The following is a 115,005-nucleotide window of genomic DNA, read 5'->3' as shown; positions in this document are numbered from 1 at the left end:
ACGGCGCCGCCAACGCCGTGGCGGACTCGTACGGGCGGGTGCTGGTGACGGACGCGCGGGCGGGTGCGCTGATCGCGTTCTCGGCTTCGCCGCTCATCATGCGCCAGCGCTACCCGGTGCCCGGGGGCGTGTACGGGATCGCCTACGACGCTCGGCGGAGCCTGGCCTGGGTGACGCTGACCGGACGCAACGAAGTGGTCGGGTTCGACGTCCGCGGTGGCGAGCCCGTCGAGAAGTTCAGGTTTCCCACCGTGCGCCAGCCGGACTCGGTCGGGGTGGACGAAACCAGCGGCCGGGTGATCGTCGGCTCGGCGGCCGGAGAAGGGACCCAGGTGATCCAGCCATGACGACGGTCAGCGAGGCGGTGGTCGAAGGGGATTGGGAGTATCGCCGCCTGCACCTCCCCCCGGGCGTGTCCCGGCGTGCGGCGGCGATCCAGCTCTCCATCCACGCGGAGTTCGCGGGCTGGGAGCTGCGCAACGTGCGGCTCTACGCCGACGGCACGCGCCGGGTCTGGCTGCGCCGCAAGAAAACCGCGGAGAGCCTCCCTGGCGCGCTGGCGACCTAACCGAACACGCGGTTCAGCCAGTCGGTCCAGGACTTCTCTTCCGCTTCGGCGTCCGCTCCCGGGGTGAAGAGGTGGTGGGACGCGACCATCGGGCCGTGGAAGCCCTTCATGAACCGGAGCATCGCGTCCGCCGTGCGGATCCCCACCGTCTGGTCGTTGGCCGCGTAAACGACACCGCCGAGGGAGACCCGGTCCCCGACCGCAGGCCGGGAAGACAGCCCCAGTGCCGTGCCCAGCTGAGCCCAGGCGGTGAGCCAGTCCCCCACCGGCGGGCCGAACGCCGTGACCGGCACCGCGGTCCGGCCGGCGAAGTGCGTGACGTACTCGACGAGGGTGCGGAAGAACAGCGCGCCACCGGTCGTCATCGCCTCGAACTCGTCCTCCCAGTCGTCGCCGGGCAGGAAGCCGCTCGTGACGCAGCGGACCACTGAACTGCCGCCGGTGCGGCCCTCGATGAGGAACTCGTAGGCGATCTTCCGGCCGTCGGGCGCCGGGTCGCTGCCGTAGACGAGCTTCTCGAGCGGGTCCCACTCCCGGATCCGGTACTCGGGCTCGTAGCCGCCGAACGCGCCCCGGATGACACCGCCGGTGCCGCCCTCGACCTCGTTGCGGCCCATGAACCACGAGTCGATGCCCGGCCCGGTGGCGATGGCCTCCCACACCTGCTCCGGCGTCGCGTCGACCTCGGCGACGTCGGTCAGCTCGAACTCATGCCCCACGAGGGTCCTCCGGGATGCTCGGGTGGACGGCGACGACCACCCGGTGCGGACGGCCCTTCTCGGCCGTCTCGTCGTGGTACTTGCCGACCAGGGTCGTGACGGCGGTCGCGAGCTCTTCGGCGAACGCCGCGCGGTCGGCCGCGGAGGCGAACCGGACCTCGCCGTCGAGCGCGAAGGTGGCGACGCGCTGCTGGGCCTTCGCCCCGCCGGTGATCAGCTGGCCGACGTCCCGCACCAGCCGGCCGGCGACGGCGAGCAGCCAGCGCGCCGAAAGCCGGTCCGGCGACTGGGCCGGGTCGGGCTGGACGGCGGCCAGCGCGGCCGGCGAGATGACGTACGACGACGCCGTCGCGCGCATCATCCGCTCGGTGACGTTGCCCTTCCGCCGCTCTTCGACCAGCTCCACCAGGCCGTGCGCTTCGAGCGTGCGCAGGTGGTAGTTGACCTTCTGGCGCGGGAGGTCGACCCGCGCCGCCAGCATCGTCGCGGACGCCGGCTCGGCCAGTTCGGCGAGCAGCCGGGCCCGGACCGGGTCCAGTGACACCTCGGCCGCCGACGCGTCTTCGATCACCGCCACGGAGAACATGGGTCCAGCATCGCTGCTGAAAAGAGAAGTTGTCAAGAACTCTCGTCTTGTCGGTGACTGGCGTTGACCATGGCGATGACCCGCGGCAGCACCTGCGCGGCGGCTTCCAGCGGCACGACGTGCCCGACGCCGGGCAGCACCACCGCCGTCCCCTCGTCGAGGCCGCCGGCCCACTGCTCGACGTCGGACGCGCGGACGATCCGGTCCCGCTCCCCCACGATCGCCGTCACCGGCAGGCCGCCGACCTGCGCCAACGCCGAGTCGCGCGCGTAGGCGTCCAGCGCCGGGCGGAACAGCGACACCGTGTGCGGCCAGTTGCCGCGGATCATCTTCACGGTCAGCTCGACCAGCTCCGGGTCCGGGTCGTCGCCGAACAGCCACCACCGCAGGCCCGCGCTCACCGCCCGGCTGGTGCGCTCGCGGACCACGCCGAAGAGCTTCGAGCCGAGCACCGCTTCGAGATCACGGGCCAGCTTCCCCAGCGCGTTCGGCCACGTCGCCGAGACCTCGGTGGCGAGCGTCCCCGACGACGTCGCGAGCAGCACCAGCCCGCACACTCGCTCCGCGAACAACTCCGGGTGGCGCTGCGACAACGACATGATCGCCAGGCCGCCCATGTCGTGCCCCACGAGCACCACGCGTCCTTCGGGGACTTCGCGCTCGAGCAGCTCGGCGAGGTCGTCGCCGAGCTGGGCCATGGTCGCGGTGCCGCGCCGCGCCCGCCCCGACCCGCCGTGGCCGCGCTGGTCGTAGGTCAGCACGGCCACCGGCCCGTCGGCCGCGTCCGGCACCAGCGGCGCGATCCGGCCCCAGCTGCGCTGGTCGAGCGCGTAGCCGTGGACGAACACCACGGTCACCGGCGCGGCCGGGTCGCCCCTGCGCACCACCTGCAGGGACGTGCCGTCGGCGAGCGCGAACGCGGTCATCAGCTGGTGCGCAGGAACCGGTCCAGCACGCGGGTGCCGAACTTCAGCGCCTCGACCGGGACGCGCTCGTCGACGCCGTGGAACAGCGCCGAGAAGTCGAGGTCGGCCGGCAGCTTGAGCGGCGCGAACCCGAAGTTGCGGATCCCGAGGTCCTGGAACGACTTCGCGTCGGTGCCGCCGGACAGCATGTACGGCAACGTCCTCGCGCCCGGGTCCTCGGCCAGCACCGCGGCGGTCATCGCGTCGACGAGGGCGCCGTCGAACGTCGTCTCGACCGGCGGGAGCTCCATCCACTCCTTCTCGATGTCCGGCCCGAGCAGCTCGTCGAGCTCGCGGTTGAACGCCTCGAGGCGGCCGGGCAGGATCCGGCAGTCCACCGTCGCCTCGGCGACCGACGGGATGACGTTCGACTTGTACCCCGCGGTGAGCATGGTCGGGTTGGCGGTGTCGCGCAGCGTCGCGCCGATCATCCGGGAGATGTTCCCGAGCTTGGCGACCGAGCCTTCGAGGTCGTCCTCGGGGAAGTCCCAGCCGGTGATCTCGGTGACGCCGGCGAGGAACTCCTTCACCGAGTCGGTCAGCACGAGCGGGAAGCGGTGGTTGCCGAGCTTCGCGACGGCGTCGGCCAGCTTCGTCACGGCGTTGTCGCGGTGGATCATCGAGCCGTGCCCGGCGGTGCCGCGCACGCGCAGCTTCATCCAGCGGATGCCCTTCTCCGCCGTCTCGATCAGGTACGCGCGGACGTCGTCCTTGAGCGTGATCGAGAAGCCGCCGACCTCGCTGATCGCCTCGGTGACGCCTTCGAACAGCTCGGGGCGGTTCTCGACGAGCCACTGGGCACCGTACTTGCCGCCCGCTTCTTCGTCGGCGAGGAAGGCGAAGACGAGGTCACGCGGGGGCACGACGTTGTTCATCTTGTAGTGGCGGGCCAGCGCGAGCGCCATCCCGCACATGTCCTTCATGTCGACCGCGCCGCGGCCCCAGACGTAGTCGTCCTGGACCGCGCCGGAGAAGGGGTGGACCGACCACTCGGACGGGTCGGCGGGCACGGCGTCGAGGTGGCCGTGGATGAGCAGCCCGCCACGCGTCCGGTCGGCGCCTTCGAGCCGGACGATCACGTTGTGCCGGTTCTTCCCGCCCGACTCGACGTAGGTGATCTCGTAGCCGGCGTCGGTCAGCTTCTCCGCGACGTACTCGGCCGCGGCCCGCTCGCCGACCAGCGTGTCGGGATCGCCGGTGTTGGTCGTGTCGATGCGGATGAGCTCGCTGGTCAGCGTGACGGCCTCGGCCGCGGCGGCTTCGATCAGGTTCGGTTCGGTCACCGGCCATTCCTATCACCCGGATGGCCGGGCGTGCTGGCTGCGCGCCTGGTGGGACCTTCGCGGGCGCCTCAGCGGACGCTCCGCGGCGCACCTCGGCCCGGAACGGCCTCACGACGGGCGAACGCCGGTGCCCGTTCCGGCCGGAAGCCCATGCCGACGAGGTACACGGGGAGGACGTGCAAGGCGGGGAACCGCAGGAACGCGGTGATCAGTGGCCCCGGCGGGCCGGCCTGCGTGCCCGACCGGATGGGGCCCGCGAGGTCGGTGTGCATGATCCGCTGCAGAGTCTGGACCAGAAATGTCGGCAGCGCGCGACGTCTTCGCACCCGCGCGAGGTCCTTCGTGGTCACGGTGCCGCCGCGGAGGGGCCCGGCCAGCAGGGCGGCGGTGGCCACCGCGTCCTGGACCGCCAGATTGATCCCCATCCCGCCCACCGGCGACATCGCGTGCGCGGCGTCGCCGATGCACAACAGCCCGTCGACGTGCCACCGGCGCAGCCGGTTCAGCTTCACCTCGAGGTGCTTCACGTCGTCCATCGAGCTCAGCTCACCGACACGGTCCGCACACTCCGGGAGCAGTCCGGCCACCTCGCGCCTGAACGCCTCGATGCCGCGTGCCCTCAGCTGTCCGTCCGTGCCCTTCGCCGCGACGTAGCCGATTTGGAAGTAGTCCTCCCGCGGGATGACCACGGCGAAGCACCCCCGTCCGGCCCGCCGCGTCAGCACCCCGTCCTGTTCCTCCTTCCGGCGGGAGAGCCGGAACCACCAGGTGTCGAACGGGATGTCGAACTCGGTCACCGGTAGGCCGGACGCCGCGCGCAGCCGGGAGCGCCGTCCGTCGCAGGCGACCGTGAGGTCGGCCCGGATCTCGCCCACGGCGCCGGCCGCGGTGCGGTAGGCGACTCCGGCCACCCGGCCGCGCTCCCGGATCGCCGAGGTGGCCTCGGTGCCCATCCGCAGGTGGAACGTGGGCTCGGCACGCCCGGCCTCGGCGAGCAGGTCGAGCAGGTCCCACTGGGGGACGATCGCCACGTACGGGTGCCGGACACCGAGCCGGCCCAGCTGCCCGAAGTCGCCGATCCGCCGCAGCCCGCCGCGCGCGTCCGGCAGGAGCACCTCGGTGACCCTGGACTGCGGCAGTTCCGCGAAGCGCTCCCCCAAGCCCAGCTCGTCGAGCACGGCGAGGGTGGCGGGATGGACGGTGTCCCCTCGGAAGTCGTGCCGGAAGTCATCGTGCTTCTCCAGCACGGTGACGTCCACCCCGGCCCGCGCCAGCAGCAGGCCGAGCATCATCCCCGCCGGGCCCCCGCCCACGACGCAACACGTCGTCCGTTCCATTCGTGCCCCCTCCGGTGATCTCCTCCACCACGGAACCGATCAACGGAGAACATCATTCCGGCGACGTGACCCGGCTGGGGCTCAACCGCGGAGTTGCGGCGCCGGTCGCGAAATCCTGGGCGACATCGGGCAACCGCGTTGCCTCGTCGGGCACGGAGCAGCGGCCGCAGGTGCTGGTTCAGCACTCGCGACGCCTCTTCGGCATCATGCGCGTCGAGGGCGGTGGCCGACTGACTCGTCAGTCAAAGCGCGTCGCAACTCCGCTCAACCACAACGTTTCACGATCGTCCCGAGCGGAGTATTGCGATTATCGCAACGCGGGGTTACCGTCTTCTGGCATGGACGAAACCGCGGAGCTGCGGGACCGGGTCCGCGGTCTGGTCAAGGCCATGCCGGGAGCCCAGCGGGAGTTCGCCGCCGCGATCGGGCTCGACGAAACGAAACTGTCCAAGGCGCTGAACGGCACTCGCCGGTTTTCGCCGCACGAACTGGTCCGCGTCGCCGAACACTGCGGCGTCACGGTCAACTGGCTGCTCAACGGCAGCGACGACGCGGTCACCGTCACGGCGGTGCCCGCGCCGGCCACCCGCCTCGCGAGCGACGACCCCGACCACCTCGCCCAGTCCGAGCCGCGCCGACGCATCCTCGAGACGGCGTGGACGCTGATCGCCGAACGCGGCTACCACAAGGTGCGCATCGCCGACATCGCCGAGGCGTGCGGCACCAGCACCGCGGCCATCCACTACCACTTCCCGAGCAAGACCGAGGTCCTCAACGAAGCGCTGCGGCGCAACGTGAAGCTCGCGTTCGACCGCCAGGTCGCCGAGCTGCATTCGATCGCCGACGCGCACGAGCGGCTGTGCCGCCTGGTCGAGCTGCAGCTGCCGACCGACGGCGTCCTGCGCGCCGAGTGGTCGGTGTGGCTGCAGGTGTGGAACGAGGTCGCGCTCGACCCGTCGTTCCGCTCGCTCTACACCGACTCCATCGACCGCTGGTACCGCACGATCGCGATGACCATCCGCTCCGGCTGCGAGCAAGGCGTCTTCTCGGTGACCGACCCGGTCGCCGCGACCACCCGCCTGACGGCACTGATCGACGGCCTCGGCATCCAGGTGCTGACCGGCCGCCCGGGCAGCACGGCCGAGAGCATGCGAGAACACCTGCACGACTTCATCGAGAGGTCCATCGTGAAAGGGGACTGATGAACCACGAGGTCATCGTCACCTGCGCCCTCACCGGCGCCGGCGACACCGTCGGCCGGAGCCCGCACGTGCCCGTCACGCCCGCGCAGATCGCCGCGAGCGCCGTCGAGGCCGCGAACGCCGGGGCCGCCGTCGTGCACATCCACGTCCGGGATCCCGAGACCGGGTCGCCGTCGCGGGACGTCGCGCTCTACCGCGAAGTCGTGCGGCTGGTGAAAGAGTCCGATGTGGACGTCGTCGTCAACCTGACCGCGGGCATGGGCGGCGACCTGGTCATCGACCAGGGAGACCCGCTCAAGCCCGTCGACGGCACCGATCTCGTGAACGCCATGGACCGGCTCCCCCACGTCGAAGAGCTGCTCCCGGACATCTGCACCCTCGACTGCGGCTCCCTCAACTTCGGCGAGGGCAGCCAGCTCTACGTGTCCACTCCGGACATGCTGCGCGCCGGTGCGAAGCGGATCCAGGAGCTGGGCGTCAAGCCGGAGCTGGAGATCTTCGACACCGGGCACCTGTGGTTCGCGTCCAAGATGGTCGAAGAGGGCCTGATCGACGCTCCTCCGCTCTTCCAGCTCTGCATGGGCATCCCCTACGGCGCGCCGGTCGACCCCGGGCTGTTGCAGGCGATGGTCAAGCTGCTGCCGGACAACGCGCAGTGGGCGTCGTTCGCCATCGGCCGGGACCAGATGCCGTGGGTCGCGCAGTCCGTGCTGCTCGGCGGCCACGTCCGGGTGGGGCTGGAGGACAACCTCTACCTCGCGAAGGGCGTCAAGGCGACCAACGGGCAGCTCGTCGAGCGCGCCGTCGGGATCGTGCAGGACCTCGGCGCCACCGTGGTAAGCGCTTCCCGCGCCCGCGAGATCCTCGGTCTGAAAGAGCGCGTGCATGCCTGAGACCGTCGCGTGCGTCGGCGCCGGCGTCATCGGCGGCGGCTGGGTCGCGCACTTCCTCGCCCAGGGCTTCCGCGTCCACGCCTGGGACCCGGCGCCGGACGCCGAAGCGAAGCTGAAACGGCTCGTCGACGCCGCCTGGCCCGCGCTCACCTCACTGGGCCTGAAGAACGGCGCGACCCGCGACAACCTCGTCGTCGCGCCGACCCTCACCGAGGCCGTCGCCGACGCCGTCTTCGTCCAGGAAAGCGCCCCCGAGGACCTGCCGCTCAAGCAGAAGCTCCTCTCCGAGATCGACGCCGCGACCCCGCCCGGGATCGTCATCGCCTCCTCGACGTCGGGCTACGGCATGACCGAGATGCAGGCGGACGCCGCGACGCCCGAACGGCTCGTCGTCGGGCACCCGTTCAACCCGCCCTACCTCATCCCCCTGGTCGAGGTCGTCGGCGGCGCACGCACCGAGGCCTGGGCGGTCGAGCACGCCGCGGACTTCTACCGGCGCGTCGGCAAGACCGTGATCACCATGGACCGCGAGGTCCCCGGCTTCATCGCCAACCGGCTCCAGGAGGCGCTCTGGCGCGAGGCCCTGCACATGGTCGCGAACGGCGAGGCCACGGTCGAGCAGATCGACACCGCCATCACCGACGGCCCCGGCCTGCGCTGGCCGGTCCAGGGCCCGATGCTCACCTTCCACCTCGCGGGCGGTGAGGGCGGCATGGCGCACATGCTCGACCACTTCGGGCCGTCGCTGAAGTCGCCGTGGACCCGGCTCGAGGCCCCCGAGCTGACCACCGGACTCCGCGACGCCGTGGTCGAGGGCTGCGAAGACGAAGCCGGGGACCGCACGATCGCCGACCTCATCGCCGAACGCGACCGGGCGATCATCGCCATCCAGCGCGCGGTCGAGGAGGCGCGCGATGGCTGAGCTGTCCTACCGCGACCGCGTCCGGCCGGAGTGGATCGACTACAACGGCCACCTGTCCGAGCCGTACTACGTCCTGGTCTTCGGCGACGCGACGACGCACCTGATGCACACCGTCGGCCTCGGCCCGGAGCACAGCGGCTCCTCGCTGTACACAGTGGAGGCGCACATCCGCTACCTGCGGGAAGTCGGCCCGGACACCGAACTGGACGTCACGACGAGAGTGCTAGACGTCGGCGGGAAGAAGGTCCGGCTCTGCCACGAGATGCGCGTCGGCGGGGACCTCGTCGCCACCGAGGAGATCCTGGCGATCCACGTCACCGAGAGCAGAGCATCGCCGCTCCCCGCCGACGTCGCGGAGCGGCTGCGCGGCTACCTCAACCCGGTCCCGGACTACGCGGGGCGCGCCATCGCCTGACCCGAACGCCCGCTCCCACCGGAAGTCCCCACCATGGCAGAGCGATGCAGTCCCCTCACCCGGCGCAGGTTCCTGGCCGCCACCGGTGTCGCCGTGCTGGCGGCCGGCTGCGGCGCGACGTACGCCGCCCCGGTGCCGACCGGGCCGCCCCGCTCCGGCGGCCGGCTGCGCGTCGGCGTCACCGGCGGCGGCGCGTCCGACACGCTCGACCCGCACATCCCGGCGACCAACCCGGACATCGCGCGGGTCATCAACCTCTACGAGCCGCTGCTCCACCGCGACCACGACTACCGGCTGGAGTTCCTGGTCGCCCGATCCCTGACGGCGTCGCCGGACGCCCGGACGTGGACCGCCGTCCTGCGCGACGGCGTCAAGTTCCACGACGGCCGCCCGGTGACGCCGGCCGACGTCGTCGCCACCTTCAAGCGGATCATGGACCCGAAGGACCCCAAGAGCGGCGCGGCCGGGCTGACCATGCTGGCCGAGGTGGCCCCGAGCGGCGACCGGGCCGTCGAGTTCCGGCTGAGCACGCCGAACGCCGGTTTCGACGACCTGCTCGGCCAGTACTCGCTCGGCATCGTCCCGGCGGACTTCGACCTGAAGCGCCCGATCGGCACCGGCCCGTTCAAGGCCGGGTCGTTCGCCGTCGGGCAGCAGAGCACGTTCACCCGCAACGAGCACTACTGGCACCCCGGGCAGCCCTACCTCGACGAACTGGTGCTGATCAACTTCGCCGACGACGACGCCCGGATCAACGCCCTGCTGTCGTCCCAGGTGGACGCCATCGACCAGGTGCCGGTGGCCCTCGTCGACGTCCTGAACAGCGACCCGCGGATCCAGGTGCTCACCGCCGAGACCGGCACGTGGCTGCCGTTCACCATGCGGGTCGACCGGCCGCCGTTCGACGACGTCCGCGTGCGCCAGGCCATGCGGCTGGTCGTCGACCGGGAGCAGATGATCAACCAGGTCCTCAGTGGACAGGGCAGGCTCGGCAACGACCTCTACGCGCCGTTCGACTCGGCTTACGCGAAAGAACTTCCCCAGCGCAAGCAGGACATCACCAGGGCGAAGCAGCTCCTCGCCGAAGCCGGGCACTCCACTTTGGACGTCGAGCTGGTCACCGCGCCGATCCAGGCGGGCGCGGTCGAAGCGGCGCAGGTGTTCCAGCAGCAGGCCAAGGCGGCGGGCATCACCGTCAAGATCCGCAAGCTGGACACCACGACGTTCTACGGCGAGAACTACCTGTCCTGGGACTTCGCCCAGGACTTCTGGTACACCCGCAACTACCTGCCGCAGGTCGCGAACGGCTCGTTGCCGAAGTCGCCGTACAACGAGACGCACTGGCAGGACCCGGAGTTCGTCGACCTCGTCACCCGCGCCGGGTCCACAGTGGACCCAAAGGTCCGGGCGGACCTGCTGCGACGGGCTCAGAAGATCGAGTACGAACGCGGCGGGCTGATCATCTGGGGGTTCGTCAACCAGGTCGACGCCCACCAGAAGTACGTCGCCGGGCTCGTCCCGGACCGCACCGGGGTTTCGCTGAGCGGCTACCAGTTCCGCACCGCCTGGCTCGGCACGAGCGGGGAGGCGTGACATGACCCGACTGATCCTGCGCCGGCTGCTCGTCAGCGTCCTCGTGCTCTGGGTGGTGTCGCTGCTGGTCTTCGTCGCGACGCTGCTGCTGCCCGGCGATCCCGCCCGGGCCATCCTCGGCCAGCAGGCCACCCCCGAGCGCGTCGCGGCGCTGCAGCACCAGCTGCACCTGGACCTGCCGGTGTGGCAGCGCTACCTCGAGTGGCTCGGCGGGCTGTTCACCGGCGACCTCGGGACGTCGACGTCCACCCAGGGCCCGGTGACGGCCCTGATCGGCGACCGGATCTCGGCGTCGCTGGTGCTGCTGGTGGTCGCCGCGGTGCTCGCCACCCCGCTCGGGCTGGGCCTCGGCACGTGGAGCGCGATCCGCCGCGACCGGGCCACCGACCAGGCGATCTCCGGGGTGAGCCTGGTCATCGCCGCGCTGCCGGAGTTCGTCATCGGCGTCGCGCTGGTCGTGCTGCTGTCCACGACGGTGTTCAAGATCTTCCCGTCGGTGACGATCACCCCGCCCGGCGAGGCGGTGTGGCGCCAGCCGGCCCAGCTCGTGCTGCCGGTGCTCACGCTCGTGCTGGTCGTGACGCCGTACATCACGCGGATGATGCGGGCGACCATGAACGAGGTCCTCGACAGCGGGTACGTCGAGATGGCCCGGCTCAAGGGCATGCGCGAACGGACGGTCCTGGTCCGGCACGCGTTGCCGCACGCGATCGGCCCGGTCGCGCAGGTCGTCGCGCTGCAGCTGGCGTGGCTGGCCGGCGGGGTCGTGGTCGTCGAGTTCCTGTTCCGCTACCCCGGGATCGGGCAGGCGCTGATCGACGCGGTCCGCAAGCGGGACGTCGCCGTCGTCCAGGCGATCACGCTGCTCATCGCGGGCGTCTACATCGTCGTGAACCTCCTCGCGGATGTCGTCGGCATCCTCGCCGACCCGAAACTGCGCACGGAGGCAGGCCGATGACCGCCGTCGAACTCCCCCGCACCGCCACCCCCGACGCCCCGCCGGCGCGCCCGGGCGGGCTCTTCCGCACCGCCTGGACGTTCCCGCAGGCCAAGATCGGGGCGGCGCTGACCCTGGTCGTGGTGCTGATCGCCCTGCTCGGGCCGTGGCTCGGCCCGGTGCTGACCGGGCACACCACGACCGACTTCGCCGGGAAGCCGTTCAAGCACGACGGCGTCTTCGGCACCGACGGCCTCGGCCGCGACGTGCTGACGCGGTTCCTCGCGGGCGGGACGACGTTGCTGCTCTACGCGGTGCTCGCGACCGTGCTCGGGATCGTGCTGGGCGCGCTGCTCGGCATGGTCGCCGGGTACGGCGGCGGCCGGCTCGACAGCCTGCTGATGCGCGGCAACGACGTCCTGCTGTCGTTCCCGCAGCTGGTGATCGCCCTGCTGGCGATCGCGGTGATCGGGCCGGAGGGCTGGCTGCTCGTGCTGGTCATCGGGCTGACGCACGCGCCGCGGACCGCGCGGGTGGCCCGGCAGGCGACCGTCGCCGTGCGCGGCCAGGACTACATCCGGGCCGCCGAGATGTACGCCGTGCCGCGGTCGCGGATCCTGCTGCGGGAGATCCTGCCGAACATCACCGGCCCGCTCATGGTCGAGATCGGGCTGCGGCTGACCTACTCGATCGGGTACATCGCCTCGCTGTCGTTCCTCGGCCTGGGCATCCAGCCGCCGTCGGCCGACTGGGGCCTGATGATCAACGAGAACCGGATCGCGCTGGTCGTCCAGCCCTGGGGCGTGCTGTTGCCGGTGCTGGCGATCGCCGCGCTGACCGTGGGAACCAACCTGGTGGCCGACGCGCTGGCCTCGGCCGCCGCCGGCCGGAAGCGGGAGGCCCGCCGATGAACGCCGCTCTCGAGGTCACCGGGCTCACGGTGTCCACCGTCGCCGGGGCGTGCGTCTTGGACGACGTCTCCTTCGCCGTCGCACCGGGCGAAGTCCTGGCACTGGTCGGCGAGTCCGGCTCCGGCAAGACCACCGCCGGCCTGGCCGCGCTCGGCCACTTCCGGCGCGGGCTCGCGGTGTCCGGCGGGCGGATCACGGTGGGTGACGCCGACGTCCTCGCGCTGGACGCCGGGGGCCGGCGACGGCTGCGCGGGAGCACGGTCGCCTACATCCCGCAGGACCCGGCGCTGTCGCTCAACCCGGCGCTGCGGATCGGGCTGCAGATCGCGGAGGTCCTCCAGACGCACGGCCACCCGGGCTCGGTCGACGAGCGCGTCGGAGAGGTGCTCGCGGAGGTCGGGCTGCCGTCGGACCCGGCGTACCGCCGCCGCTACCCGCACCAGCTTTCCGGCGGGCAGCAGCAGCGCGTCGGCATCGCGATGGCGTTCGCGTGCCGGCCGGCCGTCGTGGTCCTGGACGAGCCGACGACCGGGCTGGACGTCGTCACGCAGTCCCTCGTCCTGAAAACGGTCCGGTCGCTGACCGCGGAACACGGCGTCGCCGCCCTGTACATCACCCACGACCTCGCGGTGGTCTCCGAGATCGCCGACCGGGTCGCCGTGATGTACCACGGCTCGATCGTCGAGTGCGGTCCGGCGGCGTCCGTGCTGCGGACGCCGTCGCACGCCTACACGCGGCGCTTGCTGGACGCCGTACCCGATCCGGACGCCACCTCCACCCCGCCGCCTCCCGACGATCCGCTCCTCGCGGCGCGCGGCGTGTCCGTCTCGTATGGACACAACGTGGTGCTGCGCGAGGTGGACGTCTCGGTCGCACGCGGCGAGTGCCTGATGCTCCTCGGCGAATCCGGTTCCGGGAAGACGACGCTGTCGCAGTGCATCGCGGGGCTGGCTTCCGCGTACGACGGGACGGTTTCACTGGCGGGCACCGGGCTGGCGGCCGCCACGCGGCACCGGACCGACGAGCAGCGGCGCCGGATCCAGTACGTGTTCCAGAGCCCGTTCTCCTCGCTCAACCCGCGCAAGACGGTCGCCCAGTCGATCGAGGTGCCGTTGACGCGGCTGACGTCGCTGTCGCGTGCCGAACGCCGCGCGCGGGTCGGTGAGGTGCTCGACCGGGTCCGGCTCGGCCGGGCGCTGGCCGACCGGCTGCCGGACCAGCTCAGCGGCGGCGAGCGGCAACGGGCCGCCATCGCCCGCGCGCTGGTGACCACCCCGGACGTGCTGGTGTGCGACGAGGTGACGTCCGCGCTGGACGTCTCGGTGCAGGCGACGATCATCGAGCTGCTGGGCGAGCTGCGCCGCGAGCTGGGAATGGCGATGGTGTTCGTGACGCACAACATCGCGCTGGCCGGCGAGGTCGCCGACCGGATCGCCGTGCTCCAGGGCGGCTCGATCGTCGAGGAGGGGCCGGTACGGACGGTGCTGAGCGCGCCGTCGCACGCGTACACGCGGGAGTTGCTCGCCGCGACGCCGCGCCTGTGAAGGGCACCGTGGCGCCGGGGTTCGAGCCGGTGCGCGACGCGTTCGCGTCGGTACTGGCCCGGACCGGCGGCGGGGCGGCGTTCAGCGTCGTGCGCCGGGGCGAGGTGCTGGCCGAGCTGTGGGGCGGGCCGGGCTGGACGCGGGACACCCTCGTGGTGCTGTTCTCCGGGACCAAGGGCGTGGTGGCCACGGTGATGGCGCTGCTCCGGATCGACCCCACGTCCCCGGTGTCGAGGTACTGGCCGGAGTTCCCGTCGGGGGACGTGGCGCACGTGCTGTCCCACACGATCGGGCTGCCGTACGTCGAAGCGGAAGTGTCCTTCCTGGACAATCGCGCGAACGCTCTCGCCCTGGCTTCGCAACGTCCCTTGTGGACGCCCGGGTCGCGGGTCGCCTATCACGCGGCGACCTACGGCTACCTGTGCACGGAGCTGATCCGCCGGGTCACCGGCACGTCCGCGGGAGCTGTCGTGCGCTCCCTCCTGGGCGGCTTCGACATCCACCTGGGCACGCCGCCGTCGGAGGACCACCGGGTCGCGTGGCTGAGGCGGTCGCCGGACTACCGGATCAGCACGTTCCTGCACGATCCCGCCCGGCGCCGGATCGTGGACAAGATGTACCACGGGCTGCTGGAACCGGACACGATCAACTCGGCGGCGTACCGCCGGGCGGAGCTGGCCGCGGGCGGCGCGACCGGCTCGGCGGCGGCGATGGCCCGGCTCTACGACCGGATCTGCGCGGGCCTGGTCCCGCCTTCGGTGCTCGCCGAGGCGACCTCGACGTGGTCCTCGGGGACGGACGCGATCAACGACCGCCCGGTCCGCTTCGGCTTGGGTTACGAGCTGGCCGACTCGCTGGGTACGTACGGGCCGGCGAAGACGGCGTTCGGCCACTCGGGCGCCGGCGGCGGGCGGCACGGGGCGTGGCCGGAGGAGGAGCTGGGGTTTTCGTTCACGACGAGCGAGCTGCAGCCGGAGGACACGGACCGGCGGGGCTCGCTGCTGCTGGAAGCCCTGGCCGGCTGCCTCTGACTCGGAACCCGCGGTCAGGCGATCGTCTCCCCCGCCACCGGTGGGCACGTCAGCAGCCGGTGCGGGGACGGCTCCCCCGTCCCCGGCTCGACCAGCGACGCCAGCAGCCGCACCGCCGCCCGGCCCAGCGCCCGCCGGGGCACCTCGAACCCGCTGATCACCGGGCCCGCCGTCCCGGCGGGCGGCCGGCCCAGGACCGCCAGCGAAACGTCGCCCGGCACCGAGACGCCGGCCTCACCGAGGGACCGCCAGGTCGCCTCGAACACCGCGCCCGTGTCGGTCTCCTCCACGACGAGCGCCGTCACGCCGTCGTCGAGCCACCGCGCGATCGCCGTCGCGTCGAGATCCGGGCCTGACGTGCGGGTCACCGCGACCGCCATCCCCGCGTCGGCCGCCGCCGCGCGCACCCCGCGTTCGCGATCGCCCGACGACGGCGCGTCGTCCGGCTCGCGCAGATACCGCACGCGCGTGTGGCCCGCCCGCGCCAGCCTCGTGATCACCTCGGCCGAGGCGGACACGTAGTCCGCGCCCACGTGCGGGATGCGGCCGCCCAGCTCGGTGCGACGTCCGATGTGGACGATCGGGAACCCCGCCGCCAGCAGGTCGGCGATCGCGTCGACCGGGACGTGCCGGCCGAGGAACAGGCAGCCGTCGGCCAGCCGGGTCCGGCGGATCCGGTCCGGTGCCGCACTCGACGCGGTGAACATGATCAGGTCCTTGCCGAGCGCCGCCGCCTCCGCCTCGACGCCCGCCAGGATCGGGTAGTACGCGTCGGCGATGTCGGGGAAAGCCGGCGTGAACGTGTACACGCCCAGCAGGTTGTTGCCCGCGGACGCCAGCCGCGAGGACACCGGATCGGGCAGGTACCCCAGCCGTTCGGCGGCCTCCAGCACCCGCAGCCGCGTCCGTTCCGAGAGCCGGACCCCGGTGCGGTTGCCGCCCAGCACCACCGACACCGTCGCCTGCGAAACCCCGGCCACGCGGGCGATGTCGGCCTGCCGGACCTTGCCCATCGCCACCTCGCCCGGAGTCAGCCGATCCGATTCAGGGTGCGGCCGGCCGAAGGGGCCGTCAACCGTTTTGCCCGAAACTCCAGTAAACCTGTCCCGACCGTACTAATACGTATTACTCCATTGACCCCGCCTTCGGACGCGTGCCACCGTCGCCGGACACGAGACCTCGAAGGAGCGGTCATGACCCTCACCCGACGCGGCCTGCTGGCCGGCGCCGCCGCGCTCGGCGCGGGCGCGATGATCCCGGCCGTGGCCACCGCCGCGCCCGCCGGCTTCCCGGACTACCGCTACCAGCGGCTCGCTCTCGTCAAGAGCAAGCTGCGCTACAACCCGACCGGCGAGCTGATCTTCCCCTGCGTCCGCGGCACCAAGGGCCGCATCCCGGACGCCCTCGGCGCGTACTACCTCTACTACGCGCCGCACGACGCGCCGGGCGGGATCTGCCTGGCCTACGCGAACTCCCTCGACGAGGAGTTCACCGAGTACGCGGGCAACCCGATCATCAAGAACTCCTGGCCCGGCGAGTACTCCGTCAGCCACGTCTCGTCGCCGCACGCCCTCTGGAACGACGACGCCGGCCGGATCTTCCTGTACTTCCACGGCGAGAACACCGTCACGCGCCTGGCCAGCTCCGCCGACGGCATCCACTTCACCTACGAGAAGGAAGTGCTGTCGACGCGGCTCCAGCCCGCCGGCACCACCGAGACGTCCTACGCGCGCGTCTTCCGCCAGGACCTGCCCTCGCAGAACGCCCGGTACGTCATGGTCTTCATGCTCAACAACACCACGAACCACCGCGACATCGGCTGGGGCTGGTCACCCGACGCGCTGAACTGGACGTTCTCCCAGACGCCGCTCGTGCGCCACACCGACGTCGGCGCCAACGACATCGGCGGCCCGCACCTGCTCTACCGCAACAACAGCACGTACGTCGTCTACAACACCGACATCGCGCACGGCGGGAAGCTGATGATCACCGAGGTCGGCAACGACTTCTCGAAGCGGAACCACCTCGGGACGTTCCACACCCCGCTCGCCGGCGCCCCGGACAACGGCCGGTCCGCGGCCCCGAGCTTCGGCACGTACCAGGGCCGCGAGTACATGATCTACGAGGCCGGTGAGCGGCTGGCCGGGAACATCGCCATCGCCCGCGCGGTCTGACTGTGCCGTCAGTTCCCGATCCGACGGCAGCCACAGCGGAAACAGTTGCCTCGTGCGGATCGGCGGCGGACCGTGTCCGCCTGCTTTCGGTCGGATCGGGAACCGGGGTGGCAGGATGCGGCCATGCGCTCCCTGCCCCTCGACGGCGTCACGGTCGTGTCCTGCGAACAGGCGGTCGCCGCGCCGCTGGCCACCCGGCACCTGGCCGATCTCGGGGCCCGGGTGCTCAAGATCGAACGGCCCGGCAGCGGCGACTTCGCCCGAGCGTACGACGAGACCGTCCACGGCCAGTCCAGCCACTTCGTCTGGCTGAACCGGTCCAAGGAGAGCGTCGCGCTCGACCTCAAGAGCGCGGCCGCGGGCCCGGTCATGACGGCGTTGCTCGACCGGGCCGACGTGTTCGTGCAGAACTTCGCGCCCGGCGTCGCGGAGCGGCTCGGTCTCGGCGCCGCCGCCCTGCGCGCCACGCGGCCGCGGCTGATCACGTGCTCGGTGTCGGGCTACGGCTCGAGCGGCCCCTACCGCGACGCGAAGGCGTACGACCTGCTGATCCAGTCCGAAGCCGGGCTGGTGTCGGTGACCGGCTCCGAGACCGAGCCGGCCAAGAGCGGTATCCCGGCCGCGGACATCGGGGCCGGGATGTACGCGTTCTCCGGCATCCTCTCCGCGCTCTACGACCGCGAACGCACCGGGCACGGCACCGAGCTGGAGGTCAGCCTGTTCGACTCGCTGGTCGAGTGGATGGGGTTCCCGCTGTACTACGCCGGCTACGGCGGAACACCCCCGCCGCGGACCGGCACGAGCCACCCGGCGATCGCGCCCTACGGCACGTTCTCCGCGGGTGACGGGACCGAGCTGGTGCTGGCGGTGCAGAACGAGCGCGAGTGGGCGGCGTTCTGCGAGCACGCCGTCGAACGCCCGGAGTGGGTCACCGACGAGCGGTTCGCGACCGGCAGCGCCCGCGTCGCTCATCGCGCGGCCCTGGAGGGGGAGATCGACGCGATCTTCGCGCGGTTGACCGGCACCGAGCTGGAGGCCCGGCTGCGTCAGGGCCGGATCGCGCACGCACGCCGCCGCGAGCTGCCCGACGTCCTGACGCACCCCCAGCTGACGGCGCGCGACCGCTTCGCGGACGTCCGGACGCCGGGCGGGCCGATCCGGGCCACGCTGCCGCCGATCACGGTCCCCGGCCGCGCGCCGCGGATGGACCCGGTGCCGGCGCTCGGCGAGCACACCGACGCGGTGCTGGCGGAGTTCGGCTTCGACCCGGCGGCGGTGCGAGGCGCCGGTTAGTGGCACGCGTCGAGTGCTGGAAGCAGCTCTCGACGTCGCGGACTCGAGCCGGCGGTTTCAGTCCCCCAGGATCCGCCGGGCGCGGGCGAGCACCGGCCGGTCCACCATCCGGCCGTCCACAGTGGACGCCGACGCCCCCGCCGTGAGGACCCGGCGGGCCCACTCCCGCTCGGCCTCCGTCGGCGCGAAGCCGGTCCGGACCGGCGCGATCTGGCGCGGGTGGACGCACAGCTTGCCGCCGAAGCCCATGCGGCGCGCGTAGCGGACGTCGGCCTCGAGGGCTTCGTCGTCGCGTAGGTCGGTGGTGACGCCGTCCACCGGCGGCGCCAGCCCGGCGGCCGCGGACGCGATCACCAGCCGCGAACGCGCGTAGGCGAATGGCTCCGGGTCTTCGGGCGCGACGCCGAGCTCCGCGGCCAGGTCGACGCTGCCGAACGCCAGCCGCCTCACCGACGGGACCGAGGCCAGATCCCCGGCGCGTTCGACGCCTCGCGCCGTTTCGACGAGGGCGACGACCTCGCGGAACCCGGCGAGCACCCCGGGCGTCTCGGCCTTCGGGACCACCACCGGGATCCCGCGGGCGGTGACGAGGGCGGCGTCGGCGTCGAACCAGGGCGTGCCCGGCGCGTTGATCCGGACCATCGCTTCGTGGTCCCGGAGCCAGGTCCCGACGTGGGCGCGCGCGGTGTCCTTGTCCGCCGGGGCGACGGCGTCCTCCAGATCGAGGATCACGACGTCCGCGCCACTCGCCGCGGCCTTGCCGAAGCGGTCGGGACGGTCGCCGGGCACGAACAGGAACGTCGTCGCGGGCACGGCCCCCAGCGTAATGCTCTGCGGGTATCACAGCGAGCGGAAAGGGTCTTGGACGCGGCGTCGCCGAGCGCCGAGAGTCGGAGGGGAACCACCACGACCACGAAAGGTCCCACGATGAAGGTCTTCCTGACGGGCGGCTCCGGGTACGTCGGCCGCCCGACGGTCCGGGCGCTCCGGCGGCACGGTCACGAGGTGAGCGCCCTGGCGCGCAGCGACGCTTCGGCACGGGTGCTCACCGAGCTGGGCGCGACCCCGGTGCCCGGCGACCTGACCGCCACCGACGTCCTGCGCGCCGCCGCCGCGGCCGCCGACGGCGTGATCCACCTCGGCCAGCACTACGGCGACGACACGGCGGAGGTCGACCTCGCGGCGGCGGAGGCACTGCAGTCCGGTCTCGGCGACCGCGGGCCGTACGTGCACACGGGCGGGGTCTGGGTGTACGGCGACACGGCGGGCGTCGTGGACGAGGACGCCCCGCAGAACCCACCGGCGATCACGGCGTGGCGCCGGGCCAACGAAGAGCGCGTCCTGTCCCACGGCGGGCACCCGGTGCTGGTGATGCCCGGCCTGGTCTACGGTCCGGGCGGCGGGCTCATCGAGACGTTCTTCGCGGCGCCGGTCCCCCTGATCGGCGACGGCGCCAACCACTGGGCGCTGGTCCACGTCGAGGACATCGCCGAGCTGTACGCGCTGGCCTTGCGGGCGCCGGCGAAGTCGGTGTACGCGGGGGTGAGCGGGCAGAACGTGCCGCTCGCGGACATCGTCGCGGTGCTCGCGGCCGGAGGTCCGATCGCTCGCCTGACGCTCGCCGAGGCGGTGGAGCGGATGGGCCCGATCGCGGAGGCGTTCGCGCTGGACCAGCAGGTGACGCCGGCCCGCGCCCGACGCGAGCTGGGCTGGGAGCCCCGGCACCTGGACGCGCTGACGGAGCTGCGCGGGTAAGGGACCGGGAGGCGCCGAAGCACGCGATCACCCGATGCGGCGGCGGTCCCCTCAGGACGAACGTGGGGTTCCTCAGCGGACGAGGTGAGGAACGACCATGCGAGGCGACTGGATCCACGACTGGGTGCGGGTGGAGATGGAGTACCGGGCGGGGCCGCCCCCGGCGGCCCGCCGGCCGCGCGAGCACCGCCCGGCAGCACGCCATTGGGCGGCGCTGTGGGCGAGCTTGTTCACCGGCCACCGCGCCGAAGCGAGGCACGGCGGCTCCGCGGCAGGCTGCTGACGCCAAGGGCTCCGGTCGGCCGCGCCGCGGGGTGGGGCATGGCGGCGAGCGCAAGCCGCCCAGGGGACTGCACCGCGGCCTCGGCGACCGACTGCCGCGGGCTGGGCGGGGCGGGGCTGGGAGCAGTCGACGGCTGGGCACGGTCGACGTTGCCGCGCCCAGCGGCGCCGCCGGGTGGCGCATCGCGGCGGGTGCCACCCGGCCCGGCCCGGCAAGATCAGGTCGGCTGCAACCCCAGACATCGGCCGGTCGCCCACCCGCACCCCGCGCCTGCCGGCTCGGCCCGCCCCACCCGCCAAGCCACCCGGCCTCAGAGGTCCAGCAACCCCCGGCGCGCCCGCTCCAGGTGGTCGCGCATCTCCGCTTCCGCACTCGCCGGGTTCCCCGACGCGACCGCCTCCAGCAACCGCCGGTGCTCCACCGCCAGCTCGGCCGGATCCGGGTACGATCCCCGCAGCCGGGCCAGGCACAGCTGCATCTCCTCCTGCAGCGGCGGGTAGATCCGGCTCAGCCGCACGCTCCCCGCCGCATCCACCAGCGCCAGGTGGAACGCCGTGTGCGCCTCCACCCGCGCACTCCAGCCCGCCCCCGGCGGCAGCGCCTCCAGTGCCGACAACGCCGTCGACACCCCGTCCAGCGGACGCCCCTGCCCGACGATCAGCCGCACCGCCGTCAGCTCCAGGGGCAGCCGGACCGTGAACAGGTCCCGGACATCGGACGATGTCAGCACCGGCACCCGCAGCGACCGGCCCTCCGACCGCTCCACCAGGTGCCGCGCGACCAGCTCCTGCAACGCCGACCGCACCGTCGGCCGAGCCACGCCGAACGTCGTCGCCAGGCCCTGCTCCGTCAGCGCCGTCCCCGGGGCGAGGACTCCGCTGAGGATCTGGTGGCGCACCTCCGCCACCAGGGCGTCGCGCGTGTTCGTCGTCTGCAGCACCATCAGGACGCGTGCACCCGCTCCACCGTCGCGACCAGGTCGTCGAGTCCGGGCAGCACGGCGTCGGCGATCGACGGGTCGTGCGCCTCCGCGTGCCGGTTGACCCAGACCCGGCGGATGTCCAGCTCCCGCGCCGGCACCATGTCGTGGAAGTGGCTCTGGGCGATGTGGACCCAGTTCTCCCGCGTGGCCTCGAACGACGCGGCGAAACGCGAGAAGTGCGCGTGCCCGGGCTTGTACGAACCGACGTCCTCGGCGGTCACGATCGCGTCGATCGGCACGACGAGCCGACGCTGGGTCTCGCCGATGAGGTCGCGGTCGCAGTTCGTCAGCAGCGCGAGCCGCCAGCCGGCTTCGCGCAGCGCCGTCAGCGCCGGCCGGACGTCGGGGAACACCGGCCAGTACGGCAGCCCGGTCCCGAGCACGGACGCGTCGTCGGGCACCAGCTCGACGCCCGCTTCGGCCGCGGTCCGCCGCAGCGACTCCGCCAGCACCTCCCGGTAGCGCCGCACCGGCTGCTCGGCCTGCACCCGCGGTTCGATCCGGTTGTAGACCTCCAGCAGCTCCGCGCCCCGGCCGGGGAACAGCAGCTCGATCCCGGTCGCGATGCCGTGCCGCCAGTCCACCAGCGTGCCGAAACAGTCGAACGTAGCCCAGCGAGTCATACGGTCAGTCTGATATACGGTTATACCGAACGCAACAGTTCCGCGAACTCGAAGACGAGCGGCGACCGCCGGGCCGCGACCCACGCGACGCACACCTCGTTCGGCGGCAGGTCCTCGACCGGCACGTGGGCGACGTCCGGACGCGTGTAGTACGCCGACGTCGACAGCGGGATCACCGCGATCCCCCGCCCGGCGGCCACGTGCTCCAGCTTCTCCTCGACGCTGCGGAACTCCTGCCACCGCGACGCGGTCCCGTCCCGCAGCTCGACCGCGACGTCACGCCACTCCGGCACGGCGTCGGGGTCGTTGAGCAGGTGCTCGTCGGCGAGGTCCCCGACGAGCACCGACTCCTTGCCGGCCAGCCGGTGGTCCGCCCGCAGGACCGCCACCCGCGGCTCGCCGAACAGCGGCCGCACGCTCAGCCCGCGCCGATCCACCGGCAGGCGGACGACGCTGACGTCGGCGCGGCCGTCGTGGAGGACCTCGGTCTGGTCGGCCCACGTCGTGCGGAGCAGCTCGACCGTGACGTCCGGGTGGCGCGAACAGAACGAGCCGACCGCGTCGGTGACCGTGATCCCCGGCATGAACGCCACGGTGAACGTCCCGCGGTCGGCCGTGGCGACCCGCCGACGCAGCGCCGACGCCGAGGCCAGCAGCGGACGCGCGTCCTCCAGCAGCTGACGGCCGGCCTCGGTCAGCGACGTGGACCGCTTGTCCCGCACGAACAGCTGCGCGCGCAGCTCACCCTCGAGGGCGCGGATCTGCCGCGAGAGCACCGGCTGCGCGATGTGCAGCCGCGCGGCGGCGCGCCCGAAGTGCAGCTCTTCGGCGACCGCGACGAAGTACCGCAGCTTGCGCAGATCGACGTCCACTCCGACCTCCCTGAGACCTCCAGGGTATTACGCGCGCGCCGAGGAACGCGGTCGGTGCCGGGTTCACCTCGTGCCGGTGCCACCGGGAAGCGTCATCGGTCCGCGGCGAGAACCTCAGCCGGCGAACCGGCCCACCGCCACGAACGCCGCCAGCACCAGCAGCACGACGTTCATCGGCAGCGCCTTGGTTTCCTTGCGCCGCGCGTGCACGACGATCGCACCGATCTGGACCACCGCCAGCCCGGTCGCGGCCAGCGGGGTGAGCACCGGCGCGATGTCCAGCGCCCAGGGCAGGATCAGCCCGATCGCGCCGAGGATCTCGACCGCGCCGATGCCCTTCACCGCCGCGTCGGAGAAGTCCGCCGTCCAGCCCATGTTCGGGTTTTCGAGCAGCTTCTCGCGCGGCGTCGCGAGCTTCATGCCGCCGGCAGCCAGGTACAGCGCGGCGAGCAGACCCGCCACGACCCACAGGACGACGTTCAAGGGTGACCTCCGGTCCGAAGAAAGTGATTGAACACTACATCAGTTTCCGGAGGTTACCCCTCAACTTGGCTGGACCGTGACCGACTGCCCCGGCCGCAGGGAAAGCACGCGGCGCCACCCGCCCGCGCGCACCTCCGTCCGGGTCCCGCCGACGCTCCGGACCACCGCCCGCGTCACCTTCCCGTCGCGCCAGGACAGGTCGACCTCGAACCCACCGCGGGCGCCGATCCCGGTCACCCGGCCCGACCGGGCCCACGCCGAGGGCAGCGCCGGCAGCAGCTCCAGCACGCCGGGCCGCGAGTACACGAGCATCTCCGCCATCGCCGCCGGCGCGCCGAGGTTCGCGTCGATCTGGAAGATCGTGTAGCTGCCCTGGCTGTACATGTCGAAGAAGTTCGGCGCGGTCCCGTTGCCGTTGGCGACCGACGGCCGCAGCACCGTGAGCAGCAGCTGGTACGCCTTCTCGGCGTCCTTGAGCCGCGCCCAGCACGCCGAGCGCCACGCGCACGCCCAGCCGTAGCTGTCCATCCCGCGCGCGACCAGCAGCGCGCGCACGCCGTCGAGCAGCTCCGGCGACGCGGTGTCGGCGGCGATCCGGTCGCCCGGGAAGAAGCCGATCAGCGGGGACAGGTGCCGGTGCGTCGTCTCGCCGAGGTTGTCCGGCGACATCCACTCCTCGAGCCAGCCGGTCGTGGGGCTCACCCTCGGCAGGTAGAGCTTCCGCTGCAGCCCGGCGATCCGGTCGCCGTACGCGCGGTCGCGCCCCAGGACCGCGACGGCTTCGCGGTAGTGCTCGAACAGGTCCCAGACGATCTCCTGCGAGTAGGTGTTGCCGAGGGTGTCCTGCGGGCCGTGCTCGGGCGACCAGTCGTGATCGTCGACGAGCACCTCGCGGCCGTCGACGGTCATGGTGACCAGCCGCGACTCCCAGAACTCGGCCGCCCCCTTGAGCAGCGGGTAGATCCGCGCGAGGTACGCCTTGTCCTGGGTGAACGCGTAGTGGTCCCACAGCGAGTTGCACAGCCACGCGTTGCCGGCGGGGTGCCACCACCAGCCGGAGCCGCCGTAGATGTTGGTCGAGAACGCGATCGCCCAGCCGCCGATCTTGCCGCTGGTGTTCCGGAACCTGTTGCGAGGGTCGTTGAACAGGCGTTTCGTGCTGTCCGTCCACACGGGAAGCTGCGCGAGGCAGTAGTCGGCCAGTGCAGTGAAGCTCCCGGGCAGCGCCGCGCGGTCGGCCAGCCAGTAGTTCATCTGGACGTTGATGTCGGTGTGGTAGTCGCTCATCCAGTCCGGTGTGTTGGTGTTCTGCCACAGCCCTTGCAGGCCCATCGGCAGCCCGTCGCGCGAGCCGGTGATCGTCAGGTACCGGCCGAACTGCAGGTAGCTCGCCTCCAGCTCCGGGTCGGGCTTGGCCGCGTCGTCGTGGCGGGCCAGCAACCGCGACCACGTGTCCAGCGCCCGCTTCGCCGGCGGCGACTGGCCCAGGTCGACGGTCATCCGGTCGTAGAGCCGCCGGTAGTCCGCGACGTGCGTACCCAGCAGCGCCCCTCTCCCGGCGCGCAAAGCCTTCGACGCCTTCTCCTTCGCCAGCGCCAGGGGGTCGAGCGACGCATCGAGGAACTTCCGGGCCGCGTCGGGCACGTAGTTCGTGCCCCCGCTGAGCACGATGACGACCTCGCGGCTCCCGGTGAAGGTCACCCCACCGGCCGCGGTGCACGCGTACTTCAGGCCGTTGGCGAAGGTGCCGGTGAACGCCGCCGGACCCGACATCGGCTCGCCGCGGGTCGGCTCCAGCGAGACCGACCCGGTCACGGGCCCGCCGCTGAGCCGGACCACCACGACGTCGTCGGGGTGGCTCACGAAGTACTCGCGGCGGTACCGCACGCCCTCGTGCCGGTAGGTGATCACGACGACGCCGTTGCTCAGGTCGAGCGTGCGGCGGTAGCCGGTCACGCCGGTGTGCGCCGGCACGGAGATCCGCACCTTGGCCAGCAACCCGAGCGTGCCGAACTTCTCGCGCTCGTAGGGGAACTGGCCGTCGTCTTCGAGGACGTCGTTGGCGCCACCGGTCCACAGTGACGCGTCGGCGAGGTAGAGGAAGTCGGCGGCCGGATCACCGCCGACGAGCGCACCGATCCGACCATTTCCGATCGGCAGGCCCTGCTCGATGATCTTGTCCTCGACCGCGGGCGCCGGGTACCAGAGGGTCGTCGCCTGACCGTCGGGCACGAGGTCGACGCCCGTCGGGCGCGTGACGTCGGCGTTTGCCGTGAAAGGAGGGATGCCACTCAGGGCGGCTCCGGCACCGACCGCGCCACCGAGCTTGAGGAAGGTGCGGCGAGAGGGAGGGTTCGACATGTCGGATCCGTTCGGCGTTGAGGCGGGGACCGGCGTGCAGCCCGCCAAACATATGACCTATCCGGATCCGGGGTCAAGATTCTTCGTAATTAATCCGAAAACATACGACCCGTCAGCGCGCCCGGTAGCGCAGCACACCCGCGTCCGCCTGCTCCGCCAGGTACTGCCGGAAGGTGATCGTGCCGTCGAGGTGCTCCGGCGCGAGGTGACCGCCGCCGGCGTAGGCGCGAAACGTCTCGCCCGGCACGCTCACCGGCACGATCCGCCGTCGCCGTCCGCTCGCCTCCGCGACCGCCTGCGCCAGCTCGGCCGCGGCGAGGATCTCCGGTCCGCCGAAGTCCGGGGCCCGCCCGGCCGGGTCGCCCAGGGCGAGGTCCGCGAGCCGCTCCGCGACGTCCCGGACGTCCACCGGCTGGAACGACAGCCGCGGCACGGGCAGCACCGGCAGCCGGGACGCGCCGGCGAACAGCGTGCGGACGAGCGCGTGGAACTGCGTCGCCCGCTGGATCGTGTGCGGCAGCCCGGAGGCCGCGATGAACTCCTCGGTCTCGAGCTTGCTGCGGTAGTAGCCGAGCGGGACGCGGTCGACGCCGACGATCGAGACGTAGACCAGGTGCGGACCCCCGGCCCAGCGCGCCGCCTCGGCGAGCGTGCGCGCGAAGTCCGTCTCGCGGCCGAAGAAGTCGGTGGCGCAGTGGACGACCACGTCGACGCCGGCCAGCGCGCTGTCGATGCCGCGCCCGGTCCGCAGGTCGCCGGGGACGACGCCGGGCGCGGGCCGCCGGCTCAGCACGCGGACCTCCTCCCCCGCCGCGCGCAGCCGTTCGACGACCGGCCTGCCGAGCTGTCCGGTACCGCCGGTGACCAGGATCCGCACGTCGACCACCTCCGGCGTCATCCTGGCACGGCGGCGCCCGCCGGGAAACGGTTTCCCGGCGGGCACCCGTGTGCCTGTCTAGTTGCGGATGATGGTGAACGTGCTGGTCGTGTTGCGGATGTCCTGGTCGTTGTCGCTCAGCGTCAGCCCGGTGAACGTCGCCGAGCCGACGGCCGGGCCCTGACCCGGTTCCGGCAGCTCGTTGGCCCAGATCCCGATCCCCGACTTGGCGTCGAACTGGTCACCGCTGCGGTGTGCACCGGTGATCGACACGTTCGTCAGCACCGTGTCCTGGACCGGGTTCTCCGGCGTGGTGCCGTCGTACTTGGTCTGGAACATGATGCCGCTGTAGGTCGGGCTCTGGATGTCCACATCGGACACCCGGATGCCGCGGAACTCCTTGGACGCGGAGAACAACCAGATCGCCGGGAACGTCTGCTGGCCCCAGAAGTGGCCGCCGTCCCGGACGAGCGAGGCGTTCTGGACCGTCGTCGGCTGCGGCCCGAACCCGAGGAACGGGTAGCCGAAGTCGAGCGAGCTGATCGTGATCGCCGAGTACGTCAGCGTGTCCGCGATGTAGAGGTTCCGGAAGGTGTTGTTGTACCCGCCGTACACCGCCAGCCCGGCCGCGCGCCACGGGGTGAGCGAAGTCAGGTTCTCGAACACGTTGTCGTACTGGTTGCCCTGGTTGATGTCCGTGGCGGCGAACAGCGCGAAACTGTCGTCGCCGGTGGATCGGGCCTCGATGTTGGTGACGTGGTTGCCGGTGCTCCCGTTCGTGAGGTTGACGCCGTCGGCGAAGGTGTCGCGGATCCGGGAGTTCTTGATCGTGGTGTTGTCCACGTTCGTGCCCCAGACCATCACCACCTGGTGCTCGACCCAGATGTTGTCGATCGTCAGGTTGGCGACGTTGGTCAGGTTGAACACCTTGCCGGGGCCGTCGATGCGCGAGGTGTAGTTCCCGAACACCGCGAACCCGCTGAACGTCGACCCGTTCGCGCTCGCCTGCACGTCGATGCCGATGTCGGTGTTCTCCTGACCCGACGGCGCGGAGAACTTCGTGAACCACGGCCCGGCGCCGGTGACCGTGACGGCCTTGCCGTAGACGTTGAGCTTGCTCGACAGGGCGTAGTTCCCGGCCGGCAGGTAGACGCCGGTGAGCGTCGTGTCCTGGCGGACCTTGTCGAGGGCGCTCTGCACGTCCTGCTGCGTGAAGCCGGCGGGCACGGCGAAGTGCGCCGGGTCCGGGTTGGCGGTCGCGGTGGCCTGCTCGAAGTTCACGAAGTCGATCGCGTAGTTCGTGCTGTTGGCCGCGTCCTTCTGCAGCTTGATCTTGTGCCCGGCGGGCACGGTCGTGCCAAGCATCGCGCTGGCCTCGTCGTAGATGTGGCGCGGCCCGGCGCCCGGCGAGTTGCCCGGACCGGTTTCGGCGCCGTAGAGCCACGCGTAGTGCGAGGTCAGGTCGATGGCCTTGAGGAACGTGCCGTCGACGTAGACGTTCAGCGTCGAGTTCTGCCCGCCGCCGCCCGCGGAGTCCGGGATGGAGAACCGGGTGACGAGGGTGTTGGTCGACGCGCGGGTCGTGAACTCCACCGACGAGCCGGTCGAGTTCAGCGTCACGGCCTTGCGACCCGACGCCTCGCCCGCGAGGTCGCCGATCGTGCGGTTCGGGCCGACGACGGACGCGCCGCCTGCGACGACGCCGTCCTCGGCCTCGTACATGTCGTAGGGCATGTTCGCGCCCCGGCCGACGAACAGGGCCTGCGTGCTGGTGTTGTTGGCCTGCTTCACCGGCAGCTCGTTGGCGTCATTCGCGACGACCGTCTTGACGCTGTACCGGCCGTTGGCGGCGGTCCAGGTGCCGACGGTCACCGGCGAAGCGGTGGCTCCGGCGGCGATGGCCCCGGTGTAGCTACCGGTCAGCGTCTTGACGACGGTGCCGTTCTGGTCGGCGATCGTCACCGTGACGCCGTGGGCGCCGCCCGCCGAAGCCACCGTGCCCTGGTTGCGCAGGGTGGTGGTGAACGTGACGGTGTTGCCCGCGGACGGGTTGGTTGGCGACCACGCCGTGGCCGCGACGAGGTCGGAGCTCTGCACCGGGCTGACGACCAGCGCCGTCGAGCCGGTGTAGGAGTTGTTGGCCTCGTTCTGTTCGATGACGGCGTTGGCCTCGTCGACCTTCGCGGTCAGCTGGTAGCTGCCCGCGTCCCGGGTGCCGATGTTCGCGGACACCGTCGCCGACGCGCCGGCGGCGAGCGCGCCGACGTCCGCGGTGCCGACCTTGGTCGTGCCCAGGTAGAGGTTCACGTTCGTCGCGCCCGAAGCGGCCGTCCCGGCGTTGCGGACGGTCGCCGACGCCGTGATCGCGTCGGTCTCGACGGGGTTCTGCGGTGACCAGGACACCCCCGAGATCGTCAGGTCCGGGTTCGGCGCGGGGACGCCGAAGACCTGGAACTCCGCGGCCTGCCCGCCGCCGGCGCCGGAGTTGGCGGTGACGCGCAGGCGGACGTCGGCGGCGCGGCCGCTCAGCGGGATCGTCACGGTGTTGCCGGTGGACGGGCTGAAGCTGTAGGTCTGCGCGGCGGACAGCGTGGTGAACGCGGTCCCGCTCTGCTCACGGCCCTCGACGGCGATCGTCTGGGTCCGCGGACCCCACGACGCGTCGGGGTTGAGCTTCACGACGACCTGGTTCAGGTCGGCGTTGGAGCCCAAGGCGACGGTCAGGAGGTTCGGGTAGGTCCCGCCGCCGCCCTCCCAGTACGTGCTGGTCGAGTTGTCGTTGGCGTTGGCCGCGACGAACGTGAACTCCGTCGAGGACGCCGTGATCGGCTTGCCCACCGCGAGGTTCGTCCCGGCTTGGGTGCCGTTGCGCGTCACGGTGGCGCTGTTCGCGGACTGGTTGCCCGCCGCATCCTTCGCACGGACGTAGTAGGCGACGGTCGCGCTGTCGGGCTGGTTGTCGGTGTAGGTGAGGACGGTTCCGGCGACGCTGCCGCGGAGCTGGCCGTTGGCGTAGACGTCGTAGCCCGCGACCCCGGTGTTGTCGGTCGAGGCCGCCCAGGTGAGCCGGATCTGGCCGCTCGCGGGCTGGGTGTAGGCGAGGTTGCCGGGCGCGGACGGCGGCTGCGTGTCACCGCCGGCCGGGCCGTGCACCTCGAACTCCGACAGCTGCGCGGCGGGCCAGCCGGTGTTGCCCGTGACGTTCACCCGGACATAACGGGTGCTGCCGGTGACGTCCACGGTGACGGTGTTCCCGGTCGCCGGGTCGAACCGGTAGCCGGCCGAGGCCTTGAGGTCGCTGAAGCTCGTGCCGTTCGTGCTGCCTTGAACGCTGAAGGTCTCGGTGCGGGCCTCCCAGTTCGAGGGCAGCTTGAGCACCAGCTGGGCGACGTTCGTGGCCGCGCCGAGGTCGGCCTGGACCCACTGCGGGAACTGGTTGTTCGCGCTCTCCCAGTAGGTGGCCTGGTTGCCGTCGCCGACGTTCGACACGGGGTAGCCGGCGAGCTGGCTGCTGGCGGTGTAGGTCGCGGCGGCGGCTTGGGCGGCGGCTTGAACCACCTGCGCGGAGGTGCCGGCCGGGGCGGCGCTCGCGGCGACGGCGGGGGTGGCCAGGAGGAGGGACAGGGCGGCGTAGGTCGCCGCGCGCGACAGAAGTCGCTTCGTACTCATGGGTTTCCTCGGATCCGGGGAGGAGGGGAGACGCGTCGGGACGGCACAACCGGGGAACGGGACGGGCGCGGGACCCGGTCCGGGGGCGCACGCGGGCAGCACGGGACAGCCGTCATGGGCACCTCTTCGTCGAGGGGCGGGGCGGAATCTTCCTGACGTCTGCCGCGATTTCTCGCGCTGTTGTCAGGTTCTTGCACTGATTCGTTCAAGAGTTACCGTGACGGGGGTCTCAAGTCAACGCCCGAACGCCAAAAAGGCCTCCTCGCGGGGGATGCGAGGAGGCCTGGGCGGAACGAGGGTCAGCGCACGGCGCCCAACCGGATCGCGTGGGTGCCGGGAGCGTTGACCGGCTCGCCGCAGTGGGCGCACACGGTGGCCGGCTCCAGCACCTCGCCGCAGGCGTGGCGCCACAGCGTGGGCGGTTCGCCCTGGTGGACGTACTTGTCGCCCCAGGCCATCAGGCCGAGCAGGAGCGGCTGCAGCGCGCGGCCCGCTTCGGTCGGGTAGTACTCGTGACGCGGCGGGTGGGCCTCGTACTGGACTTTCTCGAGCACGCCCGCGTCGACGAGCTTGCGCAGCCGCGCGGCCAGGATGTCGCGGCTCGCGCCGGTGTTCTCGGCGATCTGGTTGAAGCGCCGCTCCCCCAGCATGATCTCCCGCAGCGCGAGCAGGCTCCAGCGCTCGCCGACGACCTCGAGCGCCTCGGCGACCGAGCATTCGCGACCACGCCGGACCATGCCACCTCCATGGGGTTGAAAATCCAACCTAGCACGTCAACCTCCTGTGACGTGCCGAACAGGTCAGTTGTGGTATCCAACTCACCCGGCGTATACCGAACGTATCCCCGATCTGCGAGGAGGCAGACGCCATGACGGACGCGGTGATCGTCGACGCGGTACGGACCCCGATCGGCAAGGGCAAGCCGAACGGCACACTGGCCGGGGTGCACCCGGTCGACCTGCACGCCCACGCGCTCCGCTCGCTCGTCGAGCGCACCGGCGTCGACCCGGCCCGGATCGACGACGTGATCAGCGGCGCCGTCGGCCAGATCGGCGAGCAGAGCATGAACACCGCCCGCTGGGCCGCGCTGGCCGCGGGCCTGCCGGAGTCGGTGCCGGCGGTGACCGTGGACCGGCAGTGCGGCAGCAGCCAGCAGGCCGTCCACTTCGCCGCGCAGGGCGTCATCGCCGGCGCGTACGACCTGGTGATCGCCTCCGGCGTCGAGTCGATGAGCCGGGTGCCGATGGGCAGCCAGGTGGCCGGGCGCGACCCGTTCGGGACGCAGGTCGCCGCGCGCTACCCGGACGGCCTCGTCCCGCAGGGCATCAGCGCGGAGCTGATCGCCGCGAAGTGGGGCTTCAGCCGGGCTCAGCTCGACGAGTTCTCCGCGGAAAGCCACCAGCGGGCCGCGAAGGCGTGGGCGGACGGGAAGTTCGCCGGCGAGGTCGCGCCGCTCAAGGCGCCCGGTCCGGACGGCGTGCTCGCCGACGTCACGACCGACGAGACGGTCCGGCCGGGCACGACGCCGGAGATCCTCGCCGGGCTGAAGCCCGCCTTCCGCGCCGACGTCTGGGAGCAGCGGTTCCCGGACCTCGGCTGGCACGTGACCGCGGGCAACTCCTCGCCGATCAACGACGGCGCCGCCGCGCTGATGATCACCAGCTCCGAGACGGCCAAGGCGCTCGGACTGCGGCCGCGGGCCCGGATCCACAGCTTCGCCGTCGTCGGCGACGACCCGCTGTACATGCTGACCGGCGTCATCCCGGCGACCCGCAAGGTCCTCGCCCGGGCCGGGCTTTCGGTGGGCGACATCGACGCCTTCGAGGTCAACGAGGCGTTCGCGAGCGTCGTGCTCGCCTGGCAGGCCGAGATCGGCGCCGACCTGGCGAAGGTCAACGTCAACGGCGGCGCGATCGCGCTCGGGCACCCGCTCGGCGGCAGCGGCGCCCGCCTGGCGACGACGTTGCTCTCGGTGCTGGAGCAGACCGGCGGCCGCTACGGCCTGCAGACGATGTGCGAGGCGGGCGGCCTCGCCAACGCGACCATCGTCGAACGCCTGGACTGACGCCTGAGGTACTCCCGCAGCGCCGCCACGGCTCCCCCGGGATCCGTGGCGGCGACCGGGAAGACCTCGTCGTAGCCGAGGGCCAGCAGTTCCGCGCGGGTGCCCCCGATCCGGCCGCCGAGCACCACGGGCACCCCGGCCAAGTCGGGATCGGCACGCACGTCGCGGAGCACGTCCACGCCCGAGGCGCCGTGCGTGGTGGACAGCACCACGCAGTCCGGCCGCTCGCGACGGCACGCCCCGAGCACGTCGGCCGCCACGCGCACGGTGTGCCCCTCGCGTCGCAGGACCACCTGCAACGCGACCAGGCTCCACGCGGCCGCGTCCAATCCGGACAGCACGATCTTCACACCGGGCAGATCCGCGAACCCGCCCGGAAATACGTCAGTCGGGTTCGGGTGGTTCCTCGACGCCGTCGCGGTCGGCCCACTCCAGCAGCGGCTCCAGGGAGAACACGGCCTGGTCGATGTCCGCGTGGAGGTCGCCCAGCTCGGCGAAGCGGGCCGGGACGGTGGCGATGGTGAAGTCGCCGGGCTCGGCGTCGTCGATCTCGTCCCAGCGGATCGGCGTCGACACCGTGCCTTCGGGGTTGCCGCGGACCGAGTAGGCGCTGGCGATGGTGTGGTCGCGGGCGTTCTGGTTGTAGTCGACGAACAGCAGCCGCGGGTCGCGGTCCTTGCGCCACCAGGTCGTCGTGACGTCGTCCGGGGCGCGGCGTTCGACTTCGTGCGCGAAGGCCAAAGCCGCGCGGCGGACCTCCCGGAAACCCCACTCCGGCTTGATCCGGACGTAGATGTGCAGGCCGCGACCACCGGACGTCTTGGGCCAGCCGACCGCACCCAGCTCGTCGAGGACCTCGTGCGCGACGTGCGCGACGCGGCGGACGCGGTCGTAGCCGCAGTCGGGCATCGGGTCGAGGTCGATGCGCCACTCGTCCGGCTTCTCGGTGTCGGCGCGGCGCGAGTTCCAGGGGTGGAACTCCACTGTGGACATCTGCACCGCCCAGGCGACGTGGGCCAGCTCGGTCACGCACAGCTCGTCGGCGTGCCGGTTGTACCGCGGGAAGGTCACCCGGACGGTCTCCAGCCACGGCGGCGCCCCGTTCGGGACGCGCTTCTGGTGGACCTTCTCCCCCGCCACCCCGGACGGGAAGCGGTGCAGCATGCACGGCCGCTCGCGCAGCGCGTTGACGATGCCGTCGCCCACCGAAAGGTAGTAGTTGACCAGGTCGAGCTTCGTCTCGCCACGGGCCGGGAAGTACACCCGGTCCGGGTTCGAGATCCGCACGGTGTGCGGCCCGACCTCCAGCTCGACCGCCGCCGACTTCTGCGCCATGGCCCCGACCGTAGTCCAAAACCCGGGCTACCGTGGGGATCATGAGCCTGCCGCCGGACGGTCACGTCCACACCGAATGGTCGTGGGACACGGTCACCGGGTCGATGATCGGCTCGTGCGAACGGGCGCTGGAGCTGGGATTGCCGTCGGTGGCGTTCACCGAGCACGCGGACCTGACGCCGTGGCTGATCCCGGAGCCGGTCCGGCCGCTGCTGCCGGACCACTTCCGGGTGCGGCTGCGTCCGGACGGTGTCCTCGAGCCGCCGGACCTCGACGTCGCGGGGTACCTGGCGTGCGTCGAGGAGTGCCGGTCGCGGTTCCCTTCGCTGCGGATCCTTTCGGGCGTGGAGCTGAGCGAGCCGCACTGGCACCGCCCGCGAGCCGACGCGCTGCTCGCCGCCCACGACTTCGACCGCGTGCTCGGCTCGGTGCACTCGCTGCCGGAAGGCGGGCACCACCACGAGCTGACCTTGGTTTCGGGACGGCCGCCCGGCGAAATCCTGCGGGCCTACCTCGGAGAGGTGCTCGGGCTGGTCGAGTCGACGGCCGGCTTCGCCGTGCTCGCCCACATCGACTACGCGCTGAGGTCGTGGCCGGGTGAAGGACCGCCGTTCGTCGCGGCGGACTTCGAAGAGGAGTTCCGCACGGTGCTGCGCGCGCTGAAGGCGAGCGGCCGGGCGCTGGAGGTCAACACGAAGGTGCCGCTGCCGGGCGAGGTGGTGCGCTGGTGGTTCGAGGCGGGCGGCGAAGCGGTCGCGTTCGGCAGCGACGCCCACGAGCCCGGCCTGGTCGGCCACGGGTTCGCGGAGGCGGCGGCCATGGTCGAGAGCTGCGGCTTCCGGCCGGGCCGCACACCTCACGACTTCTGGTGCCGCTGACCCGCGGGTCAGGCCAGGGCGTGCCGCCCGTGGGTCCGGACTTCCGCGCTCTGGTCCAGCAGCCTCGCGGCGACCCGGCCGATCGCCGCGTCCAGTTCGGCCCGGTTGCCCGTGCCCCAGTCGCCGAGCCGGTCCGCGAGCCAGTCGTGCCACGCGCTGACCACCTTGCCGAACTCGGCACGGCCCGCGTCGGTCAGCTCCCAGCGGTCACGGACATAACGCAGGTGACCGGTCAGCTCCAGCCGGTTGAACGCCGGTTCCAGCACCGACGCCGGCACCCCGAAGTACTCGCCGATCGCCCGGAGCGTCGCCGGCTCGCCGCGGCGTTCGCGCAGGTGGACCTGCAGCAGGCACCAGATGCCGCCCTCGTCGAGGTCCGACCCGGCCCGGGAGACGATCGCCGGGGCCACCTTGCGGCGCTCGCGGAAGAACAGCGTCGCGACGGCGCGTTCCAGCTCGCGGTCGTCCGTACGGGCCTCCGGCATCGCGAAGCCGTCGCCGAGGTCCGGGGCCGCCGCCCGCGCCGTATCGCGAAGCGGGACCTCCTTCAGGAAGAACGCCAGGACGAACGCGACCAGCCCGACCGGCGCCGCGGCGAGGAACACCACGTGCAGGGAATCGCTGTACGCCTGGATCACCGGCGCCGACACCGGGTCCGGCAGCGCGTGCAGGGCGGTGGGCACCTGGATCGCCCGCGGGTCGACCCCGGGCGGCAGCGGGTGCGCGGCGACCGCCGCCGCGAGGTTCGGCGTCAGCTGGTTGGCGTACACCGTCCCGAAGATCGCCGCGCCGAACGAGCTGCCGATCGACCGCAGGAAAGTCACACCCGACGTGGCGACGCCGAGGTCGGCGTAGTCCACGGTGTTCTGCACGGCGATGGTCAGCACCTGCATGCCGAGCCCGATCCCGAGACCGAGCACCGCCATGTACGCCGACGCCTCCCAGAATCCGGTGTCGGAGTCCAGTCTCGACAGCAGGTAGAGCCCGATCGTCATGCCCGCGGCGCCGACCAGCGGGAAGATCTTGTAGCCCCCGGTCCTGCTCACCGCGTTGCCCGCGGCGATCGACGCGACGAGCAGCGCCAGGACCATCGGCAGCAGCCGCACCCCGGACGACGTCGCCGACGTGCCCTGCACGTACTGCATGTACGTGGGCAGGTACGACAACGCGCCCAGCATCGCGAACCCGACGACGAAGCTCATGATCCCGCCGACCGTGAACACCGGGTTCCGGAACAACCGCATCGGCAGCATCGGTTCCTTGGCCCGCAGCTCCACGAAGACGAACCCCGCGAGCAGCACCACCGAGCCGATCGCCATCCCGACGATCGTGGGCGAGCCCCACGCGTACTGCGTGCCACCCCAGCTCGTGACGAGCGTCAGGCCCGTCGCGGCAAGGCCGATGAGCAGGATCCCGGCGTAGTCGATCACCGGCTTGATCGCCGCGCGGGCGTTCGGCATCGCCGAAGACGCGACGATCAGCACCACGACGACCAGCGGGATGTTCACGTAGAACGCCCAGCGCCACGACAGGTGGTCGACGAAGAAGCCGCCGAGCATCGGGCCGGCCACGGTCACCACGCCGAACACCGAGCCGAGGACGCCCTGGTACTTGCCGCGCTCGCGCAGCGGGACGACGTCGGCGATGAGCGCGGTCGAGGTGACCATCAGCCCGCCGCCGCCCAGGCCCTGCACCGCGCGCCAGACGATCAGCCAGACCATGCTGTCGGCGAAGCCGGCGCAGAACGAGCCGATGCCGAACACGATCACCGACAGCTGGAACATCAGCTTGCGGCCGAACAGGTCGCCGAGCTTGCCGACGACGACGGTCATGATCGTCTCGGCCAGCAGGTAGGACGTGACCACCCAGGACAGGTGCCCGGCGCCGCCGAGGTCCCCGACGATGGTGGGCAGCGCGGTGCCGACGATGGTCTGGTCCAGCGCGGCCAGCAGCATCCCGAGCAGCACCGCGCCGAACACCGCATTGACCCGCGCCTTGCTCAGTGGCGCGGGCCCCGGCTCGTGGGCGATCTCCGCGGTGGCCGTCATCTCGCGCCCTCCTCGCTTGGCCTCCGAGGCTAGTGCGCGCCGTCCACTGTGGATAGCCACCCGTTCCGGTGGTCCGGGACGCTCAGAGGGCCCAGCGGTCCCGCGGTGGCGACTCGAGGACGAGCTCGCCGTCGACCGCCGCGGCGATCTCCTCGGGGGTCCAGACCTCCCGGTGCAGCACCGGCCGGATGATCGCGGGCTGGCGGACGGCGTGCAGGTGCCCGTCCGCCAGCCGCAGCACCTGCCCGGTGACGCCGGCCGAGAGGTCGCTGAGCAGGTACGTCACGAGCGGCGCCACCCGCTCCGGCGGGTACGCGTCGGGGTTTCCGTTCGGGTCCGCGGCCATCAGCCGGGTCCAGGCGATCGGGCTGACGGCGTTGACGCGCACGCCGCGGGAGGCCAGGTCGGCCGCCCACGAGTACGTCATCGACGCCACCGCGCCCTTCGACGCCGAGTAGGCGGCGGCACCGCGCTGCCCGATCATGGACCCGGAGGTCACGTTGACGATGACACCGTTGCCCTGGGCAACCATCACTTCCGCGGCCGCGGTGCCGCAGTGGAGCGGGCCGAGCACGTTGGTCTCGACCAGGGCCCGGGTGCGCCCGGCGTCGCCGTCCTCCCACGGCCGCGCGTGGTAGCCGACCGCGGCGTTGTTCACGAGGCCGTCGAGCCGGCCGAACCGGTTGCGGCACAGCGTGATCAGCTCACGGGCGTACTCCGCGTCGGCCACCGAGCCGACGCTCACGACGGCCGTGCCGCCGTCCGCTTCGATGGCGGCGACGGTCTCGCGCGCCGGTTCCGCGTCGACGTCGTTGACGACGACCGCGGCACCGCTGCCCGCCGCGTGCCGCGCGAAGGCCCGCCCCAGCCCGCGTCCGGCGCCGGTGATCACGACGGCCCGGCCGTCCAGGATTCCCATGCCCCCAGTGTGACCCCGGAATGGTCCGGACCGCACACTCAGGCCTCGCGGGCCAGCCGCACTTCGAACGGCCGGAACCCCTGCGCGCGGTAGAACGCCAGCGCGCCCTCATTGGCCGCGTAGGCGGTGACGGTGATTTCGTTGGCGCCCTTTTCCCGGGCCCAGTCGAAGAACGCGGCGACCAGCTCCGCGCCGACCCCGCTCCGGCGGTGCGCCGGGCCGACCCGCATGCTCTCCAGCACCGCGGTCACCGCGCCGGGCCGCAGGTCGATGGGGGGCCGCATCCTGCCGATCAAGTGCCCACCGCCGGCCAGCAGGCACAGGCAGTCCGGATCGTCGACCAGCTCCGCGTAGTAGGCGGCGCCCTCACGGTCCGGCCAGCCGAGGTCCATGCGCGGGTCGTGACGCCCGGCGTCTTCGGAGAACAGCCCACCGGCCGACTTGACGAGTTCGGGGACATCTTCGGGAACGCAGACGGAAACAGTCATGTCTTCGACCGTAACGGCGTGATTAATCGAAGTAAATCACGACTTTCAGGGCTTCAAATGGGCCAGGCTTTCCAAGGCGAGCTGTTCCAAATGGCCGGCCGCGGCGGCGCTTCCGCCCGCCGCGTGGAACGACGACGCCACGGTTTCCGCCGCCCGCCGGTACGACGGCTCGGCCAGCACCTCCTCGACGGCCGCCGCGATGCGGTCCGCGCCGGAGCGGCCGAACCGCAGCCGGATGCCCGCGCCGGCGGCCACCACCTGGGCCGCCACGATCGGCTGGTCGTCGCGGATCGGGGCCACCACCAGCGGGACACCGTGCCACAGCGCTTCGCACACGGTGTTGTGCCCCGCGTGGCAGAGCACGGCGTCCACCCGCGGCAGCAGGGGCAGCTGCGGGACCTGCGGGCGCACCAGGACGTTGGGCGGCACCGGTCCCAGCACCTCGCCGGGGTCGACGACGATCGCCCGCGCCTCCATCCCGGCGAACGCCTCCGCCGCGGTCGCGAGGAAGCTCGCCCCCGCTTCGGTGTTCGCCGTGCCCAAGGACACGAGCACCGTCGGCCGGAGCGGGTCGAGCCACTCCCACGGGAAGTCCGTTGTGGACGGACGCGATCCCAGCGACGGCCCGACGAGCCGCACCTTCGGCGGAAGCGCGGCCGCGCCCAGCAGTTCGCGGGTCGTGAACGCCAGCACGCCGTGCGGGGAGAACCGCGGGTCCGCCGAACCGCGGCCTTCGGCGATCCGCGCCCGCAGGTCGCCGACGAGCGAGGCGACCCACTCGGCGACCTTCGGCATGCCGGAAAGGGGGTCGATCAGCTCGGCGGACGTCGTCGCCGAAGTCACCCACGGCAGGCCACGTGCCTCGGCGAGCAGTCCGCCGGCCAAGGCCTGCTGGTCGGCGACCACGACGTGCGGCGCGAACGCGTCGATCGCGGCGGCGACGCCGGGGGCCATCGCGTCGGCCAGCGGGACGAGGAAGTCCTCCCAGAGGAACCGCAGCGCGGCCGGTCCCTTCAGCCCGGCCGGGCGCGCGGGGGCGCCGGCCGGCAGGCCGCAGGAGAAGACCAGCGCGGCCGGACCGGCCAGCTGCCACAGCAGCTCCTCGTGCCCGGCCCAGGCGACCTCGTGCCCGCGCGCGGCAAGCTCGGCCGCCACGCCGGCGGCCGGGTTGACGTGCCCGACCAGCGGCGGGACGACGAACAGGAACCGGGCCACTACCGCACCCGCGCCGGGACGCGCGAAACGTCGCGGACCCAGTCGAAGATCAGGTCGATCGTCTCCGCGGTCCGCTCGACCAGCACCGAGTGACCCTGGTCGGGCAGCACGACGCAGCGGCAGCGGTCCAGGTGCGTCTCGAAGTGCGGCACCTGGGCGGCGAGGCCCGAGTCGCCGCCGAAGATCGCGAACACCGGGCAGCGCACGGCCGAGAGGTCGGCGGCGATCGTCGCGCTGCGCGGGATGTCCTCGGCGATCGTGGTGGTCTGGAGGATCTTGTTGGCCGCCTTGGACAACCGCGCGGTGTGCGCGCCGTGGTTGTCGGCGATCCAGCCGATCACCTCGTCGATGGCCAGGCGGGTCTTCGCGTCGGCGAGCCCGTCGGCCATGTGCCCGGTCCACTCGTCGGTCGGCGGTTCGCCTTCGATCACGACGACGCTGGCGACCCGGTCCGGCCGGGCGGCGGCCAGCCCCAAGGCCACCGACGCGCCGAACGAGTTGCCGACCACGTGCACCGGCCGCGTGACACCGGTCGCGTCGAGGAGCGCGACGAGGTCGCCGACGAACTCCTCCAGGTGGTAACCCGACGCCGGGCGCGTCGTGCGGCCGTGCCCGCGCAGGTCGTACATCAGCACGTCGAGGCCGCGTTCGGCGAACGCCGGGCCGAGCGTGAAGTAGTAGCTGGCCAGGCTGTCGGTGAGCAGCCCGTGCACGCACACGACGAGCGGCGCGTCCCCGTCGAGCGGGACCTCCGGGGTGAGCCGCTGGACGTGCACGTCCAGTTCGCCGGCGCGGATCCGGCTCACGCCGTCGCCCGCAGGGAAGCGACGATGTAGCGGACGAGCTCGCCGACGGTCAGCGCGATGATCTCCTCCAGGTCGCGCTCGGCGATGAACGTCGCGAAGTTGACGCGCTCGCCGTAGTGCTCGCGCAGCTGCCCGGACAGCGCCACCAGGTCGACGCTCTCCAGCTCGAGATCGTCGTGGAACGTGGTGTCCATGGTGATCTCGGCGTCGTCCAAGCCGTACTCTTCGAGCAGCTCCTGCAGCATCTCGCTGAGCTGAGCCAACACGGACACCTCGTCCGTGGCCGTGGTCTCGATGCTCATTCCCCGGTCTCCTTCGTCTCTTCGGTCCAGGCGACGACGTAGTGGCGCGGCGGTGCGCCGGGCGGGCTGTCGACGTCGGTGCAGCGCACGGCGTGGTCGGCCCCGGCCGCGCGGACGGTGAGCGCGTCCGGCGCCGCCGCGATGACTTCGAAGTCCCGGGGCTCGCCGCGCAGGCCGGTGCCGAGCAGCTTCGCCACGGCTTCCTTGGCGGTCCAGAACCGGGCGAACCAGCGCTCCGGATCGCCGGGAAGGCCGGCGAACAGGGCCTGCTCACCCGCACCCAGCGCGGCGTCCACAGTGGACTCCGTCCGCGGCGCGACCTCTTCGACGTCGATGCCGCACCGGCCGTGCCGGGCGATCGCCACGCCGACTTCGCCCCGGTGGGCCAGGGAAACCGTCAACGGCGGCAGCTCACGGCCGTAGGCGCCGGTCGCGTGTGGACGGCCGGCGTCGTCGTTGCCGATGCGCAGCTCGGCCGGGAACATCTCGGGCTCGCCGCCGGCCCAGAGGAACTGGCGGACGGCGTCCTTGGCCGCGATCCGGCCGAGCAGCCACTGACGCCGGCCCCGCGGCGGCCGCTGGTCGTAGGCGTCGCGTTCGGCGCCCGCGAGGTAGTTGCGCATGATCAGCTCGCGGGTCGCCAGGTCCGGCCACTGCTCGTGGACCAGCGCCCAGCCGCCCGGCTGCTCGACCGACAGCGTCGAACGCTCGGGCGTGCGGTCGGCCTGGCGGATGTGCGGGGTGCTGTCGAAGCGGCGGTCGCGCCAGCCGGTGAACTCGGCCCAGACCTGCCCGTCGTGGACGAGCTGCATGTCGGCGTCGAGGAACTCGCCGCTCAGCGCGGTGATCCTGACCAGGCACTCCAGGCGCTCGCCGGGCGCCGGGTGCGGGCCGTGGAAGCGGATCTCACGCATGCCGACCGGGAAGACGGTGGTGCGCTCGGTCAGCCGGGACATGATCCAGTAGCCGAGCACCTGGCCGACGTTGTCGAGCAGGGCGCCGGGCGCGGCCGGCGTCGTCAGCACGGCCCGGACGTGCCGCTCGCCGACCGCGGTCAGCTCGGTGACGCCCTGGAAGCGCGGGCCGTGGAACATCCAGCGTTCGTCGTACAGCTGCGCCGCCGTGGTTTCCGGCACCTGCTCGGCCGACGCGGGGAAGCGCCACGGCGCGGGTGCGTCGGCCGGGTAGGCCGGGGCGAGTTCGACGGTGGCCTGGGAGTAGCCGTCGAGGGCGGCCAGCACGCGGTCGGGACCCTGCGGCCGGACCCGCACGCCGACGGTCACGGCCGGCACCGCCGTGATCCACTGGGTCAACCGGACGTCGTGCACGGCGACCGCGCGGCGACCGGGCGCGGCCTGCTCGGCGAAGCCCATCAGGTGGTCGATCACCGTGGTCGCCGGCACCACCGGCCAGCGGTCACCCGGCTCGGCCTGCGGCGGCTGCTTGAAGAAGCAGTGGTCGAGCAGGTACGGCATCGCCTCGACGGACACGGTCAGCGTCGTGTCCAGCTCGACCGGTGGCGGAGCTTTCACGGGAAAGCTCCGTCCTGGGTCGGCACTTTCTCGCGAACGTGGCGCATCGGGGCGGCCGGTGAGGAGCGTGGACGCGAGATCGGCCGTGTCGGCCAGCAGCGCGGCGAACTCCGCGGCGAGTGGCCCCTTCCCGGCCAGGCTGTCCACAGTGGACGTGCGGGTGGCCGGCAGGGCGATCCGCGCGCGGACCTCGTCGTCCAGGGAGATCAGGCGCCCGCCGAGATCCAGCTTGACGGCCCGGTGCGGTACCGGGCGGTCGCCGGGCAGCCGCGCGAAGTCGATGTCGGCGCCGTCGGCCCACAACGCGGTCGCGACGCGGCGCAGCTGCGCGAGCCCGGGCCGGTGCGCCGAGTGCGCGGCCACGACGAGGTGGTCTTCGCCGTGCAGGGTGTCGCCGACCAGCGAGCCGAGCTGCCCGGCGCCGACCTGCACGAAGGCCCGGAAGCCCGCCGCGTGCATCGCGCGTACGAGCGGCCGGAACCGGACGGGTTCCAGCAGGTGCCGCACGAACAGCTCGCGGACGTCCGCCTCGGCGGCCGGGTATTCGGACACCGTGGTCGCCGACCAGATCGGCAGCCGCGGCGGATGCAGGGTGAACCCGGCGGCCGCCTCGCGGATCGGGCCCAGGTAGGGCCGCAGCATCGGCGTGTGGAAGCCGGACCGGAACGGCAGCACCTGCGCGACGATTCCGGCGTCGCGAAAGCGCGTGACGAGGACGTCGACCGCGGCCGCCGGGCCGCAGACCATCGCCTGGTTCGGCGAGTTGTCGTGGGAGAGCACGACGTCGGTGCGTCCGGCCAGTTCCTCGGCCACCCGGGGCGCGGGCGCGCCGATCGCGGCGAACGCGAGGCCGGGGACGACGAGCGCGTCCGGGTCGAACCCGGCGAGGAACGCGTCGACCTCCGCTTCGGCGTGCACGCCGGCGACGGCCATCGCCGTCCACTCCCCCAGGCTGTGGCCGGCGACGGCGTCCGGGGTGACGCCCAGCCGGCCGAGCGCGGAGTTCAGCAGGCGGCCCAGTTCGAACACCGCGGTGCCCTGGCGGCCGACGTCGCCGACCGCGACGTCGTCGTGGTCCCACGGCAGCCCGAAGTGGCGGGCGACGTCGCCGCAGTTGAGCGCCAGCTCCGATTCCAGGCCGGGGAACAGGAACGCCAGCTTGCCACCGCCGGGCCCGAGCAGCGGGCGGTCGGCGAACCAGACGTCGTTGCGGCCGCGCCACGGCTTGCCGCGGGCCATCGCCTTGCGGGCCAGGGCCAGCCGCTTCTCCGTCGGGTCGACGATGCCGAGCCGGACCGGGCCCTCGCCGGTGGCCGGCGATCCGGGCCGGTCGAGCCGCTCGCGCAGCTCGTCGATGCTCCGGGCGGCCAGCCGCAGCACCCGCTCCGGCTCCCGGACGACCACCGCGGACACCGGGCGCCCCGGGGCTTGCTCCAGCACGACGTGGGCGTTGATCCCGCCGAACCCGAACGCGTTGACGCCGGCCCGGCGCACGTCGGCGTCCCACGGCCGGGCGGTGTCCACAGTGGAGAACCGGGTCTTCTCGAGCATCGGGTGCGGATCGTCGCAGTGCAGGGTGGGCAGCAGGACGCCGTGGTGCACGGCCAGCGCCGCCTTGACCAGCCCGGCGATCCCGGCGGCGGGCATCGTGTGCCCGATCATCGACTTGACCGAGCCGAGCACCGCCGCGCCCGCGCTGCCGAACACCTCGGCCAGGGTCTCGAGTTCGGCCGTGTCGCCGGCCGGGGTCGCGGTGCCGTGCGCTTCCAGGAGCCCGATCGAATCCGGGGCCGCCGGGTCCAGGCCCGCGGCCGCCCACGCCTGGCGCACCGCGCGGACCTGGCCGCCGGAGTCCGGGCTGGCCAGGCTCGCCGTGCGCCCGTCGGAGGCGACGCCGGTGCCGGTGATCACGGCGTAGACGCGGTCACCGTCGCGTTCGGCGTCGGCCAGGCGCTTCAGGACGACGACGCCGGTGCCCTCGCCGATCAGCACGCCGTCGGCGTCGCGGTGGAACGGCCGGATGCGCTCGGACGGCGACAGGGCGCCGAGCTGGGTGAACACGCTCCAGAACGTGATGTCGTGGCAGTGGTGGACTCCGCCGGCGAGCACGACGTCGCAGCGGCCGGTGGCCAGTTCGCGCACGGCGTGGTCGACGGCGATCAGCGAGGACGCGCAGGCGGCGTCCACGGTGTACGCCGGGCCGCGCAGGTCGAGCCGGTTGGCGAGCCTCGACGCGGCCAGGTTGGGCACGAGCCCGATCGCGGACTCCGGCGCTTCCGGGCCGAGCTGGTCGGTGAAGGCCTGCCGGACGGCGTCGAGGCGGTCCTCGTCGAGGTCCGGCAGCAATTCCCCGAGGGTGCGGACGAGCTGGCTCGCGGTGCGGACGCGCTGGTCGAGCCGCACCAGCCCGGGCGTCAGGTAACCGCCGCGCCCGAGGACGACCCCCACCTTGGCCCGATCCGCGGGCAGCCGCTCCGGGCCGCCGGCGTCCGCGACGGCCTGCGCCGCGACCCGCAGCGCGATCAGCTGGTCGGGTTCGGTGGCGGGCACGGAGTTCGGCATGATCCCGAACCCGGTGACGTCCACTTCGGCCAGTTCGTCGACGAACCCGCCGCGCCGGCAGTAGACGCGGTCGGCCCGCCGCTCGTCCGGCGCGTAGTGCAGGCTGTCCCACTTCTCCGGCGGCACCTCGGTGATCGCGTCGACGCCGCCCGCGAGGTTGCGCCAGTACGCCGCGAGGTCCGGGGCCCCGGGCAGCAGCACCGACATCCCGACGATCGCCACGCGCATGCTGGTCACCACCCCGAAGCGGTGTGGACGACGGCCGAGACGTCCGGGCGGCCCCAGGCCAGCTCGCGCAGCAGGCCGAGGGTGCCCTCCTCCGGGTCGATCAGCTCGATGCCGCGGCGGGCGTAGTCGCGCATCAGCGCGGGTGTCACCATGCCGTCGTGGTCGCCGGTCGGCGCCCACGGTCCCCAGTGGACGGTCACCGCGCGCCCGGCGGGCCACCGCCGTCCGAGGGCTTCGAGGGCGTCGTTGGCGGCGGCGTAGTCCGACTGGCCGCGGTTGCCGAGGGCGGCGGCGATGCTGCCGAACAGCACGACGAACTTGGGCTCGTCGGGCAGGTCGGCGGTCGCTTCCAGGAGCGTCCTGGCCCCGTCCACCTTGGTGCCGTAGACGCGGGCGAACGACTCCGGTGTCTTGTCGGCGACGAGCTTGTCTTCGATGACGCCGGCCGCGTAGACGATGCCATCGAGGCGGCCGTACTCGGCGTGGATCTCCTTGACCGCGCGGTGCACGGCTTCGGCGTCGAGCATGTCGACGGACTGGTAGCGCACCGGGCTGCCGAGCGCTTCGAGCTGCCGGAGGGTCTTGCGGACTTCGCGTTCGCTCTCGATCCGGCGGACGCTCTTCTCGATCTCGGCGGGGCTCTTCAGCCCGGCTTCGATGAGTGCCTTTCGGAGTTCTCCGGCGTCCTTCGCCTGCGGGTATTCGTCTTCGTCCGCCGGCGGCGCGGTCCGGCCGAGCAGTTCGACGCGGCAGCGCGTCGCGGCGGCGACGGTGCCGGCGAACCGGGCGGTGATGCCCTTGGCGCCCCCGACCAGCAGCACGACGGAGTCACGGTCCAGGCCGATCGCGGCCGCTTCGGCGGCACCGTCGCCGGCCGGGCCCGCGCCGCTGCTGCCGAGGAGGCCGAGCCCGTGCTCGGTGGGCTCGAGCCCGCGGCGTTTCGGTCCTTCCCGGATCACGACGGGCGCCCGGTCCACGGTGGACAGTTCGGCGACGAGGGCTTCGGCATCGGCGTGTTCGACGACTCGGGCGAGGGTGTCCGGGTATTCGCGGGAGATGCTGCGGTAGAAGCCGCGGAGCCCTTCGGCCGGTCCGGCGGTGAGCAGCCATCGCGGCCGCTGCGCGAGGGCGGCTTGGTACAGGGAGAACGCGGCGGGCAGGACGGAGTCGCCGTCGGGGAGGTGGAGGTAGCCGTCGAAGCCGGGGCGGATGTCGTCGCCGATCTCGGCTTCGGCGCCGCGGGCGGTCAGTTCGGCGTGGAGGGCGTCGGCTCCCGGGCCGGCGCCGAGGACGAGGAACCGCCGCCCGGCGATGTCGGGCGCGGTGGCCGGGCCGAGGTCGACCTCGGTCATGAGGTACCGCTTCGGGGCCACGATCACCGGCCGCGGCTCGGCCCCGTTCGCGGCGGGCTCACCGGCCACGGGCGCCGGGCCGGAAAGGTTCGCCGCGTCTCCCGTGTCGGCCGGCGCGCGGCCCTCGCTTCCGCCGTCCAGGATCTCGGCGATCCCCGCCGCCGTGCGGGCTTTGGCCAGTTCCTCCACCTCGCCGGTGCCCAGGCGGATCGTCAGCTCGCCCGCGATCTCCGCTCGCTTGATCGAGTCGATGCTCAGGTCGGCTTCGAGGTCGAGGTCCGGCTCGATCATCTCCGGCGGATAGCCCGTCCGCGTCCCGATCACCTCGACCACGGTCTCCAGCACCGAACTCCCCGAAGCGGGCGCCTCGGGCGCCACGTCGGGGTGCACCGCACCGATCAGCTCGGCGATCGCCGCCGCCGTCCGGGCCTTGGCGAACTCCTCGACGTCGCCGCCGGCCAGGCCGAGCCGGGAGGCCAGCTCGCCCGCGATCTCGGCCCGCTTGATCGAGTCCACGCTCAGGTCGGCTTCGAGATCGAGGTCCGGCTCGATCATCTCCACCGGGTACCCGGTCCGTTCCCCGATCACCTCGACGATCGTCTCCAGCACCGGTCGCACCGCCGGCGCCGGAACCGGACTCGGAGCCGAAACCGGAACCGCCGAAGCGGCCGGAAGCGGCGGAATCGCCTCGACCACCGGGAGCGACCGGGCGACCGGCGCGTCATTTCCGAGGAAGCTCAAAAGCACGTCCCGCTGAGCGGCGATCATCTCGCGGCTCGTCCGCAGGAAGTCGGTGACCATCGCCTCCGAAGTCGCCGCCTCCGGCGCGACCGACAGGCCCAGCGAGACGCGCGAAGCCGGCTGCAGAGCACCGGCCGGGATCGTGCCGTCCGCGGTGCGGAGCAGGTGGCCGTCCACCGTCCACCCGGGACGCTTCGGCCGAGGGACGGACGCCGCGTCGAGCGCGTCGCGGCCGCGGAACAGCCAGCCCGTCTCGACCGGTACCCCGGCCACGGCCAGCTGCGCCAGCGCGCCGAGGAAACCCGGCAGGCCACGGCGGCCCGGCTGCTCGAACCCGACCGTCCGATGGGGGCGGTCGCCGAGGATCGCGCCCACCTGCCTGGCCAGCACCGCACCCGGTCCGGCCTCGACGAACACCCGTGCCCCGGCCGCGTACATCGCCTCGATCTGCTCGACGAACCGGACCGGCGAACCCACCTGCGCCGCCAGCTCGTCGCGGATCTCGTCCGGTGCGGCCGGGTAGGGTCCCGCGGTCCGGTTCGCGTAGACCGGGACGCCGGGTCGCACGACGCCGATCGCGCCGAGTGCAAGCCCGAACGCCGCGCCCGCCGAAGCGACCAGCGGGCTGTGGAACGCGCACGCGACCGAAATCCGTTTCGCGCCGAGCCCGGCCGCGCGCAGCTGCGTGACCGCGGCTTCGACGTCGGCGGTCGGGCCGGAGATGACCGTCTGCTCGGGCGAGTTGTGGTTGGCCAGGACCACGGTGGACGCCGTCACGACCGCACGCACAGCCTCCGCCGCCGCCGCGACCGCCGCCATCGCACCCGGGTCGCCCGCGGGGATGGCGTCGAGGATCGCCGCCGCCCGGGCGTGGCTCGCGTGCAGCAGCGCCTCCGGGGTGAAGGTGCCCGCCGCGGCCAGCGCCGTCAGCTCGCCGTAGCTGTGCCCGCCGACCATCGCCGGCCGGACGCCCGCGCGGGTCAGCAGCCGGAACGCGGCCAGCCCGACCAGGCCGAGCGCGGGCTGGGCGACGCGGGTGTCGGTGACGCGGTCGGCCAGGTCCTGCCGGGCCCGCTCGCCGAACACCGCCGGGCCGAACACGACGTCGGCCGTCGGCGGGTCCAGGCGCAGGTACCGCTGCAGCTCGGGGAAAGCGACGAACAGCTCCGCGAACATGCCCGGCCGCTGGCTGCCCTGCCCGGGGAACAACACCGCGACGTCGCCGGTGAGCTCGTCGCCGGCGCGGTACAGCCCGGGAGCGTCCGCACCCGCGAGTGCCTGCCGCAGCAACGTGGTCAGCTCGTCCACAGTGGACGCGACTACCGCGAGCCGGACCGGCCGGCCCTGGGCGCGCAGCGACGCGGAGAGCGCCAGGTCCCGCAGCCGCCAAGGCTGCCGTCCGGCCGGGACTTCGGTAGCGGAAGCCAGCAGGTCGCGGACGGCCGCGTCCGTGGTGAAGACGAACAGCTCGGCCGGCCACTCGTCGGCGGAGAGTGCGGGCGGCACGCTGTCGTGCGCGCCGAGCACGACGTGGAAGTTGGTCCCGCCGAAGCCGAACGCGCTGACGCCGGCGATCCGCTCGGCGGGCGGCGCGGCCCATGGCTGCGCCGCGGACTGGAACACGAACGGGCTCGTCGACGCGTCCCACGCGGGGTTCGGCGCCGAGAGGTGCAGCGTCGGCGGCTTGACGCCGGTGTGCAGGGCCAGCGCGGTCTTGACCAGCCCGGCCAGGCCCGCCGCGCACTTGGTGTGCCCGATCTGGGACTTCACCGAACCGATCGTGCAGCCACCCGGCGCCGCGCCGGCCTCGGTGAACACCTTCGTCAGCGTGCTCAGCTCGGTCCGGTCGCCGACGACGGTCCCGGTGCCGTGCGCCTCGACCAGCCCCACGGCGGCCGGCGAGACACCGGCGTTGCGATAAGCGCGGGTCAGCGCGGTGTGCTGGCCCTCCGGCCGCGGCGCGGTCAGCCCGAGCGCCCGCCCGTCGGAAGCCGCCCCGACGCCCTTGATCACGGCGTACACGCGGTCGCCGTCGCGTTCGGCGTCGGCGAGCCGCTTCAACGCGACGCAGGCGACTCCTTCACCCAGCGCGATGCCGTCGGCCGCGCTGTCGAACGTCGCCGACCGCCCGGTCGGCGAGAGAGCGTGCGCCGAGGCGAACAGCAGGTAGTCGTTGATGCCGTTGTGCAGGTCCGCGCCACCGCAGAGGACGAGGTCGCTGGTCCCGGCGGTCAGTTCCTTGCAGGCCACGTCGACGGCGGTCAGCGACGACGCGCACGCGGCGTCCACCGTGTAGTTCGCGCCGCCCAGGTCGAGCCGGTTGGCGATCCGCCCGGCGATGACGTTCGCCAGCACGCCCGGGAAGGAGTCCTCGGTGATCCGCGGCAGCCGGTCGTCCAGTTCGGACGGCAGTTCGCCCACGTAGGACGGCAGCACGGTCCGCAGGGACATCGCGTTCGACAGGTCGCTGCCCGCCTCGGCACCGAACACCACCGACGTCCGGGCCCGGTCGAACGCGCGGTCGGCGTAGCCCGCGTCGGCCAGCGCGCGGTGCGCGGCCTCCAGCGCCAGCAGCTGCACCGGCTCGATGCTGGCCAGCGACGACGGCGGGATGCCGTACTTCAGCGGGTCGAACCCGATCTCGGGCAGGAACCCGCCCCAGCGCGACGGCGTCTTCTCGCCCTGGCCGTCCGGGTCGTAGTAGAGAGAGGTGTCCCAGCGCTGCGGCGGGACCTCGGTGACCGCGTCGGCGCCGGCCAGGACGTTCGCCCAGAACGTGGCCAGGTCGGGCGCCTGCGGGAACATGCAGGCCATACCGACGATCGCGATCTCGAGCGGCGCGGGCGCCGGGGGTTCCGGGGTCGCGATCCCGAACGCGGCGGCCCGCTCGCGCAAGACCGCGTTCGCGCCTTCCCCCACCGCGTGGTGCAGGTCGGCGATCGTGGTGACGGCCGAGCGCAGCACGGCGACCTCGCCCGCCATGAACATGCCTTCGGCGAGCTGCCGGTCCTCGCCGACGTCGCGCAGTTCGGCGCCGACGCGCTCGATTCCCTTGCTGGCCAACCGAAGGCGCCCGACGTTCAACGTCTCCAGGTGCTCCCACGCGTCCCGGCTCGGCACGCCCCGCTCGGCGAGCTCCGCCTTGATCGCCGCGTACTCCTCGGTGAACGGGCTGCGCACGCAGCGGGTCGCGTGGCCCGGCGCGGTTTCCAGCAGGTCGGTGTGCCGCGCCGCCAAAAGCTGCCGCTGGAACGCCGGGAGCACGGCGCCGGCGTCGACGGCCTCGCGCGTGAAGAGGTAGGCGGTGCCCATCAGGACCCCGATCGCGGCGCCGCGCGCGGCCACCGGCGCGGCGAGCGCGGCCACCATCGCGGCCGACCGCTCGTCGTGGATCCCGCCGGCGAACAGCAGCTGCAGGCCGGGAGCCGCGTCCGGCGTGGCCGTCAGGAAGTCCGCGAGGACGCCGAGCTGCGCTTCCCACAAGGGGAAACTGGTGCGCGGCCCGACGTGACCGCCGCATTCGGAACCTTCGAAGACGAACTTGCGGGCGCCGGCTTCGAGGAACTGCTTCAGCAGTCCCGGCGACGGCACGTGGAGGAAGGTGGCGATCCCGGCGTCCTCGAGCGCGGCGGCCTGCGCGGGCCGGCCGCCGGCGATGATCGCGTGCGTCGGCCGCAGCTCCCGGATGACTTCCAGCTGCGCGGCCTTGACGTCTTCGGCGGCGAACCCCAGCACGCCGACGCCCCAGGGCGCGTCGCCGACGGAGGCGCGGGTCCGCTCGAGGACGTCGCGGGTCTGCTCCGGGCCGGACAGGGCCAGCGCGATGAACGGCAGCGCGCCGCCCGCGGCGACCTCGGCGGCGAACGCGGGCTGGTCGCTGACCCGGGTCATCGGTCCCTGCGCGATCGGCAGCGCCGTGCCGAGCGCGCGGCTGCCCGCGCTGCCGGGTCCCAGCACCGGGGTCTCGACGCGCAGAGCCGCACCGGTGGCGTCGGCAAGGCCCCGGACGGCCGCCGTCACGGTGCCCCAGCGGTCACGGAAGCGGGTGGCGAGGAAGACGTCCTGGCCGGCTTCGACCGGCTCGAAGCCGTGGCGCGCCAGGCGGCGGACGCCGTCGACGACCGTCGTTTCGGAGCCGTCCAGCCCGGTGAGCGCGCGGGTGAGCGCCGACGGGAGCTCGGCTTCCGGCAGCAGGGCGAGCTGGGTGTCGATCACCACGCCGGCCGCCCCGCCCGCGATCGCGGCGGCCGCGGTGTGCGGGCCGATGCCGCCCGCGGCCCACACCGGAACCTCGAGGGACTCGTCGGCGAGGAGAGCCTGAAGCAGCACGAACGTGCTCAGTTCACCCGTCCGGCCGCCGCATTCGTGACCGCGGGCGATCAGGCCGGCGGCACCTGCGGCGACGGCGCGCGCGGCCGACGCCCGGCTGGTGACCTCCGCCAGCACCCGGCGGCCGGGGAAGTCTTCCGCGGTACACGGGGAGTCCTCGGTCAGCAGGACGGTGGTCGCGGCTTCGGGCAGATCGACGACCGGGGCGTCCAGCCGGACGCCGAAGTCCGGGACGCCCCATTCGCCCAGCAGCGCAAGCTCATCCGCGGCGGCTCCGCCGGTGAGGTCGAGCACGCCGAGCCCGCCCCCGCGCACGGCGGCCGCGACCCCGCGGGCCGACGGCCACCGCACCGGCGACACGGCGACGACCAGGTCCGGTTTCGGGACACGCATGGGCACTCCCGTTACGCACGAATGGGTGATGGGTAACGGGGTGTACTTAAGCGGGTTCCCACGGGTTCCGTCAACAACCCACCACGATTTCGTCGCGATGGTTCAGAAAATTCGGGATGGACCAGCCGGAGGACGCAAGAATTTAACGTCGCCGTCACGTTCCGCGCGCAGGGAAGGGGCGCCGGATTGCCGTTGTACGGCAGCCGACGGCCGCCCACAGCCGGCCGAACCTGCGCCTCGTGTCCCACACGCGCCCAGATGGGGCAAGCCTTCTCACCCGGCGGACGCAGTGGGACTGACCACACCGGACCACGACGTTCGGTGGTCCGAATAGTTGTCCGCCGCGCGCCACAAACTGTCGTGGCCGTAAAGCCGGCCACGACTCCCCGATCGCTCCCACCCCGGAAACGTCATAATTCACTATTGGCCGGTCACCATTTCCCGGCAGTTTTACCCACGGTCGAAAGTCGTACGCGGAACCCGCCCGATTGCCGCGCCGGGATCGCGCGAGTCCACTATGGACTCGCGCGCGGCCCGGGTTCCGCGTGCTCAAACGACCACGGCCGCGCCGAGCCCCGGACGCCCCGGCAGACCGCGGCACCCGCCACGACCAGGACGACTCCGGGTATTCGGCCGGACACCATCGGTACCTCCAGTCTCCCGCAGCGATCTTCGTCAGGGATTTTCCACACTTCGGTGACAGATTTTCCTTAGAGAAAGCTGAAAGCGTTTCGCGTACCAGTCGGTAACCATAGACGCATCGTCTATCCTTCGACGTACTGTCCAGCCGTGGAGGTGGTCGTGGAGTACTGGTACGCCGACGAACGTTCGGGGACGCGCTACCCGGGTGACCCGCTGCGCTGGCGCGGCGACGACGGCGCGCCCCTGTCCGTCGCCCCGCTGCCCGGGCTCGCTTCCGGCGACGTCGACACCGGCGTCCGGTCGCTCTGGCGGTACCGGGCCGCGCTGCCCGGCGACCTGCGGCCGGTCTCGCTCGGCGAAGGGTGCACGCCGCTGGTCCCCCGCCCCTGGGGCGACGGCGACGTGCGGTTCAAGCTCGAGTGGTTCAGCCCGACTGGCAGCTTCAAGGACCGCGGCTCCAGCGTCATGATCTCCGCGCTGGCCGGCGCCGGGGTGAAGGAACTGCTGGAAGACAGCTCCGGCAACGGCGGCTCGTCGGTCGCGGCCTACAGCGCCGCCGCCGGGATCGCGGCCACCGTGCTGGCCCCCGAAGGGACGTCCGCGGCGAAGGTCCTGCAGACCCGCGCGTACGGCGCCGAAGTCGAGCTCGTGCCCGGCACCCGCGACGACACCGCCGCCGAGGCCGTCCGCCGCTCGTCCCGCACGACCTACGCCAGCCACAACTGGCACCCCTTCTTCCTCCAGGGCACCAAGACGCTGGCCTACGAGCTCTGGGAGGACCTGGGCTTCCGCGCGCCGGACGCCGTGGTCACGGTGGCCGGCGCCGGGAGCGTCGTGCTGGGCTGCGACCTCGGCTTCGGCGAGCTGCTGGCCGCCGGGTCGATCACGCGGCGGCCGCGCCTGCTGGTCGCCCAGCCGCGCAACTGCTCCCCCATCGACGCCGCCGTCCACGACCGGCGGCCACCCGAGTTCGCCCCGACCGTCGCCGAGGGGACCGCCATCCGGCACCCGGTCCGGCTCCCCGAAGTGGTCGCGGCGATCCGCCGGTCGGGCGGCGACACGGTAGCCATCGAGGAGGACGCCATCGCCGCGGCCGCCCGCCGGCTGGCGTCGCTCGGCCTCTACGCGGAGCCGACCAGCGCGACCGCCGCCGCGGCGATCGACGTCTTCCGCTCGCGGGGTGCCATCCGGCCCGGCGAGACCACCGTCGTCGTCCTCACCGGCTCCGGCCTGAAGGCGCCGGACAAGCTGCGCGAGCTGATCGGATGACCGAGGACGAACTGCTGCTGCGCGAGGCCGAGAAGATCGCGCAGGCCGTCGGCCGGATGTTCCCCGGGCTGTGCGAGGTCGTGCTGCACGACCTGCGCGACCCGGCCCACGCCGTCCGCGCGATCGAAGGCGGCCTGTCCGGGCGCGCCGTCGGCGACCCGGCGACCGAGCTGGGCCTGGCCCGGATCGCCGACCCCGGTTTCCCGGACGTCCTGCAGAACTACCCGAACCGCTTCCCCGACGGCCGCCCGGCGAAGAGCACGTCGATCGGCCTCCGCAACTCGGCCGGCGACTACGTCGCGGCGCTGTGCCTCAACCTCGACGTCTCCCTGCTCGGCTCCGCCGCCCGCGCGCTGACCCGGCTCGCCCGCGCCGACGAGCCGGCCCCGCTGACCGAGTCGCTGCGCGCCCGCACGGCCGACGAGCTGCGCGCACTGGTCGAGGACTACGCGACCGAACGCGGTCACACCCCGCGCAGCCTGCCGGCCGCCGGCAAGAAGGACCTGGTGCGGACGCTGAAGGAGCGCGGGTTCCTGGACGTGAAGAACGCGGTGCCGGCGCTGACCGACCTGCTCGGGATCTCCCGGGCCAGCGTCTACAACTACCTGCGCTGACGCGGTGGCCTCGCCGGGAGGCCACCGCGTCCGGCCCTATTCCGCCGCGACTCGCTCGCGCCGCTTCGAGACCACTCGCCACCCCACCGCCAGCACCACGGCCAGCACCGGGATCGAATAGAACGCGACCTTCTCGGCGCCGTCCGAGAAGCCCATCAGCACGACGACCAAGGCCAGGAACGCCAACGTCGCCCAGCCCGAATACGGCGCCCACGGCATCCGGTACGACGGCCGTTCCAGTTCGCCGCGCAAAGCGGCCTGGCGCAGGCGCATCTGGCAGAAGACGAGCGTCGCCCACGTCGTGATCACGCCGAGCGAGGCGATCGCGATCGCGATGTCGAAGGCTTCGCTCGGCACGAGGTAGTTGAGCACCACGCCGAGCAGGTAGGCGACCGAGGTGAACAGGATGCCGCCGTAGGGCACGTGCCGGCCGCTCATCCGGCTGACGAACGACGGCGCCTCGCCCTTTTCGGCCAGCGAGCGCAGGATCCGGCCGGTGGAGTAGAGGCCGGAGTTGACGCTGGAAAGCGCCGCGGTCAGCACGACCGCGTTCATGACGTCACCGATGCCCGGGATGCCGAGGCGGCTGAACACCGTCACGAACGGGCTCTCGTCGCCGTTGTAGAACGGCCACGGCAGCAGCATCGCCAGCATCAGCACCGAGCCGACGTAGAACACGCCGATCCGCCACACCACGCCGTTGATCGCCTTCGGGAGGACCTTGCGGGCGTCCTTGGTCTCGCCGGCCGCGATGCCGACGACCTCGATGGCCGAATAGGCGAAGATGACCGCCTGCAGTGTCATCAGCGCGATGCCGATGCCCGCCGGGAAGAATCCACTGTGGCCGGTCAGGTTGTGCGGGCCGGCGGGCGTGCCGCCGATGTTCGCGCTGGTGAACACGAGGCCGAGCGCGGTGATCAGGAAGACCACGATGGCCGTCACCTTGACCACCGAGAACCAGAACTCCAGCTCGCCGAACAGCTTGACGCTCAAGAGGTTCACCGCGATCAGCACGCCGAGGGCGACCAGCGCGGTGATCCACTGCGGCACGTCCGGGAGCCACTTGTGGACGTAGATCGCGACCGCCGTGATCTCCGCGATCCCGGTCATCGCCCAGTTCACCCAGTACATCCACCCCGAGGCGAAGCCGGCCCACGGGCCGATGAACTTCCGCGCGTAGGTGACGAAGCTGCCGGAGCTCGGCTCGTGCAGGACGAGCTCGCCCAGCGCGCGCATCACGAAGTACGCGGCCACCCCGCAGATCGCGTACGAGAGGACCAGGGAGGGGCCGACCTGGTGGAGCTTGCCGCCGGCGCCGAGGAACAGCCCGACGCCGATCGCGCCGCCGATGGCGATCATCTGCACTTGGCGGTTGCCCAGCGCTTTCGAGTAGCTTTCACCTTTTTCGGTGAGGAGCGAGGAATCCATGGTTTCGTGACGCTAGAGCGTGTGCGGCAGGTCACCAAGCGGACTAAGGAAGACTTAAGGTGTGCCGGAGATCACCGCTGGCATGGTGCTGGTTTTCCCCGGTTTCGATTTGACAGGGCTGATTTGACCGGGCCGCCGCGCGGCCGGTCGGGCTCGGCTTCTACGCTACGGCCGTGGACTTCGCGGCGCTGCTGGACCGGATCGCGGTCGACGTCGCGTCCGACATCGGCCGCGGTGTCGTCGCGGACTACATCCCCGCACTGGCCCGGATCGAGCCGCACCGGTTCGGCATGGCGGTGGCCGAAGTGGACGGTTCGGTGCACGGCGTCGGCGACTGGCAGCGGCCGTTCTCGGTGCAGAGCATGTCCAAGGTGTTCACGCTGGCGCTGGTGCTCTCCCGCGGCGACGGCGTGTGGTCGCGCGTCGGGCGCGAACCGTCCGGGGACCCGTTCAACTCGCTGGTGCAGCTGGAACACGAGGACGGCATCCCGCGCAACCCGTTCATCAACTCGGGCGCGCTGGTGGTGACCGACGAGCTGGCCCGCCACGGCGACGCGGTCGACGCGCTGCTGGCGTTCCTGCGCGAGGAGAGCGGCCGGCCGGACATCGGCGTCGATCCCGAGGTGGCCGCGTCGGAGGCGGGCCACGCCGACCGCAACCGCGCCCTGGCGTACTTCATGGCGTCGTACGGGAACATGCGCCACCCGGTGCCGTCGGTGCTCGACCAGTACGTCCGCCAGTGCTCGATCGCGATGAGCTGCGCCGACGTCGCCCGTTCGGCGTTGTTCCTGGCCCGCCACGGCATCCGCAACGACGGCACCCGCCTGCTGGAGCTGAGCGCGGCGAAGCGGATCAACGCGGTGATGCTGACGTGCGGCACCTACGACGCGGCCGGCGAGTTCGCCTACCGGGTCGGGCTCCCGGGCAAGAGCGGCGTCGGCGGCGGAATCCTCGCGGTGGTGCCGGGCCGGTGCGCGGTGTGCGTGTGGAGCCCGGGCCTGGACGCGCGCGGGAACTCCGTGGCGGGGGTGTCGGCGCTGGACCGCTTCACGACGCTGACCGGCTGGTCCGTCTTCTGAGGCACCCGCTCGGGTAGCGCCGATGCCGGGGACGGGCATACTCGACCTCCGACAGGGAGGTGGGCGGTGTCCTCGAGCACGGAACCCCGGCGCGTGACGATCCACGACGTCGCCCGCACGGCCGGGGTCTCGCGGCAGACTGTCTCGCGCGCGCTGAACGACAAGGCCGAGATCGACGGCTCGACCAAGCAGCGCGTCCTCGACGCCGCGCGGGAGCTCGGGTACCGGCCGAGCCGGTTCGCGCGCGGTCTCGTCCGGCAGGACACCACCACCATCGGGCTCGTCGTCCCCGATCTGCTCAACCCCTTCTTCACCGAGGTCGCCTCGGGAGCGCTGCAGGCGGCGCGGGCCCGCGGCTGGCACGTCGTCGTCTACGACACCGCCGGCGACGCCGAGCAGGAGCTCGCCACCCTCCGCGTGATCGGCACCCAGGTCGACGCCGTGGTCGGCTACTTCAGCCGCTCCGACGAGGACCTCGACCGGTTCACCCCCGGCATCCCCGTGGTCCTGATCGGCCGCGAACCCCGCACCCCGCGCTTCAGCGGCATCTCGATCGACGGCGAGGACGGCGTCCGCGAAGCCGTCACCCACCTCGTCGACCGCGGCCACCGGCGGATCGGGATGCTCGACCACGACCGCCGGCCCCAGCCCAGCATCCGGCGGACCTGGTTCCTCCGGGCCGCCGCCGAGCACGGCATCGCCGTCGCACCCGGCTGGATCGCGCGGGCCGCCCAGACCGTCGACGGCGGTGGGGCCGCGCTGGCCACCCTGCTCGCGGCCCACCCCGACGTCACCGCCGTGTTCGCGTTCAACGACGTCATCGCCATCGGCGCCCTGCGCGAGGCCCGCCGGTTCGGCCTGCGCGTGCCCGCCGATCTCGCCGTGATCGGGTTCGACGGCCTGGCGCTCGGCACCCTGGTCGATCCGGAGCTCTCCAGCGTCGCCATCGACACCCGCGCGCTCGGCACGCTGGCCGTCGACCAGGCGGCCCGGCTCGTGACCGGTGCCACGCCCCTCGAACCGGCCGAGCTGATCGTCCGCGCCGCACTCCACCTGCGCGAATCCGCCTGATCCCTTGACACCCGGTCCTGCCGCGAAGCACACTCCGAGCAATCCGTGAACGTTCACGGGAGCGTTCACGGCACGCGCTGAGAGGACTGCATGTCGTACGTCGAAGACCCCGGCCCCGGGCATGGATCGGTGCCCCCGCGGGCGGCCTTCACCTCCGATGCCCCGTCGCTGTCGCTGAACGGCACCTGGCGGTTCCGGCTCTCGCCGAGCCTCGCGGCCGCCCCCGACCCGGTCGAAGCGGACGACGCCACCTGGGACGAACTGCCGGTGCCGTCGCTGTGGCAGCTGCACGGCCACGGCGCGCCCGCCTACACGAACGTCCACTACCCGTTCCCGGTCGACCCGCCGCACGTGCCGTCGGAGAACCCGACCGGCGACCACCGGCTGCGGTTCGACCTGCCCGCTTCCTGGCCGGCGGGATCCGCGCTGCTGCGCTTCGACGGGATCGACTCCTGCGGGCGGATCTGGCTCAACGGCACCGAACTCGGCGTCACGAAGGGCAGCCGGCTGCCGTCGGAGTTCGAGGTCGGGGCGCTGCTGCGGCCGCGGGACAACATCCTGGTGGTCCGCGTGCACCAGTGGTCGGCCGGCAGCTACCTCGAAGACCAGGACATGTGGTGGCTGTCCGGGATCTTCCGGGCGGTCACGCTGCTGGCGCGGCCGTCCGGCGGCATCGGCGACTACTGGCTCCGCGCGGACTACGACCATACGACCGGGCTGGGCACGGTCCGGGTCGAGACCGGCGCGGACGTCGTGCTGGACATCCCGTCTCTCGGCGTCGTGGGACATCTGGCCGGGGAACCGCTGGAGCTGCCCGTCGAGCCGTGGAGCGCCGAGACACCTCGCCTGTACGACGGGACGCTGTCCACCGCGGCCGAACGCGTGCCGGTGCGGATCGGGTTCCGGACGGTGACGATCGAGGACGGGCAGCTCAAGGTCAACGGGCGGCGGCTGCTGCTGCGCGGGGTGAACCGGCACGAGCACGACCCGCGCACCGGGCGCGTCGTCTCGCGCGAAACCGCGCTGGCCGACGTCCTGCTCATGAAGCGGCACCACATCAACGCCGTCCGGACCAGCCACTACCCGCCGGACCCGGCGTTCCTCGAGCTGTGCGACGAGTACGGCCTGTGGGTGGTCGACGAGTGCGACCTGGAGACCCACGGCTTCGGCCCGCTCGGCTGGGACCGCAACCCGAGCTCCGAGCCGATGTGGACGGACGCCTACCTCGACCGCGTGCGGCGCACGGTCGAGCGGGACAAGAACCGGCCCAGCGTGATCCTCTGGTCGCTGGGCAACGAAAGCCACACCGGGGACAACCTCGCGCGGATGGCGGGGTGGGTGCGCCACCGCGACCCGACGCGGCCGGTGCACTACGAGGGCGACCACGAGTGCTCCTATGTGGACGTCCACAGCCGCATGTACGCGACGCCGTCCGAAGTGGAGCGGATCGGCCTCCGGGAGGACGCGAACGAGCGGCGCCGGGACCTGCCGTTCGTGCTCTGCGAGTACGCGCACGCGATGGGCAACGGGCCGGGCGGGCTGCTGGAGTACCGCGAGCTGTTCGAGAAGTACCCGAACTGCCAGGGCGGGTTCGTGTGGGAGTGGATCGACCACGGCCTGGCCGTCCCGGGTCACTTCGCCTACGGCGGCGACTTCGGCGAGCCCATCCACGACGGCAACTTCGTCATCGACGGGCTGCTGTTCCCGGACCGGACGCCGTCGCCGGGGCTGACGGAGTTCGCGAAGATCATCGAGCCGGTCCGGATCTCCGCCGGCCCGGCCGGTCTCCGGATCTCGAACCACTACGACTTCGTGGACACCGGGCACCTTCGGTTCACCTGGGTGCTCGAAGACGAGGGAACCGCCGTTGCGAACGGTGTCCTCGACGTGCCGGCCGTCCACTCCGGACAGAGCGTTGCTCTCCCGCTCCCGTCGCTGCCGCCCACCAGTGGTGAATCGTGGCTGACCGTCACGGCGTCGCTGACCTCGGCGACCGCGTGGGCGTCCGCCGGTCACGTCGTCGGCTGGGGGCAGGTGCCCGTATCGGCGGCGCCCGCCCGGCCGTCGCCTCCGACGCGCGGGCCGGTGTTCCGGACGGCCGGGCAGCTCCTGCTCGGCACCGGCGAGTTCGACGCCGTGACGGGCACGCTGACCTCGCTCGGCGGGCACACCGTCATCGGGCCCCGGCTCGACGTCTGGCGCGCGACGACCGACAACGACCGCGGGTCGTCACCCGGGCCGTCCGAAGCTTCGCAGTGGCTCGCAGCGGGGCTGCACCGAATGCAGCACCGCGTGATCACGGTAGACGCCGACGGCGACGAACTCGTGGTGCGCACCCGCGTCGCCCCGCCGGCGCAGCCGTTCGGACTGTTCACGGACTACACGTGGACGGCCTTCGACGGCGGCCTGCGGCTGCGCGTGGACGTCACCCCCGACGGTCCGGGGCCGGACACGCTCCCCCGGCTCGGCCTCGCGATGGCGGTGCCGGGCACGTTCGGCTCGGCGGAGTGGTTCGGCGGCGGCCCCGGTGAGGCGTACCCGGACAGCCGCCAGGCAGTGCGGATCGGGCGGTTTTCGAGCAGCGTCGACGGCCTGCAGACGCCGTACGTCTTCCCTCAGGAGAACGGCAACCGGACGGCGGTGCGCTGGGCCTCGCTGACGGACCCGGACGGAACGGGCATCCGCGTCGAGGGCGACCCGACGTTCGACTTCACGGCCCGCCGCTGGACGGCGGCGGCCCTGGAGGCGGCGCGGCACACGGACGAACTGGAGTCCGGTCCCCTGGTGCACTTGACCCTGGACATCGCGCAACACGGCCTCGGGACGGCGGCCTGCGGGCCGGGGGTGCTGCCGCGGTACCGGCTGGTGCCGCAGAAGACGTCGTTCGCGCTGTCCTTCCGGCCCGTGGCGGGTGGTGTCGCAAATTGAGACCCCGGGACGCTCCCGGATGCGGTGTCGTTGGGGGTCCACACGGCCGCAGGACAGGAGCGTCCCGGATGACCTCTTCCACGACGACCCCTTCGAGCGCCCGGCAGCTGGTCACCCCCGGCGCGCTGGGCCTCGCCGACCTCGTCGCGATCTTCGACGACCTCCAGTTCACCCTCAAGTGCTGCGAACGGCTGGTGGCCGAGCTGGCCCACCCGCGCGTCGACGCCGTGCTCGTCGAGGCGCTGTGGGTGTCGGCGCTCAACTCGTACGCCCGGTGTTTCCGCACCGGCGACCGCGGCATGGGCCTGACCGTGGCGGACGTCGAGGCCACCGAGGTGCCGGGCGAGATCGCCGAGTGGCACGCGCTGCTCGGCCGGATCCGGGACTTTTCGATCGACGGGCCGGTCAACCCGCGCGAGACCTACTCGGTGGGCGTCTCACAATCCCCGGCGGGAGAGGCCTCGGGCGTGGTCATCACGTCGGCGGTGCGGCCGCTGGTGGACGACGTCACGGTCCGGCAGACCGGGCGGCTGGCCTTCGAGCTCAGCCGCCTGGTGGACGAGCGGATCAAGGAGCACCAGCAGAAGGTGTTCGACGCGGCGTCGAAGCTGACTTCGGCACAGTTGAGCGCGTTGCCCGCCATCGAGGTCGAGTCTCAGTAAGTCTCATAATTGCGTCTCATTATTCGGCGCCGGGGAGGTGCCGGTAGATCGTCGCGCGGGAGACGCCGAGCGCCGCCGCGATGTCGGCCGGCGAGCGGCCCGCGTCGTAGAGGCGCCGGGCCGCCTCGACCGTCTCCGGGCTCATCACCGGCGGCCGTCCGCGTCGGCCACGGGGACGGCCTTCCGGCTCGGCGACCGCGTACAGCCGGTCGACGCCGTCGAGGACGGCGGCGCGCAGCTCCTCCACCGGGGCGTCGGCGAACAGCACCACCGGGTCGCTGAGCATGGCGATCGCCTGCGCCGCCCGGACCCGGCCGGACAGGTCCGCGTCCGGTCCCGCGACCAGGTGGTTCGCCTTCAGCATGCCGTCGCGGAAGCGCTCGAACACCGTCTTCGAGGCGGTCAGCCCGAGGTCGCGCAGGTTCATCCGGAGCAGGTAGCGGTGGGCGAGCCACACCTCGAGGAGGCCTTCGATCGCCGCCGCGCGCGCGTCGACGGCGACCGTGGCCTTCGCCATCGCCGCTTCGAGGTCGCCCAGGAGCGGTTCGGCGAGCGCCGTCACGATGTCCGCCTTGCCCGGGAAGTGGTACAGCACCGCGGTCTTGGTGATGCCGACGCGCTCGGCCAGCTCCCGGACCGACGTCGCGTGGAAGCCGCGTTCCGAGAACTCCTCGAGCGCGGCGCGCAGGATCCGGGCGCGGGTGTCGTCGATCATCGCCCGAGCCTAGCCCGCTTGTCTGACCGGTGGACAGGAGCGTACGGTCGGCACTGACCGATGGTCAGGACCTGATGGGGGTAACACCATGACCGAGCAGACCGTACTGATCTCCGGCGCGGGCGTCGCCGGGCCGACGCTGGCGTACTGGCTGGCCCGCGCGGGCTTCCGGCCGACCGTGGTCGAGCGCGCCGCCGGGCTGCGCTCGAGCGGCAGCCCGGTCGACGTCCGCGGCCCGGCCGCGCGGGTCGCCGACCGGATGGGCATCACCGCGCGGCTGCGCGAAGCCGGCACCGCCGTCACGTCGTTGAAGTTCGTCGACGACGCGGGCCGCCGGACCGGGCGCGTCGCGATGGGCGGCGACGGCGGTATCGAGCTGCCGCGCACGGACCTCGCGGCGATCCTGTACGAGGCCGCCCGCGCGGACACCGAGTTCGTCTTCCACGACTCGATCACCGGGCTCCACCAGGACGACGGCGGCGTCGACGTGACGTTCGAGCGCGGCGCCCCGCGGCGCTTCGACCTGGTGATCGGCGCGGACGGCCTCCACTCGAACGTGCGGCGGCTGGCGTTCGGGGCGGAGGACGCGTTCGTCGAGCACATGGGCGTCTACATCGCGACGCTGCCGCTGGCCGAGCCGCCGGCGGACCGCACGGAGCTGGTGATGTACAACTCACCCGGCCGGGCGGTGGCGGTGCACCCGTCGCGCGGCCGTGGAATCGCGGCGTTCATGTTCCGCGGCGACGCCGTCCCGGGGTTCGACCACCGGGATTCGGCGCTGCACAAGCGCATGCTCGCTTCGGCGTACGCGGGAGCCGGCTGGCGGGTGCCGGAGCTGGTGGAGCGCGTCGCGGAGGCGGACGACCTGTACCTGGACTCGGTGAGCCGGGTGCGGATGGCCGGCTGGGCATCGGGCCGGATCGCGCTGGCCGGCGACGCGGCGTCCTGCGTGTCCCTGTTCGGCGACGGCTCGACGCTGGCCATGGCCGGCGCGTACACCCTGGCCGAGGAACTGGGCCGGACACCGGGTGACGCGGCATCGGCGTTCCACCGGTACGAGAGCGAGCACCGAAAGCTGGTGGAACCCAAGCAGCGCAACGTCTCCACGGCGGCGGCCCTGCTGATCCCGGCAACCCGGCGAGGGCTGGCCGCCCGCAATTTCGGCACGCGGCTGCTGCCACTGGTGACGGCCGCACGACGGCTGGTGCCCGCCCGAGCCGCGTGAGCCGAGCGCACGAGCGGCCTTGGTCGAGTTGAACACGCCGAAGGCTGCGCTGGCTGCGTTCACCGCACCGACCGCCACATCGAGGCGCTCGCTCGCCCCTGCCCAGCGGCGAGGCCGCAGGCCCATGCGCCGGCGAGCCGGCGCATGGGCAGCGCCGCGGCGGCCGCGCGGAACTGCCCCCACAGCACGACCGGCAACTCCCACCCGCACGGAACTGCCGGTGTCGGTTACTGCAGCATGACCGGCGCCCCCGCCCGGGCGGAATCCGCCGCCGTCAAGCTCGCAGCATCGGCGGGTACAGCACTTCCGCCTTCCCCCGCCGATAGAGCTGGGCCGGCCGGCCGCCATCCCGCGTCGTCGTGCGGCCGGTCGGCTCCAGCAACCCCTCCGCTCCCGTCACCTTCCGGTGGAAGTTGCGCGGGTCGAGCCGGGTGTCCCACACCAGCTCGTACACCCGCCGCAGCTCGGCGACCGTGAACTCCGGCGGGCAGAACGCCGTTGCCAGTGGTGAATACTCGAGTTTCGCCCGGGCTCGCTCCAGTCCGTCGACGAGGATCCGGTCGTGGTCGAACGCCAGGTGCTCCCCCGCCAGCGACCGCACCGGGGCCCACCGGGCCTCCGCCGCGTCCGTGCCCGCGCGTGGGGTCGGCAGGTCCGGGGCCAGCGCCAGGTACGCCACCGTCACCACGCGCATCCGCGGGTCGCGGTCCGGGGCGCCGTACCCCGCCAGCTGTTCGATGTGGACGGTCCCCGGCGCCAGTCCCGTCTCCTCCGCCAGCTCGCGGCGCGCCGCGTCCGACAGATCTTCGTCCGCGCGGACGAACCCGCCCGGCAGCGCCCACTCCCCCAGATGAGGCGAAACCCCCCGGCGCACCACCAGGGCGCACAGCTCGTCCCCGGTCAGGGTGAGCACGACGAGGTCGACGGTGACGGCGAACGGCGGGTGACCCATGACACCACCCTACCTCCTAATCGTCAGCTTGACGATTAAGGCGTCCTCCGCATATCGTCACCTCGACGATAAGACGTTCAGAGGAGGGCTCATGGCCGACATCGACCGCCGCTTCGGGTTCCGGCACCTGCGCGGCGCACCCACCGTGCACATCCGCCACTACCGCCGCGGCAAGCTCGCGCACGACGGCGTCGGGCTGTCGTTCTGGTACCGGCCGCTCACCGCGGTCGTCTCGGAGGTCCCGGTCGACGACCGCGAGCTGCCGCTGCTGTTCCACGCCCGCACGGCCGACTTCCAGGACGTCACCGTGCAGCTCGCGCTGACCTTCCGGATCGAGGACCCGGCGCTGGCCGCGCAGCGGATCGACTTTTCGATCGATCCGGGCACCGGGCGCTGGAGAAGTGATCCCCTCGCCCAGATCAGCGGGCTGCTGACCGAAAACGTCCAGCAGTACGCCGTCGAGGTGCTGACCCGCACTCCGCTGGAGACCGCGCTCGTCGACGGCGTCCGGGCGGTCCGCGACCGGATCCGCGCCGGGCTCGCCGAGGAGGACACCCGGCTCGCGCAGACCGGTTCGGCCGTCGTCGACGTCCGCGTCGTCGCCATCCGCGCCGAGCCGGAGGTCGAGAAGGCCCTGCAGACGACCGCGCGGGAGAAGGTCCAGCAGGAGGCCGACCGGGCGACCTTCGAACGGCGCGCGCTGGCCGTCGAACGCGAACGCGCGATCGGGGAAAACGAGCTGCAGAACCAGATCGAGCTGGCCCGCCGCGAAGAGCAGCTGGTCACCCAGCGCGGCGCGAACGCCCGCCGCCAGGCCGAAGAAGCCGCCGCGGCGAGCCGGATCGAGACCGAAGCGCAGGCGTCGCGCAGGGAGCGTCTGACACTCGTGGAAGCCGACGGCAAGCGAGCGCTCGGCGAGGCGGAGGCGGCCGGTGAAGCCGCGCGGCTGGCGGCGTACCGCGACCTGCCCGAGGGCGTGCTCACCGGGCTGGCGCTGAAGGAGCTGGCCGGGAACCTGCCCAAGATCGACAGCCTGGTCCTGACGCCGGATCTGCTCACGCCGCTGCTGACGAAGCTGGGCGTGCGGTCGTGAGCCTCGCCCCGCGCGTCGTGCTGGTGCACCGGCGCACCGAGCTGGCCGAGCTGCTCGCCCGGCACGGCACGCGTGGTCAGGCGGAGTTCTTCCTGCGCACGCGCGGCCGTGATCTGGCGGAGGTGACCGAGGCGGACGCGGCCGTGCGCGCGGCGCTCGCCGCCGCGTCGGCGGCGATCCCGCTCGACTGGCGACGCGGCGAGGTCGAACGGGCCGACCTCGACCGATTCCTCTTCACCCCGGAGGACGTCGTCGTCGTGGTCGGCCAGGACGGGCTGATCGCCAACGTCGCCAAGTACCTCGACGGCCAGCCGGTGATCGGCGTGACACCCGGCGCGCCCGGTGTGCTCGTCAAGCACCCGCCGGCCGCCGTCGCGGACCTGATCCGGTCCACTCAGGACGTCGAGCACCGCACGATGGCCGAGCTGACCGCCGACGACGGCCAGCGGCTGCTCGCGCTCAACGAGATCTACCTGGGCCACGCCGGGCACCAGACGGCCCGCTACCGGCTGGGGGTCGGTGGCGGGCCGGCGGAACGCCAGGCGTCCTCGGGGATCCTCGTCGGGACGGGCACCGGGGCGACCGGCTGGTGCGGGTCGGTGTGGCGGGAGCGCGGGAGCGGGCTGCGGCTGCCCGCTCCCGGCGAGGCCCGGCTGGTCTGGTTCGTCCGCGAGGCGTGGCCGTCGCCGACGACCGGAACCACGTGCACCGAAGGGGATCTGACGTCGACGCCCCTCACCGTCGAGGTCGAGTCCGACCGCCTGGTCGCGTTCGGCGACGGCCTCGAAGCCGACAAGGTCGCGCTCACCCGCGGCCAGACGGCGACGTTCGTCCCGGCTGCGAAGACTGTCCACTTGGTCCGGTGAGCGGCTGGGACACAATGCGGCAACGTTGTCACACTCGCGTCCGCCGCCGGTCAGAATGATCTCCTCGCCGAGGGTTCGGAGGTGGCCGGGATGACGTGGGTGGTGTGGGTGCTCGCCGCGGTGGTGATCGTCGTCGCCGGGTTCGCGGCGGTCGCCGTGCCCCGGTGGCGGGAGCGGGACGTGCGCCGCCGGACCGCCTGGTCGGCCGCGCGGGCGGCGATCGACACCGCCGCGGTGAGCCGGGACGCCGCGGCCGGTCCCCAGCCGGAAGCCGAGGAGCTGCTGACCCGGGCCGAGACGATCGCGGCCGCGCACGGTGGCGAGCGCGCGGCCCGGACCGCCGAGGACCACGCGCGCCGCGCCGACGCGCTCTGGCGGGCGGCCGCCCGTGGTTGACCGGATCCGCTGGGCGCTCCTCGCCGTCGCCGGCGCCGTCCTCGTGACATTCCTCCTCGTGCAGCAGCAGAGCACCGACGTCAGCTACGGCCAGGCGCCCGCCGCGAAGGACCCGATCCCGGAAGGTGCGGCGGGCGAGCTGAGCGGCGCGACCGTGCCCTCGGCCGAGCAGCTGACCGCGATGGTCAAGGACTCCCCCGTCGTCCGGCTGCCCGGCGCGATCGCGACCTGGGACGAGCAGGCCGTGCGGGCCGCGGCCGGCAGCGCCGGAGTCCGGGTGATCGTCGCCCCGCCCGGCCTCCCGAAAGACGCCCGTACGCGGATCAAAGACGTCGATGCCGCGACCGTCCAGGTCATCGGCACCGAGGTCACCGGCGGGGCGCTGCAGGTCTCGCCCGACCGTGCGGCCGAGTGGATCCACGAGTTCGCCACCGGCGACGTCACGGAGTCGCTGACCACCCTGGCCGCGCACCTCGGCCACCGGCCGGACGCCCCCGACCAGCCCGCGCTCGCCCGCCGCGACCCGACCGCCGCCGAACTGGCCGACGTCACCGCGCAGCTGCGCAGCTCCGGCCGGTTCATCGCGCCGGGCGCGACGCTGAAAGACCCGCCGGCGACGACCACGGCGTTCCCCGGCGCGCGGCCGCTGTACGTCGCGCTGCCGCAGCAGCCGGCCGGTCAGCCGCTCGTCCACTTCGGACCCGCGCTGGCGAAGGAGTTCCCCGGCCGGCCGATCGTGGCGCTGTACGGCCAGTGGGTGGAGTACGACGGACCGTCGGCCGCCGCCTTCTCCGACGTCGTGACCGCGAGCTTCTACGGCCAGTTCGCCGACCGGCTCAGCACGTACGCCTACCCGCAGCGCAACGTCCTGGGCGCCTGGCTCGACCGGGTCACGGCCATCCGCTACGCCGGGCTGTTCGACCGCCCGCTGCCCTACACCCCGTTCGACCCGCTCCGCGTCGCCCTTCCCGCGCTGCCGTGGCTGTTCGCCGCGTGCGCGGTCGGGTTCCTCGCGCTGTCGGCCCGCCGGATGGTGCGGCCGCCGCGGCCCACCGGGGTCGGCGTGCCGGCGCGGCTGGCCGGGCTGACCGCGCTCGCGGTCGAGATCTCGGGACTCACCGACGGCGCGTCCGCCGCGGCACTGACCCGCGGGATCACCCAGCTGACGGCGGCCAGGGAGGCGTTCACCGGGAAGCTGCCCGACCGGCACGTCCACGGCCTGCTCGACGCGGCCGAGTCCGAACTGGACAGCACCGCCGGGTTGCTCGGCCGCCCGGAGTACCGGCCGGCCGAGTTCCTGCAAGGGAGGCTCGTGTGAAGCGGTTCTTCGGCTCCGCGTTCGGGGTCGCGGTGCTCGGCTGCCTCGTGCTGGCGGGCTGGGCGGTGTGGTCGGCCGGGGTGTTCGACGGGCCGATCGCCAAGCAGCTGAGGTCGGCGTCGGTGTACGTCGCGCCCGGGGTCACGCTCGACCAGCCGGCCGCGGAACGCGTGATCGGCAACCGGCGCCTGGTCGTGGCGTTCCTCGAGCCGGGCGCCGACCTGGGCGACGCGTGCGACAGCCTGGGCGGCGCGGTCGACGGCACCCTCGCCGTGATGCTCAGCCGCGACGGGGACGACTTCGAGAAGTACGGCTGTTCGCGGCTCCCCGGCGGTGACGACGAGAACTTCGGCAAGGCCTTCGTCGCGGAGTCGATGATCGGCAACGGCATCGACGGCTTCGCCGGGAACCCGGTCGACGCGCTGAAGGTCATCGTCGTCAACTACGACCTGCTGGTGAAGTCCGGCGCGATCCCGGACGGCAGCCGCACGGTCAGCCCGTCGCTCCCGCGGTACCTGGTCGCCGCGGCCGCGGTCGCGGCCGTCGTGCTGGGCTCGCTGGCGCTCTACCTCGCGGCCCGCCGCGCCGGCCGGGCGGCGGTGTCGCGCGGCGAACGCCGTGCGGCCGAAGCCGACGAGCGGACCAAGCTGGCGGCGGCCGCGGCCGTGCTGGCCCAGCGGATCATCGACCTGGACCAGCGCTACGCCCGGCAGCGGGGCCGCAGCGAGTTCGCCCGGAGCTACCGGAGTCTGGTGGCGGACTACACGAAGCTGCTGCCGGACCTCGGCCACGAGACCCCGGAGCTGCGGGCCCGGGTCGAGAAGCTGCTGACCCGGGCCCGCAAACTGGCCCATCAGAAGGGATAGCGGGCCTGGACTATCGACGGCGTGTCGAGGTTGCGGCCAGCGTCCATGCTCTGCGCGAGCCGCAGGTACTGGCCCTCGGCCCACATCAGCGGGCCCGCGCTGCCGGTCGGGCGGCCCAGGCCGAAGCAGCCGACGTCGGCACGGTCCCAGACCTGCTCGGGCACGAAGTAGCCGTCGTTGGCCGAATCCGCCATCGACTTGAGGTACACCGCCGCCGAGCGGCCGTTGGCCAGCTCGTACTGGCCGCGCTCCCCCGACAGCACCGGCCACAGCCGCCCGAACCGCTGCGCCCCGCCCGCCGGCCAGCCGTTGCAGGTCGAGGTGCTCTCGCCGTAGTTGTCGTGCGGGTAGCGGTGGAAGTAGACGTCGCCGTTGGGCGTCGTCACCTGCATCGCCGAGTTGCCGTCGGACGCCGCCGCGGTCGGGGCGACCGAGTTCGCGATCGTCGCGTCGTTCGCGGGGCGGATGCCGAGCCGGACCAGGTCGAGGAAACCGAAGTCGGTCACGTCGTGTTCGTAGAAGCAGCCTTCGTCGAAGCAGATCGTCGAGCCGTCGTTGGGGTTGCCCGCGCGGTCGAGGCGTTCGTAGTACGTGTGGCCGCCCCAGTAGCCGGACGTCGTCACGGTCCAGCCGGCCAGGGAGGTGCGCCAGGAGTCCGCTGTGGACTCCCACGTCGTCGCGCTCGCGGTGTCGCCGTTCGCTCGGGCGAGGGCGCCCGCGGCGATCAGCCCGGCGATCTCGGCGGCCACCGACGACGGTGACTTGCCGTACTGCTCTTCCCAGCGTTCGGTGGTGTCCGGGCCGGTCGCGACGATGTGGTTCGCCGTCGTCTTGACCTTGGCGTACGTCGAGGCGTCCGTGAGGCCGGTCAGCCAGGCCAGCAGGATCGCGTCGGCGTCCTGGTCGAGCTGTTCGCAGCAGCCGAGTTGCTGAGCGCTGGCTCCCGCCACGCCGGAAACCGGGCTGTAGCGAGGGAAGGAGCCCGCCGGGTACGTCATGCCGTCGCCCGCGGTCGGGCTGCCGATCCACTGGGAGTTCCAGAGGAACTGGGCCATTCGCTTGGCCTGGGCGCTGTCGCCGGCGGCCAGGAGACCCGTTGCCTGCTGGTAGAGGTCGCGGCCCCAGACGCGGTGGTAGCCGTCGTTGAGCTGGTCGCCGTTCGTGAAGTTGCCCCAGGGTGTGGCCAGGCCCGCGACGCTCGCGCCCGGGTGCTGTTTGTCTTCCGCTGTCTTGAGGGCCATCGCTGCGACGTAGTAGGCGCGGCGGCGTTGCGTGTCGCTCGAAACGCTGGCGGGGGCGGGTTTCAGGGAGGCCACGTAGGAGTTCCAGCCCTGGCGGTAGGACGTCGCTGTGGTGGAGAAGCCGCTGCTCAGCGATCCGGTCGCGGCCGATGTCGCGGCCGCCGTCGTGGCACCGTAGCCCAACGCTGTCGTGAACGTCGTGTCCGTGCCGACCGGGATCTGTCCACACTGGACTACGTTGCCGGGGCCGGAGATGTTGTCGAACTGGTTGTTCAGGTTCTTGTCGGCTCGCAGGTCGGTCAGGCAGTCGCTCGCCGCGCCGCTGTAGCCGTTGTCGTGCGCTGTGAAGCCGGTTGAGACTCGTAGCGCTGAGACCACTGTCGTGGCTGTGCCGCCGAACAGTGTTTCCGTGCCGCTGGACAGGAGGCCGGTGCCGTCCCACCAGGCGTTGTCGTTCGCTCCTCCGCCGGCCATGGAGGGGTTGGCCAGGAGGTACAGCCGGTAGCTTCCGCCGTCCAGGGATTCGAAGCGGGTGTTTCTCATGAGGGTGGGGCGGGATGGGTCGGTCACGTAGTCGGTGGTGATGCGGTACTTGCCGCTCTTCGCCGTGTTCGTGACCGTGTACTGGAGGGCCTTCTCGTCGGGCATGGTCACCACGTGGTTCGTGGCGTCTCGCTCCAGGTCCACGAACGTGCTGCCGTCCGTGATGACGAACTGCATGTCCTGCATGTTGGGGACGTCGGCTCGGGGGTAGAAGACTTCGGATGTCACGCCGTCCGCGACGGTGAACCAGAGCGGGCTCGTTGTTGTCGTTGACGTGCCGAGGGCTGACTTGTTGCCCGTGGCCCAGGATGCTCCGCTGCCGCAGCAGTCTGTGGCTGTGCCTGTGGCCTGGGCTGTGGCGGGTAGGGCGCCGGATAGCAGGACTCCCGCTCCGGCGCAGGCCAACAGTGCTTTCCACCTGATCATCGGGACCCTCCGACGGCTTTGTCGTTAATATGTTGTGGGCGGCAACATATTGGGGCCTTGGGGGATGACAGGCAATGTCCGATCGGGCTGGATCGATGCAGATGTGTCGTCGTCTCCGCCACCCCGACGCCCGATTGTCACTACGGCCGGCAGCACCGCGTCAAGGCGGGAAAGATGCCTTGACCCGGCGTTGCCGGCCGTGTTCTGGCTTCGGATCGGGGTTGCGGGAGGGTCTGGGTGTCCTGGGTGCGGGTTACGCGTTCGCTATGCGGTTCAGCCACTCCTCCAGCAGTACGCGCTCTGCCTTGGTCAGCGACTCCGCTCCTTCGAGACCTGCGCGCAGTGCTATCGCGTGTTGGGGCAGGTCTGACCCCGCCGGCTCCTCTGCGTCGGTGAGGATTCGGGTCAGTACCGTTTCTCTTGCCATTGCCGACAGCTCTGGGTCGCGGTCCTGCTCCGGGGTGGCGATCAGGTTCAGCACCACTCCCATGCCCGTCGCGTGGACCAGCCGGGCCGCGCGCTCCACGCTCACCCTCAGGCGGCCCGCCTCCGCGACGCGCTCGACGATGCTTCGCAGCATCGCCTCCGCCTCGCGGGCGGCCGGTGACGTTCGGCCTGGGCGTGCGTCGCCGTACATCAGCACGTAGAACTCTGGGCGCGACAGCCCGAACTCGACGTGGAGGTTCCAGCCTCGGCGGAGGTCTTCGACCGCGTCGCCCGTCGAGCCCAGCTCGCGCTTGCTCGTCAGGTACTCGTCGAACCCGTACGCCGCCACCGCGTCGAGCAGGCCGTCCTTGTCTCCGAAGAGGCGATACAACGCCGGCGGCTGGACACCTGCCGCCGCGCTCACCGCACGGGTCGAGAGGCCGTCGCGCCCCTCTGCCACCAGGAGCGCCGCCGCTGCTTCGAGGATGCGCTCGCGGGTGTCCGTTGCCGTCTTCGTTGCCATGGTTCCGATGGTAACAAATTTTCAGTAGCAGTCGTTGGGTATCGGTGATACGTTCGATCGGGTAACGACGGAAACAGGGAGAACTCCATGCACACCCGCACCCTCGGCCGGACCGGTCCGGCCGTCAGCGCCCTCGGGCTTGGCCTGATGGGTATGTCCGATCTGTACGGCCCGGCTGAGGAGACCGAGTCGGTCGCCACCATCCATGCCGCCCTCGACAGCGGCGTCACCCTGCTCGACACCGGTGACTTCTACGGCATGGGCCACAACGAAATGCTGCTGCGGGACGCCCTGCGCGGCCGCAACCGGGACAAGGCCGTGATCAGCGTCAAGTTCGGGGCGCTGCGCGGCCCTGACGGGGCCTGGCTCGGCAACGACAGCCGTCCGGAGGCCGTCAAGACGTTCCTCGCCTACAGCCTGCGGCGGCTCGGCACCGACCACATCGATGTCTACCGGCCGGCCCGGCTCGACCCCGCCGTGCCGGTCGAAGACCAGGTCGGGGCGCTGGCCGAGCTGGTCCGGGCCGGCTACATCCGGCATATCGGCCTGTCCGAGGTCGGCGCCGACACTCTGCGCCGCGCCGCCGCCGTGCACCCGATCTCCGATCTGCAGATCGAGTACTCGCTGCTCTCACGCGGGATCGAGGCGGACATCCTGCCGGCCGCCCGCGAGCTGGGCATCGGCGTCACCGCGTACGGCGTCCTCTCGCGTGGCCTGCTCAGCGGGCACTGGACGCCGTCGCGGGAGCTGACCGCCGGTGACTTCCGCGGCCACAGCCCACGGTTCCAGGGCGAGAACCTCGAGCACAACCTGGCCCTGACCGACGCCCTCGGCAAGCTCGCCGCCGGCAAGGGCGTCACCACCGCGCAGCTCGCCATCGGGTGGGTCGCCGCGCAGGGTGCGGACATCGTCCCGCTCGTCGGCGCCCGCACTCGCGCCCGGCTCGCCGAGTCGCTGGGCGCGGACCTGGCACTCACGCCCGGTGACCTGGCGGAAATCGAGGCCGCCGTCCCGGCCGGGGCCGCGTCGGGCGATCGCTACGCCGCCGCCCTGCTCGATCATCTGGACAGCGAAAAGTAGTCGATCGCCACGCGGTGGGCGAGGCGGCGCAGCAGCGGCGCCGCCTCCGCCATGCACCGCGCCGGGTCCGGTTCGAGATCGGTCAGGGCGTACGCGGCCGAGATGCCCGCTTCGGCCAGTTCCCCGGAGGACAGCCGGCTGCGGCCGGCCACCGCGACGCACGGGATGCCCCTGGCCGCCGCGGCCCGGGCCACCCCCGCCGGGGCCTTGCCGGACAGCGTCTGCCGGTCCAGTGAACCTTCGCCGGTGACGACCAGCGCGACTCCGGACAAGGCCGCGTCGAACCCGAGCAGGTCGAGCAGCAGCTCGATGCCCGGACGCATCCGGACGCCCAGCACGGCCATCGCGGCGAAGCCCACTCCCCCGGCGGCGCCCGCGCCGGGCTTCGCGGCGAACTCCGGCCCCACCTGGGAAGCCCAGTGCCGTAACGCCGCGTCGAGGGTCTCGACGTCGTCAGGGGACGCGCCCTTCTGCGGCCCGTAGACGGACGCTGCCCCGTGCGGCCCGTACAGCGGGTTGTCGACGTCGCTCGCCAGCTCGATGTCCACTCCGGACAGGTCCACACGGGACAGATCCACCGAAGCGAGCCGGGACAACGCTTCGCCGCCGGGCGGGAGGTCCTGCCCGGCGGCGTCCAGGAGCCGCGCACCCAGCGCGGCCAGCATTCCCGCGCCGCCGTCGGTGCACGCGCTGCCGCCGACACCGAGCACGATCCGGCGGCAGCCCGCCCGCACCGCGGCGGCGAGCACGTCGCCGGTGCCGGCGCTGGTCGCGGTGAGCGGTGCGAGGGCTCCCGGCAGCCGGTGCAGCCCGGACGCCTCCGCCAACTCGACGACGGCGGTGTCGCCTCGCACCGCGTAGGACGCCGTCACCGGCTCGCCGGTCGGGCCCCGCGCCGGGACCCGGACGCGGCGGAACCCGGCGGCGACAGCGGCGTCGACCGTGCCGTCGCCGCCGTCGGCCACCGGCAGGGCCCGCACCGCGAGGCCGGGGTGGACGTCGGCGAGGCCGGAAGCCACCGCCGACGCCACCTCGGCCGCGGTCAGCGACCCCTTGAACTTGTCCGGCGCGACCAGGACCTTCACGCGCTCGCCTTGTACGCCCGCCAGTCGCCGACCTCGGTGATGTCCCGCAGGGCCACGTGCGAGGTGTAAGGCCGCCGCAGCAGCATCGCGAACGCCGAACTGCCGTCGGCCAGCTCCACCACGCCCAGCTCCAGCTCGTGCGGTTCGGACGGGAGCACCTTGTCCCGCAGGTCGTCCAGCGAGACGTCGTACACCTCGCCGACCACCGCCGCGCCGCCGTGCGACACCGGGTACAGCGCCGGGCACTGGTCGCCGACCGCGTAGAACCGGTACTTCGGCGCGGTCTTCGCCTCCGCGACGAAGGGCGCACCCTCCAGGAGGTGGTGCAGGGGTTCGCCGCGCATGGCGCCGCCGTTGAAGAACATCAGGGTCACCGGAACTCCTTAGCGGAAGAGGGCTTCGACGCCGTCGACGGCGAAGTACACCGCGAACACCAGCGCCAGCAACGACAACAGCCAACCGGCTTCGCGCCACTTGCCGCGGCCGATCTTGATCAGCACGAACGCGATCAGGCCGGCGCCGACGCCGTTGGTGATCGAATAGGTGAACGGGATCAGGGCCGCGGTGAGGAACACCGGGATCGTGTAGTCCGGGTCGTTCCAGGGGATGTTGCGGCACTGCGCGACCATCATGCCGCCGATGACCACCAGTGCGGGCGCCGCGGCCTGGGCCGGGACCACGCCGGCGAGCGGCGTGAACAGCAGCGTCCCGGCGAACAGCAGGCCGGTGACCACGCTCGCGAGGCCCGTCCGGGCGCCTTCGCCGACGCCGGCCGCGGACTCCAGGAACACCGTGTTCGGTGAGGACCCCGTGACGCCGCCCGCGATCGCGCCCGCGCCGTCGACCAGCAGGATCCGGCCCATCCGCGGCACCTTGCCGTTCTTCGACAGCCCGGCTTCGTCCGAAACGCTGGTGATCGTGCCCATGGCGTCGAAGAACCCGGACAGCACCAGCGTGAACAGGAACACCGTGGCCGCGAGCGCGCCCGCCGACGCGAACCCGCCGAACAGGTCGATGTGACCGAAGAGCCCGAAGTCCGGGGCGGCGACGACGTGGTCGGGCAGTGCGGGGGTGGTGAGACCCCAGCCGCCGACGCCGAACCCCTCGTGCAGCACCACCGCGAGCACCGTCGACACGCCGATGCTGATCAGCACCGCGCCCGGGACCTTCCGGGCCATCAGCACGATCATCAGCAGCAGGCCGAAGCAGAACACGACGATCGGCCAGCCGTGCAGGTGCCCGCTCGCCCCGAGGCGCACCGGGACCGTGGTCTGCGCCGCGTCCGGCATCCGGGTCACGAACCCGGCGCTGACCAGCCCGACCAGGGCGATGTAGAGCCCGATCCCGACGGTGATCGCCATCTTGAGGGGCCGCGGGATGGCGTTCATGATCCGCTCGCGGACGCCGCTGACCGCCATCAGCACGATGCACACGCCTTCGAGCACGACCAGCCCGAACGCCTGCGCCCACGTCATCGACGGCGCCATCTGGAACGCGACGATGCCGTTGATGCCGAGGCCGGCGGCCAGCGCGAGGGGCGCGTTGCCGACGACCCCCATGAGGATGGTCATCACCGCGGCGGCGAGCGCGGTCGCGGTGGTCACCTGTGCGGCCGACAGCCGGGCGCCGGTGATGTCGGCGGAAGCGCCGAGGATGAGCGGGTTGAGCAGCACGATGTAGGCCATCGCGACGAACGTCGTGACGCCGCCGCGGACCTCACGGCCGACCGTGCTCTGCCGGGCCCGCAGCTCGAAGAGCCTGTCCAGGAGGGATCGGCGTTGTTCGGGTACTTCTTCGACTACGGGGGTGGGGACTTCGGTCTGGGTCATGCGTCCTGCCCTTGCCGGTGGGTGTGCTCGGCCAGGCCGAGGCACAGCGCCGTGCCTGGGCGAGCGGGACGTTCGATTCGGTTGTGCTCCGGTCAGCTGGCCTTGTGGGTCAGTAAGCGGTGGGTCAGTAGTCGGTGCGGTCGCTCTTGTCGAGCCAGGCCGCGAACGGCGCGAATCCGTCCTTTGCGGACAGTCGCGTCACGGGAACGGTCCACGTGTCACGAGGACGGTCGAAGAGTTCGTAGAAGGCGCGGTCGTCGAAACCGGCCTTGGCCGCGTCGTCGCGGTCGGCGGCGAAGAGGACCTTGTCGACGCGCGCCCACAGCGCCGACGACAGGCACATCGGGCACGGCTCGCAGCTGGACACGAGCACGCAGCCGTCGAGCTTGAACGTGCCGAGCGCCTGGCAGGCCGCGCGGATCGCGACGACCTCGGCGTGCGCGGTCGGGTCGAGGTTCGCGGTGACGCGGTTGACGCCGGTCGAGACGATCTCGCCGTCCTTCACGATCAGCGCGCCGAAGGGGCCGCCGCCGTTCGCGACGTTGGTCTCCGCGATGCGGATGGCCTGGTCGAGCCACTCCTGCTCGACGGAAATCGACGTGGTCATCTCAGACTCCAGTGATGTGTTCGGGACGGATGGGGACGCGCGGCAGCTCGAGGCCGGTGGCCGCGCGGATGGCGTTGGCGATCGCCGGGGTCGCGGAGATCGTGGGCGGCTCGCCGACGCCGCGGACGCCGTAGGGCGCGTGCGGGTCGGGCCGCTCGAGGACGTCGACGCGCATCGGCGGCATGTCCAGGATGGTCGGGATGAGGTAGTCGGTGAACGACGGGTTCCGCACCTTGCCGTCCTTGACCAGGATCTCCTCCATCACGGCCAGGCCGAGGCCCTGCGCCGAGCCGCCCTGGATCTGGGCGACGACGGCGTCGGGGTTCATCGCCTTGCCGACGTCCTGGGCGCAGTCCAGCTGCACGACCTTGACCAGGCCCAGGTCCAGGTCGACGTCGACGACCGCGCGGTGGGCCGAGAAGCCGTACTGGACGTGGGCGTCGCCCTGCCCGGTCTCCGGGTCCAGGGGGTAGGTCGGCCGGTGGTGGAACTCGCGGGTCTCCTCGATCGCGGTGTCCCCCAGCAGTTCGGCCAGGTCGGCGACGACTTCGCCGTCGGCCGCGACGACCTTGCCGCCGGTCAGCGACATACCTTCGGGCGACACTCCGAGCCGCGCGTACACCGCCTCGGCGACCGCGAGGCAGGCGTTGCGGACCGCGCCGCCGGTGACGTAGGTCTGGCGCGACGCCGAGCTGGAGCCCGCGTCGCCGACGCTCGTGTCGGCCGGGTGCACGCTCACCCGGGTCAGGCCCAGCTCGGTGCGGGCGATCTGCTGCTGCAGGGTGACGAGCCCCTGGCCGACCTCCGCCGCCGCGGTGTGCACCATCGCCACCGCTTCGCCGCCGAGCACCTCCAGCCGCACGCGGGCGGTCGAGTAGTCGTCGAGGCCCTCGGCGTAGGAGATGTTCTTGATCGTCACGCCATAGCCGACGCCGCGGACGACGCCTTCGCCGTGGGTGGTGTTGGACGCACCGCCCGGCAGCTCGCGGATGTCGCGTTCGCCGGTCGGCTCGGGCGGCAGCGGCAGGTCGCGAACGCGCTGGACCAGCTCGGCGACCGGCGCCGGGAAGTCCACCACCTGGCCGGTGACCACAGTGGACCCTTCGCTCATCGCGTTCAGGATCCGCAGCTCCGCCGGATCCATGTCCAAAGCGGACGCGAGCTTGTCCATTTGGGACTCGTAGGCGTACGTCGGCTGGACCGCGCCCAGGCCGCGCATCGCGCCGCAGGTCGGGTTGTTCGTGTAGACGCCCCAGCCCTCGATGTGCGCGTTCGGCACGTCGTAGGGGCCGACGCTGAGCGTGGTGCCGTTGCCCACCACGACCGGGGTCTTGGACGCGTACGCGCCACCGTCGAAGTACATCTTCGCCCGCACGTAGACGAGCTTCCCGTCGCGGGTGGCGCCGTGCTCGTAGTACATCTTCGCCGGGTGGCGGTGCACGTGCCCGAAGAACGACTCGAGGCGGTTGTAGCTCATCTTCACCGGACGCCCGGTGCGCAGCGCGAGCATGCACGAGTGGATCTGCATGGACAGGTCCTCACGGCCGCCGAACGCGCCGCCGACACCGGACAGCGTCAGCCGCACCTTGTCCAGCGGGAGACCGAGGGCCTTCGCCGTCTGGCGCTGGTCGACGTGCAGCCACTGGGTGGCCAGGTAGAGGTCGACGCCGCCGTCCTCGGCCGGCACCGCGAGCCCGGATTCGGGCCCGAGGAACGCCTGGTCCTGCATGCCGATCTCGTAGACGCCGGACACGACGACGTCCGCGGTGGCCGCCGGGTCGCCCTTGACGATCCGCTGGTGGCGGACGAGGTTCCCGTCCGGGTGCAGCTTCGGCAGGGTGTCGTCGTGGGCGGCGCGCTCGGGGTCGGTGATCGGCTCGAGGACGTCGTACTCGACGACGATCTCCTTGAGCGCCTGCCGCGCGATCTCCGGGTGGTCGGCGGCCAGAATGGCGATCGGCTCGCCCTGGTAGCGCACCAGGTCCGCGGCCAGCGCCGGCGTGTCCTGGTACTTGAGGCCGTAGACGTTCTCGCCGGGTACGTCCTCGTGCGTCAGCACCGCGTGCACGCCCGGCTGGGCCAGCGCGCGGGAGACGTCGAGGCGGACGATCCGGGCGTGCGGGTGCGGGCTGCGCAGGGTGGCGCCCCACAGCATGTCCTCGTGCCACAGGTCGGAGGAGTAGGCGAATTCGCCGCGGACCTTGAGCGTGCCGTCCGGGCGCAGTGGGCTTTCGCCGATGCCGCCGGCGATCGTGTCGTGCAGCTCCTGCGGGGAGCGGGCCGGGGCGCTCATCGGACGGCCTTCTTCGCGGCCGCGTCGCGGACGGCGTCGAGGATCTTCTCGTAGCCGGTGCAGCGGCACAGGTTCCCGGCGAGGGCCTCGCGGATCTCGACGTCGCTCGGGTCCGGGACGCGCTCGATCAGGTCGTGCGCCGCGACCAGCAGGCCGGGCGTGCAGAAGCCACACTGGACGGCGCCCTGCTCGACGAACGACTCCTGCACCGGGTCCAGGTCGTCTCCGGAAGCGAGCCCCTCGACCGTGACGACGTCGCGGCCCTCGGCCTGGCCGGCCGCGACCAGGCACGCGCACGCCGGGACGCCGTCCACGTAGACCGTGCACGAGCCGCATTCGCCCTGTTCACAGGCGTTCTTCGAGCCCGGGAGGCCGAGCCGCTCGCGCAGGAGGTAGAGCAGGCTCTCGCCTTCCCAGACGTTGTCCGCCCGGCGGTGCTCGCCGTTGACGGTGACGTTCACGCGCACTTCGCGCTCCCTTCGCAGTATTCGCCCCAGGCCCAGGTCAAGGTCCTGCGCGCCATGACGCCCAAGGCGTGGCGCCGGTAGGCCGCGCTCCCCCGCACGTCGTCGATCGGGGACGCGGCCCCGGCGACCAGGTCGCCGAAGCGGCGCTTCACCGAGTCCGTCAACGCCCGCGGCGACTCCCAGTCCAGCTCCCCGGCCAGGAACTCTTCGGCTTCGAAAGCCCGGCGCGGGGTGGGAGCGGCCGAGCCGACGCCGGTGCCGACGCGTTGTTCGGCGGGGTGCAGCGCCAGCCCGAAGGCGGCGACGGCGATGACCATGGCGTTGCGGGTGCCGATCTTGCTGAACTGCTGCGGCCCGGTGGCCGGGGCCAGCAGCACGGACGTGATCAGCTCGTCGGGCTCCAGGATGTTCTTCTTCACCCCGACGTAGAAGTCCTTCGCCGCGACGATCCGGGTGCCGCGGACCGAGGCGATTTCGACCTCGGCGTCGGCGGCCAGGAGCGCCGGGTGCGAGTCGCCCGCGGGCGAAGCTGCGCCCAGATTGCCCCCCACGGAACCGCGGTTGCGGATCTGCGGGGACCCGACGGTCCGCGACGCCATCGCGAGACCGGGCAGCTTCGCGCCCAGTTCGGTGATGATCCGGGTGTAGGGCACGGCGGCGCCGAGGCGGATCCGGCCGTCGTCGGTGCCGTGCTCGTGCAGCTCGGCGACGCGGCCGAGGTCGAGCAGGGCGCCGGGGCGGCGGTGGTCGAAGTTGAGCTCGACCATCACGTCCGTGCCGCCGGCGATCGGGACCGCACCGGGGCTCGCGGCCTTCGCGGCGAGCGCGTCGGCCAGCGTGGCGGGTCGGAGGAATTCCACTGTGGACGTCCTTTCGGGGCTGCTTCGTGAAGAAGTACACACGCTGAGGTGTGGCCGGGACCACGGCAAAACCCCTGAAAGAAGGGTGAATTTACGGCCCTCGTTTGTACTTTCCGACAACCGCTTGATCGAGCACGCGGAAAGGCCGCCGCACGAGGTCAGGTCTCGTGCGGCGGCCGTGGTCACGCGGGTGTTACGCGGGCTCGAACTCCTTCACGGCGTCGAGAGCGGCACCCATCGCGGCGTTGCCCTCGCGCTCGATCATGATCTCGACCAGGACCGGGCGGCTGGTGCGCTCGGCCTCCTTGCGGGCCCATTCGAGCGACGTCCGGATCTCGGCCGGCTCGTGCACGCGGGTGCCGGAGCAGCCGTAGGCCTCCATGATCTTGACGTTGTCCGTGCCGTTCGCGTCGTAGTGGATGTCGACCTCGAAGTTCATGTCGTACCCGGTCTCGGCCTGGCGGATCAGGCCGAGGTACTCGTTGTTGAGCATGATCAGCACGAACCCGACGTCGTACTGGGCGGCGACCGCCAGCTCCTCGACGAGGAACTGGAACGAGTAGTCGCCGACCACACCGACGACTTCGGCCTCCGGGCGGGCCTTCTTGACGCCGATCGCGGCGGGGATCTCCCAGCCGAGCGGGCCGGCCTGGCCGCAGACCTGGTAGTGCCGCGGCTTGTGCGCCTTCTGGAACTGGCCCGACCAGATCTGGTAGAGCCCGATCGCGGTGACGAAGTACGTGTCCTCGCCGAAGGTTTCGTTGATCTCCTTGAAGACCCGCGGCGCCTTGATCGGCAGGGTGTCGAAGTCGTCGCGCCGGGGAAGCGCTTCCTTCAGCTCCGCGATGCGCCCGACCCACTCCCGACGCGGCGTCACCTCACGTGCGTCCAGCGCCGTCAGCAGCGCGTCGAGGAACTCGCCCGTGTCCGAGACGATCCCGAGGTCGGGGCCGAACACCTTGCCCAGCTGGGTGGGCTCGATGTCGACGTGGATGAACTTCCGCTCGCCCCGGTACACCGACAGCTCACCGGTGTGCCGGTCGCCGAACCGCGCGCCCAGCGCCAGCACCAGGTCCGACTCCAGGAAGGCCGCGTTCGCCCAGCGCTGCGACGTCTGGATCCCGGCCATCCCGGCGAACAGCTCGTGGTCCTCGGGGAAGCTCCCCTTGCCCATCAGCGTCACCTGGACCGGGACGTCCAGGCGCTTGGCCGCGGCCCGCAGCCGCTCGCCGGCCTCGCCGAGGATGACCCCGCCGCCGGCGAGGATCAGCGGTCGTTCGGCCGCCAGGAGCAGGTCGAGGGCCCGCTCGACCCGCGCGGACGCGGGCTTCACCGCCGTCACCGGCAGCGGCGAGTCGATCGAGGAGTCCCACTCGATGTCCTGCTTCTGGACGTCGATGGGGAGGTCGATGAGGACCGGGCCCGGGCGGCCGGACCGGGCCACCCGGAAGGCTTCGCGGAAGATCCACGGCAGCTGCGCGGCCTCCTTGACCTGCACCGCCCACTTCGTGACCGGCTTGGCGATCTCGACGATGTCGACGGCCTGGAAGGCCTCCTGGTGCAGCTTGTTCGTGGCGGCCTGGCCGGTGATGCAGATCATCGGGATCGAGTCCGCGTGCGCGGTGTAGAGCCCGGTGATCATGTTCGTCCCGGCCGGGCCGGACGTGCCGATCACGACGCCGACATTGCCGTTCGTCCGGGCCCAGCCGTCGGCCATGTGCGTCGCGCCCTCTTCGTGGCGGACGATCAGGTGCTCGATCGCCCGGCCTTGTAGGGCGTTATACAGCGGGAGGATGGCGGCGCCGGGGCAGCCGAAGACGGTGTCGACGCCTTCGCTCTCCAGGACGTCGACGACCGCTTGCATGGCGGGGATTCTGGGCATGTCACACCTCCGCCGGGACGCGGCCCGACAACTGTTCGACGACCTTCAGCAAGGCCGAGTGGTCCAGGGAGCCGTGGCCCATGGCGCGGCCGGCGGCGACGAGCTGGGCGACCAGCCCGGTGAGCGGGAGCGCGACGTCGGCCTGCCGGGCGGCGGCCAGCGCGATCCCCATGTCCTTGTGGTGCAGGTCGATCCGGAACCCGGGCGCGAACTGGCGCTCCACCATGGACTTGCGCTTGAGCTCGAGGATCCGGCTGCCCGCGAGGCCGCCGGCGAGGACGTCGAGCCCGGTCAGAGCGTCCACACCGGACGCCTCCAGCAGCACGATCGCCTCGGCGACGAGGCCGTAGATCCCGCCCACGACGAGCTGGTTGGCGGCCTTCACGACCTGGCCGGCGCCGTGCGGGCCGACGTGCACGACGGTCTTGCCGAGCGCGTCGAACACCGGCTTCGCGGCCTCGAAGTCCTCTTCGGAACCGCCGACCATGATGGACAGCGACGCCTGCTCGGCACCGGCCTGCCCACCGGACACGGGGGCGTCCAGGACGCGGATCTTCTTGTCCCGCGCGGCTTCCGCGACGGCGATCGACGTCTCGGGCCGGATCGTGCTCATGTCGATCAGGAGTGTGCCGGGCTCGGCCGTGTCGAGCACGCCGCCCGCGGCCAGCACGACCTCCTCGACCTGCGGGTGGTTCGGCAACATCGTGATCACGACGTCCGCCCCGGCCACCGCGTCGGCCACGCTCGTGGCGGCGCGCCCGCCGGCGGCCTGCAGCTTCTCCCCCGCGGCGGCGTGGACGTCGTAGCCGCTGACGTCGTGCCCGGCCGCGACCAGGTGCGCGGCCATCGGGGCGCCCATCACGCCCAGTCCGATGAATCCCAGTTTCATGCTCGTCCCCTTCGGGTGATCGGCAGCCAGTTCAGCGACGTGAGGGTGTCGGGCTCCGGGACGTACTCGATCCCGACGAACCCGTCGTAACCCGCGTTCTGCAGCCTCGCGAGGTGGCCGTCGAGGTCCAGCGAGCCGGTGCCGGGCTGGTGGCGCCCGGGTGCGTCGGCGATCTGCACGTGCCCGATCCGGGCGATGTACGTCGTCGCCAGTGCGTCCAGGTCGTCGCCGTTGACTGCCAGGTGGTACAGGTCGGCCAGCAGCCGCACGTTGTCGCGCCCGAGGTCGTCGAGCACGGCCACGGCGTCCGCGGCGGTCTTGAGCGGGTAGCGGTCCGCGCCGGAGAGCGGTTCGAGGACCAGCTGCGCGCCGATCTTCGCGGCGGCCTCGGCGGCCGTCGCGAGGTGTACGCGGGCGAGTTCGTCCTGCTTGGCGGGGTCTTCGCCGTCGAGCCGGTTGCCGTAGAGCGCGTTGAAGCTGCGGCAGCCGGTGCGTTCGGCGATGCCGAGCGCGACGACGAGGCTGTCGGCGAACTCGGCCTCGCGGCCGATCCACGACACCAGGCCCCGCTCCCCCGCCGCCATGTCGCCGGCGTAGAAGTTCAGCCCGCGCAGGCGGACGCCGTCCAGGCTTCGCACGAACGCGTCGACCTCGTCGCGCGCGGGGACCGCGGTGTCGAACGGCCACCAGTACTCGACGTCGGTGAACCCGGCCTCCCGCGCGGCGGCCGCGCGCTCGAGCAGCGGTACCTCCTTGAACAGGATCGACAGGTTGGCGACGTACGGCAGGGAGTGCCCCTCTTCTGGCATCGCGACCTCAAATTTCACTATCCGGAATTTTTCTTTCGCATATCGAGAATAGCTGCTCAGCGGGCCCGGGGTCAACGGGCGCGGGGCCACCGGCGCGCGGAGACGACGAAGGCGCCGCAGCTCGTCGAGCCACGGCGCCTCGGCGCGAGGGTGCCGCTACTTGTTCTGGACGTGCTGCCAGCCGAACCGGCCCTTGATGCAGAGGTTCCCGTGCGTCACCGAGCTTTCGTGCGGCGAGGTCACCTTGACGATCTCGTTGTCCTGGACGTGCAGTGTCAGGTTGCAGCCGACCCCGCAGAACGTGCAGACGGTCGTGGTCGCCGTCTGGCGGGACTCGTCCCAGGTGCCGTCCTCGCGCTTGTCGTACTCGCGCTTGAAGCTGAGCGCGCCCGTCGGGCACACCTCGACGCAGTTGCCGCAGTACACGCACGCGCTGTCCGGCAACGGGTTCGAGAACTCCGTCGAGATCCGCGCGTCGAACCCCCGGCCGGCCACGCTGATGGCGAACGAGTTCTGCCACTGGTCGCCGCACGCGTCGACGCATTTGTAGCAGAGGATGCACTTCTCGTAGTCCCGGACGTACAGCTCGTTGTCCACCAGCGCCGGTTGCGCCACGGTGGCCGCGTCGGGGCCGAAGCGGTCCGGATCGGCGCCGGTCTCCGCGATCCACTCCGCGACGCCCGGCGTGGTCGACAGATCCGTCGCCGAGGCCAGGAGTTCGAGGACCACTTTGCGGCTCGTGCGCGTCCGCTCGGAGTCGGTGCGCACCACCATGCCCGGTTCGGCCTTGCGTGAGCAGGACGGCACCAGCGTCCGCGAGCCTTCGACTTCGACCATGCAAACGCGGCAGGCGTTCGCCGGTTCGAGGGTGTCGCCGTAGCAGAGGGTCGGGATGTCCTTGCCCGCCGCCGTGCAGGCGTCGAGGATCGTCGAGCCCTCCGGCACTCGGACCTTTTCACCGTCCACAGTGAACTCGACCAGCCGCTTCGGGATTCCGATGTCCACAATGGTCATTGCAGCGCTCCCAACCGGTCGATGGCCGATTCGATGGCGTTCCACGCGGTCTGGCCGAGCCCGCAGATCGACGAGTCGCGCATGACTCCGCCCACTTCCCGGAGCAGTGGCCGCTCCTCCGTGCCGGCCGCGAGGACCCGCCGGATCGCCTCCTCCTGCCGGACCGTCCCGATCCGGCACGGGACGCACTGCCCGCACGATTCGTCGCGGAAGAACTCCGCGATCCGCAGCAGGAAGCCGCCGAGGTCGGCCAGGTCGTCGAGCACCAGGACGACGCCCGAGCCGAGCGTCGTCTTCGCCGCCCGTGCGTCCTCGAAGGTCAGTGGCAGGTCCAGCTCGTCCGGCCGGACGAACCCGCCCGCCGCGCCGCCCAGCAGGATCGCGCGCAGCGAGCGGCCCTCGGGTACTCCCCCGGCCAGTGCCACCAGTTCCCGCAGAGTCGTCCCGAACGGCACTTCGTACACACCCGGCCGTTCGACGTTCCCGGACACGCAGAACAGCTTCGGCCCGGCCGACGCCTCCGTGCCGATGGACCGGTACGCGGCCGCCCCCTCGGTGAGGATCAACGGCACGTTGACCAGCGTCTCGACGTTGTTGACGACCGTCGGCTTGCCGAACAACCCCTTCTCGACCGGGAACGGCGGTTTCGTGCGCGGTTCCCCGCGGAAGCCTTCGATCGAGTTGAAGATCGCGGTCTCCTCGCCGCAGATGTAGGCACCCGCGCCGCGGCGGATCTCGATGTCGAACGAGAACCCCTCCTGGCCCATGATGTCCGCGCCGAGGAACCCGCGCTCCCGAGCCACGTCGATCGCGTTCCGGAGCAGCCGCAGCGCCCGCGGGTACTCACCGCGCAGGTAGACGTAACCCTGCCGGGCGCCGATGGCGAACGCGGCGATCGTCATCGACTCCACCAGCGCGAACGGGTCGCCTTCGAGCAACACCCGGTCCTTGAACGTGCCGGGTTCGCTCTCGTCGGCGTTGCACACCAGGTAGTGCGGCCCGGCGGGCTGCGCGGCCGTGGCCGCCCACTTGCGCCCGGTCGGGAACGCCGCCCCGCCGCGCCCCAGCAGCCCGGAGTCGGTGACCTCGCGGAGCACCGCGGCCTCGCCCATCCGCAGGGCGTTGCGCAGGGCGGCGTAACCACCGGCCGCGCGGTAGTCGTCCACACTGGACGGATCGACCACGCCCACCCGCCGCAGCAGCCGCAAGCCGTCCTTCTGGTGGATGATCGGCGCCGAGCCTTCGCCCGCTGGTTCCCGCTGCGCGGCCAGGACGGCCGACGCGCCGGTCGCCGGGGCGAGCAGCTCCGTGGTCGCCGGGTCGCCGGCTTGGAACGTCAGCGCCGCGGGGGCTCGTTCGCAGACGCCGAGGCACGGGCTGCGCAGCCACGTGACCCCGCCGCGCGCCTTCCCCGCGGCGCCGACGTGCTCGGTGAGGACGTCGCACACGGTGTCCGCGCCCTTGAGCCGGCAGGCCAGGTCGGTGCACACGTGCACCACCCGTTCCGGGCGCTCCTCCAGCGCGAACAGCGAATAGAAGCTGGCCACGCCGTACGCGTCGGCGGGCGGCACGTGCAGCGCCTCGCAGATGAGGTTGAGCGCGCCCTGGCTGATCCAGCCGACCCGGTCGTTGACCGCGTGCAGGGCGGGCAGCAGCCGGTCTCGCCCGCCGCCGGCGAACCCGGCGACGGCCTCGCGTTCCTCGCGGGTGGCAACGGCGTCGAGGAGCTTGAGATCCACCTCAGACCTCCACCGGCAGCTTGTCCACCCGGATGGCCGCGGCCTTGTACTCCGCGGTGCCGGCGATCGGGCAGGTCGCCTCGATGGTGATGACGTTGACGTCGACCTCGTCCGGGAAGTGGAACGTCATGAACGCCAGGCCCGGCTTGAGCCCGGTGTCGAGCCGGACCGGCGCGACGATCTCGCCACGCCGCGAGGAGATCCGGACCAGCTCCTCGGGCTCGACCCCGAGCGACCGCGCGTCTTCCGGGCACAGGTCCAGGGTCTCGCCCTGCCGCAGCGGCGAGGGGAACCCGCCGGACTGGACGCCGGTGTTGTAGGAGTCCAGGCGCCGCCCGGTGGTGAGGCGGATCGGGAACTCCTCGGTGAGCAGGTCGACCGGCGGGCTGTGCTCGAGCACCGTGAACGGCGCCGGGCGGCCGCGCTCGGCCGGGTCGTCGGCCCACAGGCGCCCGTGCAGGAACGTCGGCTCGAGCGTGTCCTCGGTGTAGCACGGCCACTGGATACCGCCCAGCTCTTCCAGCCGCGCGTAGGACATCCCGGCGTGCATCGGGGACAACGAGCGCAGCTCGTCCCAGACCTCCTGGCCGCCGGTGTGGTGCCAGTCGTGGCCGAGCCGGCGCGCCAGCTCGGACAGCAGCTCGATGTCGTCCCGCGCGCCCGCCGGCGGTTCGAGGGCCTTGCGGACGCGCTGCACCCGGCGTTCGGAGTTGGTGAACGTGCCGTCGCTCTCGCACCAGGCCGCCGACGCCGGCAGCACGACGTCGGCCAGCTGCGCCGTCTTCGTGAGGAAGATGTCCTGCACCACGAGGTGGTCCACATTGGACAGCCGCTTGACCGTGTGCTCGCAGTCCGCTTCGGACTGCACCGGGTTCTCGCCGATGATGTACACGCAGGTCAGGTCGCCGCGTTCCATCGCGTCGAGCATCTGCGTGAGGTTGAGGCCCTTGTCCGCCGGGATCGACGAGCCCCACGCGGCGTCGAACTTGGCGCGGACGTCCGCGTCGAGGACGTCCTGGAAACCCGGCAGGCGGTCGGGGATGGCGCCCATGTCGCCGCCGCCCTGGACGTTGTTCTGCCCGCGCAGCGGGTTCAGCCCGGCGCCGTAGCGGCCGACCTGCCCGGCCAGCAGCGCGAGGTTGATCAACGCGAGGACGTTGTCGGTGCCGTTGTGGTGCTCGGTGATGCCGAGGGTCCACGACAGCTGCCCGCGGTCGGCGCGGGCGTAGGCGTGGGCCAGCTCGCGGATCAGCTCGGCGGGCACGCCGGTGGTCTTCTCCGCGACCTCCAGGGTCCACGGCTCGACCGAGGCCGCGAACTCGGCGAACCCCTCGGTGGCGCGCTCGATGAACGTCGTGTTGGCGAGTCCGGAGTGGATGATCTCGCGGGCGACCGCGTGGGCCAGCGGGATGTCGGTGCCGACCACGAGCTGCAGCTGCCGGTGCGCCCAGCTCGCGGTGCTCGTCCGGCGCGGGTCGACGACGAAGAGCTTCGCTCCCTTGTGGACCGCCTTGAGCACGTGCTGGAAGAAGATCGGGTGCGCCTCGCGGGGGTTGCCGCCCCAGACGACGATGACGTCGGCGTCCTCGATCTCCTGGTACGACGACGTCCCGCCGCCGCTGTCGAACACCCGGGCCAGCCCGGCGACGCTCGGCGCGTGACACGTGCGGTTGCACGAGTCGACGTTGTTCGTGCCGATCACCGCGCGGGTGAACTTCTGCGCGACGAAGTTCATCTCGTTGGTCGCGCGGGCGCACGAGAACATCCCGAACGCCTCGGGCCCCTTGCTCTCCAGCGTCCGGCGGATCCCGGCGGCGGCCCGGTCGAGGGCCTCCTCCCAGGTCGCCGGCCGCAGCACACCGGAGTCGCGCACGAGGGGCTGGGTGAGCCGGACGTACGGCTCGGTCTTCTTGCGCTTCACGGGCACCTCCGGGTCAGTGCGCCCCGACGGGGACGGGCGGGTTGCTGGTGTGGTCGAGCAGCGAGATGGCGGCGTGGACGTGCCGCAGCGCCGGCGCGGGCACGCCGGTGAGACCGGCCAGCTCCACGACCGCGCCGATGATCGCGTCGATCTCGAGCGGCTTGCCCGCTTCGAGGTCCTGCAGCATCGACGTCTTGTGGTGGCCGACGCGCCAGGCGCCGTCGATGCGCTTCTCCACCGAAACGCCGGGGTCGCTGCCCGCCGCGCGGGCGATGGCGAGCGTCTCGGTCATCATCGTGGCGACGAGCGCGCGCGTGTCGTCGTGCTCGCACATCTGGGCCATGGTCGCCCGGGTCAGCGCCGAGAGCGGGTTGAAGGCGACGTTGCCCATCAGCTTGATCCAGATGTCGTCGCGCAGCCGCGGTTCGACCGGCGCCTTGAGCCCGCCGGCGATCATGGCCGCGCTGAGCACCTTGCACCGCGCGGAGATCTCGCCGTCCGGCTCGCCGAGGGAGAACCGGGTGCCCTCCAGGTGCCGGATCACGCCCGGTTCCTCGATGACCGTGGAGCAGTAGACGACGCAGCCGATCGCGCGTCGCAGCTCCAGCACCGCGGTGACCGAGCCGCCCGGGTCGACGGTCTCGACGCGGTGCCCTTCGAGCGGATGTCCCGTCAGGCCGTGGAAGTACCACCACGGGATGCCGTTCTGCGCGGCCACGACTGCGGTGTCCGGGCCGAGCAGCGGGGCGAGGAGCGGTGCGCACGAGGCGTAGGAGTTGGCCTTCAGGCCGAGGAAGACGAAGTCCACCGGGCCGACTTCGGCCGGGTCGTCCGTGACGTGCGGGTGCGCGGTGAAGTCGCCGCGCGGGCTGAGCACGCGGACGCCGCGCTCGCGCATCGCGGCGAGGTGGGCCCGCCGGGCGATCAGGTGCACCTCGGTCCCGCCGCGGTGCAGCGCGGCTCCGACGTAGGCACCGATCGCCCCGGCTCCGAGAACTGCCACCTTCATGATGTGCCTCCCACTTCGGTCCAGCACGTGATTGCATACAGTATCCTGGATTCAGAAGCGAAGCCAGAGGGCGTGGCAAAACTCCCAGCCGGGTGACAGTTCGGGATTTTGCATACCAAAACCTGTATCCTGATCACAGATCGTCGCGTTCCTCTCCGTCTCGAGGTGCCCCGTGAGCCAGCCCGCTTCCCCGCTCCAAGACCGCGGCCCGTCCGGCCGCCGCACGGCCAAGGGCTCGCTCAGCTCGACCGCCGCCAAGCGCGTCGAACGGCCCGCCCCGCTGCGCCAGGTCGTCTACGAGGCCCTCGCCGAGCTGATCATCAACCGCACCCTCGAACCCGGGCAGCACCTGGTCGAGGCCGACCTGGCCGAGTACCTGGGCGTCAGCCGGCAGCCCGTCCGCGAAGCACTGCAGCGCCTGCAGAGCGAGGGCTGGGTCGACCTCCGCCCCGCGCAGGGCGCGTTCGTGCACCTGCCGACCGACGAAGAAGCCGACCAGCTGCTGAGCGTCCGCAGCGTGCTGGAGACGCACTCCGCGAAGCTCGCCGCCGCCAATGCGACGGCCGACGACGTCGAACGGCTCTGGGAGCTGCAGAAGGCGGGCATCACGGCCCTGAAGGCCGAGGACACCGAGGGCCTGGTCGCCGCCAACGCCGCCCTCCACGCGTTTATCACGCAGCTCTCGGGGAACGCGGTTCTCGCGGAGCTGATCGGCCTCGTCGACCGCCGGGTCCGCTGGTACTACACGCCGATCGCCCGCCCGCGCGGAAAGGACGCGTGGAACGAGCACGACGAGCTGATCAACGCGATCTCGTACGGGAATGCCGAAGCCGCGGAGGAGATCATGGCCAGGCACACCGAACGGACCCGCCAGGCCTACCACGAACGTCCGGAGGCTCCCCGATCCTGATGACAGCAGGACCGGGGAGCGGGTAACCGGATCAGCCGCCCGCAGTGGCGGAAGGACGCGCCACCAGCTCGGTTTCCGCGAGCTGGTGGCGCGGCCGTCCCGGCTGGCGCAGGAACAGCGTCAGCACCGCCGAAAGCAGCGCGATGCACCCGGCGAGGATGTACGCGCCGGTGTAGCCCCACGCACTGATGACGCCCGCGGCGAGCCCGCCGCCGCCGACGCCGCCGACCAGTTTCGCGCTGTAGACCAGGCCGTAGTTCGACGCGTTGTTGTTCTCGCCGAAGTAGTCCGGCACCAGCGAGGCGAACAGCGGGTAGAAGGCGCCGCCGCCGAACCCGGTCAGGAACGCGAACGCCATGAACAGGAACAGGTTGTGCGTGTTCCCCGCGTACAGCACGCCGAACTGGGCCAGCGCCGCGATCACCAGCACCAGCGTCAGCGTCTGCCTGCGCCCGATCTTGTCCGACGCCCAGCCGACGACCGCCCGGCCGGTACCGTTCACGATCGCCAGCACGCCGGCCGAGGAAGCCGCGACGAACGCGCCGAAGTGGCTTTCCTTGGCGAACGGCACCTGGAAGTTGATGCCGAACAGCGAGACGCCGCCGATGATCACCAGGCTCACCCACATCAGCGGGAGCATGCCCGTCCGGATCGCCTCCATCGGCGTGAACTGCCGGACCGCGGGCGGGTTCTTGGCCAGGCTCTTGACCCCGGCCTTGTTCTTGGCCCAGGTCAGCGGGTCGACCTCCTTCGGCCACCAGCTCTTCGGCGGGTCCTTGAACAGGAACCCGCAGACTCCGACGACGATCAGCATGTAGAGGCCGATCCCGTCGAGCACCCCGGTGACGTTCTCGTGCCCGAGGAACGCGCTGAACAGGTAGATGAACGGCACCGAACCGTAGGCGAAGCCACCGTTCACGAACCCGGTCCGCGCCCCGCGCTTCTCCGGGTACCACTTGCCGACCATGTTGATGCAGGTCGCGTACACGAGCCCGGCGCCGGTGCCGCCGAGGACCGAGTACCCGATGAACGCCAGCGTCAGGTTCCCGCTGTGCGCGATGGTGAAGTAGCCGATGCCGCTGCACACCGCGCCGAAGAGCATCGCCGTCTTCGCCGACACGATGTTCTTCTCGCGGAGCCGCCCGGCCGGGAACGCGACCCCGGCCTGGAAGACGGCCCAGATGCTGGCCAGCCAGAACGCGTCCGACAGCGACCAGCCGTACTTCTCTTCGAGGGTGCCTTCGACGGCGCCCCAGCCGTACTCGAACACGCTGACCGCCATCATGGCGATCCAGGGCAGCCAGACCATGAAGCTCCGGGAGCGCCCCATGATGTCGTGCGGTGACTCCCCTATCCGGTAAACCCGTCCGTTCTCGTCAGTGATCTCCTGGTACGTAGCTGCGGTCATAAGAGTTCTCTTTCGTCACCGTTGACTCATGTCCCTCTGTTGCCGACGTGCGGTGGATCTTCGTCCTTTCTCACTCGGTGGGCCAGCCCCTGTGGAGGACGTTCAGAGCAGGCCGGCGGCCCGCGCCCAGCGGTACTTCGCACCGAGCACGGCCACGGGCTTCTCGGTGGTGTACGGATACGCGACGACACCGTGCTCGTAGAGGTAGTCGCTCGCCGCTTCGACCTCGACGTCGCCGGACAGCGACGCGACGACGGGCTTGTGGATCCCCTTCGCGCGGTACTCCTCGACCACTTGCGCGACGAGCTCCGCGAAGACCATCGGCGGGGTGACGATGGTGTGCCAGTAGCCCAGGATCAGGGCGTGGATCCGGTCGTCCTCGAGGCCCAGCGCGATGGTGTTGCGGTAGGTCGAGGGTGGCTCGCCGCCGGTGATGTCCACCGGGTTGCCGGCCGCGCCGAAGGGCGGGATGAACTTCCGGAACGCCGTGTCGAGGTCCGGCGGGATCTCCATCAGGCTCAGGCCGTTGTCGACGCAGGCGTCCGAAAGCAGCACGCCCGAGCCGCCGGCGCCGGTGATGATGACGACGTTCTCGCCCTTCGGCGTGGGCAGCAGCGGGATGCCGCGGGCGTACTCGAGCAGGTCGTTCAGCCCGGGCGCCCGGATCACGCCGCTCTGGCGGAGGATGTCGTCGTAGACCTTGTCGTCGCCGGCCAGGGCGCCGGTGTGCGAGCTGGCCGCCTTGGCGCCCTGGGACGTCCGCCCGGCCTTGAGCACCACGACCGGCTTGCGCTGAGAGACGCGCTTCGCCGTCTCGGCGAACGAGCGGCCGTCCTTGAGGTCTTCGAGGTGCATGGCGACGAGCTGAGTGTTGTCGTCCTGCTCGAAGAAGGTGAGCAGGTCGTCCTCGTCGATGTCGGCCTTGTTCCCCACGCCGACGATCGAGGACACGCCCATCTTCGCCGAGCGGCTGAACCCGAGGATCGCCATCCCGATGCCGCCGCTCTGCGACGACAGCGCGACTCCGCCCTTGACGTCGTACGGCGTGCAGAACGTCGCCGACAGGTTCTCCGGCGTGTAGTAGTAGCCGTAGATGTTGGGCCCGAGGATGCGCACGCCGTGCTTGCGCGCGATCGCGACGACCTCGTCCTGCAGCTCGATGTTGCCGGTCTCGCCGAAGCCGGACGGGATGAGGATCGCGCCGGCCGCGCCCTTCTTGCCGACCTCCTCCAGCGCGGCGGGAACGAACTTCGCCGGGATGGCGAAGATCGCGACGTCGACGTCACCGGGCACGTCGGTGATGCTGGCGTAGGCCTTGCGGTCGAGGATCTCGGTGGCCTTGGGGTTGATCGGGTGGATCTCCCCCGCGTAGCCGCCGTTGACCAGGTTCTTCATCACCGAGTTGCCGATCTTGCCGGCCTCGGCCGACGCGCCGATCACCGCGATCGACGCCGGTTTCATGATCCGGTTCATCGAGGCGAGGATCTCCTCCTGGGTGAACCGGACCGGCTCCTTCGCCGCGTCCGGGTCGACCAGGATCCGGACGTCGACCGCAGTGGCGCCGGACGCCGTCGCGAGCACCGGGTTGAGGTCCACTTCGGACAGCTGCGGGAAGTCGGCGACCAGCTGCCCGAGCCCGGTGATGACCGCGGCGAGCGCGTCCCGGTCGACCGGATCCGCGCCACGGACGCCTCGGAGGATCTCCGCAGCTTGGATACCGTCGATCATCGACAGCGCTTCCTCGGTGCTCGTCGGCGCGAGCCGGAAGGTGACGTCCTTGAGCACCTCCACCAGGACGCCGCCCAGGCCGAACGCGACGATCTTGCCGAACGTCGGGTCGGTGACCGAGCCGATGATCACCTCCTGGCCCTCGGTGAGCATCTGCTGCACCTGGACGCCGAGGATGCGCGCCCCGGCGTCGTACGCCTTCGCGTTCTCGACGATCTTCTCGAAGCCCGCCTTCACCGCTTCGGCGTCCTTCAGGCCGACGAGCACCCCGCCGGCTTCGGTTTTGTGCAGGATGTCCGGTGAGACGATCTTGAGCACCACCGGCAGGCCGATGTCCCGGGCGTGCGTCACGGCTTCGCCCGCCGTCGCCGCGAGCCGCTCGGCCGGAGTCGGGATACCGTAGGCCTCGCACACCGCACGCCCCTCGGGCGCGGTCAGCGAAGACCGGCCCTCGGCGGCCGCCTGGTCGAGGATCTTCTCGACCGCCGCGCGATCCGCCACTCAGATCACCCCCGCCGCACGGAACTTGTCCAGCTCGGCCTCGCTGTAGCCGAGTTCGGCCAGCACCTCGTCGTTGTGCTCGCCGAGCAGCGGCGAGCGTTCGATGTCGACCGGGGAATCGGACAGCTTGAGCGGGCAGCCGACGGTCTTGAAGCTGCCGCGCTCCGGGTGCGCCACCTCGACGACCGAGCCGAGCTGCTCCAGGGTCTCGTCCTCGATCAGTTCCTTCGTGGACAGGATCGGTCCGCACGGGATGTTGCAGGCGTTGAGCTTCTCCATCACTTCCCACTTGGTGTGCTTCTCGGTCCACTCCTCGACGAGCGCGAACATCTTGTCCAGCTTGGACAGCCGGACCTCGGGCGTGGCCCACGCCGGGTCCTCGGCCAGCTCGTCCTTGCCGATCAGCCGCGCGAGCGGCGCCCAGCCGGGTGGCTGGACGATCACGTAGATGTAGTCGTTCGGCCCGCCGGGCGCGCACTTGACGGCCCAGCCGGGCTGGCCGCCGCCGGAGGCGTTGCCCGAGCGCGGGACCTCGTCGCCGAACTGGTCGTTCGGGTACTCGCCGAGCGGGCCGTGCGTGAGCCGCTGCTGATCGCGCAGCTTCACGCGGCAGAGGTTCAGCACGGCGTCCTGCATGGCGACCTGAACGCGCTGGCCGCGGCCGGTGGAGGTCCGCTGGAACAGCGCGGCGAGGATGGCGGCGACCAGGTGGATGCCGGTGCCGGAGTCGCCGATCTGCGCACCGGTCGCGGTCGGCGGGCCGTCCTCGAAGCCGGTGGTGCTCATCGCGCCGCCCATGGCCTGCGCGATGACCTCGTAGGCCTTGAAGTCGGCGTAGCGGCCGGGGCCGAACCCCTTGATGGAGGCGTAGATCAGCCGCGGGTTGAGCGCGGAGAGCTTGTCCCACGGGTAGCCGAACCGGTCGACGACGCCCGGGCCGAAGTTCTCGACGAGAATGTCCACTCCGGACACGAGCTTCTCGAAGACTTCCTTGCCCTCGTCGCTCTTCATGTTGAGCGTGATGCTGCGCTTGTTGGCGTTCAGCATCGTGAAGTAGAGGCTGTCGACGCCGGGCAGGTCGCGCAGCTGGCCGCGCGTGATGTCGCCCCGGCCGGGGGTTTCGAGCTTGATCACGTCCGCGCCGAGCCAGGCGAGCAGCTGCGTCGAGGACGGTCCGGACTGCACGTGCGTCATGTCGAGGACGCGGACGCCCTCCAGTGCCTTACCCATGGGGCCTCCGCTCACTTGTACATGGTCTGGTTCATGGTTCCGGGGGCGTACACGTCGGGATCGACCCAGACGTTGATCAGCGACGGCTTGCCGGACTCGCGGGCGCGCTGCAGCGCCGGCCCGATGTCGGCCGGGTCGCGGACCTCTTCACCGTGGCCGCCGAGCATGCGCGCGAACTCGTCGTAGCGGACGTCGCCGAGGGTGTTGCCGACGCGCTCGCGCGGCAGGCCGTACTTCGCGGCCTGGCCGTAGCGGATCTGGTTCATCGACGAGTTGTTGCCGACGATCCCGACGAACGGCAGGTTGAACCGCACGAGCGTCTCGAAGTCCCAGCCGGTGAGGCTGAAGGCGCCGTCGCCGAAGAGCGCGACGACCTCCTTGTCCGGGCGCGCGTGCTTGGCGGCCAGCACGAACGGGATCCCGACGCCGAGTGTCCCGAGTGGACCGGGGTCCATCCAGTGGCCGGGCGACTTCGGCTGGACGACCTGGCCGGAGAAGGTGACGATGTCGCCGCCGTCGCCGATGTAGATCGAGTCCTCAGTGAGGAACTCGTTGATCTCGTGGACCAGCCGGTACGGGTGGATCGGGCTCGCGTCGGAGTGCTGCAGCGGCAGGCGCTTCTGCTTCGCCTTCTCCTCCACGGCCTGCAGCTCTTCGAGCCAGGCCTTGCGGCCGACGGCGCCGTTGTCGGTGCGTCCGGACGCGGCTTCGGCCACGGCGGCCAGGACCTGGCCGGCGTCGCCGACGATGCCGAGGTCGATGTCGCGGTTCTTGCCGACCGTGCGGTAGTCGAGGTCGATCTGCACGACGGTGGCGTCCTTCGACAGCCGCTTGCCGTAGCCCATCCGGAAGTCGAACGGGGTGCCGACGATGATGATGACGTCGGCGTTGTCGAAGGCGTACCGGCGCGAGAGCTGGAAGTGGTGTGGGTCGCCCGGAGGCAGGGTGCCGCGGCCGGCGCCGTTCATGTACGCCGGGATGTTCAGCGTGCGCACGAGGTCCACGGCCGGTTCGGTCGCCCGCGTCGTCCAGACCTGGCTGCCGAGCAGGATGGCCGGCTTCTTCGCGTGCACCAGCAGGTCCGCGAGCTTCTCGATGTCGGCGGGGTCGCCCGCGTTCTTGGTCGACGCGCGGTAGCGGCCAGCCTCGGGGATCCTCGCGTTCTCGAGCGGGACGCGCGCGTCGAGGACGTCGCGGGGGATCTCCAGGAATGAGGGGCCGGGCGCGCCGGCGTAGGCCTCGCGGAACGCCATCGAGACGAGGTCGGCGACGCGGGCGGTGTGCGGGACGGTGGCGGCGAACTTGGTGATCGGCGTCATCATGTCCACGTGCGGGAGGTCCTGGAGGGACCCCATCTTGTGCTGGGTGAGCGCGCCCTGGCCGCCGATGAGCAGCATGGGGCTCTCCGCGCGCAGGGCGTTCGCGACGCCGGTGACGGCGTCGGTGGTGCCAGGGCCGGCTGTGACCACCGCGCAGCCGGGCTTCCCGGTGATCCGCGCGTAGCCGTCGGCCGCGTGGGCGGCGACCTGCTCGTGCCGGACGTCGATGACCTGGATGCCTTCGTCGACGCAGCCGTCGTAGATGTCGATGATGTGGCCGCCGCACAGGGTGAAGATCGTGTCGACCCCTTCGGCCTTCAGCGCTTTCGCCACCAGGTGGCCGCCGGATATCTCGGCGGGCGCGGGTTCGGCGCCGTTCGTCGCTCGGGCACTCTCCCCCGTGGTGGTGCCGGTCGTGGTCAGCGCCATTGCTCAACTCCTCTGGTCCGCCGCCGGATCTCTCTTGTCCGGCGCTCCGTCCGCCCCGCACGTCGCCGCCGGCGACGTCCGTCGAGGTCAGCGGCTTCTTCGCCGCAGACTGTAGATTGCATACCGTATGGGGTAGGCATATAGTCACTCTTCAAGCAGCCCGTGTCCAGGGCTATCCGCAGGGTTTTTCCCGGGCTTCGACCCGGCCCCCGCGGACCGTCACCGCACGCCCGGACACGGCGGACCTCCTTGCCCAGCCCCGCCGCGGAAAGGACGCCCCCGCATGGACCTCTTCGAACACGAAGCCCGGGATCTCTTCGAGAAGCACGGCGTACCCGTCCCCCGCGGCCGGGTCGCGGCCGATCCCGCCGCGGCCCGGTCCGCGGCCGCTTCCCTGGACGGCCCGGTTGTCGTCAAGGCCCAGGTGAAGACCGGCGGCCGCGGCAAGGCGGGAGGCGTGCGCGTAGTACATACAGCCGACGACGCCGAGCAGGCCGCCGACGACATCCTCGGCATGGACATCAAGGGCCACACCGTGCACCGCGTCCTGGTGACCGAGGCCAGCGAGATCGCCGACGAGTACTACCTTTCCTTCCTGCTCGACCGCGCCGGGCGGACGTTCCTCGCGATGGCGTCGACCGAAGGCGGGATGGAGATCGAGGAGGTCGCGGCGTCCCGGCCGGACGCCCTGGTCCGGGTCCCGGTCGACCCGCTCGCCGGCGTCGACTCGGCCGCGGTGGCCGCCGCCTTCCCCGCCGACGTCCGCGCCGAGGTCGCCGGCGTCGTCGAAAAGCTGTGGGACGTGTTCGTCGCCGAGGACTGCACGCTGGTCGAGGTCAATCCGCTGGCCGGCACGTCGACCGGGATCCTCGCGCTCGACGGGAAGATCACGCTGGACGACAACGCGTCCTTCCGCCGTTCCTCTTCGTTCAACGAGCTTTCGGACGGCGATCCCTTGGAACGCGAGGCACGCGCGAAGGGCCTCAACTACGTCAAGCTCGACGGCGACATCGGCGTGATCGGCAACGGCGCCGGCCTGGTCATGTCCACTTTGGACGTCGTGGCGGCCGCCGCTTCCGAAGCCGGCGCGCGCGGACCGGCGAACTTCCTCGACATCGGCGGCGGCGCGTCGGCCGAGGTGATGGTGAACGGCCTGACCGTGATCCTCGGCGACCCGCAGGTGCGCAGCGTGTTCGTCAACGTCTTCGGCGGGATCACCGCCTGCGACGCCGTCGCGACCGGGATCGTGCGGTCGCTGGAGATCCTGGGTTCCCGCGCCACCAAGCCCCTCGTGGTCCGGCTCGACGGGAACAACGTCACCGAAGGCAGGCGGATCCTCGCCGAAGCCGCCCACCCCCTGGTCACCGTGGTGGCCACCATGGACGACGCCGCCCGCGAGGCGGCGAAGCTCGCGATCGCGGAGGTCTGACGTGGCCATCTTCCTGGACGAGATCAGCCGAATCGTCGTCTCCGGCATCACCGGCTCCGAAGGCGCCAAGCACACCCGGCGGATGCTCGCCGCCGGCACGAACGTCGTCGGCGGCGTGAACCCGCGCAAAGCCGGGCAGCACGTGGAGATCTCGGGCCGTGCACTGCCCGTCTTCGGCAGCGTCGCGGAGTCGATGGCGTCGACCGGCGCCGACGTCTGCGTGCTGTTCGTGCCGCCGCCGTTCGTTTCCGACGCCGTGATGGAGGCCGTCGACGCCGGGATCGGGCTCGCGGTGGTGATCACCGAGGGCGTCCCGGTGCACGACACGGCCCGGCTGTGGTCGCACGCGGTCGCGGCGGGCGGGCGGACCCGGATCATCGGGCCGAACTGCCCGGGCATCATCTCCCCCGGCAAGTCCAACGCGGGGATCATCCCGGCCGACATCACCGGCCCCGGGCGGATCGGGCTGGTGTCCAAGTCCGGCACGCTGACCTACCAGCTCATGCACGAGCTGCGGGACATCGGGTTCTCGACGTGCGTCGGGATCGGCGGCGACCCGATCATCGGGACGACGCACATCGACGCCGTCGAAGCGTTCGAAAAGGACCCCGAGACCGATCTGATCGTGCTGATCGGCGAGATCGGCGGCGACGCCGAGGAGCGGGCCGCGGAGTTCGTGCGGGCGAACGTCTCGAAGCCGGTCGTCGGGTACGTCGCCGGGTTCACCGCCCCGGAGGGCAAGACGATGGGCCACGCCGGCGCGATCGTGTCGGGCTCGGCCGGAACGGCGTCGGCGAAGAAGGAAGCACTGGAGGCGGCGGGAATCCGCGTCGGGCGAACCCCGAGCGAGACGGCGGCGCTGGTCCGGGAGGTGCTGGGCTGATGCGGGCGGTGCTCGCGTGCGGGGCGCCGTTCCTGCCGCAGACGGACGCTGGGCGCGGCTACGTCCTCGGCCAGGTGCCGTGATGGAGCTGCGTCAGCTGGCGGTGGTGGTGGCGGTCGCGGAGGAAGGCGGCTTCACCGCGGCCGCGGTACGGCTGCGGACGGTCCAGTCGACGGTGTCCACAGTGGTCCGCGCCCTGGAGCGCGACCTGGGGACGCCGTTGTTCCACCGCACGACGCACCAGGTGGTATTGACGCCCGCCGGCGAGGCGTTCATGCCCGCCGCGCGGGCGGCCCTGGAGGCAGCCGCCCGAGCCCGGGCGGCGGTGTCCCCGGTGGGCGGCCGGGTCCGGCTGGGGGTGTGCCCGGGGTTGCTGGCGGATTGGCACCGGGTGCTCCCGGCGCTCCGGCACGTGCACCCGGGGTTGGTGGTGGAGGTGCGGCAGGTTTTGCCCGGTGAGGTGGAGCGAGCGCTGGCCGAGTCCACAGTGGACGTGGTGCTGACGGCGGTCGCGGGCTGCGGTGCGGCTTCGCCGAGTATCAACGGTTTCGCGGCCGCGCGGCATGGCGAACCGGCGACGGATGACCATGCACCCGGCGATTCGACGACCGGCCTGGCCGCACCCAGGCACGACCTGTCCGCGACCGACCCGGCCGCGCCTACACACGAGTCCGCCGCCAGCCTGGCCGCACCCGCACCCGCACCCGCACCCGCACCCGCACCCGCACACAATCCGCCCACGGCTGACCCAGCTGCACCCACACACAAGGCCGCCGCCAGCCTGGCCGCACCTACGCACGAGTCCGCCGCCAGCCTCGCCACACCTACGCACGAGTCCGCGGCAAGCCTCGCCACACCTACGTACGAGTCCGCCGCCAACCTGGCCGCGCCCGCACACCATCCGCCCACGACCGACCCGGCCACATCCACGCACGAGCCCGCCGCCAACCCAGCCCCTCCCGGCGAGCTGGTCACCACCGCGCTCCCCGGCGAAGAACTCGTCCTCGCCACCGCACCCGGCGGCTCGCGGTCCGCGCCCGCCGATCTCTCCGAACTGTCCCTCGTGGACTTCCCGCCGGGCTGGGCGATCCGCGAAGCCGTCGACCGGGCCTTTCCCTGCCGACGGCTCTCGCTGGAGGTCGATGATCTCGCCGTCGCCGCGGGGCTCGTGCGGGCCGGGCTGGCCGCCTGCGTCCTGCCCGCCTCGGCTACCTCGCGCTTTCCCGATCTCACCGTGCGGCGTTTCGACCGGCCACCGTCGTGGCAGCTCGCCGCCGTGTACCGGGGTGTCCCCTCCCCCGCCGTCGCCGCCCTGCTCGCTCAGCTCGGCTGAAGTCCCAGCCGGTCGGGTCGCGTGTAGACGTTCATCGACGTACCGCGCAGGAAACCCACCAACGTCAGCCCCAGCTCCGCCGCCAGATCCACTGCCAGCGACGACGGCGCGGAAACCGCGGCCAGCACCGGGATCCCGGCCATCGCCGCCTTCTGCACCAGCTCGAACGACGCCCGCCCGCTGACCATCAGCACCGTCCCGGACAGGGGCAGCCGGCCGTCGCGGGTCGCCCAGCCGACCACCTTGTCCACCGCGTTGTGCCGGCCGACGTCCTCGCGCAGGCACAGCAGCTTCCCGTCGGCGTCGAAGAGCCCGGCCGCGTGCAGCCCGCCCGTGCGGTCGAAGACCCGTTGTGCCGCGCGGAGTTCGTCGGGCAGCGCGGCGAGCGTCGCCGGGTCGGTGCCGAACGGGTCGTCCCCGATCGGCCACGCCACCGTCGTCCGGACGGCGTCCAGGCTCGCCTTGCCGCACAGCCCGCACGAGGACGTCGTGTAGAAGTTGCGCTCCACCGACGCGTCCGGCGGCGCGACGCCCGGGGCGAGGACGACGTCGAGCACGTTGTACGTGTTGCCGCCGTCGGCCGTGGCCCCGGCGCAGTAGCGGATCGAATGGACGTCCGACGCCGCTCGCACCACACCCTCGCCGACCAGGAATCCGGCGGCGAGGTCGAAGTCGTCGCCCGGGGTTCGCATCGTGATCGACAGCGCTTTCCCGGCCACCCGGATCTCGAGGGGTTCCTCGACGGTCAGCGTGTCCGGCCGCGCGGCCGGCACGCCGTCACGGACGCGCAGCACCCGGCGACGGCTCGTCATCCGCCCCACGTCATGCCGCCGGCAGCAGCGACTTGGGCCGGCCCGGCTGGGTCAGCCGCCCGGACAGCACCGCGCCGGCCACGCTCAGCACCCCGGCCGCGGCGAACGCGCCGGCGAACCCGTGCGACGTCACGACGAGCGTGGCGAGCCCGATCCCGACCACCGCGCCGACGGCTTTCGCGGAATACAGTATCCCGAAGTTCTGCGCCGCCGATTCCTCGCCGAAGTACTCCCGCACGAGGCCGGCCAGCAGCGTGTAGCAGCAGCCGTTCCCGAGCCCGGCGAGCGCGACGCCCAATAGCAGGCCGACGGCGTGCCGGTGCTCGCCGGAGTAGAACAGGACGAACTGGGCGACGCCGCCCGCGAGCAGCGCGAACCGCAGGATCCGGTGCCGGCCGATCCGGTCGGCGAGCCGGCCGATGAGCACCCGCCCGCTGCCGGTCGCCGCGGCGAGCAGCGCCAACGCGGCCGCGGCGAGCCCGGGTCCGCTGCGCTCGGCGACGAAGGTCGCCAGGTAGGCGAGGTCGAACAGCAGGACGGCGGCCGCGAGCACGACGACGAGGTACAGCGCGAGCGTCGTCCCGCACCGGAACAGCTCCGCCGGCCGGTAGTGCCGGACGGCCGGTCGCCGGTTGTGCGCCCGGTCGAGAGCCCAGGCGCGCGGCTCGGGAGTCGCGGGCCACCAGTGCCGCGGCGGGTACCGCAGCAACGCGCCGCACCCCGCGATCACCGCGAGCACGACACCCGCGGTGACGTCCAGGAGCGCCGGCCGCGCGGCCGGCAGGGCGGCGGCGAGCACGACGAACGGCACGCTGCCGTAGGCGAACGCACCGCTGACGACGCCCGCGCTCGGCGCGGTCCGGTCCGGGAACCAGGCCAGCACCGCGCCGACGCAGGTGGCGTAGACGAGACCGGTGCCGAGCCCGCCGAGCACGGAGTAGCCGAGGAAGACCGTGAGCAGGCTGGTCGCGTGCCCGAGCGTCACGAGCCCGGCCGCGCACAGCACCGCGCCGGCCGCCATCGCCGCGGGCGCCGGCAGCAGGCCGCGTTCGCGCAGCCACGCCGCCGGGAAAGCGGTTCCGGCCTGGCAGACCGCCCAGACGGCGAGGGCGAGGACGATCCCGCCGAAAGTCCAGCCGTGCGCCCGGCTCAGCGCGGGGACGAGCGCGCCGAACCCGTACTGCTGCACCCCGGCGGCGAGCATCGCCGCCGCCGCCAGCCACGTGATCCACGTCCGCGGCCGGCCGAGCAGCTCCCGGTCGGACTCCCCGACGCGGTATCGCCGTCCGTAGACGTCCCGCAGCTCGCGGACCTCGGCCATCCTGACCGCCTCCTCGGAACCCTCGACTGAAGATTGTATGCAGTATTCCGTAGTCCGAGTGTGCACTTGTGGCGGTCGATTGTCTACAGAAATGCCCGATCGGCCGCACGCGAGCGGGCGTAAGCGCTTCGCGGCGCCGCGGCGCACACATGCCGCACGTGCCGACCGGCAGAGAGGGCGAGATGAAGGCGGCCCGGTGGCCATCGAGGGAGGAGGCGGCCACCGGGCCGTGCTCCGGCGCGGTACCGGCCGCGTGGAGCACTGACAGTCTGGCCATCGGAGCCAGCTCCGACAAGCTTTACCGGCCGGGAAATGTCCGCTTGCGGTCGGCGGAAGATCCACACGCGACGGTGAGCGCGCGCTTCACCTCACGACAAGCCGATCAGGACAGTCACCGGCGACCGGACCGACAGGCTCGGTCCGTCAAGCCGGGACAGCGCGGTGGGAAACAAACAAACGCGAGCGAGGTCCGCGTGCCGTCCGGCGATCACGGCCGCCCGAGGGGGTCCCTTGGCTCAGCGGCACGCCCGCAGGCGCGCGCGTGGCGCGCCGGGATCGCTTCGATCTCCGGCGCGCGCACCACCGTCACCGGCCACCGCCGCCGTCGTGATCACTCCCCGACGGCGTGCGGATTTCCTTGTCCGGCAACCGGTTCCGGCGTCAGGCCTTCTTGCGCGACGCCCGCTTGCGCACCGGCTTGACCTCGGCCGGCTCGGCCGCCGCGGCCTGGTCCGCCTCGAAGCCCGCGATGATCTCGCTCGACAGGCGGCCCCGCTCCGCGACCTCGTAGCCGTTGGCCTGCGCCCATTCGCGGATCTGGCGGTTGCGCTCGCGGTCGGTGCCCGAGCTCGACGAGCCCGACAGCGACTGCCCGGTCGCGAGGCGCACCTTGCGGCCGCCGATCCGCCGCGCGACGGCGACATAGCGGGCGAGCTCGTCTCGAAGCGCGGACGCGTTGTCTTCGGACAGGTCGATCTCGTACGTCACGCCGTCGAGACTGAAGGGGACGGTCTGCGAAGCCTCGCTCCCGTCGAGGTCGTCCACCATCTCGACGTGCACCCGTTGCGCCATGGTTCGTCGTTCCTCATCTTCTCCAGAACACGGTCGGACAGACCCTAACCTGTCGAATCCCGTCCGGCACGCCCGACACCCGCGAAGCGTCCACAATGGCCGCCCGGGCGACCGCTCCGCCTAGTCTGCGATGACCGCAACCTAGCCGAAATGCGCGTCGTCTTGTTGAATATTTGTTTTTGTGATATAGTCGAAATCGAATCGGTACCGTGTCCGCATGACCGCTGCCGATTTTCCCGGTATTACTCCCCACATCAGCCGTACGGCGTTCACCGCGGCCGCCGCGCGAGCGGCACATTTGCTCGTCGATGCCGAGCCGATCGTCTTCTCCGACACCCTCGCCGCGGCCCTCCTCGGCGATCGCGCGGAGGAACTCCTGGCCTATCACCACCTCCACGGTACTCATCCCGTCCTGGCCGGCGCCCGCGCCCAAGCGGTGTGCCGCAGCCGGTTCACCGAAGACCGGCTCCGCCGCGTCAATTCCGGTATAGACCAGTATGTGATTCTGGGTGCCGGGCTCGATTCGTTCGCATATCGGGACACGTCCGCGCGATTCCGGGTGTTCGAGGTCGACCGGCCGGCGACCCAGGCCGCCAAACGGGAACTGCTCGAGGGCGCCGGCGTCGCCGTGCCCGCTTCGGTCACCTTCGTCCCCGTCGACTTCGAAGCCGACCCGCTCCGGGAACGGCTCGTCCAGAGTGGACTCGACCCGTTCCGCCCCGTGTTCGTCAGCTGGCTCGGTGTCACCATGTACCTGACCCGGAAGGCGATTCTCGCCACATTGACGGATCTCGGCGGTTTCGCACCCGGATCGGAAATCGTCACCGATCACCTCCTTCCCGCGGAACTGCGGGACGCCGCCGGAAACGGCTACGCCGAAGCCGTCGCGCCGGTCGCCGCGGAACAGGGTGAGCCGTGGCACACGCTCCTCTCCCCCGCCGCGCTGGCCGACCTCCTGCGAGAAGCCGGTTTCGAAGTCGTCGAACAGGTCGGCCAGCGCGAGAGCGTCGACCCCGGGCTGTGGAACCGCACCGACGCGCTGCGGCCCGCCGAGCTTTCCGCGCTGGCCCACGCCCGCATTCCCGATCGAACCGGAATGGCCGTCGGCGGGAACTGAAGCCCTTTCGGCCGTCAATCCGGCAGCAGGGGCACTTCGAGGTCGTCCGGACGGCCGAGCAGGACCGCCCGGGTGACCGCCGCCTTGCCGAACCGGTCCCGCACCGCGTCCAGCGCCGTGTCGAGCTGGGTCGCCCGCTGCCGCTCGAACGGCAGCGCCAACTGGAACGGATCTTCGTCGGCGAGGTTGGACAGCGCCGCCCCGAGCAACGTGATGCCACGGTCGGCGATCATCGGCAGCGCCGCCACGAGCAGCTCGCGCGCCGCGGCAAGCAGGACGCCCGTGCCCGCGGTCGGTTCGTTCAGCGTGTGCGAGCGCGTCACCCGCGTGAAGTCGGCGAAGCGCAGGCGGATCGTCACCGTCCGGCAGACGCGGCGAGCGGCGCGCAGCCGGCGGGCGATCCGGTCGATCAGCGCCACCAGCACGACGTCGAGCTCGGCCGGGGTCCGCCTGCCGCGCCCGAGGGCCCGCTGGGCGCCGATCGACCGCCGCCGCCGGCCGAGCTCGACCTGGCGCGGGTCCCGGTTGTGCGCCAGGGCGTGCAGGTGCCCGCCGGCCGCCCGGCCGAGCATGCTCACCAGGTCCACCGGCTCGGACGCGGCCAGCTGACCGACGGTCGTGATCCCCCGCGCGCGCAGCTTTTCGGCCGTGACCTTGCCGACGCCCCAGAGCGCGCCGACCGGCAGCGGGTGCAGGAACTCCAGCTCCGCGTCGTGCGGGACGACCAGCAGGCCGTCCGGCTTCGCCACGCGGCTGGCCACCTTCGCGAGGAACTTCGTCCGCGCAACCCCTACCGTGATCGGCAGCCCGGCGCGCTCGGCGACCGCCGCGCGCAGCCGTTCGGCGATATGGCTGGGCCGTCCGCCGATCCTGGTCAACCCTCCGACGTCGAGGAAGGCTTCGTCGATCGAGAGGCCTTCCACCCACGGGGTGGTGTCGTGGAAGACGTCGAAAACCACCTTGCTCGCCGCCGAATACGCCGACATGCGCGGCGGCACGACGACCGCCTGCGGGCACAGCCGCCGGGCCTGCGCGCCGCCCATCGCGGTGCGCACGCCATAGGCCTTGGCCTCGTAACTCGCGGCCAGGACGACCCCGCCGCCGACGATCACGGGGCGCCCTTTCAGCGCCGGATCGTCGCGTTGCTCCACCGACGCGTAGAACGAATCGAGGTCGGCGTGCAGGATGGGCCCCTCGGCGGTCATAGAACATATGTTCGCATACGCGGGCGCCGAAGTCCGCTCATCCGCCCGCCGCGGAACCCCTGCCGCTGGTCGAAACTGAGCGTTTTCCCGGTTGTCCACTCTCTGTTGCCGCGGTCACACTCGACGGATCGAAACACCCGACCTCTGGGGGCGACATGTCCGAGAAGTGCCAATGCGGCGACCACCACGCGTGGGCCAGCCCGAACCCGCAGGACCAGCCGGCCGCGGCGCGGCAGCCGCTGCTGGCGTCGACGCTGGCCGGCGAAGACCACGCCGAGGACGGCGGCCGGATCGACCCGACCGACCGCGTCACGTGTCGCACGCACCGCCGCTGGCTGCACGACTGCGTCTCGTCCCCGGTCCACACGAACCCGGCGATCGGCTACCGCTGGTGCCGCAGCTGCGACCACCAGGCGCTGGTGGCGGTGGACGAGCTGACGGGTGACGTGGCGATCCACTGCGGGCTCTGCGGCCGCAGCCCGCGCAGCCGCGCGAACCTGGAACTGGTGAAGCTGTGCCGGCGCAGCCTCGTCCTGGCCCGCGAGGGGCGGTTCCCGCAGACCGCGGCTGCCTGACTGCCATGATGCGGGGGTGCCCGAACCTGGAACCACCGCTTTGGTGATCCTGCTGCCCGCCGCCGAACCGGCGCTCGCCGCGGCCCGGCGGGTCGATCCCGCCCTGGTCCGCCCCGGTCTGCCCGCTCACGTCACGGCTTTGTACCCCTTCTTGCCGGATGCCTTGCTGACATCGTCGGTCTTGGCCGCGGTCCGCTCGGTGGCCTCGGCTGTTTCGCCGACCGAGGTCCGGCTTGCCGAGTTTCTCGCCGCGCCGGGTTTTGCGGCTCTTCCGGCTCCTTCGCTTCAGCCGGTCACTGATGCGGTTTGTGCTCGCTGGCCTGAGGTTGCGCCTTACGGGGGGCGGTTCGGGCCTCGGCCTCCGGCTCATGTGACCGTGGCCATGGGTGGCGACGAGGAGACGCTTTCGCGGGTGGGCGACGAGGTGCGGCCGCTGTTGCCGCTCACCGGTCTCGCGACGGCGTTGCAGTTGGTCGCACTCACCGACCGCGGCTGGGAGCCACGGATGGACGCACCTTTCTCCGCATGAGTGCGCCCCCTTTTGCAGTGGATGTAATCGCGTAGTGACTCCATATGTGCAGTGACTCCATATGTGCAGTGACTACAGTTTCGGTGCGATGGTGCTTATTGATCGACCCCGCGGCCACAACGCAGCGAACAGCCCTCGTCGCAGCGACGACTGCGACTTCGCGGACCAGACCGGCGATTGGCTGAAGCTGCCCGACCAGCGGCTCGACCTCCACGACGCCGCCGGCCGCTGCAATGAGTGGACAGCGAGGACTGCGGTGCGAGCGGCAGCGACGTCAGCGGACCGGGCTGCCGACCTCGGGCGCCGTCACGCCGTCGACCTTCCGGTACGCGCGCGCGATCGCTCGCAGCCGCGCGACGTCCGCGGCGAACGGCTCCGCCTGGGCGACCGGCGGCTCCTCCTCCCCCGGCTCGTCCGGCAAGTCCCGCACCAGCCGAGCCGCCGCGGAGGGCGCCAGCTCCGGTGTCACTCCCGCCAAGATCAGGCCGTCGTTCGTCTCGCTCATCGCCGTCAGCAACCGCTCGCGGCGGGACGGCCCGCCCGGGTCGATGCGGACGATCTCCGGGAACCGCCGCGTCAGGTGCGCGCGTAGGGGACGAAGCAGGCGGAGCGTCTTCGCGTCGCGGCGGCCAGCCACCAGACCCGGGATCGACGGGATCGTCAGCCCCACCACGATCAGCAGCACCGAGATCGCCGGGAAGCCGACGTCGAGCGTGCACGGCAGCGTCGAGAACGGCCCGCGGCACAGTGCCTTCGCCGGGTGGTCGTCCTGCAACGCCCGGATCGTCGCGACGACCTTGCCCGCGAGGTAGGCGACCGCGAACGCCGACGCCAGCAGCAACAACGTCAGCCCGGCGCGCAGCGCGCCGCCGCTCGCGCGGATCGTCACGGCCGACACCACGCCGATGTCCAGCACCGCGAACCCCAGGTACACCGTGTAGACGAAGACGTACACGACCAGCGTCGGGTGCGTTCGGTACAGCTCGTCGAACACGCCGACGCCGCGCGGCAGCCCCGACGTGCTGAAGAACATCACGGTCAGCAGGATCAGCGCCACGCCCAGCGCGACGAGGCGCGTGCGGCGGCCGCGGTCGCGGGTGCCGCTGATCTCCGCGACCGTCAGGCCGATCCCGTAGGCCGCGACCATCGTCGCGAGGTTCGACAGGAGCCGTCCGAGGCTGGGGTAGATCTCGCTCTCGAACAGCTGCGCGCGGTTGGACAGGAAACAGAACGCCGCGCCGAGCGCGATGAGCGAGACGGCCAAGCCCGCGCCCGCGCCGGTGCGCCGGGCGCGGACCGCCCGCCAGATCCCGACTGCCAACGCGAAGAGCCCGACCCCGACGAACAGAATGTCGATCACGAGACGCGACTATCCCAGGAGTGCGGCCAGCCGCCTAGCCTGATCCGCCGCCCGGCCGGACGCGCCCGGCTGAACGGCGGGTGGTTCGCTCGTCGCCGCGCTCATCAGCAGCACCGCGATCAGCTCGGCCTCGTACTCGTCGGTGCCGGTCGTCACGCGGGTCAGCAGGTGCGACAGCGCCTGCGGCGCCAGGTCCGGCGCGAGCTGCGCGGCTTCGGACTCCGACATCTGGCAGGACCCGGTGTGCGCGCACAGCATGTGGGCGAGCTCGTGGGCGATGATGTGGTCCTGGTGCAGCGCCGACGTGTGCTCGACGTACGCGATCAGGTCGTAGTCCGGGCGGGCCTGCCACGCACCGGACGGACGGCCGGGCCGGTATTCGACCGGCACGAGGTCGATCTCGCGCCCGCGCCAGGCCTCGAGGCGGTCGACCCAGGTGTTCATCGACCACGGCCGGGGTACCGGGACGGCGGCGAGCACGGTCCGCACCCGTTCCCGGGCGCCGGCTCGCAGATCCGTCAGGCCGCGCTCGTCGATGGGTCCTCCCCGGTCGCCGGGCGCCAGCCGGGTGCACCGCGGCGCCATCACGGACGAGGTCATCGTAGCCGACCTTCGGCGATCACTCCGGCTTCCGGCGCCGGCCGTCGCGACGCCGGGTTTCGTCGTAGCCGGCCAGCTGGTCGAGCAGCGCCGTCACGGTTTCGCGATCGCGCGGTGAGAGCTGCATGGCGCGCTGCGCCAGGTTCCGCGCCTCGGTGTCGCGCCACGCCACGACGTCCCCGACCTGGCGGTCGACCTGTCCGGCGACCTCGTCGTCGAAGAAGTACGTCACCGGCACGCCGAAGAACTGGGCGAGAGCCTGGATGTGCGAGCGCTTCGGGTCCTTGCGCGCGCCGACGGCGAGCTGCTGGACGTGGGTCGCCGACATCGTGACGCCGGTCTGCTCGGCGACGCCGTGCGCGATCTCCCGGTAGGAGTACGGCTTGCGGTCCGGCGGGTGCACGGTCGCGATCAAGTGCGCCAGCCGTTCGGCGAAACTGCGCTCATCGCTCACCACACACCACCTTCAGTCAGGGAAACGTGACAACCGTCAGCGTAGCTGTTCCGAAAACTTGACACAGCCTGTCCCGTAAAGACTACGATACTCGCGTTCGGTGTCTCGAAAACAGGACACCGGCGCCTGGGGCGGCGCAGCGGCCGCGGGGCGAAGTCACGTGGCCGCTGGGGGTGGCCACGCGCCCAGCCCTTGTTCCCGCCGCGCCGCCCCACTTCAGCGCACTCCCAGCGCCGCTGCGAGCTTCGTGAAGTCGTCGCGCAGGGACGGCACCGCGTCGTCGGTCACGCAGCCGGTGGAGAACTCGATGTAGAGGTCGTCGTCCTCGGGGATGTCGACCTCGAAGTCGATGTCGTCCGGGCCGAGCCGCTCGAGGTACTCGCCGGGGTCCATCCCGGCCGCCCGCCGGAGCCGCGCCTCGACGTCGCCGGCCTGCGGCGTCCGGCCTTCCAGCTTCAGGTGCAGGTCGGCGGCGCCGGGGTCCGGGCCGAGGATCAGGTCGTTCGTGCGGTCGCAGGGCCACTCGGTGAAGTCCCGGGCGACGCCGGGCAGTGGCGCGAAGCCGGACAGGCCCGTGGTCAGCTGCGTGATCGCGGCCGACGTCGGCCCGGGCGCGAACGGGCCGCGGTCGAGGGACCGGTCGAGCAGCTGCAGTCCGAACCAGGCGCCGAAAAACAGCCAGAGCCCGAGCCCGAAGGCGAGGAACCCGCCGCCGACGCCCAGCCGGGGCGAATGGTCGCGGGCGTAGGTGCCGGAGTCGACGCCGTAGCGGACTTCGAGGTCGGGTCGTTTGTCGTGCAGCGCGGCGAGGAAGGTATCGGCGGATCGATGGTCGCGCCAGCGGGTGCGCACCCGCCCGCCGCGATCGGTGCCCAGCTCGACGACCTCGCGGTCGAAGTCACCGGACGGCCGGAGCGCGACGATCAGCCCGCCCAGCAGAGAGGTCGGCAGCCAGAAGGCGAGCCAGAACGGCTTGGCCGACACGGCGCCGCGCCGGACTTCGGTGATGGTGGGGTACGGGATTTTCTCTCGGTCCAGAGCGATGGCGTCGGGTCCGAAGCGCGCGACGGGTGGCCAAGCACGGCCGAGCAGCCAGGCCACCACGGCGACGAGGAGGTCGAGGGCGAGGCCGATCCAGAAGAACGGCCGCTCCGGCGCGACGGTGATGCCGTAGACGTGCCAGCCGGCGAAGGCGAGCGCGATCGCGACGAGGACCCAGGTCCAGCGGCGGGCGCCGGAAAGCGGTACCACGCGAGTCGAAGTGTCCCCCATGGGTGGGACCGTAGTGCGCGCGAAGAGGCGACGGCCCGGCAAAAGTACCGTCCTGGCAAGGGATCCGGACGGCCTGATGCTCCGTGCGTGCCGGAGTGGCGACCGTGTGTGGCGGCGGAGCTGTGACTCAGTTGACCGGCCGTTGCGGCAGATCGACGGCGACCTCGAAAGCGCTGCCGCGGAGTTCGGCGCCACCAGGCCGGACTTCCGGCCCGGTGGCGCCGGCCGGGTCGTGCTCGCCGACCCCGAAGGTCACCTCTTCCGCCGGATCCCCCGCCGGGTCACCGGCGGTAGACGCCGAACTCGTACAGCGAGTAGCCGTACGCGGTGCCACGCTGGGTCGCGGACATCCGCACGTACCGGGCGGTGGCCGCGACGGCGAGGTCATCGGCGCCGCCGTCGCCGGACGTCGTCGCGTACACCGTCCGCCAGTTCGCCGCGTCGTCGCTGACCTGGATCTCGTAGGCCTTCCCGAAGGCCGACTCCCAGACCAGCTGGACGTGGTCGAACGCCTGCCGGCTGCCCAGGTCGACCTGCAGCCACTGCGGGTCGGCCCACGCGCTCGCCCAGCGGGTGGCGGTGTTCCCGTCCGTCGCGGCCTGCGGCGGGTAGGGCGCCCCGGGGCCGTCGGCCTGGTAGGTCGACGCCGTGGTCGCCGCGCCGCGGGCCAGGTTCGTGCCCGGCACCGGCGGGGCGACCACGCGCAGCGAACGCGTCTCGATGCCGACGTTGCCGTGGCCGTCCCGCGCGTACAGGTAGATCTTCCAGACGCCCAGCTGCTGCGGCGCCGTGACGGTGAACGTCCCCGTGCCGGTGAACTGCGCCGGGATCAGCCCGGCCGCGTTGTTGATGTACTTGCTGTTGTAGCCCATGGTGTAGCTGATCGGGTCACCGTCCGGATCGGACACTCCGGCCGTCAGGGTGAACGTGCCGCCCGCCGGGACGTCGGTGGTTCGGCTGAGGTTCATCGACGAGATCACCGGCGGGGTGTTGCCGCCCGTCTGTCCGCTGTAGATCCGGCGGACGGCGTACCAGGCGAGCCGCTTCTCGTTGCCCGTGGTGATGTTGAACCAGACGCCGCCGAAGTCGCCCTCGGTGCCGTAGTGGAAGAGCGTCGCGCCCAGCGCCACGCCGGGGTGGGCCAGGACGCAGTTCCACGCGTTGACGTACCCGTCGCGCTTCTGCTGGTCGGTCGGCTCGGCGGGCACGCCGTTCGCGTCGTTCGGCACCTCCCACTCGCCGGCCGGGCCGGTCTCGGTGATGATGTACGGCTTCGTGTAGCCGCCGGCGATCCAGTCCTGCTTGACCTGGCAGACCTGGGCGTACGAGTTCACCGAGTAGAGGTCGAGGTTGGGCGCGTACGCCTTGTAGTACGGCCACGCGCCGGTCCAGGCGTCGGTCGAGGTGACGGGGTGGTTCGCGTCGATGGCGTGGATCGCCTGCGCGGCCTGGTCGACGAAGCGGGTGTAGGCGATCCGGTTCTGCTCCAGCAGCGTGCCGGAGTAGCAGTTCTGCATCCCGAGGATCGACTCGTTGCCGACGTTCCACATCAGCACGCCGGGGTTCGCTTTGTACGCGATGACCCATTTCTGGATCTCGGCGAGCATGGTGTTCTTGTAGTTCGTGTCCGTCGTGTAGTCGACGCAGCCGCCGCTGCCCGGGCCGCCGCCGGGTTGCAGCCAGAAGCCGGCGACCACCTTGATCCCGTTGGCCGCGGCGGCGTCGAACAGCGGCTGGCTGCTGCCGTCGGTGCCCCAGGTGCGGACGGTGTTGACGCCGATCGCGTGCAGCTCCGGCATCCGAGCCGACGCTTCGCTGACCGGCGGACCCCAGGTCAGGCCCTTCACGGTCCACGACGCGCCGTCGACGCTCAGCTGCCAGTTGCCTTGGCTGCCGGTCACCTTCGTGACACCGGGGCCGCCCGGGGTCGACGTACCCGGCGTGCCGCTGACCTGGAACTCCCAGAGCGAGTAGCCGTAGCCGCCGACGCGGTGGGTGCCGTAGAAGCGCACGTACCGGCCGTGTCCGCTGACCGCGAGGTTCTGGACGCCCCCGGTCGCGGTCGTCGTGCTGTATACCGTCTGCCAAGACGCGGCCGTGTCCGAGACCTGGATTTCGTAGGCCGTCGCGTAGGCGGCTTCCCAGTTCAGCGTGACCTGGCTGATGTCCGCGGAAGCGCCGAGGTCGACCTGCAGCCACTGCGGGTCGCTCCAGGCGCTCGCCCAGCGGGTGCCGGCATCACCGTCGACGGCTGCCGGCGCCGGCGTTCCCGCGCCTTCGCTGCTCGACGCCGTCGCGGGTCTGCCTTGGGAAAGCAGGGTGGCGGCGTGCGCCGGGGAGGGGCCGGCGAGCAGGCCCAGCACCAGCAGGGCCACCAGCGCCGGAACGGCACGGAGGAGCGACGGTCGGTCCACGATGACTCCCGTACGACAGGGGACGGAGATTGGAGAGCGCTCTCCGGCGCGTCCGATGGTTCGTCACCGCCCCCGCCGTTGTCAAGATCCCGGCCGGGAATCGGACAATGCCTGTCCGGTGGCGGATCCGGGTGCTCCTTGACACGGCGGCGGGCCGGTGCGCATGCTGTGGGAGAGCGCTCTCCCATTCCTTGGCACCTCACCGTGGAGGACCCTTGGCAACGAAAGCCGCGCTCCTCGCCTGCACCGCCGCCACCGTGCTGGCAGGCGCCTTCCTGACCGCGGCCACCTGGTCGCCCGCCGGGGCCGACGACCTGGTGACCCACCACGAGTTCCAGGTCAACTGCTCCCCCAGCCACCACCAGCCGGACGACCCGATCGTCTTCCCCGGGCTGCCCGGCGCGTCGCACGACCACACGTTCATCGGCAACAAGACCACCAACGCGGCCACGACCCTGCAGTCGCTGCAGAACTCGGGCGTCGGCAACACCACCTGCCTGGCGCCGGACGACCTGTCCGCGTACTGGTTCCCGACCGTCTACAACGGGAACCAGGTGGTGCTGCCGAACTTCGCGCAGGTCGTCTACTACAAGTCCGGCATCCTCGACTACACGAAGGTCGTGCCGTTCCCGCCCGGCCTGCGGTACGTCGCCGGGAGCGTGACGGCGACGCAGGACGAGTTCCAGCACGCCCCCGGCGCCATCGAGGGCTGGGAGTGCGGGGACAGCTTCCACAACTGGGACATCCCGGTGCAGTGCACGCCGGGTACTCAGCTGAACATCAGGTACCAGGCGCCGAGCTGCTGGGACGGCGTCCACCTGGACTCGGCCGACCACAAGAGCCACATGGCGTACCCGGACCGGACGACGCTGACGTGCCCCGGCGACCACCCGGTGCCGGTGCCGATGCTCGAGTTCAAGATGGCGTTCCCGGTGAGCGGCGACATGTCCGGCGTGCACCTGGCCAGCGGGCGCGGGTACTCGTGGCACTACGACTTCTTCAACGCGTGGGACCCGCCGACCCTCGCCGCGCTGGTCACGCACTGCATCAACGGCGGCCTCCAGTGCGATCCGCGCGGGTTCGACCTGTACAAGCCGGACCGGGGCACCGTGCTCGGGCCGAACTACCGGCTGCCCGGCCGTCCGTGAGACGGCCGTTCCTGGTGGGGGCGGTGGTGGCGATGTCCATGGGCGGGTGCGCCACCACCGGCCCCGCCCCCACCGCCGGCCCCGCCTCGCCGTTCAACCCGACCGACGTCGCGTGGCTGGAGCTGGTGGTGCCGATGACGGAGAACGCCCTGTCGGCGGCCCGGCTGGCTCCCTCCCGCGCGGCGGACCCGGCCGTGCGCTCGGCCGCGGACTCGGTCGCGGCGCCGTCGGACCGGTTGCTGACGCGGCTGAAAGCGGCTCGTGACCGGGCCGGGCTGCCGGCGTCCGATGTCCACAGCGGACATCGGATGCCGGGGATGGTCACCGCCGCCGATCTGGTGGCGTTGCGGACCGGCGGCGGTGCCGAGTTCGACCGGCGGCTGGTCGCGCTGCTACGGGCCCACGCGGCGCAGCTGGTGGTGCTGGCCAAGGGTGAGCAGACCTCAGGCGCCGAAGCGGAAACTCGCGAGCTGGCCGGTGAGGTCGGCGCCGAAGGAACGCGACAGGAGAAAGTACTGACCGGGCTCGATTGACCCGGCGACGAAGCAACGGCTCGAGCCGCGCGTCGAGTACGCGCGGCTCGGGTCGTGGAGGGTCACCGATCCCACACGGTGGCCGAGCCGGCTTCGCCGGGCCTCCCAGCCGCCGCAGCAGCGCGTTGAAGTCGGCTTCGCGCCCCGCCGTGCTCGCGTGCAGCCGGCCCAGGGAACGGGCCCACG

97 protein-coding genes (1 of these 97 only partly in view) are annotated in these 115,005 nt (G+C 71.8%); 39 read left to right on the top strand and 58 right to left on the bottom strand.

From position 1 onward, the window contains the following. Both ABZ342_RS20935 and ABZ342_RS20930 read left to right on the top strand, forming a co-directional pair. Positions 1-347, top strand: partial view of a hypothetical protein gene (locus tag ABZ342_RS20935; protein ID WP_360475391.1) — the 3' end only. The gene continues 661 nt to the left of window position 1, outside the view; 347 of the gene's 1,008 nt are visible here — the last part of the coding sequence; the start codon falls outside the window, past its left edge; it ends in the stop codon at positions 345-347. Then, positions 344-568 carry a DUF5703 family protein gene (locus tag ABZ342_RS20930; RefSeq protein WP_360475388.1) on the top strand — a complete coding sequence of 75 codons (225 nt, stop codon included), beginning with the start codon at positions 344-346 and terminating at the stop codon, positions 566-568. Before ABZ342_RS20935 ends, ABZ342_RS20930 begins: the two co-directional genes overlap by 4 nt. Here ABZ342_RS20930 and ABZ342_RS20925 read toward each other — a convergent pair. The 5 genes from ABZ342_RS20925 to ABZ342_RS20905 all read right to left on the bottom strand — a co-directional run bounded on the left by ABZ342_RS20925 (position 565) and on the right by ABZ342_RS20905 (position 5,458). Beyond that, on the bottom strand, positions 565-1,287 hold the full coding sequence (locus ABZ342_RS20925; protein ID WP_360475385.1) for an SRPBCC domain-containing protein: 723 nt from the start codon (positions 1,285-1,287) through the stop codon (positions 565-567). The genes ABZ342_RS20930 and ABZ342_RS20925 overlap by 4 nt on opposite strands. After that, positions 1,277-1,873: a helix-turn-helix domain-containing protein gene (locus ABZ342_RS20920; protein ID WP_196425380.1), complete on the bottom strand. Its 597-nt coding sequence runs from the start codon at positions 1,871-1,873 to the stop codon at positions 1,277-1,279. Before ABZ342_RS20920 ends, ABZ342_RS20925 begins: the two co-directional genes overlap by 11 nt. A 32-nt stretch (positions 1,874-1,905) precedes the next feature. Beyond that, on the bottom strand, positions 1,906-2,799 hold the full coding sequence (locus ABZ342_RS20915) for an alpha/beta hydrolase (RefSeq protein ID WP_360475382.1): 894 nt from the start codon (positions 2,797-2,799) through the stop codon (positions 1,906-1,908). Then, on the bottom strand, positions 2,799-4,121 hold the full coding sequence (locus ABZ342_RS20910; RefSeq protein ID WP_360475379.1) for a M20/M25/M40 family metallo-hydrolase: 1,323 nt from the start codon (positions 4,119-4,121) through the stop codon (positions 2,799-2,801). Before ABZ342_RS20910 ends, ABZ342_RS20915 begins: the two co-directional genes overlap by 1 nt. Positions 4,122-4,189: 68 nt before the next feature. Further along, positions 4,190-5,458, bottom strand: coding sequence for an FAD-dependent oxidoreductase (locus tag ABZ342_RS20905; protein ID WP_360475376.1), 1,269 nt, complete (start codon positions 5,456-5,458; stop codon positions 4,190-4,192). Between the two features lie 338 nt (positions 5,459-5,796). Here ABZ342_RS20905 and ABZ342_RS20900 point away from each other — a divergent pair, with 338 nt between their 5' ends. From ABZ342_RS20900 to ABZ342_RS20860, 9 genes are read left to right on the top strand one after another with little or no spacing between them, the layout of a single operon-like run. Then, a complete protein-coding gene (locus tag ABZ342_RS20900) occupies positions 5,797-6,660 on the top strand; it encodes a TetR/AcrR family transcriptional regulator (protein WP_360475373.1) in 864 nt (287 codons plus the stop codon). Then, on the top strand, positions 6,660-7,553 hold the full coding sequence (locus ABZ342_RS20895; RefSeq protein WP_360475370.1) for a 3-keto-5-aminohexanoate cleavage protein: 894 nt from the start codon (positions 6,660-6,662) through the stop codon (positions 7,551-7,553). Before ABZ342_RS20900 ends, ABZ342_RS20895 begins: the two co-directional genes overlap by 1 nt. Further along, positions 7,546-8,475: a 3-hydroxyacyl-CoA dehydrogenase NAD-binding domain-containing protein gene (locus tag ABZ342_RS20890; RefSeq protein WP_360475367.1), complete on the top strand. Its 930-nt coding sequence runs from the start codon at positions 7,546-7,548 to the stop codon at positions 8,473-8,475. Before ABZ342_RS20895 ends, ABZ342_RS20890 begins: the two co-directional genes overlap by 8 nt. Further along, a complete protein-coding gene (locus tag ABZ342_RS20885) occupies positions 8,468-8,890 on the top strand; it encodes a thioesterase family protein (RefSeq protein ID WP_360475364.1) in 423 nt (140 codons plus the stop codon). The genes ABZ342_RS20890 and ABZ342_RS20885 overlap by 8 nt, the downstream gene beginning before the upstream one ends. 33 nt (positions 8,891-8,923) lie before the next feature. Beyond that, positions 8,924-10,483: an ABC transporter substrate-binding protein gene (locus ABZ342_RS20880; protein WP_360475361.1), complete on the top strand. Its 1,560-nt coding sequence runs from the start codon at positions 8,924-8,926 to the stop codon at positions 10,481-10,483. Position 10,484: 1 nt separating this feature from the next. After that, positions 10,485-11,441 carry an ABC transporter permease gene (locus ABZ342_RS20875; RefSeq protein WP_360475358.1) on the top strand — a complete coding sequence of 319 codons (957 nt, stop codon included), beginning with the start codon at positions 10,485-10,487 and terminating at the stop codon, positions 11,439-11,441. Continuing rightward, entirely contained in the window at positions 11,438-12,331 is an 894-nt protein-coding gene (locus tag ABZ342_RS20870; protein WP_155543963.1) for an ABC transporter permease, read from the top strand. The genes ABZ342_RS20875 and ABZ342_RS20870 overlap by 4 nt, the downstream gene beginning before the upstream one ends. Beyond that, complete coding sequence (locus ABZ342_RS20865; protein ID WP_360475355.1) at positions 12,328-13,875, top strand: ABC transporter ATP-binding protein; 1,548 nt, start codon at positions 12,328-12,330, stop codon at positions 13,873-13,875. Before ABZ342_RS20870 ends, ABZ342_RS20865 begins: the two co-directional genes overlap by 4 nt. Beyond that, the gene (locus tag ABZ342_RS20860) at positions 13,872-14,906 is read left to right on the top strand and encodes a serine hydrolase domain-containing protein (RefSeq protein WP_360475352.1); all 1,035 of its coding nucleotides are present in this window, start codon (positions 13,872-13,874) and stop codon (positions 14,904-14,906) included. The genes ABZ342_RS20865 and ABZ342_RS20860 overlap by 4 nt, the downstream gene beginning before the upstream one ends. A gap of 14 nt (positions 14,907-14,920) precedes the next feature. On the opposite strand, the gene ABZ342_RS20855 is transcribed toward ABZ342_RS20860, so the two are convergent. After that, positions 14,921-15,919, bottom strand: a complete 999-nt coding sequence (locus tag ABZ342_RS20855; RefSeq protein ID WP_360475349.1) for a LacI family DNA-binding transcriptional regulator — start codon at positions 15,917-15,919, stop codon at positions 14,921-14,923. A gap of 180 nt (positions 15,920-16,099) precedes the next feature. Between ABZ342_RS20855 and ABZ342_RS20850 the strand changes: the two genes are divergently transcribed. Both ABZ342_RS20850 and ABZ342_RS20845 read left to right on the top strand, forming a co-directional pair. After that, the gene (locus ABZ342_RS20850) at positions 16,100-17,080 is read left to right on the top strand and encodes a hypothetical protein (RefSeq protein WP_360475346.1); all 981 of its coding nucleotides are present in this window, start codon (positions 16,100-16,102) and stop codon (positions 17,078-17,080) included. A gap of 123 nt (positions 17,081-17,203) precedes the next feature. After that, positions 17,204-18,373: a CaiB/BaiF CoA-transferase family protein gene (locus tag ABZ342_RS20845; RefSeq protein ID WP_360475343.1), complete on the top strand. Its 1,170-nt coding sequence runs from the start codon at positions 17,204-17,206 to the stop codon at positions 18,371-18,373. Between the two features lie 57 nt (positions 18,374-18,430). Here the strand turns inward: ABZ342_RS20845 and ABZ342_RS20840 are convergent, their stop codons facing one another. Further along, on the bottom strand, positions 18,431-19,186 hold the full coding sequence (locus tag ABZ342_RS20840; RefSeq protein ID WP_360475340.1) for a CoA ester lyase: 756 nt from the start codon (positions 19,184-19,186) through the stop codon (positions 18,431-18,433). 114 nt (positions 19,187-19,300) lie between these two features. Here ABZ342_RS20840 and ABZ342_RS20835 point away from each other — a divergent pair, with 114 nt between their 5' ends. Both ABZ342_RS20835 and ABZ342_RS20830 read left to right on the top strand, forming a co-directional pair. Further along, positions 19,301-20,128: an NAD-dependent epimerase/dehydratase family protein gene (locus tag ABZ342_RS20835; RefSeq protein ID WP_360475337.1), complete on the top strand. Its 828-nt coding sequence runs from the start codon at positions 19,301-19,303 to the stop codon at positions 20,126-20,128. Between the two features lie 97 nt (positions 20,129-20,225). After that, a complete protein-coding gene (locus ABZ342_RS20830) occupies positions 20,226-20,411 on the top strand; it encodes a hypothetical protein (protein WP_360475334.1) in 186 nt (61 codons plus the stop codon). A gap of 310 nt (positions 20,412-20,721) precedes the next feature. Here the strand turns inward: ABZ342_RS20830 and ABZ342_RS20825 are convergent, their stop codons facing one another. From ABZ342_RS20825 to ABZ342_RS20790, 8 genes are all read right to left on the bottom strand, one after another. After that, positions 20,722-21,354: a GntR family transcriptional regulator gene (locus tag ABZ342_RS20825; RefSeq protein WP_360475331.1), complete on the bottom strand. Its 633-nt coding sequence runs from the start codon at positions 21,352-21,354 to the stop codon at positions 20,722-20,724. Next, complete coding sequence (locus ABZ342_RS20820) at positions 21,354-22,016, bottom strand: HAD family hydrolase (RefSeq protein ID WP_360475328.1); 663 nt, start codon at positions 22,014-22,016, stop codon at positions 21,354-21,356. Before ABZ342_RS20820 ends, ABZ342_RS20825 begins: the two co-directional genes overlap by 1 nt. Positions 22,017-22,036: 20 nt before the next feature. Beyond that, positions 22,037-22,888, bottom strand: coding sequence for a LysR substrate-binding domain-containing protein (locus ABZ342_RS20815; protein WP_360475325.1), 852 nt, complete (start codon positions 22,886-22,888; stop codon positions 22,037-22,039). A gap of 114 nt (positions 22,889-23,002) precedes the next feature. Then, positions 23,003-23,371 (bottom strand): DoxX family protein, encoded by a 369-nt coding sequence (locus tag ABZ342_RS20810; protein ID WP_360475322.1) that lies wholly within the window; start codon positions 23,369-23,371, stop codon positions 23,003-23,005. A 60-nt stretch (positions 23,372-23,431) separates the two neighbouring features. Beyond that, positions 23,432-25,732, bottom strand: a complete 2,301-nt coding sequence (locus ABZ342_RS20805) for a glycoside hydrolase N-terminal domain-containing protein (protein WP_360475319.1) — start codon at positions 25,730-25,732, stop codon at positions 23,432-23,434. A gap of 112 nt (positions 25,733-25,844) precedes the next feature. Further along, a complete protein-coding gene (locus tag ABZ342_RS20800; protein ID WP_360475316.1) occupies positions 25,845-26,630 on the bottom strand; it encodes an NAD(P)H-binding protein in 786 nt (261 codons plus the stop codon). A 57-nt stretch (positions 26,631-26,687) separates the two neighbouring features. Then, a complete protein-coding gene (locus ABZ342_RS20795; RefSeq protein WP_360475313.1) occupies positions 26,688-30,278 on the bottom strand; it encodes a discoidin domain-containing protein in 3,591 nt (1,196 codons plus the stop codon). Between the two features lie 299 nt (positions 30,279-30,577). Then, entirely contained in the window at positions 30,578-31,015 is a 438-nt protein-coding gene (locus ABZ342_RS20790) for a helix-turn-helix domain-containing protein (RefSeq protein ID WP_155543948.1), read from the bottom strand. 131 nt (positions 31,016-31,146) lie between these two features. Between ABZ342_RS20790 and ABZ342_RS20785 the strand changes: the two genes are divergently transcribed. After that, entirely contained in the window at positions 31,147-32,343 is a 1,197-nt protein-coding gene (locus ABZ342_RS20785; protein ID WP_360475309.1) for a thiolase family protein, read from the top strand. On the opposite strand, the gene ABZ342_RS20780 is transcribed toward ABZ342_RS20785, so the two are convergent. Both ABZ342_RS20780 and ligD read right to left on the bottom strand, forming a co-directional pair. Next, a complete protein-coding gene (locus tag ABZ342_RS20780; RefSeq protein ID WP_360475306.1) occupies positions 32,274-32,693 on the bottom strand; it encodes a methylmalonyl-CoA mutase in 420 nt (139 codons plus the stop codon). The genes ABZ342_RS20785 and ABZ342_RS20780 overlap by 70 nt on opposite strands. A gap of 34 nt (positions 32,694-32,727) precedes the next feature. Next, positions 32,728-33,678 (bottom strand): non-homologous end-joining DNA ligase, encoded by a 951-nt coding sequence (gene ligD, locus ABZ342_RS20775; protein ID WP_360475303.1) that lies wholly within the window; start codon positions 33,676-33,678, stop codon positions 32,728-32,730. Between the two features lie 41 nt (positions 33,679-33,719). Here ligD and ABZ342_RS20770 point away from each other — a divergent pair, with 41 nt between their 5' ends. Continuing rightward, positions 33,720-34,556, top strand: a complete 837-nt coding sequence (locus tag ABZ342_RS20770) for a PHP domain-containing protein (protein WP_360475300.1) — start codon at positions 33,720-33,722, stop codon at positions 34,554-34,556. Positions 34,557-34,564: 8 nt separating this feature from the next. On the opposite strand, the gene ABZ342_RS20765 is transcribed toward ABZ342_RS20770, so the two are convergent. From ABZ342_RS20765 to ABZ342_RS20730, 8 genes are all read right to left on the bottom strand, one after another. Then, on the bottom strand, positions 34,565-36,604 hold the full coding sequence (locus ABZ342_RS20765) for an MDR family MFS transporter (protein WP_360475297.1): 2,040 nt from the start codon (positions 36,602-36,604) through the stop codon (positions 34,565-34,567). Positions 36,605-36,686: 82 nt separating this feature from the next. Next, a complete protein-coding gene (locus ABZ342_RS20760) occupies positions 36,687-37,523 on the bottom strand; it encodes an SDR family oxidoreductase (protein WP_360475294.1) in 837 nt (278 codons plus the stop codon). A gap of 38 nt (positions 37,524-37,561) precedes the next feature. Continuing rightward, the gene (locus ABZ342_RS20755) at positions 37,562-38,011 is read right to left on the bottom strand and encodes a GNAT family N-acetyltransferase (RefSeq protein ID WP_360475291.1); all 450 of its coding nucleotides are present in this window, start codon (positions 38,009-38,011) and stop codon (positions 37,562-37,564) included. Between the two features lie 45 nt (positions 38,012-38,056). After that, entirely contained in the window at positions 38,057-39,226 is a 1,170-nt protein-coding gene (locus ABZ342_RS20750; RefSeq protein WP_360475288.1) for a glycosyltransferase, read from the bottom strand. Continuing rightward, positions 39,226-40,032 carry an alpha/beta hydrolase gene (locus ABZ342_RS20745; RefSeq protein ID WP_360475285.1) on the bottom strand — a complete coding sequence of 269 codons (807 nt, stop codon included), beginning with the start codon at positions 40,030-40,032 and terminating at the stop codon, positions 39,226-39,228. Before ABZ342_RS20745 ends, ABZ342_RS20750 begins: the two co-directional genes overlap by 1 nt. After that, positions 40,029-40,334, bottom strand: coding sequence for a phosphopantetheine-binding protein (locus tag ABZ342_RS20740; protein ID WP_360475282.1), 306 nt, complete (start codon positions 40,332-40,334; stop codon positions 40,029-40,031). The genes ABZ342_RS20745 and ABZ342_RS20740 overlap by 4 nt, the downstream gene beginning before the upstream one ends. Then, on the bottom strand, positions 40,331-44,656 hold the full coding sequence (locus ABZ342_RS20735; RefSeq protein WP_360475279.1) for a beta-ketoacyl synthase N-terminal-like domain-containing protein: 4,326 nt from the start codon (positions 44,654-44,656) through the stop codon (positions 40,331-40,333). Before ABZ342_RS20735 ends, ABZ342_RS20740 begins: the two co-directional genes overlap by 4 nt. Positions 44,657-44,661: 5 nt before the next feature. Further along, entirely contained in the window at positions 44,662-51,471 is a 6,810-nt protein-coding gene (locus tag ABZ342_RS20730; RefSeq protein ID WP_360475276.1) for an SDR family NAD(P)-dependent oxidoreductase, read from the bottom strand. A 789-nt stretch (positions 51,472-52,260) separates the two neighbouring features. On the opposite strand from ABZ342_RS20730, the gene ABZ342_RS20725 reads away from it, so the two are divergent. Both ABZ342_RS20725 and ABZ342_RS20720 read left to right on the top strand, forming a co-directional pair. Next, positions 52,261-53,382 carry a pyridoxal-phosphate dependent enzyme gene (locus ABZ342_RS20725; RefSeq protein ID WP_360475273.1) on the top strand — a complete coding sequence of 374 codons (1,122 nt, stop codon included), beginning with the start codon at positions 52,261-52,263 and terminating at the stop codon, positions 53,380-53,382. Beyond that, positions 53,379-53,996, top strand: coding sequence for a PAS domain-containing protein (locus ABZ342_RS20720; protein WP_360475270.1), 618 nt, complete (start codon positions 53,379-53,381; stop codon positions 53,994-53,996). Before ABZ342_RS20725 ends, ABZ342_RS20720 begins: the two co-directional genes overlap by 4 nt. Before the next feature lie 36 nt (positions 53,997-54,032). Here the strand turns inward: ABZ342_RS20720 and ABZ342_RS20715 are convergent, their stop codons facing one another. Continuing rightward, a complete protein-coding gene (locus tag ABZ342_RS20715; RefSeq protein WP_360475267.1) occupies positions 54,033-55,424 on the bottom strand; it encodes an amino acid permease in 1,392 nt (463 codons plus the stop codon). A gap of 173 nt (positions 55,425-55,597) precedes the next feature. Between ABZ342_RS20715 and ABZ342_RS20710 the strand changes: the two genes are divergently transcribed. From ABZ342_RS20710 to ABZ342_RS20695, 4 genes are all read left to right on the top strand, one after another. Further along, on the top strand, positions 55,598-56,503 hold the full coding sequence (locus tag ABZ342_RS20710; protein ID WP_360475264.1) for a glutaminase: 906 nt from the start codon (positions 55,598-55,600) through the stop codon (positions 56,501-56,503). 66 nt (positions 56,504-56,569) lie between these two features. Continuing rightward, the gene (locus tag ABZ342_RS20705) at positions 56,570-57,574 is read left to right on the top strand and encodes a LacI family DNA-binding transcriptional regulator (RefSeq protein WP_360475261.1); all 1,005 of its coding nucleotides are present in this window, start codon (positions 56,570-56,572) and stop codon (positions 57,572-57,574) included. A 90-nt stretch (positions 57,575-57,664) separates the two neighbouring features. Then, positions 57,665-60,502, top strand: coding sequence for a glycoside hydrolase family 2 TIM barrel-domain containing protein (locus ABZ342_RS20700; RefSeq protein ID WP_360475258.1), 2,838 nt, complete (start codon positions 57,665-57,667; stop codon positions 60,500-60,502). Positions 60,503-60,570: 68 nt separating this feature from the next. Continuing rightward, on the top strand, positions 60,571-61,164 hold the full coding sequence (locus ABZ342_RS20695) for a hypothetical protein (RefSeq protein ID WP_360475255.1): 594 nt from the start codon (positions 60,571-60,573) through the stop codon (positions 61,162-61,164). Positions 61,165-61,183: 19 nt separating this feature from the next. Here ABZ342_RS20695 and ABZ342_RS20690 read toward each other — a convergent pair whose 3' ends face one another. Then, positions 61,184-61,879 carry a TetR family transcriptional regulator gene (locus tag ABZ342_RS20690; protein ID WP_360475252.1) on the bottom strand — a complete coding sequence of 232 codons (696 nt, stop codon included), beginning with the start codon at positions 61,877-61,879 and terminating at the stop codon, positions 61,184-61,186. Between the two features lie 88 nt (positions 61,880-61,967). On the opposite strand from ABZ342_RS20690, the gene ABZ342_RS20685 reads away from it, so the two are divergent. Next, the gene (locus tag ABZ342_RS20685; RefSeq protein ID WP_360475249.1) at positions 61,968-63,104 is read left to right on the top strand and encodes an FAD-dependent monooxygenase; all 1,137 of its coding nucleotides are present in this window, start codon (positions 61,968-61,970) and stop codon (positions 63,102-63,104) included. Positions 63,105-63,378: 274 nt separating this feature from the next. On the opposite strand, the gene ABZ342_RS20680 is transcribed toward ABZ342_RS20685, so the two are convergent. After that, positions 63,379-64,056, bottom strand: coding sequence for an NUDIX domain-containing protein (locus tag ABZ342_RS20680; protein WP_360475246.1), 678 nt, complete (start codon positions 64,054-64,056; stop codon positions 63,379-63,381). A gap of 91 nt (positions 64,057-64,147) precedes the next feature. Here ABZ342_RS20680 and ABZ342_RS20675 point away from each other — a divergent pair, with 91 nt between their 5' ends. The 5 genes from ABZ342_RS20675 to ABZ342_RS20655 all read left to right on the top strand — a co-directional run bounded on the left by ABZ342_RS20675 (position 64,148) and on the right by ABZ342_RS20655 (position 68,595). After that, positions 64,148-65,149 carry an SPFH domain-containing protein gene (locus ABZ342_RS20675; protein ID WP_360475243.1) on the top strand — a complete coding sequence of 334 codons (1,002 nt, stop codon included), beginning with the start codon at positions 64,148-64,150 and terminating at the stop codon, positions 65,147-65,149. After that, complete coding sequence (locus tag ABZ342_RS20670; protein ID WP_155543926.1) at positions 65,146-66,015, top strand: NAD(+)/NADH kinase; 870 nt, start codon at positions 65,146-65,148, stop codon at positions 66,013-66,015. The genes ABZ342_RS20675 and ABZ342_RS20670 overlap by 4 nt, the downstream gene beginning before the upstream one ends. A gap of 90 nt (positions 66,016-66,105) precedes the next feature. Further along, the gene (locus ABZ342_RS20665; RefSeq protein ID WP_155543925.1) at positions 66,106-66,411 is read left to right on the top strand and encodes a DUF6403 family protein; all 306 of its coding nucleotides are present in this window, start codon (positions 66,106-66,108) and stop codon (positions 66,409-66,411) included. Beyond that, the gene (locus ABZ342_RS20660; protein ID WP_360475238.1) at positions 66,404-67,729 is read left to right on the top strand and encodes a hypothetical protein; all 1,326 of its coding nucleotides are present in this window, start codon (positions 66,404-66,406) and stop codon (positions 67,727-67,729) included. Before ABZ342_RS20665 ends, ABZ342_RS20660 begins: the two co-directional genes overlap by 8 nt. After that, complete coding sequence (locus ABZ342_RS20655; protein ID WP_360475235.1) at positions 67,726-68,595, top strand: hypothetical protein; 870 nt, start codon at positions 67,726-67,728, stop codon at positions 68,593-68,595. Before ABZ342_RS20660 ends, ABZ342_RS20655 begins: the two co-directional genes overlap by 4 nt. Here the strand turns inward: ABZ342_RS20655 and ABZ342_RS20650 are convergent. Together ABZ342_RS20650 and ABZ342_RS20645 are read right to left on the bottom strand one after the other, a co-directional pair. Continuing rightward, positions 68,583-70,805 (bottom strand): glycoside hydrolase family 15 protein, encoded by a 2,223-nt coding sequence (locus ABZ342_RS20650; protein WP_360475232.1) that lies wholly within the window; start codon positions 70,803-70,805, stop codon positions 68,583-68,585. The two genes, ABZ342_RS20655 and ABZ342_RS20650, sit on opposite strands and share 13 nt — an antisense overlap. Before the next feature lie 253 nt (positions 70,806-71,058). After that, complete coding sequence (locus ABZ342_RS20645) at positions 71,059-71,754, bottom strand: TetR/AcrR family transcriptional regulator (RefSeq protein WP_360475230.1); 696 nt, start codon at positions 71,752-71,754, stop codon at positions 71,059-71,061. Positions 71,755-71,841: 87 nt separating this feature from the next. On the opposite strand from ABZ342_RS20645, the gene ABZ342_RS20640 reads away from it, so the two are divergent. Continuing rightward, positions 71,842-72,834: an aldo/keto reductase gene (locus ABZ342_RS20640; RefSeq protein WP_360475227.1), complete on the top strand. Its 993-nt coding sequence runs from the start codon at positions 71,842-71,844 to the stop codon at positions 72,832-72,834. Here the strand turns inward: ABZ342_RS20640 and ABZ342_RS20635 are convergent. From ABZ342_RS20635 to ABZ342_RS20570, 14 genes are all read right to left on the bottom strand, one after another. Continuing rightward, a complete protein-coding gene (locus tag ABZ342_RS20635; RefSeq protein ID WP_360475224.1) occupies positions 72,813-73,919 on the bottom strand; it encodes a glycerate kinase in 1,107 nt (368 codons plus the stop codon). The genes ABZ342_RS20640 and ABZ342_RS20635 overlap by 22 nt on opposite strands. Further along, positions 73,916-74,293 (bottom strand): gamma-glutamylcyclotransferase, encoded by a 378-nt coding sequence (locus ABZ342_RS20630; RefSeq protein WP_360475221.1) that lies wholly within the window; start codon positions 74,291-74,293, stop codon positions 73,916-73,918. The genes ABZ342_RS20635 and ABZ342_RS20630 overlap by 4 nt, the downstream gene beginning before the upstream one ends. Before the next feature lie 9 nt (positions 74,294-74,302). Continuing rightward, complete coding sequence (locus tag ABZ342_RS20625; RefSeq protein WP_360475218.1) at positions 74,303-75,748, bottom strand: NCS2 family permease; 1,446 nt, start codon at positions 75,746-75,748, stop codon at positions 74,303-74,305. A gap of 124 nt (positions 75,749-75,872) precedes the next feature. Further along, positions 75,873-76,355: a nucleoside deaminase gene (locus ABZ342_RS20620; RefSeq protein ID WP_360475215.1), complete on the bottom strand. Its 483-nt coding sequence runs from the start codon at positions 76,353-76,355 to the stop codon at positions 75,873-75,875. A gap of 1 nt (position 76,356) precedes the next feature. Continuing rightward, positions 76,357-78,648: a xanthine dehydrogenase subunit D gene (pucD, locus tag ABZ342_RS20615; RefSeq protein ID WP_360475212.1), complete on the bottom strand. Its 2,292-nt coding sequence runs from the start codon at positions 78,646-78,648 to the stop codon at positions 76,357-76,359. Beyond that, the gene (locus tag ABZ342_RS20610) at positions 78,645-79,115 is read right to left on the bottom strand and encodes a (2Fe-2S)-binding protein (RefSeq protein ID WP_360475209.1); all 471 of its coding nucleotides are present in this window, start codon (positions 79,113-79,115) and stop codon (positions 78,645-78,647) included. The genes pucD and ABZ342_RS20610 overlap by 4 nt, the downstream gene beginning before the upstream one ends. Then, positions 79,106-79,975 (bottom strand): FAD binding domain-containing protein, encoded by an 870-nt coding sequence (locus ABZ342_RS20605; RefSeq protein WP_360475206.1) that lies wholly within the window; start codon positions 79,973-79,975, stop codon positions 79,106-79,108. The genes ABZ342_RS20610 and ABZ342_RS20605 overlap by 10 nt, the downstream gene beginning before the upstream one ends. A 193-nt stretch (positions 79,976-80,168) precedes the next feature. After that, on the bottom strand, positions 80,169-81,857 hold the full coding sequence (gene gcl / locus ABZ342_RS20600) for a glyoxylate carboligase (RefSeq protein WP_360475203.1): 1,689 nt from the start codon (positions 81,855-81,857) through the stop codon (positions 80,169-80,171). Position 81,858: 1 nt separating this feature from the next. Continuing rightward, positions 81,859-82,746, bottom strand: a complete 888-nt coding sequence (locus ABZ342_RS20595) for a 2-hydroxy-3-oxopropionate reductase (protein WP_360475200.1) — start codon at positions 82,744-82,746, stop codon at positions 81,859-81,861. Further along, positions 82,743-83,555, bottom strand: coding sequence for a TIM barrel protein (locus ABZ342_RS20590; RefSeq protein ID WP_360475197.1), 813 nt, complete (start codon positions 83,553-83,555; stop codon positions 82,743-82,745). Before ABZ342_RS20590 ends, ABZ342_RS20595 begins: the two co-directional genes overlap by 4 nt. A 156-nt stretch (positions 83,556-83,711) precedes the next feature. Then, entirely contained in the window at positions 83,712-84,569 is an 858-nt protein-coding gene (locus ABZ342_RS20585) for a 2Fe-2S iron-sulfur cluster-binding protein (protein WP_155543910.1), read from the bottom strand. Then, positions 84,566-86,308 carry an NAD(P)H-dependent oxidoreductase subunit E gene (locus ABZ342_RS20580; RefSeq protein WP_360475194.1) on the bottom strand — a complete coding sequence of 581 codons (1,743 nt, stop codon included), beginning with the start codon at positions 86,306-86,308 and terminating at the stop codon, positions 84,566-84,568. Before ABZ342_RS20580 ends, ABZ342_RS20585 begins: the two co-directional genes overlap by 4 nt. Position 86,309: 1 nt before the next feature. Continuing rightward, positions 86,310-88,229: a molybdopterin-dependent oxidoreductase gene (locus tag ABZ342_RS20575; protein ID WP_360475191.1), complete on the bottom strand. Its 1,920-nt coding sequence runs from the start codon at positions 88,227-88,229 to the stop codon at positions 86,310-86,312. Between the two features lie 13 nt (positions 88,230-88,242). Continuing rightward, positions 88,243-89,238 carry a 2-dehydropantoate 2-reductase gene (locus ABZ342_RS20570; protein WP_360475188.1) on the bottom strand — a complete coding sequence of 332 codons (996 nt, stop codon included), beginning with the start codon at positions 89,236-89,238 and terminating at the stop codon, positions 88,243-88,245. Between the two features lie 172 nt (positions 89,239-89,410). Between ABZ342_RS20570 and ABZ342_RS20565 the strand changes: the two genes are divergently transcribed. Beyond that, a complete protein-coding gene (locus ABZ342_RS20565) occupies positions 89,411-90,148 on the top strand; it encodes a GntR family transcriptional regulator (RefSeq protein WP_155543906.1) in 738 nt (245 codons plus the stop codon). Between the two features lie 31 nt (positions 90,149-90,179). Here the strand turns inward: ABZ342_RS20565 and ABZ342_RS20560 are convergent, their stop codons facing one another. The 4 genes from ABZ342_RS20560 to ABZ342_RS20545 all read right to left on the bottom strand — a co-directional run bounded on the left by ABZ342_RS20560 (position 90,180) and on the right by ABZ342_RS20545 (position 96,763). Beyond that, the gene (locus tag ABZ342_RS20560) at positions 90,180-91,556 is read right to left on the bottom strand and encodes an OFA family MFS transporter (RefSeq protein WP_360475184.1); all 1,377 of its coding nucleotides are present in this window, start codon (positions 91,554-91,556) and stop codon (positions 90,180-90,182) included. Between the two features lie 102 nt (positions 91,557-91,658). Then, complete coding sequence (locus tag ABZ342_RS20555) at positions 91,659-93,785, bottom strand: acetate--CoA ligase family protein (RefSeq protein WP_360475181.1); 2,127 nt, start codon at positions 93,783-93,785, stop codon at positions 91,659-91,661. Continuing rightward, positions 93,786-95,015, bottom strand: coding sequence for a formyl-CoA transferase (gene frc, locus ABZ342_RS20550; protein ID WP_360475178.1), 1,230 nt, complete (start codon positions 95,013-95,015; stop codon positions 93,786-93,788). It abuts the gene before it with no gap. 11 nt (positions 95,016-95,026) lie between these two features. After that, complete coding sequence (locus tag ABZ342_RS20545) at positions 95,027-96,763, bottom strand: thiamine pyrophosphate-binding protein (RefSeq protein ID WP_230862574.1); 1,737 nt, start codon at positions 96,761-96,763, stop codon at positions 95,027-95,029. Positions 96,764-97,046: 283 nt separating this feature from the next. Here ABZ342_RS20545 and sucC point away from each other — a divergent pair, with 283 nt between their 5' ends. The 3 genes from sucC (at position 97,047) to ABZ342_RS20530 (ending at position 100,408) form a co-directional block, all read left to right on the top strand. Further along, a complete protein-coding gene (gene sucC, locus ABZ342_RS20540) occupies positions 97,047-98,192 on the top strand; it encodes an ADP-forming succinate--CoA ligase subunit beta (protein ID WP_360475173.1) in 1,146 nt (381 codons plus the stop codon). Position 98,193: 1 nt separating this feature from the next. Continuing rightward, positions 98,194-99,075 carry a succinate--CoA ligase subunit alpha gene (sucD, locus tag ABZ342_RS20535; protein ID WP_360475170.1) on the top strand — a complete coding sequence of 294 codons (882 nt, stop codon included), beginning with the start codon at positions 98,194-98,196 and terminating at the stop codon, positions 99,073-99,075. A gap of 82 nt (positions 99,076-99,157) precedes the next feature. Next, positions 99,158-100,408, top strand: a complete 1,251-nt coding sequence (locus tag ABZ342_RS20530; protein WP_360475167.1) for a LysR family transcriptional regulator — start codon at positions 99,158-99,160, stop codon at positions 100,406-100,408. On the opposite strand, the gene fdhD is transcribed toward ABZ342_RS20530, so the two are convergent. From fdhD to ABZ342_RS20515, 3 genes are all read right to left on the bottom strand, one after another. Then, positions 100,396-101,229: a formate dehydrogenase accessory sulfurtransferase FdhD gene (gene fdhD / locus ABZ342_RS20525; protein WP_360475164.1), complete on the bottom strand. Its 834-nt coding sequence runs from the start codon at positions 101,227-101,229 to the stop codon at positions 100,396-100,398. The genes ABZ342_RS20530 and fdhD overlap by 13 nt on opposite strands. 1 nt (position 101,230) lies before the next feature. Further along, entirely contained in the window at positions 101,231-102,541 is a 1,311-nt protein-coding gene (locus ABZ342_RS20520; protein WP_360475161.1) for an OFA family MFS transporter, read from the bottom strand. A 660-nt stretch (positions 102,542-103,201) separates the two neighbouring features. Further along, on the bottom strand, positions 103,202-103,612 hold the full coding sequence (locus ABZ342_RS20515; RefSeq protein WP_155543898.1) for an Lsr2 family protein: 411 nt from the start codon (positions 103,610-103,612) through the stop codon (positions 103,202-103,204). A gap of 217 nt (positions 103,613-103,829) precedes the next feature. On the opposite strand from ABZ342_RS20515, the gene ABZ342_RS20510 reads away from it, so the two are divergent. Beyond that, positions 103,830-104,729, top strand: coding sequence for an SAM-dependent methyltransferase (locus ABZ342_RS20510; RefSeq protein WP_360475158.1), 900 nt, complete (start codon positions 103,830-103,832; stop codon positions 104,727-104,729). Positions 104,730-104,743: 14 nt separating this feature from the next. On the opposite strand, the gene dinB is transcribed toward ABZ342_RS20510, so the two are convergent. Next, positions 104,744-105,934 carry a DNA polymerase IV gene (gene dinB, locus ABZ342_RS20505; RefSeq protein ID WP_360475155.1) on the bottom strand — a complete coding sequence of 397 codons (1,191 nt, stop codon included), beginning with the start codon at positions 105,932-105,934 and terminating at the stop codon, positions 104,744-104,746. A 155-nt stretch (positions 105,935-106,089) separates the two neighbouring features. Between dinB and ABZ342_RS20500 the strand changes: the two genes are divergently transcribed. Together ABZ342_RS20500 and ABZ342_RS20495 are read left to right on the top strand one after the other, a co-directional pair. Beyond that, entirely contained in the window at positions 106,090-106,509 is a 420-nt protein-coding gene (locus ABZ342_RS20500; RefSeq protein ID WP_360475152.1) for a hypothetical protein, read from the top strand. A 16-nt stretch (positions 106,510-106,525) separates the two neighbouring features. Then, the gene (locus ABZ342_RS20495; protein ID WP_360475149.1) at positions 106,526-107,038 is read left to right on the top strand and encodes a 2'-5' RNA ligase family protein; all 513 of its coding nucleotides are present in this window, start codon (positions 106,526-106,528) and stop codon (positions 107,036-107,038) included. Positions 107,039-107,312: 274 nt separating this feature from the next. Here the strand turns inward: ABZ342_RS20495 and ABZ342_RS20490 are convergent, their stop codons facing one another. From ABZ342_RS20490 to ABZ342_RS20465, 6 genes are all read right to left on the bottom strand, one after another. Continuing rightward, complete coding sequence (locus ABZ342_RS20490; protein ID WP_360475146.1) at positions 107,313-108,398, bottom strand: hypothetical protein; 1,086 nt, start codon at positions 108,396-108,398, stop codon at positions 107,313-107,315. 9 nt (positions 108,399-108,407) lie between these two features. After that, positions 108,408-108,998, bottom strand: coding sequence for a hypothetical protein (locus ABZ342_RS20485; protein WP_155543893.1), 591 nt, complete (start codon positions 108,996-108,998; stop codon positions 108,408-108,410). Positions 108,999-109,017: 19 nt separating this feature from the next. Further along, positions 109,018-109,452: an XRE family transcriptional regulator gene (locus tag ABZ342_RS20480; protein WP_155543892.1), complete on the bottom strand. Its 435-nt coding sequence runs from the start codon at positions 109,450-109,452 to the stop codon at positions 109,018-109,020. Between the two features lie 216 nt (positions 109,453-109,668). Then, a complete protein-coding gene (locus tag ABZ342_RS20475; protein WP_360475142.1) occupies positions 109,669-110,724 on the bottom strand; it encodes a hypothetical protein in 1,056 nt (351 codons plus the stop codon). Between the two features lie 127 nt (positions 110,725-110,851). Then, positions 110,852-110,980 carry a hypothetical protein gene (locus tag ABZ342_RS20470; RefSeq protein ID WP_360475139.1) on the bottom strand — a complete coding sequence of 43 codons (129 nt, stop codon included), beginning with the start codon at positions 110,978-110,980 and terminating at the stop codon, positions 110,852-110,854. A 25-nt stretch (positions 110,981-111,005) separates the two neighbouring features. Continuing rightward, positions 111,006-113,138, bottom strand: a complete 2,133-nt coding sequence (locus ABZ342_RS20465) for a discoidin domain-containing protein (RefSeq protein ID WP_360475136.1) — start codon at positions 113,136-113,138, stop codon at positions 111,006-111,008. Positions 113,139-113,353: 215 nt separating this feature from the next. Between ABZ342_RS20465 and ABZ342_RS20460 the strand changes: the two genes are divergently transcribed. Next, positions 113,354-114,286 (top strand): DUF1996 domain-containing protein, encoded by a 933-nt coding sequence (locus ABZ342_RS20460; protein WP_360475133.1) that lies wholly within the window; start codon positions 113,354-113,356, stop codon positions 114,284-114,286. After that, positions 114,283-114,819, top strand: coding sequence for a DUF305 domain-containing protein (locus ABZ342_RS20455; protein ID WP_360475130.1), 537 nt, complete (start codon positions 114,283-114,285; stop codon positions 114,817-114,819). Before ABZ342_RS20460 ends, ABZ342_RS20455 begins: the two co-directional genes overlap by 4 nt. Positions 114,820-115,005 lie beyond the last annotated feature (186 nt).

The sequence above is a fragment of the Amycolatopsis sp. NPDC005961 genome, assembly GCF_040629235.1.
Lineage (GTDB): Bacteria > Actinomycetota > Actinomycetes > Mycobacteriales > Pseudonocardiaceae > Amycolatopsis > Amycolatopsis camponoti.
This window is presented reverse-complemented; position numbering and strand designations above follow the sequence as displayed.

What these genes read in the sequence shown, in the direction of transcription:
- ABZ342_RS20930 (WP_360475388.1), top strand. Translation starts at nt 344, where the DNA reads ATGACGACGGTCAGCGAGGCGGTGGTCGAAGGGGATTGGGAGTATCGC.
- ABZ342_RS20920 (WP_196425380.1), bottom strand. Translation starts at nt 1,873, where the DNA reads ATGTTCTCCGTGGCGGTGATCGAAGACGCGTCGGCGGCCGAGGTGTCA.
- ABZ342_RS20915 (WP_360475382.1), bottom strand. Translation starts at nt 2,799, where the DNA reads ATGACCGCGTTCGCGCTCGCCGACGGCACGTCCCTGCAGGTGGTGCGC.
- ABZ342_RS20905 (WP_360475376.1), bottom strand. Translation starts at nt 5,458, where the DNA reads ATGGAACGGACGACGTGTTGCGTCGTGGGCGGGGGCCCGGCGGGGATG.
- ABZ342_RS20900 (WP_360475373.1), top strand. Translation starts at nt 5,797, where the DNA reads ATGGACGAAACCGCGGAGCTGCGGGACCGGGTCCGCGGTCTGGTCAAG.
- ABZ342_RS20895 (WP_360475370.1), top strand. Translation starts at nt 6,660, where the DNA reads ATGAACCACGAGGTCATCGTCACCTGCGCCCTCACCGGCGCCGGCGAC.
- ABZ342_RS20890 (WP_360475367.1), top strand. Translation starts at nt 7,546, where the DNA reads ATGCCTGAGACCGTCGCGTGCGTCGGCGCCGGCGTCATCGGCGGCGGC.
- ABZ342_RS20885 (WP_360475364.1), top strand. Translation starts at nt 8,468, where the DNA reads ATGGCTGAGCTGTCCTACCGCGACCGCGTCCGGCCGGAGTGGATCGAC.
- ABZ342_RS20880 (WP_360475361.1), top strand. Translation starts at nt 8,924, where the DNA reads ATGGCAGAGCGATGCAGTCCCCTCACCCGGCGCAGGTTCCTGGCCGCC.
- ABZ342_RS20875 (WP_360475358.1), top strand. Translation starts at nt 10,485, where the DNA reads ATGACCCGACTGATCCTGCGCCGGCTGCTCGTCAGCGTCCTCGTGCTC.
- ABZ342_RS20870 (WP_155543963.1), top strand. Translation starts at nt 11,438, where the DNA reads ATGACCGCCGTCGAACTCCCCCGCACCGCCACCCCCGACGCCCCGCCG.
- ABZ342_RS20865 (WP_360475355.1), top strand. Translation starts at nt 12,328, where the DNA reads ATGAACGCCGCTCTCGAGGTCACCGGGCTCACGGTGTCCACCGTCGCC.
- ABZ342_RS20855 (WP_360475349.1), bottom strand. Translation starts at nt 15,919, where the DNA reads ATGGGCAAGGTCCGGCAGGCCGACATCGCCCGCGTGGCCGGGGTTTCG.
- ABZ342_RS20850 (WP_360475346.1), top strand. Translation starts at nt 16,100, where the DNA reads ATGACCCTCACCCGACGCGGCCTGCTGGCCGGCGCCGCCGCGCTCGGC.
- ABZ342_RS20845 (WP_360475343.1), top strand. Translation starts at nt 17,204, where the DNA reads ATGCGCTCCCTGCCCCTCGACGGCGTCACGGTCGTGTCCTGCGAACAG.
- ABZ342_RS20835 (WP_360475337.1), top strand. Translation starts at nt 19,301, where the DNA reads ATGAAGGTCTTCCTGACGGGCGGCTCCGGGTACGTCGGCCGCCCGACG.
- ABZ342_RS20830 (WP_360475334.1), top strand. Translation starts at nt 20,226, where the DNA reads ATGCGAGGCGACTGGATCCACGACTGGGTGCGGGTGGAGATGGAGTAC.
- ABZ342_RS20825 (WP_360475331.1), bottom strand. Translation starts at nt 21,354, where the DNA reads ATGGTGCTGCAGACGACGAACACGCGCGACGCCCTGGTGGCGGAGGTG.
- ABZ342_RS20820 (WP_360475328.1), bottom strand. Translation starts at nt 22,016, where the DNA reads ATGACTCGCTGGGCTACGTTCGACTGTTTCGGCACGCTGGTGGACTGG.
- ABZ342_RS20805 (WP_360475319.1), bottom strand. Translation starts at nt 25,732, where the DNA reads ATGTCGAACCCTCCCTCTCGCCGCACCTTCCTCAAGCTCGGTGGCGCG.
- ABZ342_RS20800 (WP_360475316.1), bottom strand. Translation starts at nt 26,630, where the DNA reads ATGACGCCGGAGGTGGTCGACGTGCGGATCCTGGTCACCGGCGGTACC.
- ABZ342_RS20795 (WP_360475313.1), bottom strand. Translation starts at nt 30,278, where the DNA reads ATGAGTACGAAGCGACTTCTGTCGCGCGCGGCGACCTACGCCGCCCTG.
- ABZ342_RS20790 (WP_155543948.1), bottom strand. Translation starts at nt 31,015, where the DNA reads ATGGTCCGGCGTGGTCGCGAATGCTCGGTCGCCGAGGCGCTCGAGGTC.
- ABZ342_RS20785 (WP_360475309.1), top strand. Translation starts at nt 31,147, where the DNA reads ATGACGGACGCGGTGATCGTCGACGCGGTACGGACCCCGATCGGCAAG.
- ligD (WP_360475303.1), bottom strand. Translation starts at nt 33,678, where the DNA reads ATGGCGCAGAAGTCGGCGGCGGTCGAGCTGGAGGTCGGGCCGCACACC.
- ABZ342_RS20770 (WP_360475300.1), top strand. Translation starts at nt 33,720, where the DNA reads ATGAGCCTGCCGCCGGACGGTCACGTCCACACCGAATGGTCGTGGGAC.
- ABZ342_RS20765 (WP_360475297.1), bottom strand. Translation starts at nt 36,604, where the DNA reads ATGACGGCCACCGCGGAGATCGCCCACGAGCCGGGGCCCGCGCCACTG.
- ABZ342_RS20760 (WP_360475294.1), bottom strand. Translation starts at nt 37,523, where the DNA reads ATGGGAATCCTGGACGGCCGGGCCGTCGTGATCACCGGCGCCGGACGC.
- ABZ342_RS20755 (WP_360475291.1), bottom strand. Translation starts at nt 38,011, where the DNA reads ATGACTGTTTCCGTCTGCGTTCCCGAAGATGTCCCCGAACTCGTCAAG.
- ABZ342_RS20740 (WP_360475282.1), bottom strand. Translation starts at nt 40,334, where the DNA reads ATGAGCATCGAGACCACGGCCACGGACGAGGTGTCCGTGTTGGCTCAG.
- ABZ342_RS20735 (WP_360475279.1), bottom strand. Translation starts at nt 44,656, where the DNA reads ATGCGCGTGGCGATCGTCGGGATGTCGGTGCTGCTGCCCGGGGCCCCG.
- ABZ342_RS20730 (WP_360475276.1), bottom strand. Translation starts at nt 51,471, where the DNA reads ATGCGTGTCCCGAAACCGGACCTGGTCGTCGCCGTGTCGCCGGTGCGG.
- ABZ342_RS20720 (WP_360475270.1), top strand. Translation starts at nt 53,379, where the DNA reads ATGACCGAGGACGAACTGCTGCTGCGCGAGGCCGAGAAGATCGCGCAG.
- ABZ342_RS20715 (WP_360475267.1), bottom strand. Translation starts at nt 55,424, where the DNA reads ATGGATTCCTCGCTCCTCACCGAAAAAGGTGAAAGCTACTCGAAAGCG.
- ABZ342_RS20700 (WP_360475258.1), top strand. Translation starts at nt 57,665, where the DNA reads ATGTCGTACGTCGAAGACCCCGGCCCCGGGCATGGATCGGTGCCCCCG.
- ABZ342_RS20695 (WP_360475255.1), top strand. Translation starts at nt 60,571, where the DNA reads ATGACCTCTTCCACGACGACCCCTTCGAGCGCCCGGCAGCTGGTCACC.
- ABZ342_RS20690 (WP_360475252.1), bottom strand. Translation starts at nt 61,879, where the DNA reads ATGATCGACGACACCCGCGCCCGGATCCTGCGCGCCGCGCTCGAGGAG.
- ABZ342_RS20685 (WP_360475249.1), top strand. Translation starts at nt 61,968, where the DNA reads ATGACCGAGCAGACCGTACTGATCTCCGGCGCGGGCGTCGCCGGGCCG.
- ABZ342_RS20680 (WP_360475246.1), bottom strand. Translation starts at nt 64,056, where the DNA reads ATGGGTCACCCGCCGTTCGCCGTCACCGTCGACCTCGTCGTGCTCACC.
- ABZ342_RS20675 (WP_360475243.1), top strand. Translation starts at nt 64,148, where the DNA reads ATGGCCGACATCGACCGCCGCTTCGGGTTCCGGCACCTGCGCGGCGCA.
- ABZ342_RS20665 (WP_155543925.1), top strand. Translation starts at nt 66,106, where the DNA reads ATGACGTGGGTGGTGTGGGTGCTCGCCGCGGTGGTGATCGTCGTCGCC.
- ABZ342_RS20650 (WP_360475232.1), bottom strand. Translation starts at nt 70,805, where the DNA reads ATGATCAGGTGGAAAGCACTGTTGGCCTGCGCCGGAGCGGGAGTCCTG.
- ABZ342_RS20645 (WP_360475230.1), bottom strand. Translation starts at nt 71,754, where the DNA reads ATGGCAACGAAGACGGCAACGGACACCCGCGAGCGCATCCTCGAAGCA.
- ABZ342_RS20640 (WP_360475227.1), top strand. Translation starts at nt 71,842, where the DNA reads ATGCACACCCGCACCCTCGGCCGGACCGGTCCGGCCGTCAGCGCCCTC.
- ABZ342_RS20625 (WP_360475218.1), bottom strand. Translation starts at nt 75,748, where the DNA reads ATGACCCAGACCGAAGTCCCCACCCCCGTAGTCGAAGAAGTACCCGAA.
- ABZ342_RS20620 (WP_360475215.1), bottom strand. Translation starts at nt 76,355, where the DNA reads ATGACCACGTCGATTTCCGTCGAGCAGGAGTGGCTCGACCAGGCCATC.
- pucD (WP_360475212.1), bottom strand. Translation starts at nt 78,648, where the DNA reads ATGAGCGCCCCGGCCCGCTCCCCGCAGGAGCTGCACGACACGATCGCC.
- gcl (WP_360475203.1), bottom strand. Translation starts at nt 81,857, where the DNA reads ATGCCCAGAATCCCCGCCATGCAAGCGGTCGTCGACGTCCTGGAGAGC.
- ABZ342_RS20595 (WP_360475200.1), bottom strand. Translation starts at nt 82,746, where the DNA reads ATGAAACTGGGATTCATCGGACTGGGCGTGATGGGCGCCCCGATGGCC.
- ABZ342_RS20590 (WP_360475197.1), bottom strand. Translation starts at nt 83,555, where the DNA reads ATGCCAGAAGAGGGGCACTCCCTGCCGTACGTCGCCAACCTGTCGATC.
- ABZ342_RS20585 (WP_155543910.1), bottom strand. Translation starts at nt 84,569, where the DNA reads ATGACCATTGTGGACATCGGAATCCCGAAGCGGCTGGTCGAGTTCACT.
- ABZ342_RS20570 (WP_360475188.1), bottom strand. Translation starts at nt 89,238, where the DNA reads ATGAAGGTGGCAGTTCTCGGAGCCGGGGCGATCGGTGCCTACGTCGGA.
- ABZ342_RS20560 (WP_360475184.1), bottom strand. Translation starts at nt 91,556, where the DNA reads ATGACCGCAGCTACGTACCAGGAGATCACTGACGAGAACGGACGGGTT.
- frc (WP_360475178.1), bottom strand. Translation starts at nt 95,015, where the DNA reads ATGGGTAAGGCACTGGAGGGCGTCCGCGTCCTCGACATGACGCACGTG.
- ABZ342_RS20545 (WP_230862574.1), bottom strand. Translation starts at nt 96,763, where the DNA reads ATGGCGCTGACCACGACCGGCACCACCACGGGGGAGAGTGCCCGAGCG.
- sucC (WP_360475173.1), top strand. Translation starts at nt 97,047, where the DNA reads ATGGACCTCTTCGAACACGAAGCCCGGGATCTCTTCGAGAAGCACGGC.
- ABZ342_RS20530 (WP_360475167.1), top strand. Translation starts at nt 99,158, where the DNA reads ATGGAGCTGCGTCAGCTGGCGGTGGTGGTGGCGGTCGCGGAGGAAGGC.
- ABZ342_RS20520 (WP_360475161.1), bottom strand. Translation starts at nt 102,541, where the DNA reads ATGGCCGAGGTCCGCGAGCTGCGGGACGTCTACGGACGGCGATACCGC.
- ABZ342_RS20515 (WP_155543898.1), bottom strand. Translation starts at nt 103,612, where the DNA reads ATGGCGCAACGGGTGCACGTCGAGATGGTGGACGACCTCGACGGGAGC.
- ABZ342_RS20510 (WP_360475158.1), top strand. Translation starts at nt 103,830, where the DNA reads ATGACCGCTGCCGATTTTCCCGGTATTACTCCCCACATCAGCCGTACG.
- dinB (WP_360475155.1), bottom strand. Translation starts at nt 105,934, where the DNA reads ATGACCGCCGAGGGGCCCATCCTGCACGCCGACCTCGATTCGTTCTAC.
- ABZ342_RS20500 (WP_360475152.1), top strand. Translation starts at nt 106,090, where the DNA reads ATGTCCGAGAAGTGCCAATGCGGCGACCACCACGCGTGGGCCAGCCCG.
- ABZ342_RS20485 (WP_155543893.1), bottom strand. Translation starts at nt 108,998, where the DNA reads ATGACCTCGTCCGTGATGGCGCCGCGGTGCACCCGGCTGGCGCCCGGC.
- ABZ342_RS20475 (WP_360475142.1), bottom strand. Translation starts at nt 110,724, where the DNA reads ATGGGGGACACTTCGACTCGCGTGGTACCGCTTTCCGGCGCCCGCCGC.